Raw genomic sequence first — 100,272 nt, forward strand, 5'->3', positions numbered from 1 at the left:
TCGTCGAGCGTCTGTGCATATTCATCGGGCGAGCGCTCGCGGAGCACCAGGAGCCGCTCCAAGGCCGTGCTCATCTCTCCGAGCGAGCCGGTCCCCGTCACCTGAACCAGCCGCTGATACGGATGGGAATCCAAGGCGCCCAGCGACAGGGGCCCCGTGAGGCACGCCACGCCGTGCGCCAGTCCCTCCAGCGCGGTCATCGGCTGGCACTCCGTCAACGTGACGTTGAAGAGCACATCCACCTCGCCAATGAGGCGGAACAGCGCGGCGCGATCCAACCGCCCCGCGTTCACCACCGAGGCGCGCACCGGCATCACCGGGTTCGAGTGGAAGGGGTTGGTGACGAAGACCGTGTCCAGCCTCGACGACGTCGCCGCGACGAAGACGTTGGTGAAGAAGTTCTTCCACCAGTTGGCCGGCGTGGGCACGAAGGCCGCGCGCGTGGACGGCGTCCGGTACCGCCGCGCTTCGGGCGCGATGCGGGGCGGCAGGTTGAGCAGCGTCCGCGGATGGATGAGCGGCGAGAGCAGGCTCATCTCCGGCTTGACGCACGCCAGCCCGTCCAGCGTCCCGTCCGCCCGCAACTCCAGGAGCTGCGAGAACGTCTTCACCTCCACGTCGAAGTGGAACTGCGTCGTGGAGCCATGCCACGCGCAGTACAGCCGCACCGCATGGCCAAACACGTGGCGCAGCATCCGCGCCACTTCCAGCGCATTGGGCGAGAAGCCGTGGAAGAGGACCGCGCGCGAGCCGAACCGCTCACAGGCCTCCGCCACGCGGCGCAGGTCCGACTCCGTCAGGGGGCGATCCGCGGTGATGGCCACCTTGCGACCGGGCGCGTATCCCGCGGCCGCGCGGATGCCATGCCATTCCTGATGGAAGACATGCACCAGGCGGGACAGGCGCGGCTCCGCATGGGCCCACTGCGTGTCCATGAGGGCATCGATGACGACGCCGTCCTGCGTGGGTGCATGCGCCGGCGCGGGGGGCTCGGCCGGGGTCAATCGGGTGGGCGCCTCGGCGACTTCGGTGCGCACCCGAACCAGCGCATCCGCCAGCGTGGACATCCGCTGGCGTCGCGCGGTGCGCTCGCGCTCCTGGGCAAGCTGGGCGCGCAGTCCCGCCGTCGCGGTCTCCGGCCCCGCGCCACGCAATCCCTGCTCGGCGCGCTCGGCCCACACGCGCAGCCGCGGCAGGGCCTGCGCCTGCAGCGCCTCCGCCGTCACCGGCAGGCCCTCGTCGGACGCGCGCTCGGGCGAGAGGAACTGGAAGAAGCGCCGAGGTCGCTCGCCATTGCGGCGGAACACATAGACGTCGCGCCCCGCGAGCAAGCCGACGCCGTGGTGGACATCCCATCCGCTCGGCATCGCGTCCGCCAAGGGATGCAACCACGCATCCGGCGCGCCCTGCTCCCAGACCGGGAACGGCACGTGCTCGTTCTCAATCAGACACAGGGAGCCCTCGGGGCTCACCCACTCCGCCAGCGACTCCAACAGCGCCGGAATGCGCGCGGGCGGCTCATGCCGAAGAACAGACACGGTGAAGACGACGTCGAAGCGCTTGCCCTTCAGCGCGGCGCGAGCGTCCGGCCCGCAGAACAGACGCGCGTCCAGCGGCCGAGGCGCCTCGGGCGCGGCCTTGCGCAGCGACGCCACGAGCGACTCCGCCACGTCGTAGCCGTGGTAGCGCAAGAGCGGCAGGGACTCGAACAGCGTCGCGTGGTGCCCCGCGCCGCAGCCAAACTCGAGCACGTCGAGTGGCTGGCCGCGCCGCCGCAGCTCGGCGTTGAGCACCCCGAGCAGGACACGCTCCTGCTGGGGATCGACCTGACCGTCGCGAAGCGCCCGAGCCTGGACCCATTCCGGGACAGCGGTGCCGCGCTCCGTCGAACGGTCGTGGATGTGGAGAAGAGGAAGCGGAGCCGGCTCCCCCTCTGGACCCGGGCTCGGAATGGAATCGGACATGTCTTGATCGCTCGCCACGGGATTGGCACGAGCCCTCGCAGTGTCGGGCATCCAGTCTCCCGGGGTCAATATCGACGCGCGCCCCCAGGTCCTGATGCGAGCAGACCCTATGCCTGCCGGACCGTGCGCCCGAGAAGATGGTCCATCATCCGATCCGCCTCTGACTCCCAGGTCGTGCGACGCACGCGCTCGGCGGCGCTCACGCCCAATCTCTGACGCAGCGAGGAATCACTCACCGCGCGCCGCAACTGACTGAGCACCGAGCTCGCGGTGGGCGCGGCCAGCAGGCAGTTCTCCCCGTCCTGCAGCAACCAATGATTGGCGGGATTGTCATTGGTCACCACGCAGACGCCGCACGCCATCATCTCCAGGGGCAGATAGGACGGGTGCTTCGTGAACATGAAGCACAGGCCCACGTCGCACTCGCGATAGAGCGCGGCGGTGCGCTCCGCGGGCAGCACGCCCAGGTTCGTCACCAGCCCTCGGACGCCGTAGGACTCGGGGTTCCACTCCGCCCCCGCCGTGACGATGTCCACGGCCGAGCCCAGCTCGAGCTTGAGCCGTGCCAGCGCCGCGAGCCCCAGCTCGAACCCATTCCGCTCGTTCCCGGGGCGCCCGTAGAAGAACACGCGCACGGGCCCCGAGCGGGCCGGGCGCCGCGCATGGAACACGTCGCCCTCCACCGCGGGCTCGAAGGCGAAGCCGCCCATTCCGTGCTGCGCGGCCACGTGGTCACGCAGGCCCGGCGTGTTGAAGAGGCCCTGGAAGCCCAAGAGGTACGTCTGCTCGGCCAACGCCCACTGGGTCCCCGCGGCGAAGAACATCGGCTCGTAGTCCTGCACGAAGTACGCGCGCACGGCCGCGCGCGGGTGCCGGAGGACCTGATAGGCGGACGTCCAATACGTGGCGACCGCCAGGTCGCACGCGGGCAGCGAGGCCAGCTCCGCGGGGCCAGACAGCACGCGGAACGCCCCCGCGACGGAGGGGAACGTCGCGGCCACGCGAGCCTCGAAGTCCCCCGGACGCGCGCCCGGCCGATCGTAGATGACGAAGTCGTTGCGCACGCCATGGCGCCGATTCATCAAGTCCGCGAAGCGGAAGAGGGTCTGAACGCCCGCGTACACATGGCCGAACGCGGGCACGAACCACGTCGCCGTTTCGACCCGGCCGCGCGAGCGCAGCGAGGCCAGGGCCCTGGGCGCCTCGTCGCGAGAGCGGCGCGCCTCCTCCGGAGTGAAGTCCAACTCGCTCAGGTGCTCCACCAGGTGCCGCTGCTGGCGGGCGCGTTCCTCCAACGCGGGATCCTGAGCGCTCGGCACGTCGCGGCCGAGGGTGCGCACCGCGAACGCCTCACCGTCCTCCTCGTGCTCGCGCAGCACGCAGTCCGTGCCGCGCAGCGTGAGGTTGGGGTTGTAGAACGGGTCTCCGCGCGGGCCCAACCACGGCCGGTAGGCCACGAAGGACCACCAGTAGTCGGACTCGGGAATGGCATCCGCGCGGCGGCTGGCGGACTCATGGTGGATGAGGCGCGCGTGCGGCGTGTACACCACGCGCAGCCCCTGGCGGTTGAGCCGCAACCCCAGCTCCACGTCGCTGCCGCAGACCTGGAAGCGCTCGTCGAAGCCGCCCAGCTCCTCCCAGACGGCCCGGCGCACCATCACGCAGGCGCTGGTGACGGACAGCCAGTTGCGCGTCCACTGCGCATGGCCAAAGGGCGTGGCCACGGGCGCGTCCGGAAGCCGCCAGAACGGGTGGCCCGCGAAGCCCGTGAGCCCCACGACGCAGCCCGCGTGCTGCACCGTCCCCTCGGGGAAGAGCAGCTTGCAGCCCACCGCGCCCACCTCGGGGCGCTGGGCCTGGGACACCAGTTCCTCCAACCAGCCAGGGTCCACCACCTCCATGTCATTGTTGAGGAAGAGGAGCAGCTCCCCCGTCGCCTGCTTCGCCGCCCAGTTGTTGATGGCCGGGTAGTTGAAGGGGTGGTCCCACGTGAGCTTCACGAGCCGTGGATCCGTGAGGCGCTCCAGCAGCGCGAACGTCTCCGGCTTCGTGCTGTTGTTGGAGACGAGCAGCACCTCGTAGTTCGGATACGCGGTGAGCCCGAGCAGCGACGTCACCAGCGTGTCGAGCAGGTCCGGCCGGTCCTTGAACGGAACGACGATGGAGACCTTGGGTGCGCCACGCACGGGGTACCGAACCCGATACTGCGTGGGCGCGGGGCTCGACACCTCGGCGGCCTCACCGGTGCGCGCCAGGTGCTCACGCAGCGCGCGCGCCCCCGCGTCCGAGGCCCGCGTCAGCCCCGCGGACTGACTGGAGAACGAGGAGGGATGGGCGCGCCAGTGGTACAGCAACCGAGGCACATGGCCGATGCCCCGCGTGGCCTCGCTCAGGCGCAGCACCAGCTCGTAGTCCTGGGAGCCGTCGAAGCCCTCGCGCAGCCCGCCCACCTTCTCCAGGAGGCCGCGGCGCGCCACCACGAAGTGGCAGATGTAATTGACCGAGCGCAGCAGGTCCGGCGACCAGTCCGGCTTGAAAAAGGGCGCGGTGCGCCGCCCCTCGGAGTCGAGCCGATCCTCATCGCTGTAGACGACGTCCAGCGACGGCTCCACCGAGAAGGCGAGCACGGCCTCCGCCAACGCATGCGGCGCCAGCGTGTCGTCATGGTCGAGGAAGCCCACGAACTCGCCCCGCGCGGCGGCGAGCCCCGCGTTGGTGGCCCGGGCGATTCCGCCGTTGCGCTCCAGCGACACCACGCGAATGCGCGAGTCGCTCGCGGCGGCCTCACGCAGCATCCGCGCGACGTGCGGCGCCGGGCTCGCGTCATCGACGAGCACCCACTCCCACTCGCCATAGAGCTGCGCCCGGACGGACGCGAGGCACTCGCGGAAGAACGGCTCGGGCGTGTCGTAGACCGGGGTGACAATCGAGACGAGCGGCCGGCGCTCCAACTGGGCCACGGCGTCGCGCGCGGCGGCAATCTCCCCCGGCTCACGTCGGGCGCACCACCCCGCGAAGTCTCCCAGCTCCGGAGGCTGGGGCGCGGGCGTGCGCGTCCCCAACACCCCCGCCAGGGCCAGCACGACCTGTTCGTTGAAGCGCGACTGACGGCGCAGCAGCTCTCCCCACAGGGGAGAGGCGGCCCGTAGGACCTTGGGGAGCGCATCCGCGCGCAGCGGATCCACCTGGCCACACAGCTCCGCGATGAGCCGCGCCGCAGTGGCCTCATCTGGAGGCACGGGCCCCGCCGCGGTGACCAGGGCCTCCACCAGCGCGGTGTTCCAACCCCGCTGACGTTCGAGCAACGCCTCCAGCACCGGCCCCACCGCGGAGAGGTACGAGCGCTTCGCGGCCTGGACCACCGAGCCCAACGCACCGCCTCGGTGCGAGCGCACCACCTGCCAGCGCGTGGGGTCGGCCTTCGCCTCCAACTGCTGGCGGACCCACGGCGCCAACGTCTCGCGCAGGCCCAGCCCGCGGTGCACTGACAGGTGCTCCAACACGCGAACCGCGGCCTTGTTGAAGTCCGCCTGAGGCCGCAGCGCCTCCACGTGGAGCGGACGAAGCCCATCGACGAAGGCACGCTTGGTGGCGGTCACCACCCGCCCGAAGCGCGCCCGATGGGACGCGGGCACTTCGAACTCGTGCGGCACCGAGAGGCGCGCGGCCTCTTGAAGCGGCGACAGCGGAAGAGAACCCGAGGGCCGAGCCTGGTGCAGCGCCTGGGTGAGCAGGCGCAGCGTGGCCTCCAGGGCCGTGATCTCCTCACACCGCTCGGAGGCGCACGGCCGGCGCTCGTCGAGCAGCCGCCGCACCACGGCCACCATCCGCGCCAGGTCCCCCGCGTCCGGCGCCGCGTCCGGCGCCGCTGGCTCCCCGGCCAGCCTCTCCAGAATCGTCTTCACCGCGCCCTCCCCTGCTACGGCCGCCCCGGACCTACGAGGCCACGCTGTTGGCCTGCGTCGAGGCCGGGCGATTCGCCGCGGCCGCGTCCTCCACCACCCACCGATGCACGGGCCGGAACACACCGCGATCCACCTGCGGCGCGGACACCTGGAACGTGCGGCGCTCCACCACCGTGGAGCCCGCGCATCGCGCCGTCACGCGCAGCACGTACTCGCCCGCGAGCAACCCCACCCGCTCCATCACGAAGCGAAGGCGCCCCTCGGGCGGCAGGTGCTGGGGGAGCGCCACGGACTCCATCCGCGTGCTCGTCTCATAGAGCGTGCGGCCATCCGAGGACAGCAGCGACAGCTCGAACTCGGCGTCCGAGCACCCCGCGTCCGCCGCGTACTCGACGCAGACTTCCGCGCCCTGCTCGGGCGTCAGCGCCTCCACGAGCTCGCCGGTCGTGCCCTTCCAGCATACGCCGGTGATGCGCACCGGCGACGGCGCGGCCACGGGAGCGGGCTCCGGCGTCACGTTCACCTGAGGCAGGGCGCCGCCCCCCTCGGTCAGCGCGGGCGGCGTGAAGACCACCGACTGAGCCTCGGCCAGGGCGATGGCCTGCTTGTACTCCTTGGTGATCTCCGCCGGCGGGCCCACGCGGCGCATGTAGCCACCGTCGATCCACGCGACCAGGTCACACCAGCGATCCACCGTGCCCAGGTCATGGGTCACCAGGACGATGGTCTTTCCCTGCGCCTTGAACTCGGTCATCTTCGCGAGGCTCTTCTTGGCGAAGTGCTCGTCGCCCACCGCGAGGATCTCGTCGATGATGAGGATGTCCGGGTCCACGTGCGTGGCCACCGAGAACGCCAGGCGCATGTACATGCCGCTGGAGTAGGTGCGCACCGGCTCGTCGATGAACTCGCCCAGTTCGCTGAAGGCGATGATCTCATCCATGCGCGCCCGAACTTCCGCGCGCGACATCCCCAGGATGATGCCGTTGATGAGGATGTTCTCGCGGCCGGAGAAGTCCGGGTGGAACCCCGCGCCCAGGTCCAACAGCGCGGAGATGCGACCGTTGATCTGCATCTCTCCGGACGTGGGGGCGTAGATGCCGGTGATGAGCTTGAGCAGCGTGCTCTTCCCCGAGCCATTGCGGCCGATGATGCCGACCGTCTTCCCCCGGGGGATGACGAGGTTGATGCCCCGCAGCGCGGTGATGAGCCCCTTCTCCTTGGGCAAGCGCTGGCCGCGCAACCACCGCAGCAGCTCGGACTTGAAGGTCGTGTACTCGCCCCGGATGGTGCGCTTCTTGAAGCTCTTGACGACATCGCGCAGGACGATGGCGTCGTCGGATGGCAGCGTCTGCATGGCGGGGGGACTCAAATCGACTCCGCGAACTCCTCGCGGCGGGCTTCGAAGATGGAGGAAGAGGCCCAGAGGAGCGCGACCGAGCACACGGCCAGGATCAACAAGGGCTCACCATCCGGCAGGCGGTGCTCGTAGAACATGGCCTGGTAGGACGTGATGATGATGGACATCGGGTTGACCAGGCCCACCAGCATCCGCATCCTCTCGCTGTGAATCGTGGAGAGCTGGAACAACACCGGCGTGGCGAAGAACCACAGCGTCATGAGGTTCATGACGATGTGCTGGAGGTCCCGGAACGTCACGTTCACCGCGGCCAGGATGTACGTCAGCGCCGTGGTGAAGCAGAGCTGGATGAGGACCACCGCCGGGAAGGCGATGATGTGCCACGTGGGCCACTGGCCGTAGAGCGCCCCCATCAGGAACATCAGGGGCAGCGACAGCACGTAGTTGCACAGGTTGGTGACCACCACGGTGGTCGGCAGGACCTGGGCCGGGAAGCGGACCTTGGTCATCAAGTCCCGGCGGTCACTGATGGCGCTCGCGCCGCCACCAATGGAGCTGCTGAACCAGATCCACGGCAACAGGCCCACGAACATGAAGTAGGCGTAGTTGGGCGTGTTGTTGCGCATCACGACGGTGAACAGCAGCGCGTACACCATCATGTGCAGCATGGGGTTCAGGAACGTCCACAAGAACCCTAGGAACGAGCCACGGTAGCGCGCCTTCAGCTCGCGCTGGACGAGGCTGAGCAGCAGGCCCCGGTACTGGTACAGCTCACGGACGAGGCGGATCATGAGAGCGGCCTTCATATAGCAGGGCGAAGCCAGGATGCGAGGCAACAGGGGACCCCGCGCTGCGCCCTTCCCGCTGGGGACCGGCCCGTCTCCCCAGGAACCACGCAGGCCACCGAACCCCGCGTCGCCTGCTTCGCTTCCCTGCCACACCTTGTGAGTTCGGAGACGGGCTCGCCCGACCTGCGGCGGCGGCCCGGCCCCCGGAAAACAAAAAGGCCCCCTGGTTTCCCAGGGGGCCTTCGTTTTGGAGCGGGAAAAGGGATTTGAACCCTCGACCCTCGCCTTGGCAAGGCGATGCTCTACCGCTGAGCTATTCCCGCATCAGGTACTGCGTTGCTGCCCGCCGCTTCCGCTCGGCAGCGCCGCGCCGGAAGTGAGATGGGGTATACAGAGCTGCTTCCGACACGTCAAACACTTTTCGCATCCGCCGCCGCCCCGCCACGGCGGGCGAGCATGGCGAGGAACGCACGGAAGTAGACGACTGCGCTCCAGAGTGAAAACGCGCCCGAGAGATACACGAGCACCTTCCCCACCTGGTTGTAGTCGACAGGCACGGTGCGGAACCCCAGGTCCAAGGGGTGCACGTAATGGACGCACAGTGAAATGATGCCGACGAGTTGGAGGGACGTCTTCCACTTCCCCTCCTGCCCCGCCGCGATGACCATGCCCTCGCTGGCCGCGATGGTGCGCAGGCCGCTGACGATGAACTCGCGGGCCAGCAGGACGATGACGACCCACGCGGCGATTCGTCCCAGCCGGACCATCATCACCAGGGCCGCCATGGCGATGAGCTTGTCGGCCAGGGGATCCATGAACTTGCCGACCACGGTGATGAGGTTCCACCGGCGGGCCAGGTAGCCATCGATGACGTCGGTGATGGAGGCCACGGCGAACACGGCGGCGGCGGCCAGCGAGTGGAGCGGATCCGCGTCGTAGGTCAGCCAGACGAAGACCGGGATGAGGAGGATGCGCCCCAGGGTCAGCATGTTGGGCAGGTTCCAGAACTCCTGCACCAGCACGCTGGGACGGCGCTCCGCGCGCCGCCGGGCCCGCTCTTCCCTGCGCTGCTTCCGGGTCGCTCGGTCTATGGCCATGGGCGCCTTCTAGCGAACACCGAGCGCGATGAGGGCAAAACCTTCACCGCTCAACTCCACCGCCGTCCGCAGCGTCTCCCCCGAGGGGGACTTGAGCAGCGGCACGATGCGCGGCGTGAGGTTGCCCTGCCAGCCCACCAGGTGCGACAGCGGCACCGCCACCGCCGCCTCCTGTCGCACGGGGACCGAGCGCAAGGGACCGCCCAGGCTCAACAGCACGCGGCCCTGCCCGCGCAGGTGCACCAGGTCCAGGTCCGGCGCGATGTCCGACGGGACGCGCCCGTTCTCGAACATCACCGGCTCCTCGAAGGCGAACACGCACTCGTCGCGGAAGTAGGCGGACTCCTCGCCCAGGTCCACCGCGAGGAACGTCCGATGCGGCGCCGGCTCGATGAAGAGGACGCCCTGGCCGCTGGCGCGCACCATCCGGGAGGGTCCCTCGCCGAACGGCTTGTCGGTGGCCCGGCCGCGGAAGCGCTTCACCTCAGGCTGGAACGCGAGCGTCCCTCGCCAGGCGATGAGCCCCTCCAGTCGGGTGAGCAGCTCCCCTTCCACCCGCACGGAGAACCCATGCGAGCCGAGGACGAACGGGTCCCCCGCCTCGCCTTCCTCGAGGGCGACCTGGGGGGCCAGTTCGGCCAGGACCATCGCCGGCCCCGGAACCGCTGGCGGCGAAACCGCGTCCACGGCGGGCGGCGCCACGGGAGGCTCGGGCGAAGCAAGCGCCTCACTGCCTCCGAGCGCCGCGGAGGTCTCCTCGAAGGTGACGTCCGGCCCCTGCTCGTCATCGGACACCGAGACATCCTCGGCGGGCCCCAGGGCGTCCATCGGCGCGTCCGGCGCGCTGTCGGTCTCCGCGAGGGCACTGGGCCCCTCGTCCTCGGCGAAGCGGATCTCCTCCTCCACCGGGGCGGACGCGGCGCCGGAAGAGGCCCGCTCGTCCAGGCCGAACTGGGCGCCCCAGTCGCTCTCGCCCGCTCCACCTCCCGCGGCACCGCGTGGGGCGGGGGCCGGAGCGGAGGGCTCGATGGGCGCGGGCGTCGGACGGGAGCGGACAGGCGCGGGGGTGGGCGCCCGGGCATAGGCCTCCCCCGCGATGGCGCGCGTCATCTTCTCCGCCATGGCATCGCTGCCGGACAGGAGGAAGTGCTCGCGGGCACGGCCGTACTCGCCCATCTGCGCGAGCGTCAGGCCCATGTAGTTGTGGGCCTTCTGGTGGTCCGGCGCCAGGTCCGTGGCCGTCTCGAACTCGCGCGCGGCGCGCTGGAGCGCGTTCGTCTTCAGGTACACGAGCCCCAGGTTGACCCGCAGCGTGGGGTCCACCGGGTTGTCGCGCACGAGCATCTCGTAGAGCTCGGCCGCGCGGTCAAACAGGCCCAGCTTGAAGTACGTCAGGCCCAGCAGGTTCTGCGCCTTCTCGTTGCGGGGCTGGAGCTGGTGGGCTCGCTCCAGGAACGCCTTCGCCTCGATGACCTTGTTGGCGGCGAGCAGCTCGCCCCCTCGGTGCATCTGCTGGAGGAACTCGTCTTCAGCGGGGCTCGTCTCCCCCCGTCCCTTCGCGCGCGTCGTCATTCTCGGATGTGAGCTCGCGGCCCCCGGCCTGCGCGGGCCGCTCGCGCTCCTTGTAGTGGTAATAGAGCTGGAGCACCTTGCGCACGTACTCCTGCGTCTCGGTGTACGGGGGCACCTTCCCGCCATACTTGCGCACGGCGTCCGGGCCCGCGTTGTACGCGGCAATCATCTTCACCATGTCCCCGTCGAACATGTTCGCGAGCACGCGCAGGTAGCGCACGCCGCCCTCGATGTTGTCCTTCGAGTCGAAGATGTCCTTCACGTACATGTCCGACGCGGTCGCCGGCATGAGCTGCATCAACCCGCTGGCGCCCTTGGAGCTCAGCGCGTTCGGGTTGTAGTTGCTCTCGGTGTGCATGATGGCGCGCACGAGCGCCGTGGGAATGCGATAGCGCAGGGCCGCCGCGGCGATGTGCGGATCCAACTCCGGCGGGGTCTTCGACCGGGCCTGCACCGGCGCGCTCTTGGAGGGCGCGGGAGCGAATGCGCCCTGCATCCGCCGAGCCTTGCGCCCACTGGCGGGCGGGACGTTCGTATAGACGATGGTCCCGTCCTTCTCGACGTAGCGGTAGATGGACTCCGCCCCCGACGCGACAGGCGCGACGAAGAGGACCGTGGCGATGAGCGCGGAGATGGCACGCATGGCAGCGCCGGAACCTTAGACAAGGGCCGGAAAGTCCTCAAGAAAACGCCTTGTTTCCAGCACTTACCACCATTAAGGCTGTCGTCCATGCCTCATCGCTTCGACTTCCTGGTCCTGGGTGGTGGTGTTGCTGGACTCTCGTTCGCCCTGCAGGCGGCCCGGCACGGGACGGTCGCGGTGCTCACCAAGCGAGCGCGCGGCGAGGGCAACACGGTTCACGCCCAGGGAGGCATCGCCAGCGTGCTCGCGCCGTCGGACTCGTTCGACGCGCACATCGAGGACACGCTCGTGGCGGGCGCCGGGCTGTGCCACCGCGACGCGGTGGAAGTGACGGTGCGCGAGGGGCCGGACCGGGTGAAGGAGCTGGTGGCGCTCGGCGCGGAGTTCAACCGGCACACCGGCGGCGAGTTCGACCTCACCCGTGAGGGCGGCCACTCCGCCCGGCGCATCATCCACTCGGGGGACATCACCGGCCGCGAGGTGGAGCGCGCCCTTCTGGCCGCGTGCGACGAGCAGCCCAACATCACCTTCTTCCCCCACACGGCGGCCATCGACCTCATCCTGGACCCGCGCTCGTCGTCGCACGGACGCAGCCGCTGCCTCGGGGTGTACGCGCTGTTGGAGAGCGGCGTCATCGAGCGCTTCCTGGCGCGCGTGACGGTGCTGGCCACGGGCGGCGCGGGCAAGGTGTACCTGTACACGACGAACCCGGACGTGGCGACGGGCGACGGCGTGGCCATGGCGTACCGGGCCGGGGCGCAGGTGGCGAACATGGAGTTCTACCAGTTCCACCCCACCTGCCTGTATCACCCCGAGGCCAAGAGCTTCCTCATCAGCGAGGCCCTGCGCGGCGAGGGCGGCAAGCTGCGGCTCAAGGGCGGCCAGACGTTCATGGAGCGCTACCACGCCATGGGGGCGCTCGCCCCGCGCGACGTGGTGGCGCGCGCCATCGACGCGGAGCTCAAGCGCACCGGTGATGAGTGCGTCTACCTGGACATGACGCACCTGGGGCGGGCGTTCCTCACCGAGCGCTTCCCCAACATCTACGCCACGTGCAAGGCCTTCAACATCGACATGGCCTCGCAGCCCATTCCCGTCGTGCCCGCGGCCCACTATCAGTGCGGTGGCGTGGTGACGGACCTCACTGGGCGGACCTCGGTGCCGGGGCTGTATGCCGTGGGCGAGGTGGCCAGCACGGGATTGCATGGCGCCAACCGCCTCGCCTCCAACTCGCTCCTGGAGGGGTTGGTGTTCGGCCACCGCGCGGTGCGCGCCGCGTCGGAGGAGCTCGCCTCCCTGCCCCACCCGAAGGAGGAGCCGCCGCCCTGGGATGCGGGCAGCGCGGTGGACTCGGACGAGAGCGTCGTGGTGAGCCACAATTGGGACGAGATTCGCCGGTTGATGTGGAACTACGTCGGCATCGTTCGCACGGACAAGCGGCTCATGCGCGCGCGCCGGCGCCTGGAGCTGTTGCGCGAGGAGATTCGCGACTACTACTGGCGCTTCAAGGTCACCCGCGACGTCATCGAGCTGCGCAACATCGCCGAGGTGGCGCACCTCATCGTCGACTGCGCCAGTCGCCGCAAGGAGAGCCGCGGCCTGCACTTCACCCTCGACTATCCCCACTCGGACGACCACCTCGGACAGCGGGACACCGTCCTGTCCCGAGGGCTGTGAGCGCCCATGTCGCGCCCGCGCCGCATCCTCGATGAGCCCGGTGGTGCCTCGGGCGAGCCGCCGCCGCCGGAACCGCGTCCCGGTCCCCGGCCTCGCCCCTGGGTGTGCTACGGCATCATCGCGGGCGCGGTGGCGATGTTCGTGTTGGACCGCTCCCTGGCCCGGCCTCTCGTGGATGCGAACGGGACGACGGTGGGCTCGCTCGCCCCGCTGGCGCTCTTTGGCCCGCTGGTCCAGCGGGGCGAGTACTGGCGGATGCTCGGGGCCGTGTTCGAGCACGGCGGCGCCATGCACCTGCTGTTCAACATGTCGGTGGTGGTGACGCTGGGCTTCACCCTGGAGCGCGGCATCGGGAGCCTGCGCTTCCTCGGGCTGTCGCTCGTCACCGCGCTGGGGGCCGCCGCGTCGTCCCTCTACTTCAACTTCAACGTCGTGACGGTGGGCGCCTCGGGGATGATTCTCGGGTGGGGCGGCGCCATGCTGCCGGTGGCCACCCGCCAGGGGCGGCGCGAGCTGGGCTTCTGGCTGGCGCAGGTGGCCGTCATCAGCCTGCTGCCCGGCGTGAGCTGGGCCGGACACCTGGGCGGCTTCCTCTTCGGGCTCCCCTGCGGCCTGGCGCTGCGCATGGGCCCGCGCGTGTACGCCCGCGCGCTGCCGCTCATCCTGTTCATCACCGCGGTGGTGGCGCTCCTGGCGGCCCACCCCGAGCGACGAGGCATTCCGTGACGAAGTCCGTGGGTGAAAACGTCCGCAGCGTCTGCGTCTTCTGTGGCTCGCGGCCAGGGGCACGGCCTGAGTTCCTCGAGGCCGCCACGGCGCTGGGCCAGGAGCTGGCCCGCCGGGGCCTGACGCTCGTCTACGGCGGCGCGCGCGTGGGGCTGATGGGCGCCGTGGCCGATGGCGTGCTGAAGGCAGGCGGCCACGTGGTGGGCGTACTGCCGCGCTTCATGCGCGAGAAGGAGCTGGCGCACAGCAACCTGGGCGAGCTCATCTTCGTGGAGTCGATGCACGAGCGGAAGGCGCTGATGGCCGAGCGCTCCGACGCCTTCATCGCGATGCCCGGCGGCTTCGGGACGCTGGACGAGCTGTTTGAAATCACCACCTGGGCCCAGCTCGGCCTGCACCAGAAGCCCATGGGGCTCTTGGACGTGGGCGGCTACTTCCAGCCCCTGCTGGCCATGGTGCGCGGCATGGTGGACGCGGGCTTCGTCCCCGAGGCGCAGTCCATCCCCTACGCGGTGAGCCCGGAGGCCCATTCGCTGGTGGAGCGGCTGCTCCAGGGGCCTACCTTGCCCCGAGTGGAGAAGTGGCTGCGGCGGCCGGAGCAGACCTGAGGGCGAGCACCGCGCCTCAACGCGCGGAGACCTTCAGCTCGGCCTGTCCCAGCGTGGACGCCACGCGGAGCATGACGTGCTCGGTGCCGGGCGGAATCACCGGCTGGCCGTTGGCGAACGTGGTGGGGAAGCGCACGCGGTAGCCCACCCAGAACACGCTGGTGTACGGATAGTACGCCCGGAGGTTGAGGTCGGCGCGGCCTACACGGCGCACCTCCACCGGAGTCACTTCCCCCGAAGGCGTCACCAGCGCCAACCGCCAGATGGAGCGCTTCTGCGCGAAGTCGTCGTAGCGGTAGTCGTTGACGTGAACGCCGAGGAAGAACTCGTGGAACCTGGCCGCTTCCGACAGCTCGTCCGCGAGCAGTGACTCCACCTTCGCGGCGGGCAGCACCTGAAAGAGCCCCTGGCGGCGCACGCGCGCCTCGCGGAAGGCCGGGGTCAGGAGCGTCGCGCCCGTGAAGATGCGCGTGTCGAAGCCATCGTAGATTTCGTCGCGCGCGGAGTAGCGATCCAACACCGTGCGGTAGGCCGCCTCGGCCTTGGGGTCATCCAGCGTGGGGGCGGGCTCACCGACGAGCGGCGGCGTGCTGGCACAAGCCCCCGACAGCACCACCAGCACCGCGACGAGCAGCCTTCTCACGGAATGAAGTCCTTGCGGGTGAACAGCGTGGTGAGCCGGTGGCCAGTGGCCTCCACCGCCTCGCGTCCCCCCTCCAGGCGATCCACGAGCGCGAACGCGCCGAGCACCTTGAGCCCCTCGGACTGGGCGCGCTCGATGGCCTTGAGCGTGGAACCGCCCGTCGTCACGACGTCCTCGAGGATGGCGACCGGTGCACCCGGGCCCAGGGCCGAGAGCCCCTCGATCCACTGGCCCGTGCCGTGCCCCTTGGGCTCCTTGCGCACGATGAACGCATGGAGCGGCTGGCCCGCCAGGTAGCTGGTGAGCGCCACCGCCGAGGCCAGTGGATCCGCGCCGAGCGTCAGGCCGCCCGCGCCCACCGCGGTGGGGGCCTCGCGACGGATGGCGTCCAGGAACAGCCGGCCGATGAGGAAGTGCCCCTCGGCGAGCAGCGCCGTGCGCTTGCAGTCGATGTAGAAATCCGACTCCTTGCCCGACGACAGCACCACGCGCCGGCGCTCGAAGGAGCGCTCCGTGAGCAGCTCCAGCAAACGGGTGCGATCGCGCGCGAGTGGCTCCACCATGACTACAGACCCTCCAGGTACGCCACGAGCTCGGACGCGTACCGCAACTGCATCAACAACTCCGCCTTGCGCGATTCATCCAGCGCGGCGAACACATCCGCGAGCAGCGAGAGGTCCTGGTTGAGCGCGCCCATCCGCTGCGCGACGTCCCCTGCCAGCTCATCCGCGTCGACTTCTTCCTCGACGCCTTCGGGCGCCAGCGACTCCTCGGTCGCGAGCGCCTTCTCCAGCATGTCGCGCACGGGCGCCGTCAGCCGGCCCTCGGACTCCAGCGCCTCGCGCTTCGCCTCGAGGACCTCCAGGTCCAGCGGCTCCGAGTGGATGGCCTCGGCCAGCGACAGGAGCAGCGCGTCCTCGTCCGAGAGATGCTCGTGGACACGCGCCTGGACCTCGTCGCGCTTCAAGAAGCGCAGCGCCGCCACCCGGCGGAAGCCGCACACCAGCTGGTAGCGGTCGTCTCCCACCGGGCGCACGTCCACGGGGAAGAGCTGCCCCAGCCGCGCGATGTCGGTGGCCAGCCCGGAGATGTCCCCCTCGGCTCGCAACCGGAACCGCGGCGCATCCTCCAGCTTCTCCAGCGCGAGCATCACCGTGGAGACCCGCCCCACCCGGCGCGGCTCGCCCCGCGAGGGCTCCGCGTCGGACGGTGGCTCGGACGCAGCCGGCGCATCCTCGGAGCGCGCGGCCACTTCGGAGCGCGCGGCCGCTTCAGAGCGCGCGGCCGCTTCGGAGCGCGCGGAGTCCTCGGCCACGGACGCCGCCGAGTCACCCACGGACTCGGTGCCCTGGCTGGCGGCCTCGGTGAGCGCGCTCGCCGCGGCCTCCGTGACGGAGGACGGCGCGGCGCTCCCCTCGCCCGACGGTGGCGGCCCCCCCTCGGACGCGGACTGCGCGGCCTCCGGTGGTGGCTGCGCGGTCTCTTCCGGACGCGGCGACTCCCCCGGGGAATGCGGCACGGCCGCCGCCTCGGGGGAGGTCGACGGCGGACTTCCCTCTGGCGTGCCCGTCATCCCTTCCTGTCCCTCAACCCTGTGCTCGGCGTCCATGGTGGCACCCCTCGTCTTCCTGCCGCCGCGCCGCTTGAACTCGCGGCGCGGGCAGGCTCTAGCGGGTCTTCTTCTTCACCACGACCTTCTTCTTCGCACCAGCACCCATCAGCATGGGCGTTGGGGCGTTGGCACCGCCAGCCTGCTCGGTAGCCGCCGGACGGGGCTCAGGGAGCCGCGGCGCGACGGGGGCCGGAGGCGGAGGCGGAGGCAGCGGCTTACCGACCGGGCGGCTGACGACCGTCGGGGCGGGCGCGGCGCGCGGGGCCGGAGGCGGGGTCGGCGCGGGACGCGCGGGCGGAACCGGCGGCCGCGGCGGCGTGGCGCCCGGGCGAATGGTGGGGCGGGTGGTGGTGGTCGGACGCGCCACCACGGGGCGCTCGGCCGGCAGACGGCCCGGCTCCACGTCGCCCATGTCCACGCGGCCGCGGAAGCTGGCGCCGTCCACGATGATGACGCGCGGGGCGCGGATGTCGCCCACCATGCGGCCTTCGCGGGTCAGCTCCACGCTCTCGGTGGCGTTGATGTTGCCCACCACCACGCCGCTGACGATGGCGTTCCTCACCGCCACGTTGGCCTTCACCACGCCCGAGGGCTCGACGATGAGGGTCCGGCTGAGCGTCAGCTCGCCCTCGACGCGCCCGCGGACCGTGAGGTCCTCGTCACCCGTCAGACGGCCGCTGATGAGGATGGAAGGCCCCACCACGGTGTTGTCGACGGTGTTGCTCGCTCCCAGATCCTTCGCGGTGGCCACGAATCAGCGCTCCTTCATGTCCATGTCGACGTTGCCCTTGAAGGAGGCCCCGTCGGCAATGAGGATGCGCGGGGCCTTGATGTCGCCCACCACGCGGCAGTCCGTCTTCAGCTCGACCTTGTCGCTGGCGACGATGTTGCCCGTCACGCGGCCGGCGATGTCCACGTTCTGCGTCTCGATGTCCGCCTCGACGACGCCGGAGCCCTCCACGAAGAGGCTCTCCTTCAGGGAAATCTTCCCCTTGACGGTGCCCTGGATGACCAGGTCCTCGTCGCCGGAGATCTCACCGTCGATGACGATGCTCGAACCAATGACCGTATTCGCCATGAGTGTTGTCCGCCCCTCTTGAAGGTGGTGCGCCTGGGAGCCCGGTTGGGCCGGTGGATGCTAGATGTCGTCCGGCAACTTCACGTCCATCTCGATGGAGCCGTTGAACACGGCGCCGTCCTCGATGACCACGCGCGGCGCCTTGATGTCGCCCGCCACCTTCGCCGAGGCGTTGATGGCCACGCGCGTGGACGCGTCGATGTTGCCGCTGGCCTCGCCATTGATGGTCAACTCCTCCGCGCGGATGTCCGCCTGGACGCGACCCGTGCCCTCGATGGTGAGGTGGTTCTTCAGGGCAATCTGCCCCTCCACCCGCCCTTCGATGACCAGGTCACCTCCACCCGTGAGGTTGCCCTTGATGACGATGCCCTTGCCGATGATGCCCGTCTCACCCGTTGCCATGCGGTGACCCTCGTCAAGCGCCTGCTCCGTCGGGAGCCGGGCGCTCTGATTATGTCAGAGATGCGCGGAGATCCAGCCGGAGATGTCCCGGAACACCTCTTCGCGCCCCACCTCGTTCAGAGGCTCGTGGCGCATGCCGGGATACTCCTTGAACTTCTTGTCCGCTGTACCCGCCGCCTCGAAGAAGGCTCGCGCCGCCGCCGGCGCCGCCACCCCATCCTCCGAGCCACACAGCACGAACAGCGGTACTTGAATCTTCGGCGCCAACAGCGCCACCTGGGCCTGGGCCTGGGTGGACTCGATGAACCAACGCGGCGTCACGGTCGGGTTGTACAGCGGGTCCTCGCGGACCGCGCGCTGCACCTGAACGTCGCGGCTCAGGTCCTCTGGCTTGAGCTCCGTCTTGAGCTGCAACCACGGCACGGCCTTCCCCACCACGCGCGCGGCCAGGACCTTGAGGGCCGGCGGGGTGATGGCCAGCTTGAGGTATGGGGCTGACAGGACCGCGCCGGACAGGCCCGCCATGCCGCGCGCCAGTTGGTGCGCCGCCATCAAGCCACCGTGGCTGTGCGCCAGGAGGAAGGTCTTCTTCGTCCCCGCCTCGCGACGCACCCGCTGCCAGAAGCCGTCCAGGTCGGCCAGATAGTCCGGCCACTTCGCGCAGTACCCGCGACGACCATCCGCCCGACCGTGCCCGCGATAGTCCACGCCATGCACCGCGAAGCCATCCGCCACGAGCGCGTCGATGACGGGGCGGTAGCGGCCCACGTGGTCACCATAGCCATGGAGCACGGCGACATGGGCCCTCGGCTCACCTTCGGGCAGGTCCAGCGTCCAGAAGAGCCGGGTCTGATCCTTCGCGGTGAAGAAGCCTTCGTCGTGACGCGGCATAGAGGCGAGACCTTAGCGGCCCGTGGCGGCGGTGGATAGCGCCTTCAACTTCCGCTCGAGGCCCAAACGCTGATCGGCCGGCTCGGCCGCTTCGGGCTCCAGGGCCAACACCTCCACCGCGCGGCGCCAGACCCGGGCCGCGTCCGTGGAGCGCCGGGCCTGCGCGTAGGCGTCACCGAGGTGTTCGAGGATGACGGGCTCGTCCGGGGCCAGCTCGACGGCGCGCTCCAGCGCGTCCACGGCCCGTTGGGTCTCTCCGCGACGAAAGTAGACCCACCCCAACGAGTCGAGGAACGCCCCCGTGTCGGGGCGAAGCCGCAGCGCGCGTGAGACCAGCCGCTCGGCCTCGTCCAGCTCGCGCCCGGAGGACGCCAGGAGATAGCCCAGGAAGTTCATCGCCGAGGCGTGGTCCGGCTCCACCGTGAGCAGCTCACGAATCCGAGCCCGCGCGGCATCAAGCTGCCCCTGTCGCTCGAGCGCCGCGGCCAGCGCATAGAGCAGGCCCTGATCTCGCGGCGACTTCGCGAGCGCCCCATTCAAGAGCGCCAGCGCCTCGGCCCCCTTGCCCTGGCGCTCCAGCGTCGCGGCCAACGCGTCGTACACGAGCGGAGGGGAGGCGCTCGTCAGCGCTTCGCGCAGCAGGGCCTCCGCCTTGGCGGGCGCCCCACCCCGCTCCAGCGCTCGGGCGAAGAGGACGCGCAGGTCCATGTCCTCCGGGGCGTCCTGCTGCGCGGCGCGAAACAGCGCGAGCGCCCGCGCGTGCTCTCCGGCCAGGGAGAGACAGCGGGCCCGACGCGTGCGGGCATCCGCGAAGACCTCGGCGCTGGCGGGGACCTCCGCGAAGGCGCCGGCCGCATCGCCGAACCGGCGCTGACGTTCCAGCACCAGCCCCAGGTAGTACGGGAGCCGAGGCTCGCTCGGGGCCACCTTCCGCGCGGTGTCCAGCACCTCGGCGGCGGCGTCCGTCTGGCGTGCGGACAGATAGCTGAACGCCACGCGCACCGCCGTCTCCGGCTCGTCCGTCAGCGACAGCAAGCGGTCGAAGTACGCGCGCGCTCGAACGGGCGACCCCGCCTTGAGTGCCGCGCGGCCCGCGGCCAGCAGGACGTCATGGCGATCCGGATCTCCCTGGAGCGCCTTCGCCAGCGCCTCCTCGGCTTCCGCCGCGCGGCCGGCTCCGTCATACAGGTGCGCCAGCGCGGTCCACGAGTCCACGTCGGCGGGGTCGCGCTCCGTGGCCTTCTGCAAGAGGCGCTCAGCGCGGGCCGGGTCGCCGCGCTCGGCCAGGGCCAACCCCAGTCTTTGGTATCCCGAGGCCTCCCCTGGGAGCGCCACCGCGAGCGCATCCACGACCTTCACGGCTTCGGCGGGCGCCCCGCCCTCCAGTTCGAGCTGCGCCAACACCAGATAGGCCTCGGGCTCGCGAGGACGCAATGACATGGCGCGACGCAGGTGCTGGCGAGCGCGAGTCAGGCGGCCCCCTTCGAGCAGCACGCGCCCCAACATCACGTGCGCCGCGTAATACGTCGGGGTCTTCTCCACGGCGCGCTTCAGCTCGCGCTCGGCGCGGTCGAGGTCTCCTGCCCGCGCGTACTCCTCGCCCAAGCGGGTGAGCAGCAGCGGGTTGCCATCATCGGTGGCCAGGGCCAGCCGCAGCTCGTCCACCGAGCCCCGGTGGTCGCCGTCCCAGTGCATCAGTCGGGACTGGAGGAAGTGTGCGTAGCTGGCGGACGATGCCGTCGAGCCGTCGTCCGAGGCGGCCGCGTCCATGGCCTCGCGCATGGCCTCGCGGTCTACCCGGGGCGGCTTCGCGCGGCCCGCCCCAGAAGCGCCCTCGGCGGTGAGGGCGCACAGCAGCAGGATGACACGGGCGGAGGTCAGGACGGGGCGCACGCCCCCTGAACTCTACTCCGCCCGGCGCCCGCGCGCAGGGTGCTCAGGCCACCTCGAGCGGCGGGGCGCCCAACTTCTCGAGCAGCTTCTCCACCGGGTCACTGTCCTGGCTGACGTCAGCCACCGCCGAGCGGTATTCAATGGACGTCACCTTTTCGACATCAGGCAGAAGCCGCCCGATGACGGTGCGCGCGGCCTCGGCGTTGCACTCGGGCAACACCACCGCGAAGACACCACTGCCCAAGTGGGCGATTGCATCCGGGTGGCGCACCCGCTTGCGCATGACGTCACCCATGTTCGACGGCAGCGTGTCCACCAAGCGGTCCGGGCGCAGCACCGCCAGACTGAGCGCGCGGTGGTAGCGACGACTGCGCGCCACCTCCTGCTCCAGCCGCAGCAGCAGCCCGCGCCGGTCGTGCAGGCCCGTGGACGGGTCGCTCCCCGTGCGCTTCTGCAGCGCCGAGGCCTTCTCCTGCTGCTCCTTCTCACCCTGGCGAAGCTTGAGCGCGCGCTCGGTGCGGCTGAGCAGCTCCACCGCGTTGAACGGCTTGCTCATGTAGTCCACCGCGCCCAGGTTCAGCGCGCGGACCTTGTCGGCCACGCCCTGGTGGGCGGACAGCAGGATGACGGGGATGTGCGCCGTGTCCGAGGAGGACTTCAGGTGCATGGCCGCGTCCAGGCCGTCCAGCTTCGGCAGGAACACGTCCATCACCACCAGGTCCGGCCGCGTCGCGCGAGCCTTGGCCAGGCCCTCCGCTCCGTCGCGCGCCACCTCCACGCGGTACTTGGAGCGCAGCACCTCGGTGAGCACCGCGGCGATCTCCGGCTCATCCTCGACCACCAGCACGCGCGGCTGCTCGGGCACGGCGCTGGGCGCGGGCTGCGGCCGGGGGTTACGCGCCGCCTCCTGCGCCAGCGGCAGCGTGAAGACGAACGTGCAGCCGCCCTCGGCCGGGCTCTCCGCCCAGATTTCTCCGCCGTGCAGCTCGACGAACTCCTTGCAGATGGCCAGCCCCAGCCCCGTCCCCTTCGGGCCATGGCGATAGCGGTCGAACACGAGGTGCAGCTCGTCCGGCGGAATCCCCACGCCGTCGTCGGACACCATCACCCGCACCGCGTCGCCATCCGGGCGCGACAGCCGCTGCGTGCGCACCACCACCTCGCCCGAGGCGCTCGCGTGCTGGATGGCGTTGCTGATGAGGTTCTGGAGCACCTCGTGGAGCTTCATCTCATCGCCGATGAGCATGAGGCTGTCCGGGCACTCGGAGCGCAGCGACACGCCGCGCTCGGCCGCGAGGATCTCCAGTTCGCTGACCGCGTCGCGGCACAGCTGCGCCACGTCCAGCACGCGCGGCTCGATGGACAACCGCGCCGCCTCGCCCTTCCCCTTCTCCAAGAGCGACTCGACCAGCGTGAGGATCTTCCGGCCCTGGCGGATCATCGCCTCGGCGGACTGCTTCTGCTGGGGCTCCAGCGGCCCTTCGAGGAGCAGGCGGCCATGGCCCAGCAGCACCTGCAGCGGCGCGCGCAGGTCATGGCTGCACACCGCGATGATCTCATCCTTGAGCCGGTTGAGTTCCTTCAGGCGCCGGTTGGCTTCGTTGAGTTCGCGGTAGCGCTCGACGTACGCCAGCTCCAGGTCCTCGCGCTTCTTCTTCACCGCGGTGTGCAGGCGCGCGTTGCGGATGGAGTTGGCCAGCACGCCGGCCACGGCCTGAGCGAACTCCTGCTCGTCCCGGCCGAACGACGCGTCCACTCGCGACACGCGCAGGAACAGCGCGCCCAGCAGATCGTCCTGGCAGATGAGCGGCTGCACCAGGATGGACTTCACGCCCAGGGGCAAGAGCGAGGTGCGCACCTCGGCCATCAGCGGATCCCGCTGCGCCTCTTCAATCAACACCGGCTGGCGCGTCTCCAGCGCGCGCCGCAGCTCCGGATAGCGAGCCACCTCGATGTCGAGCTGAACGAGGCTCGGATCCTCCTGCGTGGCCACCACGGTGGCGGTGCGCGCGTGGCTTCCCTCCACGAGCACCACCGAGCAACGGTCCGTTCCCGTCACCCGGCCCACCTTCTCCACGGCGATGCGGAGGATCTCCTCCAGCTCCAGCGAGCTGGTCGCCGCCTGGGTGATCTCCAACAGCATGCCCATGCGCAGGCGGATCCGCTCCTCGCGCTCACGCAACCGCCACGCGCGCAGGGCGGACTCCAGCCGCGGCACCAGTTCGTCCGCGCCGCGAACGAAGTCGTCCACCGGCAGTTCCTTGAAGGCCCCCGCCGAGCGCGTGCGTCCCTGGTCCACCAGCACGGGCAGTCGCTGCAGCTTGTCCACCTTGCGCACCGACTCCAGCAGCGCCGCGGCCCGCTTGGCCGTCACCGCGAGCAGCACCACCTCGGGCTGAAGCTGATCCACCACCTCTTCCAGGCCCGTGGCCTTCTCGGCGGCGGCGCACTGATAGCCACTCGCGGTGAGCCGCTCCAGCAACGCGGCGCCCGGGCCCTTCTCCGCCAGCACCAGGACACGCCCGCGCTGCTCCGCCAGGAGGTCCATCCTCACGGCGCCTCCCCGCCCGCGCGGGCCAGAGAGGAGCGCTGCTGAAAGCCTGTGGGTGCGTAAGGCGTCATGGTCGAATCCGGATCATGCCGTCTAACCCGTCCGCGAGCCAGCATGCGAACGGATCCTCCCTGGCGGGAATTGTGAGAGAAGGGGCGCGACATATACTCGCTCGCCGTGCGTGTCCCTAGAATCCTTCGTCAGGGTCTCGTCGTGCCCTCTTTGAGCCTGACGGCCGCGGTCGTCTGCGCAGCGGGCCTGGCTCGGGCCCAGAACGTCGACGAGACGACTTCCTTCCCCACCCACGTCCAGGCCGCCGGGTCGCCCGGCCCCCGGGCATCCAGCCAATCCCCCGGCGCGCTCCCCGCGAGCGCCCGAGCCGAGAACGACGCGGAGCTCATCTCCACGCGAGAGGTCATCGTCGCCGGCAACGAGCCTCACAGCCCCGCCACCCTGCACAACGCCTACGCGGATCCACGCAACCTCCGCCGAGGCTCCAGCAGCACGGGCGGGGTGGGTCTGCTGCGCATCGCTGGCGCCGATCTGGGGTCGCCCGGACTGCTCCGCTTCGGCGTGGTGGGCGAGTACTCCCACGGCAGTGATTTCCCGGTCCGCGACGCGACGAACTCGCGCACGTCCGGGACGTTCTCCCTGGCGTACACGCCGGTGGAGTACCTCCAGGCCTACGCGGCCTACTCCGCGTCCGCCAACACCAACTCCCGCACCTCGCCGCGACTCATCCAGGCGCTGGGAGACGTGACATTCGGAGCGCGCGCGTCGCGCCAGTGGCTGCCGGGACTCTGGGCCGGTGTGGACGTGCGCCTGATGACGTTCTCGGGCGTGGGCGACGCGTCCGTGGACAAGACGGCGTGGGGCTTCGCGCCCAAGCTGGTGGGCACGTATGACCTGCACCAGCTCGATGCGCGGCTGCCGCTGCGCGTGCACGCCAACCTGGGCCTGCTGTTCGATGGCACCCAGAGCCTGGCGGGCGACGCGAAGCTGAATGCCTCGGAGGAGTACGCGCTGGGCATCAACCGCTACAGCCGGCTGGCGCTCGCGCTCGGCGTGGAGGCGCCGCTTCCCGGGGTGACGCCCTTCCTGGAGTACAGCCGCGCGCAGCCGCTCGGCACGGGGGGCCCGCTGGTCTCTCCGGATGGGCGCACCCTGTCCGCCGGAAGCGTCGCGCCCCAGGTGCTCGGGCTGGGCGCACGCCTCACGGCCCTGAAGGACCTCTCGTTCACCGCTGTCGCCGAATTCGGCCTCCAGCGCAACGTGGGCCTGGGCGTGACGCCGGTGCCGCCCTTCAACCTCGTGGTGGGCGCGGCCTACACGGTGGACGTCCTGGGGCACGAGCCGACGAAGGTGGTGGAGCAGGTTCGCGAGCGGAAGGTGGCACCGCCCGCGCCCAAGCTCGCGCAGGTATCGGGAACGGTGATGGATGCGGAAACCCACAGGCCCGTGGGCGGCGTCCTCGTCGCGGTGGCGGGCCTGCCGCCCGTGGCCACGGACGCCGAGGCCGGCCGATTCCTCACGTATGAGCTGACGCCCGGCGCGGTGAAGCTGCTCGTGCGCAAGGAGGGCTACCACGCGCTCACGCGGGAGCTCATCCTCCAGCCTGGAGAGAAGTCCGTGGTGGAGCTGACGCTGGAGCGCGAGGCGCGGCCTGCCCAGGTCTCCGTCTCGGTGGCCTCGAAGAAGAAGCCCGTGACGGCGACCGTGGCGCTCCAGGGCCCGAAGCCGGCGCAGCTTGACCTGTCCGAGTCCGCATCCAGCCCCACGCTCGCGGAGCTGCCCGCGGGCGCCTACGTGGCCGTCGTCACCGCGCCGGGCTACCTGGCGCAGACGCGCGCCGTGCAGGTGGCGGAGGGCGCGCCCCTGACGCTCGCGTTCGACTTGGAGCCGGAGCCGAAGAAGAAGCTCGTGAGCATCAAGGACAACAAGCTCGAGCTGCTCCAGCCGCTGCACTTCGCCGAGGGCAAGGCCCTGCTCTTGCCGGACAACGACGCGGTGCTGGTCCAGGTGGTGGATGCGCTCGTGCGCGCGGGCAACCACCGCGTGCGCGTGGAGGCCCACACGGACAACCAGGGCGACAAGGCCGCCAACCTCCAGCTCTCCAAGGACCGGGCGAAGGCCGTGGTGAGCGCGCTGACTCGGGCGGGCATCGACGCGACGCGCCTGGAGTCGGAGGGTTATGGCGACAGCCGGCCGGTGGCCCCCAACCTCACCCCGAGGGGACGGGAGCTGAACCGCCGCGTGGAGTTGCTCATCCTGGACCGGTGATGCCGGCCACGCGACGCGGCGATAGAGTGCGGGGCCATGCACCCCGCTCTCCTATCCCGTCGCGCGCTGCGCACCTCGCTCCTGAGCCTCGCCCTGGTGGGGGCCACCGCCTGCGGTGACCCCAAGCCGCCTCCCCAGCCAGACCCGCCCCAGGTCGCGCTCACCATCCCCGAGCCCAACACGGCGGCCCGCTCGCTGAAGGTCACCGTCACGGTGTCTGGCTGCGACAAGGTGGCGGAGCTGTCCCTCTACGACCGCGACACGTTCCTCAAGACGTTCACCTACGCGGGCCCGGATACGCCGTTGGAGCTGGCCTCCAACGACATCAAGTACACCAGCGGCATCGCGGCCAGCCTGGCCCTCAAGGCACAAGCCACCTGCTCGGATGGGCGCAAGAACGTCTCGCAGCCCCAGTCCGCCACGTTCTTCCCGGTGGAGCAGCTCATCACCGACCCCAAGGGTGAGCAGGTCGTCACGGACCTGTTCCTCGCCGAGGGCCGGGGCACCAAGGTCAACTTCATCGGCTGCGGCAATCCCGCGACGGGGCAGTCCACCCTCTACCGCGTGGACTCGGCGGGCAACGTCCTCAAGACGGTGGACATGGACATCGTCTGCAGCCCGGACACCGTCGTCACGCCGCGCAACGAGGCCTCCGGCAAGCGCTGGGTGTGGACGCCGGGCTCGGGCGCGCTCGCGGTGGACGACAGCTTCGTCATCACCGGACGCACGTCCTCGGGCCTCAACATCGCGGGCCTGTCCGTCATGTCCAACGGCGACGCGCTCATCACCGAGAGCGTCACGCGCGTCTCGCGCCTGAAGCACACGGCCACGAGCGGCAGCTTCACCTGGACGTACGCGCCCACCCTGCTGGATGAAATGGCCGCGCAGCCCATCGAGCGCGGCGCCGACGTGCTCATCGGCGTCTCGCGGCAGAAGGGCACCACCGACATCCTCCAGGTCGTCGTCACGCAGCTCAACGCCACGACGGGCACCGTCGTCACCGAGCACGCCCTCGCGGACTACAACGGCCTGCTGGAGAACGTCCCCACCGTGGCCTTCAGCCCCGACGGCGCCGTCGCCTATATCGGCTTCGTCCAGGCCAACAACCAGTCCAAGGTCATGGCCTGCGTCACCAGCCAGGATGGCTGCGCGGGCACCAACCAGAAGTGGACCCGCGGGACGCTGCCCGGCACCATCGCGGCGCTCGTCCCCTACGCCGCCGGCACGCGGCTGGCCGTCGTCAGCGCGCAGCGCGTCTGGTTCCTCGACACCGCCACCGGCACCATCAAGAACAAGGGCGGGCTCTCCGTGGACGCGAGCGGTGCGCTGCGCATCCTCCAGATTCAGACGAGCCGCTCCACCAGCTCCGAGTTCTACCTGCTGAACGGACCGGCCCGCAGCGCGACCGGGCCGGCCACCCTGCCCGTGGAGATTGTCGGCGTGGACTCGGCCGAGTTGGGCGAGGTGTTCCGCTACGAGGTGGCCAGCAGCCTCGCCGCCTCAGTGGATGATGACGGCCGCCTGTGGATCCGCGTGGGAAACAAGCTGGTGCAGGCCCTCACGCTGTCCCAATACCGTCAGGTCCACCCGTAGGAAGCAGGCCCTCAGGCCCGCTCGGCGACGAGGAGCGCTTCCACGTTGCCAGCGGGCCCAGGGACGGGGCAGTCCATCCACCCGCGCACGGCGAGCCCCTGCGTGCCCACGAACGCCGTCATCGCGTCGATGCACTCCTGGCGCGCGACGGCGTCCCGCACCACCCCGCCCTTGCCCACCTTGTCCGGGCCCACCTCGAACTGCGGCTTCACCAACGCGACGAGCAGGCCCCCCGGCTCCAGGTACGGCAGCACCGAGGGCAGCACCTGCGTGAGCGAGATGAAGCTCACGTCGATGACCACGACGCTCACCTTCTCTGGCAAGTCCTCGTCCGTGAGGTAGCGCGCGTTGACGCGCTCGCGCGAGCGCACCCGCGGGTCCTTGCGCAGCTTCTCGTGAAGCTGGCCATAGCCCACGTCGATGGCGTGCACGCGCACGACGCCATGTTGAAGCAGGCAGTCCGTGAAGCCCCCGGTGCTCGCGCCGATGTCCGCGCCCACGCGTCCCGTGACGTCGAGTTGGAACTGCTCCAGCGCGGCCTTCAGCTTCAGCCCACCTCGGGACACATAGGGCAACACCTCGCCCTTGAGGCGCAGCTCGGCGTCAACGGACACCTGCGCCCCCGGCTTGTCCACGCGCTGATCCGCCACCACCACCTGCCCGGCCAGGATGAGGGCCTGCGCCTTGGTGCGTGACTCGGCCAGCCCGCGCTCCACCACCAGGACGTCCAGGCGCTCCTTCCTCGACTTCATCGAAGGACCTCTCCGCGCAGCAGGGCCTGGCCCGCGCGCCGCAACCCCGCGGCATCCAGCCCCAGCTCCGCCCGCTGCGTGCGCGCATCGCCATGGGGGATGAAACGGTCCGGCAGGCCCACCAGGCGCACGCGCGGCGTCACGCCCGCCGCCGCGTACAGCTCCAGCACCGCGCTGCCCAGGCCTCCGCGCACGGTGCCCTCCTCGGCCACCACCACGTGACCTCCCGCGGCGGCCTCGAGCAGCGCGGCCTCATCGAGCGGCCACGCACTCCGCGCATCCAGCACGCTCCATGAGGGCTCCTCGCGTGCGGCCTCCAAGGCGGCGAGCCCCAAGGGTCCCAGCGTCACCAGCGTCAGGCGAGCGTCCGGGACGCGGCGCAGCCACCGCGCGCCCGTCGGCGAAGTCGGCTCCGCGCGCAGCTCCGGCGGCAGCGGCACCAACGTCCCGCGCGGGAAGCGGAGCACCGCGGGGACTCCACCGTCGAGCGCGGCCTGGAGCATGGCCCCCAGGTCCTCGCCCACCACGGGCGCCCACTGCCGCATGCCCGGGATGGGGCGCAGGAAGGACACGTCATAGGCCCCCTGATGCGTGGCCCCATCCGCGCCCACCAACCCGGCGCGGTCCACCGCGAAGACGACGGGCAGCCCTGGGAGGCACACGTCGTGGATGATCTGATCGTACGCGCGCTGAAGGAACGTCGAGTAGATGGCGCACACGGGCCGGGCCCCCGCCGCCGCCAGCCCCGCGCAGAACGTGACCGCGTGCTGCTCGGCGATGCCCACGTCGTGGACGCGGTCCGGGAAGCGCCGCTTGAGCCCCGTGAGCGCCGAGCCCTCCAGCATGGCCGGCGTCACCGCCACCACCCGAGGGTCCTTGGCCATCGCCTCCTCGAGCACCGCGGCGAAGGCCTCGCTGAACGTGCGCTGGCCGCCGCGCGAGCGCACGAGCTTGCCGTCGCGCCACTCATACGGCCCCATGGCATGGCCACGCGTCTGCTCATCCGCCTCGGCGGGTGGAAAGCCGCGCCCCTTCTGCGTCATGGCGTGCACCACGACGGGACGGGACGCGGACCGGGCCTCGCGCAGCGCCCGCACGAGCGCGCTCAGGTCATGCCCATCCACGGGCCCCAGGTACGTGAAGCCGAGCGCCTCGAAGAAGGCCCGCGCGTTGCGGGTGCGCAGCAGCGCGGGCACCGCCCCCACGTTGGCGCTGATGGACATCTGGTTGTCGTTCACCACGACGACCAGCGGCAGGTGGCTGCCTCCCGCGTTGTTGAGCCCCTCGAAGGACAGCCCACCCGTGAGCGCGCCATCGCCCACCACCGCCACGACGTGGCCGCGATGACCCAGTTGGCGGCGCCCTTCTAGGAGCCCCAACGCCGCGGACACGGCCGTGCACGCATGTCCCGCGAGCAGCGCATCGTGTGGGCTCTCGCGCGGGTCCAGGAACGGGCCAATGCCCCCTTCCTGCCGCAGGGTGTGCATCCGCTCGCCGCGCCCCGTCAGCAGCTTGTGCGCGTAGGCCTGATGGCCCACGTCGAACAGGAGCGCGTCCGAGGGCGAATGGAACACGCGGTGCAGCGCGACGATGAGCTCCACGGCGCCGAGCGACGCGCCCAGGTGTCCACCCACCCGGCCGCAGACGGTGATGATGGCCTCGCGCAACTCCTCGCACAGCCGAGGCAGCTCCGCCTCGGGCAGCGCGCGCAGGTCCGAGGGCGAGGCGACCCGCGCCAGCACCCCCGCCATCAGGACGACCGCTCCACCGTGAAGCGAGCCAGCGCCGCCAGCGGCCCATCCTCGCCCTCCAGGAGGCGCACCGCCTCCACCGCCTCGTCCACCTTCTCGCGCGCCATGCGCCGCGAGGCCTCCAGCCCGAGCACCGCGGGGAACGTGAAGCGCCCGGCCTCGGCGTCCGCGCCCACCGGCTTGCCCATGACCTCCGCGCTGCTCGTCACGTCGAGCACGTCGTCGGCGATCTGGAACGCCAGCCCCACCGCCGAGCCATAGATGTCCGCGCGCGCCAACGCCTGCGCGTCGCCACCGCCCGCCAGCACGCCCATGCGGCACGAGGCCCGGATGAGCGCGCCGGTCTTCAGCCGGTGCAGCCGCAGCAAGTAGTCCAACTCGGCGGGCCGATCCTCGGCGATGTCCAACACCTGTCCGCCCACCATGCCCGCCGCGCCCGCCGCCTGCGCCAGCTCCGCGCACAGCGAGGCCCGCACGGGCTCGGTCCCCGACGCCACCAGCGTGAACGCCTCGGTGAGCAGCGCGTCGCCCGCCAGGATGGCCATGGCCTCGCCGTACACCTTGTGGTTCGTGGGCCGGCCTCGGCGCAGGTCATCGTCGTCCATGGCCGGCAGGTCGTCATGGATGAGTGAGTACGTGTGCACGTACTCCAGCGCGCACGCCGCGTCCTCGGCGGCGGGCGCGGACACGCTCGCGCGCGCCACGGTGTCCGCGAAGGCGAGGCACAACACCGGCCGCAGGCGCTTGCCCCCCGCCATCAAGGAATAGCGCATGGCCTCCAGCAACCGAGGGGGTGTCCCCGCCGGGCGGAGCCGCTCGGAGCGGTCGTTCAGCAGGGCCTCCACGCGCTCCTGCTGCACGCGAAGGAACGAATCCAGTTGGAATGACGCCATGGGCCTCACGGCTCCTCTGCCGACCGGGACGGGATGAGCGCGCGGATGCGGCGCACGAGCGTCTCCAGGTCCAGCGGCTTGACGAAGTAATCCGCGGCGCCCGCCTCCATGCCGCGCCGCTTGTCCTCGGGGTCTCCCCGCCCACTGATGAAGATGATGGGGATGTCCCGGAAGTGTTCGTTCTTCTTCACGGCCCGGCACAGCTCGAAGCCGTCGATCCAGGACATGTTCACGTCCAGGAGGATGGCGTGCGGCCGGTGCAATTGGAGCGAGGCAATCAGCCTCAGTCCGTTCGCGGCCGACGTCACGTCGAAGCCCTCTTCCTCGAGGGCCGCCGACAGCATGTCGCGCGTGTCCCGGTCGTCGTCGACGATGGTGATTTTCAGCTTCGACATGCCGGCGTCCACCCGCTCGAGCTAGAACGGGACATCGTCCTCGGGAGGAGGCTTCGCCACAGGCGCCCGCGGGGCCACCGCCGAGGCCCCGCGCGACGCGACCGCCAGAGGCGCCGCCACGTCCTTGCCGTCCTCGTCCACCAGGAGTTGCTCGATGCGCTGCTCGGCCTCGGTGAGGAGCTTCTCGCCGCGGCGCACCAATCGGATGCCCTCCTCGAAGGCCTTCAGCGAGGCCTCCAGGGACAGGTCCCCGCTCTCCAGCCGCGCCACCGTCTCCTCCAGGCGCGCCACCACATCCCCATATTGCTCTGGCACCGCCGCCTCCGCGGTCGCATCCGCCTTCGGTGCCTTGTCCGACTTCGCCACGGCCATCCACCTCCCCTGTGGGGCGCGGGAATCTAGAGGGTGCCCCGCTAGCAGTCCACCGGCCCTTTCACGGCCGTGACCGTGGCTTCGATTTCCTCACAGCCACCCAACGTTTGCGCCCCGTTGTTGGCCAGTTTGATACCCAGCGTCTCCCCGACCTGCACGTCGGAGACGGAGCGCACCACCGCACCATCGCGCTGCCGGAAGGCCACCGCGTAGCCTCGAGACATCACCTTCAGCGGGCTCATCGCGTCCAGCCGCCCGCTCAGCGTCTCGAAGCGCCGCCGTGCCTCGGAGAGCGATTGACGCGGCAGAGCGACCAGGCGGGCATGCTGCGCCGCCAGCCGCATCCGCTCGCGCGCCACCTGCGCGGTGGGGGACGCTCGCTCCAGCCCTAACCGAGCCTCCGCCAGGGCCCCGCGCCGCGAGGCCACTCCCGCGCGCGCCGCCTCCGCCAGCCGGCGAGACAGCTTGTGCAGATGGGCGCGCTGCTCGCTCAGGCGCGCCTGGGGTCGCGCCCGCTGGAGTCGCTCATGCAAGGCGCGCAAGCGCTCGCGGTGCTCGCGCACGGCGGGGCGCAGCACGCGCATCATCGCCTCCACCTGCTCGGACATGTGGAGGCGCTGCTGATTGATGGCGCGGCGGGGATCCGCCAGCCGCGCCCCGAGCGCGCCCTGCCGCTCGCGAAGCTCCAGGACGCGGCGCTCCATGGCCCGACGCAGCCGGCCCGCCTGAGTGGCGAGGCTCAGCTCCAGGTCCGCGAGCACGGGGGACAGCCGCTCGGCCGCCGCGCTCGGCGTGGGCGCGCGCCAGTCCGCCACGAAGTCGGAGATGGTGAAGTCAATCTCGTGGCCAATGGCGGAAACCACCGGGACGGGCGAGGCGAAGATGGCCCGAGCCACCCGCTCCTCGTTGAACGTCCAGAGGTCCTCCACCGAGCCACCGCCGCGCGTCACCACGATGACGTCCACGTCGGCGCGGCCCAGGCGCTCGATGGCGCGAGCCACCTCCTCCGCCGAGCCCTCGCCCTGCACGCGCGCATCCGCGAGCAGCACGCCCATGCGCGGGTTGCGCGAGTGCAGCACGCGCAGGAAGTCTTGAAGCGCGGCGCCGGTGCGGCTCGTCACCACGCCGACGCGCCGGGGCAGGAACGGCAACGGACGCGGCAGCCGCACGCGTCGGTCGCCAATCAACCCCTCGGCGGCCAGGCGTGCCTTGAGCTGCTCGAAGGCCAGCGCCAGCGCGCCCTCGCCTACCGGCTCCAGCCGATGGACGATGAGGCTGTAGCGGCCCTGCGGCTCGTACAGGTCCACGCTGCCCTCGGCCAGCACTTCCATGCCGTCGCGCAGCGCGAAGCGCAGCCGGCCCGCCATCGACGCCCAGACCTTCGTGTCGATGGACGCATCGGCGTCCTTGAGCGTGAAGTACCAATGGCCCCGCGCGTTGGCGCCCCGGAAGCCGGACACCTCGCCGCGCACCACCACGCGCGGGAAGCGGGACTCCACCGTGTGCTTGAGCTGTCGCGTGAGCTCGCCCACCGACAGCACCACCCGCTCCGCGCGAGGGGGCACCGCAACAGGCGCCGGCGTCACAACGGGCGCGGCCGCGACGGGCGCCGCCGCAGGAGCCGCGGGGGGGGCTGCATCCACGGTCCCCACGGGAGCGGGCGTGGATGCCTTGGCGGCCTTCTTCGAGGCCGCGCGCGGCGCCGGGCGGAGCGGTGGCAGGAGCGACGTGCCGAAGAGGTCGCCCTGGTTCGGGTCGACCGGTGGGGGCGACTCGCCGCCCGCGCCCTTGCGCTTCTTCATCGCGACAGCTTCTCGACCCAGGTCTGCGCCTTGGTGTGGAACTCATCGTCCACGGGCGTCATCGAGACGACGTCCTTGAACTTGGGAAGCGCGTCCTCGGGGCTCGAGTCCTTGATGGAGTAGGCCTGTAGGTACAGGTCGCGGGCCTTCGTCTTCAGGTCGTTGACGATGTTGGACGCGCCCGCGTGTCCAGGGTCGGCCTGGAGCGCCTTGCGCGCGTACTCCATGGCCCGCGCCCACTGGCCGGAGGCCTTCGCCGCGCTGGCGCTCTTGTAGAAGATGGTGGCCGCGCGCGTGCCCGCGTTGCGCGCCATCTTGCTGCCCTTGCCATCGGTGATCTCCTTGTCGAGCGAGAGCAACCGCGACAGTCCCTTGGCGTCCAGGTCCTCCAGCTTCTTGTAGAGGCCACCGAACTCCGTCATCTGCCCCATCAGCGCCTTACAGCGCGGCTGCCGAGCGGAGCAGGCGTTGAGGATGGCCACCGCGCCCGACAGGTCACCGTCGCGGAAGCGATCCACCGCGGGCTCCCAGGGCTTGGGCGTGACCACGGGCCCGGTGGGCTTGGGCTCCTTCGCGATGCGGATGGCCACCACGGCTTCATCGTTGATGAGCTTGGCGTCGCGGTGCTCCGGGAAGGCCGCCAGCACGTCGTCCGTGATGGCCTTCGCCTTCTCCATGTTCTCCAGCGTCTTCGAGTCCTGCAGCCCCCGCGCCTCTCGCGCGCGCTTGTCCGCGGCCTCGACCAAGGACTTGCGCGCGATCTTCACCTGCTCGTAGAGCTGCGTGTCCGAGCTGACCTTCCCCAGTTCGGCGGTGGCCTTGGCCAGCTCCCCCTTCTTCACCGCCTCGCTGACGGCCGTCAGGTGCGTCTGGTTGGGGATCTCCTTGTCCGCCGCCTTCAGGTAGTCCGCCACGCCCGGGTAATCCGGCGCCTGCGCCTGGAGTTCCTCCAGCTTCGTGCGGGCCTCCTGCCAGCGTCCCTCGCGGACCAGGTTCTTCGCGTCCTGGAAGAAGGCGCTGAGCTGCTCGCGGCGGCCCTTCTCCGCCATCGCGCGCTGCGCCTCCAATGACTCCTGCTGGCGCACGCGCATGCGCACCACGCCCAGGCCGGCGAAGAGCACCACCACCACGCCCGCGGCCAGCAGCTTCAGCCGCGTCCGCTTGCGAATCGCCTCGGGGCTGAGCTGCTCGACGTTGGTCCCCCGGCCCTGCGGACGCACCCGGCCCTCGGGCCGAGCCCCGGGCCGTGGCGGCACGCCCCCCGCGGCACGCCCACCCGCGGCGGGACGTGGCCGGGACGGCGCTGGAGGCGCCACCATCGCCGTGGAGTTCGCGGCGTCCTGGAAGGACAGCTCCGTGTCCCCCATGGTGATGGTGTCCCCGTTGGCCAGGAGGGTCTCCTCGGCGATGGGCTCACCATTGACCAGCGTGCCGTTGCCCGAGCCCAGGTCACTGACCATCCAGCCCGAGCCATCGTTGCGCACGGAGACGTGCCGGCGCGACACGGACGTATCGGGGATGCAGATGGGGTTATCCGTGGAGCGTCCGATGACGTACTCGGTGCCATCGAGGACGAACTCCTCGCCTTCCTTGGGCCCCGCGGTCACCACGAGGCGAGGAGACGAGCGAGGGGCCGCCGCGGGACGCGCACCCGACGCGCCGGGCGCCGGACGCCGGGCCGCGGGGCGCTGTCCGGTCCCGCCCGAGGGCGTCCCGGAGGTGGGCCTGCGGCGCGCAGGAGGGGAGCCGTTCGACATGGGAGTTCACCGCTTCCTACAAAGTGGGCACGGGCTTCACAGCTCGTGCTCGTATGCTTTTTCCAGGGCCAGATTGTGGCAGCGATGGTCGGTGGTAGGGAAGCGCCGCCGCACGTCTTCCAGGGCCGCCTTGGCCTTCTTCCGGTTCCGGTACTGCACGTGGCGCTGGAACTCCAGCATCAGCTGGGCGCACTTCTGATCCAACTCCGACACGATGATGCCCAGCTGGTCGCGGACGTCCTCGTACAGGTCGGGCTTGGTCTCCAGCGCCTCCAACGTCACCCAGGCGAAGCGGTACTGCTGCCACGCCTTGAACAGGTTCTCCGCCCCCACGTCCCGCAGCTCGTAGAACTGCTTGCCCGCGGACGCGTACTGGCGCGCGCTCGCCAGGAGTTGATCCGGCGGCAGCTCGGGAACGGGGATGACCTCCAGCCGCAGGTTCCACACGCGCCACGTCTCGTGGCCCGGGGGATTGCGGACGTTGTCGAAGAGAATCTGGTTGTGCTGTCCCCGGCGCAGCACGTTCACCGGGAGGAGCTGCTCAATCTCCCGCTCCGCCGTGGCGTTCGTGTCCGCGGGCACCCAGCCCACCTCCACGCCGTTGAGCACCAGGTTCACTTCTTCCTTCGAGATGTCTCGCGCCTGGTAGTGGAGCACCGCCAACGCGCGCGTGGGCGACACGAAGGTGAAGTCGAACGCCTTCTGGTCCACCCGCTCCCACGTGACGTCCTTGCCCAGGCCGAAGGAGTCTGCCAGCGCCTCTGCCCCCACCAACGACGGCTCCGCCCCCCGGCCCAGTCCACCCTCCGAGCGGAACACCGCGGCCCAGAGCACCACGGCCACGAGCGACAGCAATCCCAAGCCGGCGACGCTCACGGCGCCCCAGCGGGCCACCCGGGGCATCCCTTCCCACCACAGGCGCACCTGTCCCCGCGCCGAGCCCTTCAACTCTCGGCGGTGGCGCGCGCGCTCCGCGGCGGACAGCGGCTCCTTCGCGCCCGCGGCCCGGACCGGCGCCGGGCCAGGCGCGACCTTGTCGAGCGCGCTCGGGCCCGCACTGGCGCCACCACTGGCCGCGGCGGGCTCGGGAATCACGAGCGCGGGCCGGAAGCCCGTGGGCGCGACTTCCAGCGCGGCCAGCTCCGCGGTCCCCTTCCCCGCGGGAGACACCTGGGCGCGGAGCAACTCGCGCCGGATGGGGCGCGTGGCGTCCTCGTCGCCCTCGGGAGGAACCCAGACGAAGGTGAACGACACGGGCCCCACGGTGATGAGGTCGCCGTCGCGAAGCTGCTGCTCCGCGGTCAGCTTCTGGCCGTTGACCAGGGTGCCGTTGGAGCTCCCCATGTCGCTGGCGAAGTACTGACCGCCCCGCTCCACGAGGTTCGCATGTCGGCGAGACACCCCGTGGTCGTGCAGGACCAGGTCGTTCTCCGAGGTGCGACCGATCTTCACCTCGGCCGACTCGAAGACGAGCTCCCGCCCCTGCTGGAGCCCCTGGGTAATGGTGAGCCGGATAGGCAGAGGACTACCCCGCGAGCTCGCCGAAGAAGAACTGGAAGACGATGGGGCCGAACAGCACCATGAAGACCGTAGGGAAGATGCACGCGATGAGCGGGAACAGCATCTTCACCGGGGCCTCGCCGGCCAGCTTCTCCGCGCGCTGGGTGCGGTCGATGCGCATCTGGGTCGACTGGATGCGCAGCACCTTGCCCAAGCTGGTGCCCATCTTGTCCGCCTGGATGAGCGCCGTGACGAACGTGGTGAGCGGCGGCAGGTCCACGCGGACGATCATGCTCTTGAGCGCCTCTTCACGCGTCTTGCCCATCTTGAGCTGCTTGAGCACCAGCTGCAGCTCCTCGCGCAGCGCGCCCGCCTTGCCCTTCTCCACCACCTTCGCGAGCGCGCCCGTGAAGTCCAGACCGGCTTCCACCGACAGGGTCAGCAGGTCCAGGCTGTACGGCAGCGCGCGGCTGATGGCCAGGTGGCGCTTCTTCACCTGATCGTTCAGCCACAAGAGCGGGTAGTACAGGCCGATCAACATCACCAGCAGCGCCCACGCGAACGTCGCGTTGAACGCATTGCAGGCGAACAGGCCGAAGATGAGCGCCAGCACGGCGCTGACCTCCTGCATGGCCATGATGTCCTCGGGCTTGTAGCCCTGGGGCTCACCCGCCTTGATGAGCTTGCGCCGCGCCTTGGCCTCGTACGACGGCCACATGAAGCGCCGGTTGATGACGCCCAGCTTGCGGATGGCCACCGAGCCGGCGCCCTTCATGCCGCCGCCCGACTCGTCGCGGACCTCCGACAGGAAGCGCTCGAAGACGTTCTGGTACAGACCGATTCCCAGGAACGCCACCGCCGCAGCGGTGAGAAGCGCCGAGCCGACAATCAGGATGACTGTGAGGATGTCCTGCACGGTACGCCTCTCAGATGTCGATGTTGACGATGCGGCGGATGATCAAGATCCCGAGGATCTCCATGATGGCGATGATGGTCACCAACACGTAGCCGAAGATGTGGTTCATCATCGGCTCCATCAGGTCCGGACGCATGTAGTTGAGCACCATGCCCAGCACGCCCGGCATGGCCGCCACAATCCACCCCTGCAACTTGCCCTGGGACGTGAGCGCGTCGATCTTGCCTTCCAGACGGAAGCGCTCGCGAATCACCGCGGAGATGGTCTCGAACATCTCCGCCATGTTGCCGCCCAGCTGGCGCGCGATGTTCGTGGAGACGACCACCAGCTCCAGGTCGTCACTGCCCACGCGGCGCCCCATGTTGATGAGCGACTCCTCCAGCGGCACGCCCAGCTTCACCTCTTTGACGAAGAGGCCGAACTCCTGGGACAGCGGCGGCTGCGCCTCGCGGGCCACGTGCTCGATGGCCTGCGGGAACGTGAGACCCGCCTTGAACGCGTTGGCCATGGCCTGCAGCGCGTCCACCAACTGGACGTTGAACTTCTTGATGCGGCGCTTGCGGTAGTACTTCACCAGGATCATCGGCAGGAAGAAGCCGAACACCGTCGACGCCACCGCGAGCACGGGGTTGAAGACGATGTAGCTCAGGATGCCGAGCAAGCACATGCACGCGATGTTGAGGACCAACATCTGCCGTGCGTCGATGAAGAGGAACATGTCGCTCAAGTCGTTCATCGACTTGGCGACGTACCGCTCCTGGTATTGCTCATACGCCTTCGACAGGACGCTGAAGATCACCAGGCTGAAGAAGAAGACCGAGCCGGTGACGAGGAGGAGGACGATTCCTGCAAGCATGCGCGCGGTTCCCTGGGGGACGGGGGCGAGACGTCGCGATCAGCGCGCGGCGCTTACGGCGAACCGGCGGCGGCGGCCTTCTCGGAGGTGCCGCCCTTGATGATCTGGATGATCTCCCGGCGCTTCTGCTCCAGGACGCGGGTGCGCTCGCCAGACAACAGCGTGCTGATGGTGGCGCGGCCACGCTCCTCGATCATGTCCACGTCGTCCTCGTTGCGCAGCGACAGGGTGAGCTGCCCCAGCTCCGTCGCGAGCACCAGGATCTCCGCCTCCTCCGGCAGCACCATCAGCGACACGTTCGCGTAGTCGCGCTGGTTCTCCGGGATGAGGTTCACGTTGGTGGTACCGGTGATCTTTCCGGTCGCCACCACGATGATGTTCTGCAGCAGCGTCACGGCCACGTTCTCCTGGGACTGCGGATCCAGGAACGTCCCGATGATGTCCACGTGGTCGTTCGGACGAATCCAGCCACCCACGGCCGTGGTCGGCTTGGCCTCGATGGTGATGGCGCGGGCCTTCTTCTGCACCTTGGTGGAGAGGCGCTCCGCCGCCTTCGTCGTCTCGAACTGGCTCCAGAGGATGGGGTCGCCGGCCTGCAGCGCCACCAGCACCTTCTGGTTCACGATGTAGCCCGCGGAGTCCGGCTTCACCACGGACGACGTGACGAACTGCTCGGGCACCGAGCGCTGGGAGATCATCTCGTAGTTGATGACCGTCCCCTCGGGCATGTCCTGGGCCGCCACGACCACCGGCACGAGGTTCCAGCCACGACGAACGTCGGCTTCCTTCTTCTTGATGGCCGAATAGGCCACGACGCCCGCGAGCAGTCCAAGCACGAGCGCGACGATGAGGGGAGTCTTACCCTTCAGCATGGTTCAGGAACCTCCAGAACGGGGGGGCGCCGTCATGGCGGCGAGTCTTTCCAAGGGGGTACGGCGCCCAGCGGCAAACGGCGGCGGATGTTAGCCGTGTGATAGAGCAGGTGTCAAAACCACCTCTCGCGACAGAGCAGTTTCCCGCGCCATCCCCTCCCCGTCCACCTCACGTCACAGTTCGGCGAGCGCCGCGCGATCATCCGCGGTCAGGCCGCTGCCGTCGGTGATGTGCCAGAGGGCCTCCTGGACCACCTCTACCTTGGAGCCATCCTCCGCGATGTGCTTGCCCTTGATGAGCGAGATGAGCTCCTTGACCTGCGCGTTCTGGGTGACGGGGCCCAGCGTGTAGCGCGCCTTCGGCTCAGAGGCGGAGCGGTTGTGGTTGAGGCAGAAGGCGTAGAGGGGCAACGGCCCGCTCTTCACCTGAGGGCCCGCGTCCGCGCCGCCGGGGTAGATGACCACGTGGACATCCTCCAACAGGATTCCGTGCTGGAAGTCGGGAGACGACGCCACGAGCACGAGCCCCGCCGGCAGGTCGAGCGGAACCCCCACGACGCCATCATTGCGAACCGGCACGCACGCGCGAACCATGAACCCCGAGCCCAACGGATCCAACTGCACCGGGGCGCAGTAGCCGTCGTCATCCGTGCCCGTCAGCTCCCCCTCGAGACGCAGCCCCGTCGGCAGCGACCACGCCGTCCCCACCGGGCGGCCTCGGTCATCCCCGAACCCGGCCTTGTCACCGGCGCCTCCACCGCCCCCTCCCCCGCCGTCCTTGTCTTCGCTGCACCCCGACAGCACCAGCAGGCCCACCGCCGCCATCCGCAGCCACGTCATCGACTTCATGCGTCATTCCTCCCGGAGACCCACGCGATGTCGGGTCCGTCAAGACCCGGCCTCGCACAGCGTCGCCGAGTGAGGCGGTCCGCGCAACAGGACAGTGCGGGCCCGGCCGCGGCTCAGGGCTCGCGAGGCTGGGTGGGAGGCAAGTCCGGATTGAACAGGCCGCGCAGGACGACGGGGGCGCCCGTCTCGTCGTGGAGGAACACGGGCTGCCCCGCCTCCACCCCCACCGCGCGGACCTCGAACGAGATGCCGTCCGGTGACACGAAGACCCAGACGTCCCCCGGCACGAGCGGCGTGGGCCGGGCATCCGGCGCGGTCAGCCACACCAGTCGCGGCGACACCGGCCGGAAGAAGCGATTGCTGACGCGCGAGCCGGACTGAGTCACCGCCCCGAGCGACTCCACCCACGGCTCGGGGCGCGCCGGCACCTCGCCCTCCTCTTGCAGCACGCCCACCCAGCGCAGGTGGACGCGACGCGCGGAGGACAGGATGGACAGGTTCGCGGCGCGCTCGGAGCGCTCCAGGGGCGGCCCCCAAGAGCCCGTGAGCATCGTGGCCAGCACGCCCAGGAGGATGCAGACCGAGGCCCACAGCGGCGCGGAGACGGAGCGCACCAACGCCACGCCCAACCTCAGGACGCCCACCGCCGCGAGCACCGAGCCCACCAGCAGCACGCCGCGCGGCGGCTCTCCCGTGTGATAGGGCCAGCCCACGACTTCGCCCAGGTACTGCCACTCGGGAATGGCGGCGCCGAAGACGAGGGCCGCCAACCCCAGGAAGATGATGGCGTGCACCCAGCGCAGACCCGCGGAAGAGGAGGTCGCGCGCGCGTCCTTCGAAGACGACTTCACGGGAACGGCAGGTTCAGCACGAAGTAATACGAGTCGTAATAAACTTGGTACGCCTCCATGAAGAGGTCGATGACGTTGGCTTGCTTGTCCGCGCTCCAGCGAACCTTCACCGAGGCGCCCACCACGAGCGCCACGACGAGGACCCAGTTGAGCATGGAGTACTCAACCATCGCCTGACCGCGACGGGCGCGGCGAGCAGCGCGCTGCGACGACTTCGCGGGCTTCATGGGTGGGGCTCCTCTTCCTGCAACCACGGCAGCTTGCCGAAGGCCTGGTCCGCATACTCCAGCCGGACGGGCACCTCGTTGGGGGTGGGCATGCGGATGCGCGGCTGCGCGTCCACGCCATGCTCCACGACCTCCATGCTCTGGCCGATCCCCGGAATCTCGATCTTCGCCAGATGCATGATGGGAATCTCTCGGCTCATCCACATGCGCTTCAACACGGTGGACCGCAACACCACCTCGACCGGCACCGCGGTGACGGAGCCGGCCTGCGTCATCAACCTCGCCTCGCGGCCCGACCGTATCACGGGCGGAGGCAGCGCTCGCTCCGCCGGGGTGGGCGGGGCCTCGGGAGGCCCCTCCGGACGCTCGCGCCCCTCTTTCAACACGTGCTCCAGGGCCTCGGGCGAGTACTCCTGCGGCTTGCCATACCCCGCCGAGGCGATGAGGCGGGTGATGGGCTCCTGCGTCCCCGCCCCCTCCAGCGCCACCAACATCTTCATCTGCCCCAGCGGCGCGCGCATGGCCGGATGGGTGCCAATCTCAATCTCCAGCCACATCGCGTCGCGGCCGTGCCGGTCCTTCTCCTGCCCCACGAAGGCCAGCCGCCAGTAGTGGACGCGTGCCCCACCGCCATCGAGCTTGTACGTCACCCAGTCGCCCACCTGGGCGCTGCGCACGCCACGCGCCATGTGGTCCATCAGGGCGCGCATCATTGGCGGGGGCGCACTCGCCCGGCCGGGCGAAGCCACCAACCCCACGGCCAACGCCACCATCACCACCAGCCCCCTCACGGCGCCGCCTCCTTCTGAGCCTTCTGCGCGCGCTCGTACGCGGCCTTGCTCTCACGCACGGCCGCGTCATTGGGGACCGCGTCCGGGCGATCCGAGCCGACCCACATCTGCAACATCGCGGTGACGCCCTCGTCCACGGGGCTGAGGTTGGTGACCACCTGCTCGCCCTTGCGCGCGTGCTCCAGCGTGACGCGCGTCTGTCCGCCGACCTTGACCGCGGACTCGCGCACGGGCGCATAGCCTTGCTTGCTCATCTCCTGCACGACGCGCTGGCGCACCGTGGCCATGTCGCCCTCGACGAGCGCCGAGCGATGCTGAGACCCTCCAGCCGCGTCGCGCGACGCGAGGTCCTCGCTGAACAAGGTGCCCTCCAACTTCACCAGCCCCGACGCGGGACTCTTGGGCGCGCTCATCCACAGGTCGCGCAGCACCGTGAAGCCCAGCGTCTTCCCCAGGTGCCGCCGCAGCACCACGCCGCGCTGGAGCCCCTCGCGCGTGTAGAGCGCCGACACGACCGCCTCTTCCTTCAGGTCCCCATCCACCGCGGTGGGGTAGCCCTGGGAGCGCCACTGCTTGACGAAGTAGTCCACGACCTTGTCCATCGGGTCGTCGGTGAGGAAGTAGGCCATGCGGTAGTACTCCCCCGCGATGACCAGATCGTTCCCGATGCGCGTGTGCACGGTGCCCGGATACACGGGCAGCTCCTGCTGAGCGCTCGCGCTGAGCGCACCCAGCAGCAACATGAGGACGAGGCCGCGCCGCGCCGCCGCGCTACTCACAATTTCGGATGTCCTGGTTCTCATCGCCCTTGGTGGCGGCCACGCTGTTGGCGGCGGAGGGGTCCTCGGCCTGCGCGTTCTTGCAGCCCATGAAGTTCTCGCCGCGCGCCTCGAAGATCTTGATGTACTGCGACTTCTCCAGCTCCCGGTCGCGGAACGGCGCGGTGTCGAAGCACTGGGGCCGCTCGTAGTCCAGCAGGGACTTGGACTTGGTCATCTGGTCCTGGAGACCGTGGACGCCATTGGCGGGGAACGTGTTGATGCCCGTGCACTCCAGCGTGCCTGGCAGGCCGTAGTTCTTGGAGATGACGAACGTGCCCAGGAACGCGGGCGAGAACTTCTTGAAGAAGTCCAAGACGCTTCCCAGCGGCGAGCTTTCAATCTTCGCCTTCACGCCCAGGAAGGTCATGCGATTGACCTGCTGGTAGAGGCCGTGCGGATCTCCGCCCGCCGTGTGCCCACCCGCGCGCCGCCCATTGATGACCGCGTCGCCGCCGTCCGGCAGATTCCAACCCGTGGCGTACATGGAGAAGTGAGACTTCAACTCCAGGTTCGCCAGGTTGCGATTTCCGAACGTGTTCACCTTGAAGAAGCCCCCCGACCCGGACTCCTCCAGGTACCGCTTGGGCAGGATGGAGTTGGCGAACTTCATGCTCACGCTCGTGTCCACCCACCCCTTGGTGTTGAGCTTCCAGAAGTTGAGCAGGCCCTTGGCGCCACCATTCACCGCGCCCAGCACGTCCGAAGCCCAGCCCTCCCCTGAGTTGCCCAACACCAGGCCGCCCTCGATGAACGGCACCTCGCGGTTGGTGACCTCGGCCTTCACGTTCGTGTAGTTCGCGATGAAGTTGCCCGCGCGGGCATTGGGCTCCACCGAGTCCATGTCCTTGTAGCGCTCGAGGGCCTCCTCCAGCGCCTCCTTCTTCGCGTCATCGAAGGCGGCGTCATGCTCCGCCTTGGCGATGTCCGTCAGCGTGTAGCTGGTCATCTCGAAGGTGGTGTACCGCGCCATCTCCAAGAGCTTCAGCTTCGCCCGCACCAACTCGGTGAGGTACATGCTGAACATCAGGATCATCACCAGCACGGGGACGATGACCGCGAACTCGACGGTGGCGGCGCCCCGTCGCGTCAACTTCCGTGTGCGCGCGTGGAACATGGCGGGGCTCAATGGGTGATGACCTTGGCCGCGATGCCGCGCACCTGGGTGGGGAGCTGTGACTCCAGCGTCGTGATGAGCGGGAGCGTCCCTCGCCCCTGGTACACGGACGCCAGTCGCGGGCGCCAGTAGGGGTTGAAGAAGTTCGGATGCTCCGTCCAGTTGCCCGGCCGGTGGTAGTACGTCTGGCCGCGGGTGATGACGTTGAGCCCCTCGACGAAGCCGGCGAACTTCTTCCGGTCGTTCTTCATCTCCAGGCCGTGCGTGTCGCTCGTGAAGGAGAACTTCACCTTGCCCTGGTCGTTGAGCTGCGCGGGCGCGTTCGTGCCAGCGTCCTTGTCCTTGAGGTCCTTGTTCATGACCTCGTCCGGGGACTTGTTCAGCGCCACCCAGGTGGACGGCTGGTTGAAGTCGAACCGGTCGCGCTTCGCGGCGGTCTCGGTGCTCGCCTTGCGATCACAGACACCGTCGAACTGACCGGGCTCGAAGTGCATGAACGGGACGACGCCGCCCCACGGATGGTTGGTGTCCTCCGCCGGGTGCACGTTCGCCGTGTACACGCTGATCTTCCCTGCCCCCAGGAAGCACACGGGCAAGGTGCAGATCTTGTGCTCCGTGACGCCCACCTCGCCCTCGGGCCCGCTGGGGCGCGTGTAGCCGCGCCACGTCGTGTCGCCCGTGGGCATGCGCTGCGGATGCACGCGCCAGTGCACGCCGCCGTTCTGGAATGAGCCTTCCGTGGCGTTCATGGCCCAGATGCTCGTCTTGGCCATGTACTGGTACGGCATGTACTTGCCGCCGGTGTCCTTGAGGCCCTTGCGCGGATCGCCCCAGCACTCGCTGGGGTCCTTCACGTCGGTCTTGCAAGACAGCGGGTTGCGGAAGCCCGGGATGTTGGCCGGCCCGAACTTCAGCCAGTACAGGTCATCCGAGCCCATGTTGTCTCCCTGGGCCATGCTGCCGAGCGACGGAGCGATGCCCTCGCGCCAATCCCGGATGTAATTGCGCGCGGTGTTCGTCTTCACGATCTTCGCGCGGTCCGGGTTGTTGACCGTGAGCAGACGCGTCTGGCCCAGCTTGCCGAAGCTGAACACGCCCGGGATGTCGATCTCGTTGTTGAGCCAGTCGCGGAGGATGCCCAGCCAGTCCGGCAACGGGATGAGATCCCCCAGGCGCCGGGACGTGATGAAGCGCTCCTGGCAGGAGATGAGGTCCACGCTGCCCACGCCCAGACTCCCCTTCGAGTCGCAGGCATAGCGGGTGGCGTTGGCCACCGCGCCCATGGCGCGCTTGGCGCGGGCCTCCTTCTCATCGTGGCGCCACGCCTCGGGTTTGATGGGCTTGAAGGGATTGACGGGCATGCCCAGCGGGCGCCCACCTGCCTCTGGGAAGTGCGACTGATCGAAGAGGCATTGGCTGATGACGCCCGTGACCCCCTGGCTGACCAGCGAGTTGATGTTCTTGTCGTTATCCGCGATGACCGTGTCGGTGGTCTGCAAGACGTGCGTGGACGCCGACATCATCACCGCTTGTGAGGCGAAGAACAGGACGCTGTTGAGTATCCGGTGGGTCGGGATGATGAATTTGCCAATGAGCTTGTCTGGGTTGGTCGTCCGGATGAGCGTATGGAAAGCCTTGACGATCATCCGCCAGGCATCCATCGCCTTGTCTATGATCTTCAAAACCTGCCCGATGTAAGGCAAGGCTTCGAGAATGGGACAGGCCACCTTCCAGAAGATATTCTTGGATTTACCCGCGCATGGGTTCAGCGTCTTCATGAACCCATACGTGTCCGCGAGGAAGGCCTCCGCGAAGTAGATGAGCGACAGCAGCGACTGCCACATCATCGCGGAGACGTAGTGTGATGCCTGGGTGCGGTTGGCGTAGGCGTAGAAGTTGAACGCCCGCGCCTCCATGGCGGACATGGAGTAGGCGGCCGCGTCCGCGGTGTTCTGCAGGCGAATGCGCTCGTGGACGGTATGGCCGATGTTGACGGTCGTGACGACCGCGATGGACATCACCAGGACCAGCAGCGCGGCAAGCACCAGCGCCTGGCCTTCCTGGCGACGAAAACTCTGTCGGAGGATCCGGGTGAACATGGGGCAATTCCTCTTACAGGCCCCAGTCGGGCTTGAGGTGCATGATCCACTTGCGGTGGAAGTTGGACTGCATCCGCATGGTGTATGTGGCCGTCAAGGGCAGGAAGTAGCGCTTGCCGACCAGCTTCGAGACGAGGGGGATGCTGCCATCCGCCAGCCCCCAGAGGACCCACATCTCCGGGGCGTAGACCGTGTTGTAGCCCTCTTCGTGGTCCATTCCGCGAGCCTTGCCACGCAGGGCGCTGATGTCCTTCGTGCGGTTCGTCATGTTCGCCTTCTGCTCCAGCGTCGGGCGATCAATGGCGCCACGCAGCGCGACCTGCGCGTTGGAGGCGTACCACGCGTAGAAGATGACCCAGTTGGCGAATGGCACGCGCATCTCGTACCAGTAGCGCAGGCGAATGGTGAGACGCGTGGCCTTGCGGTAGACGGTCTCGGACTCATCCGGCTGGGGCAGGTTGAAGAACTTGATGATCTTCGACTCGAGGCCGGGCACTTCCGGGAAGCTGTCCGCGCCGTCGAAGTCCAACTCCTGCCAGTTGTAGCCCGCGCGCAGCTTCCAAATCGTGTCGATGGGCGTGAAGTAGGCCGGGTTGACGGTATCCACCCGGATGATGCCGAAGAGGTTGGAGCCGTTCAGCGACTCCGGCACGACGCCGCCGCCCCACGCCAACGCGCGCATCGCCTTGTCATAGAGCTGGTGCTTTCCCCACGTCTTTCCCAGCTCGACGATGTCGTCGGTCCGCCCCATGGTGGGCAGCAACGCGACGATGGCCGCGTCGTGCATGCGCTCGTTGTTGCCGTTCCAGACGATGCCTGCGCGCGCGGCTTGATACGCCGCGTACTCCGTCATCAGTTTCGCGTGCTGGATCATCGTGAGCTGGATGATTCCCAGCGCCAGGAAGACCATGAGCGGCATCACGAGTGCCGACTCGACGGCCACCTGGCCAGACTCCCGCCCCGCCCCAACCTTCTCAGACCGCCTCATGTCGTCATTATCGAGAACAGCGCCCACATGACGCATCGGTCAAATGGCCTGTTGCGCAACACTCGCTCCCAGGGTGTCTCAAATTCTCACACTGAGCATATCAATTCTCTCAGCGGGCTCCACCGTTGGGCGGCTCGGTTCGAGGAAGCGCGGGCGCGGCAGAAGCAGGAGCTGGCTGCGACACGGACCGCTTCTTCATCTTCCGCAGCGCAACCTCGGCCGCTCGTGAGTTGGGGGACTCGGCCAGGGCGCGATTGCAGGACTCGTCCGCCGCGGAGTCCTGCCCCAGGGCGGATTCCAGCTCACACAATCGGTTGAGAATCCTCACGCGCTCCGTCCTGGGAGCCCCCGCGCTCAAGGCCTCCCGCAAGAACCGCAGCTCGCGGAGATCATCGCCTTGGCTCGCCGCCGCTTGCGCCTGCCGGGACAGGTCCTGCCAGGACAGCGCCGGAGGCGACGCTGGGGTCGGGCTGGGGGCCTGATCCGCCTTGCCCGCCAGGGCGCCCCCCACAGCCGAGCGCGGGGCGTCTTCCTCCACGGCGGCCCGCGACGCAGCGGGCGCGGCCTTGCTCACGGACTTGGATGCGGCGACGGGCTTCGGAGCCTCGGCCGGGGCTCGGCCCGCTGGCGCGGCCGCACTGGGGGCATTCGCCATGAGCCCATCGGGCGCTTCCGCTTCATCCGCCACTTCCCGCGCGAGAGAAGCACCACCGAGGCGCAAGGACGAGCGCTCCTCCTTGGCGAGGTCGTCATAGCGCGGTCCGGCGACAGCCTGGGCCACGGGCTGGGGCTCGGCGGCGACAGCCACCGTCTGCGCGGGCGGAGGCGGCGGCGGCGGCCGCTCCTTCTGGCCGAAGTCCGCCAGCTGCTTCTTCGCGGGCGCCAGCTTCGAGGCGCGCGTGTCCAGACCGCCCCCGCTGCCGGCGTTCATCCACTCCACCGAGCGCTCCGGGTAGGCCCCTCGGTCCCTGCGCTTGGGAGCCTTGTCCAGTGGGAGGTCATCCGCGAGCGGCGCCGCGGCCGGAGCCGGGGCGGCCTCGGCCTTGGCCTCGAGCGCGGACGGCGCACTCACCTCGGGAGCCGCGCCGGGCGACTTGGCGCCCACGACGTCCGCCGCCTTCATCGCGGGGGCCAGGTTCAGGTTCTCGTTCACCGTGATGGACAGGATGCCCAGGGTGCCCACCGCGGCCAGTCCCGCCACGGGCAGCAGCCAGCGGCGCCACCGCGAGGGCTTGGGCTCGGGGCCCGCCGCCGCGCGACGGGCGGCCTGGTTCGCGTAGGCGAGCAAGGACTCCAGCCCCGCGTCGGGCGCGGGCTCGTCGGAGAGCTGGGCCATGGTGACGCGGACGCCCCGGATGTCCTCCAGGGCCCGAGCGCACCGGACACACCCTTGCAGGTGCGCCTCCAAGGCCTGAGCCTCGGTGCTGGGCAGTTCGCCATAGGCGAAGTCGAGGAGCCGGTCCTCGTGCGCGTGTGGATTCTGCGCTTTCATCCCGCCACCGTCCTTCCATCCTCCGCCAGATCGCCGTCCACGCCCAGTTCGCCCAGGCGTCGGCGCAGCGCTTCCAGCGCGTAGCGCATCCGACTCTTCACTGTGTTCTCGGACACGCCTGTCACCTCGGCGATCTCCTTGAACGGGATGCCGCTGTACTCACGAAGGATGAAGACCTCGCGTTGCTCTTCCGGAAGGCTGGCGAGCGCGCGCTCCAACAAGGGACGCAGCCGCGCATTGTGAGCGCCCCGCTCCGGGCTGGCGCCTTCATCGGGAAGGCTCTCCCCGAGCGCACGCCCCTCGTCGCCGTCCGTGCCGGCGGCGGGCGCCTCCAAGGAGGAGGCCTGGCGGTAGCTCTCTTTGCGCGTGCTGTCCACGCAGAGGTTCCTCGCAATGGTGTAGAGCCACGTCGTCAGCTTGGCCTTGGGCTCGTACTCCCGGGCGCTGCGCACGACCTTGAGCCACGTCTCCTGCAGCACGTCCTCCGCCCGCGACCGGTGACCGACGAAACGCAGGATGAAGTTGAAGACCGGCGCTCGGTGCCTGCGCACCAGGGCCTCGAATGCACGAGCGTCTCCCGCCTGGAAGGCGAGCATCAGCCGCTCGTCTGAGATCTCCGGTCCCAACACTCCCCCATTGCTCATGGAGCCACGGGTGCTTCCCTTTCCCACCGCCCAGGCCCTCTAACGGACCAAGGCGCGGTCAGGGTCTATTCCGGACGTGGCCTCCGGTAAGTAGCCAGAATGACAGGGACCGCGACGGCTGTCACCCATGCGCTCTGCGCCAGGAGGACCGTGGGCAATGGCCGCTGAACGTGAATGAACAGCGAGCGCCCCAGCCCCGCCCCCAGCAAGACGCCCGTCAAGGAGCGCAGGAGGTTGGACCCCGCGGCGGGCCGAAAGCGTCCCACCGCCCAGTCGATGAGCGCGGGCGACACGAGCATGAGCCCCAGTGGCACCTCCGCGTCGAACGTCAGCGGCGCGCGCAAGGCGAAGAGCGCGAGGAAGACCGCGACCAGGACGGGGTACGTGCCCAGGCAACGCGCGCACACGCGCACGCCGCCCAGCAGGTAGGTGCGGTTGTACTCATCCGGGTGATGATGGCTGAGCCAGAACACCGGAACCTCCTGCGAGTGAAGAAGCCTGGGTGGAACCGAGCGCATCGCCTTCCGCGAGGAAGCAAGCGACCGAATGCCCCGAGGCCACTGGATACAGCGGGGGTGACTCGCGCCGGCACCGCTCCGTCGCCTGCGGGCATCGCGGATGGAACGCGCACCCGCCCGGCGGAGACATCGGGGACGGCGGCTCACCGGGCAGGACCTGGCGCGTGCGCGGATGCGTCGGGTCGGGCACGGGCACCGCGGACAGCAGCGCGCGGGTGTACGGATGCCGAGCCCCCTGAGACAACCGCCGCGCCGGAGCCAGCTCCACGATGCGGCCCAGGTACATCACCGCCACGCGGGTGGACAGGTACTCCACGACCTTGAGGTCATGCGCGATGAAGACATAGGTCAGCCCGCGATCACGCTGGAGCTCCACCAGCAGGTTGACGATCTGCGCCTGGATGGAGACATCGAGCGCGCTGAGCGGCTCATCCGCCACCACCAGCTCCGGGCGCAACGCAATGGCACGTGCAATCCCGATGCGTTGGCGCTGACCGCCGGAGAACTCGTGCGGAAAGCGCTCCAGCGCGTCCTTCGGCAGCCCGAGCACGTCCAGCAGGCCGTGCAGCTCCCGCTCCGCGCCGCGCGACAGGCCGTGGATGACGAAGGGCTCGCTCAGGATGTCCCGCACCGTCATCCGAGGATTGAGCGACGCGAACGGATCCTGGAAGACGAGCTGCATGCGCCGCCGCAGCGGCCGAACGCGGCGCGGCGAGAGCCCCACGAGTTCCTGTCCATCGAAGCGGACCGAGCCATGGGTGATGTCCACGAGTTGCAGCAAGGCGCGCCCGAGCGTGCTCTTGCCGCAGCCACTCTCCCCCACCACGCCGAGCGTCTCGCCGCGCGCCACGTCGAAGTCCACGCCGTCCACCGCGCGCACCCAGCCGCGGGGCCGCCCCAGCAGCCCTCGGCGCACCGGGAAGTGCACCTTCAAGTCACGGACTTGGATGAGCGGCGCGGTCATGACGTGGGCACCGGATGATGACAGGCGGCGAGCTGCGCCCCTCGCTTCACCTCCAGCGCCGGCGCGACTTGGGCGCAGCGGTCCACGGCTCGCTCGCAGCGCTCGCGAAAGGCACAGCCCGTCGGCAGCTGTCGCAAGGACGGCACCATGCCCGGGATGGCTCGCAGCCGAGGTCGCGCACCTTCCGCCGAGCCCCCGCGCGCCGCATCCCAGGAGGGAATCGAGCGCAGCAGCCCCGCCGTGTACGGGTGCGCGGGATGCGCGAACAGCTCGCGCACGGGCGCGTACTCCACCACCTTGCCCGCGTACATCACCGCGACGGTGTCGCACTGCCCTGCCACCACGCCGAGGTCGTGGGTGATGAGCAGCACCGCCATGTATCGCTCGGCCTGCAGGCGCTTGAGCAACTCCAGAATCTGCGCCTGGACGGTGACGTCCAGCGCGGTCGTCGGCTCGTCCGCGATGAGCAGCGAGGGGTCACACGCGAGCGCCATCGCGATCATCACCCGCTGGCGCATGCCCCCGGAGAGTTGATGCGGATAAGCGTCCACGCGCTCCTCGGGCGCCGGGATGCCCACGGTGCGCAGCAACTCCACGGCCCGCTCGCGCGCGCGCCGACGGGACTCACCCAGGTGGAGCCGAGGTCCTTCGGCGAGTTGCTCGCCCACCGTATGCACGGGATTGAGCGAGGTCATCGGCTCCTGGAACACCATGCCCAGCGAGCGTCCGCGCACCTCGCGCATCCGCGCCTCGGGGAGCGACAGGAGGTCCACGCCGCGCAGGCGCACTTCACCCGCGACGATGCGCGCGGGGGGCTCGGGGACGAGCCGCATCACGGACAGCGCCGTCAGGCTCTTTCCGCAGCCGCTCTCGCCCACCACGCCGAGCGTGCTCCCCGCCGGCACCGAGAACGACACGCCATCCACCGCGCGCACCGGGCCGTCCTCCAACCGCAGCTCCGTGGTCAGCCCGCGCACCTCCAGCACGGGCTCGGCGGAGGCGGGGTGCGTCCCGACGGTCACTTCCGCGCCAGCTCCTCCAGGAACTCCAACTCCTGGATGAGGCCCTTGCGAATCAACAGCCGGATGAGGCTCGCCACCATGCGCGCGGGCTTCACCTTCTCCGTGTCGAGGCTCGGCTCCTCGCCCTTGGACAGCCGGTCGAGGTCATCCAGCACCGCCAGGTCCTCCTCCGAGAAGCTGGGCGTGGGCGTGAGCACCACCGACGGCCGAGAGCCCTGCGCGGCGCCGCCGAACATCACCACCGGGACGCGGGGCTTGCCCGAGCCGGGCTCTGGCTCGTCGTCCGGCACGGGCGGCGGGGGCGGCTTCACGGAACCCGGGCGCGCCTTCGCGCCGAGCAGGTCCTCCAACACATCGACGCCAGAAGCGTTGGACTCGGCGGGCGGCGGCGGTGGCAGCTCCCACGGCATCGCCGCGGCACTCGCGGCGGGGCGCGGACGCGGAGGCGCAGCGACGGGCTCCTCGTCCAGAGGTTCGGCCTCCACGATGTCCAAGGGCTCTCCCCGGGCACGCGCCAGCGCGGTGTCCATGTCGTCCGGCGACGCGACGAAGATGCGCAGCTGCTTGCTGAGCTGAAAGCGCAGCTCATCCACGATGGTCAGGTCCGCCGGGTCCTCCACCGCCACGTGCAGCTTCTCGCCCCGTCCCTCCGACTCCAGACGGAACGGGAGGATGCGGTGCTCGGTCTGGAAGTCCACCGACACGAGCGACGACACCGCGACGGGGATGTTCTCGGGCAGCTCCACGAAGGGCAGCTCGTACTGAGTCGCCAGCGCCCGCGCGATGTCCGTCGTGTTGCACGCGCCTTGGGAGATGAGGACCTCGCCCAGCTTCCGTCCCTGGCCGCGACGCACGGACGCCAGCGCCGTCTTGACCTGCTCCTCGGTCACCACGCCGGCCTGGACCAGCAGCTCGCCAATCTTCTTGCGCATGGGTGAGGGCTACCGCTTGACCTTCGCGAGGTACTCCTCGCGCGAGAAGATGCCCTTCTCGATGCACAGCTCGACCATCGCCTTGAGCGCGGCCACTTCCTTGCGCTGAACGTCCTCGACGCTGCGGAGCATGTCCGCCGGGCTGCCTCCCGCGGCGCGGGCTGGAGGCGACTCCACCACGGGCGCCTGCGGACGTGGCGCCGGGGCGCTCCGGGCCGCCGCGCTCGGAGGAGGACCGGCGCTCACCACCGCGGCCGCGGCGGGATCCAGGTCCTTGAGGTTCTTGACGACGGTGCGCCCCTGCGCGTCCACCACCTTGAAGTTGGTGTCCGCGTCCTCCAGTTCGGCCGTCTCCTCGTAGATGCGGGCGAAGGCGCGCGCGATGGAGGTCCGGCCCGCCACGTTCACCACGATGCGGCACTTGGTGATGGCGCGCAGTTCGTCGAGCATCCGCACGTTGAGCGGATCCGACATGGCCACCACCAGCGTCTTGCCCTCATCCCGAAGCTGGAGCGGCAGCACGGAGAAGTCCCGCGCCGTCTGCGTGGAGATCTTCGCCTTCACGTGCGGCTGCACGCTCTGCACCGCCTCCAGGTTCACGGCGGGCATCCCGAGCTGTTTGGACAGGGCGCGGACCAGGATGTCCTCGGACACGAGGTTCATCCGGACCAGGATCTCCCCCAGCTTTCCGCCCCACTTCGCCTGTTCGGCGAGCGCGGCCTTGAGCTGGCTCTCCTGGAGCACGTTCGCCTTGATCAGCAGTTCGCCAAGCTTGATCTGTGCCATGTCGTACGGGCCAGTGTACCCGAGTTGCGCCAAACCACTGATTCTTCCGCGCCCGGCCGCCTAGGAGCCCGGCACCGGTGGCGGAGGACCCACCGGGTGGGGGCCCGACAGCTCGCGCCCCTGGGCGTCCACGTCCACCACCTTCGCGCCTTCCGGGGCCGCCAACTCGTAGAGTGTGAGGTCCGGCCGTCCGTTGAGTGTCACCCGCTGATACCGCAGCTCCAGCTTCGTATTGGCCGAGGCGGCATCCAGGGAGACCTTTCCTGGAAAGAGCAGCTCGCCGCGCAGCTTGAAGTCATCGAATGCCAGGTCGTAGCCCGGCACGCCGCTCACCTCGCTCTTCACCACGCGCAGGTAGCGCGGATCGACGCGGAGCGTCTGACGCGCGGGGCCTCGGTAGAGCGTGAGCACGTAGACCCGGTTCTTCTCATCCAGCTCCAGCGTCATCCGCTCCGGAGGAATGAGCGGGGTCTGGCCGAGCATGACGGCGACCAGCTCCTCGCTCGGCAACACCACGGGCAGGAAGCGAGAGACGTTCTCCGGGCTCGACGGCCCCTGGTAGTAGGTGTTGTCGCGCGCCTGGAGCAGGCCGAACCGCTCGCCGTCGCTGGTGAGCGAGGCGACGGGCCGGTTGAAGAAGTCGAACGTCTCCAGGTGGACGAGCGCGGGGCGGCTGATGCCCACGAACATGCTGAGCGTGCCGCTGCCCTGCGGGGACTCGATGTGCACCTTCGCGTCGCCCTCCAAGGTGACGACCTGGGACTGGCGCTCGCGCACGTGCTGGTAGAGCACCTGCGGGTCGCTGATGCGGCCTTCTGGACCAAACTCGAGTCGCTTGGGGCAGGCCGAACAAAGCAGGGCCAGGAAGATTGCAGCGGCTGCGCGGTTCATATGTCCTAGTCTGGGCCAGGCGGCCCTGCCCGGTCATCCTCCATGAGCCTGAACGATCTCCTGCACTACCTTCGCCTCGGCGGTGTCACCCTCGCCCTGCTCCTGGCCGCTTCGGTGGTCGCACTGGGCGTGGCCATCGAACGTTTGCTCGCCCTCTGGGGAGTGAGCGAGCGCTCGCGCGCCCTGGGGGAAACCATCCACAAGCACCTGCTCCGAGGTGACGTGCCCGCGGCGCGCACCACGGCCGAGCGCTCGGACGCGGTGGCCGCCGACATCTTCCTCGCGGGCTTCGAGCGCTGGGAGCGCGCCCGCACCACGGGCGGCTCGGGCATCGAGTCCGCGGTGGAGCGCGAGCGCGCCCAGGTGGGCCTCAAGCTGCGCCGCAACCTGTGGATCCTCGCCACCATTGGCTCGACGACGCCCTTCGTGGGCCTGTTCGGCACCGTGGCCGGCATCATGCGCTCGTTCAAGGACCTGGGCCTGGACGTGGAGGCCGGCGGAACGGGCGGAACGTCGGCGGTGATGACGGGCATCTCCGAGGCGCTCGTGGCCACCGCGGTGGGCATCCTCGTGGCCGTCATGGCCATGGTCTTCTACAACTACTTCCAGGCCCGGCTGTCTCGCGTGCTCGTGGAGCTGCGCCTCTTGGGCGACGAGTTCGTGGAGCTGCTCAAGGAGCGCGCCGCGGGCGTGCCCCCCGCCGTGGAAGCCCCCGCCTCCCCTCCCCGCCCGGACGCGCAGCCGGCGCCCTCGTCCACGTAAGGAGACCGCGCCATGGGCATGGGAAAGACGCCAGGGTCGGACGACGAGAACGAGGGCGTGTTCGCGGAGATCAACATCACGCCGCTCACGGACGTGATGCTGGTGCTCCTCATCATCTTCATGGTGACGAGCACCGTCATCGTTCAGCAGGGCCCGGGCGGCGGCGTGAAGACGGGCCTCAAGGTGAACCTGCCCAAGGGCGGCGCCGCCGACGTCACCGCGCGCACCACGGACCTGTCCGTGGCGGTGCTGGCGGATGGGCGCTTCGTCGTGTCGGGCAACGTGGTGTCCCAGGACGAGCTCAAGAAGGCCTTCGAGCAGGCCCGGGGACAGAACCCGGACACCGTGGTCATCGTCCAGGCGGACGAGGGGGTTCCCCATGGCACGGTGGTCCAGGTGATGGAGCTGGCGAAGAAGGCCGGGCTGGCCCAGCTCGCCATCGGCGTGCGCGAGGGCGAGTAGCCCCCGCGCACCCCGCCCTTCGCCTCAGACGGAGGCGAAGGCCGCGTCGGTGATGTCCATCGGGGAGGTATCCTCGAGGGCGATCAGCCGCGCGGCGTGCTCCACGTTGGGCAGCACGTTCCGGGCGTACCAGAGCGCGCTGTACTTCTTGCCGTCGTAGAAGGCCTTGTCCGGGTGGTCCGCGGACAGCGACGCCGCGGCCTTCTCCGCGACGATGGCGGCGTCCAGCAGCAGCCAGCCCACCGCGACCTCGGACATCATCTGGAGGAAGCGGTTGGCGGACAGCGGGATGAGCGGGAACTTGGCCCCGTCCTGCGACCAGCCGAACAGCGCCATCGCGCTGGACATCAGGCCCTCCTGGGCCGCGGCCAGCGTCTTCACCGCGTCGCCGAAGATGGCGTGCTCGCGGTGGGTCTCCACGAAGGTGCCCACGTCCCCCATGAACTGCTGGAAGTGCGCGCCGCCCGCCTGGCCCATCTTCCGGCCCACCAGGTCCATGGCCTGGATGTGGTTGGTGCCCTCGTAGATGGAGAAGATCTTCGAGTCGCGCGTGTACTGCTCCACCGGGTAGTCCTGGATGTAGCCGGCGCCGCCGTACACCTGGATGGCCTGGGCGCAGAGGCGGAAGGCCTGATCCGACGAGTACGCCTTCACCAGCGGGGTGAGCACCTCCACCTGGCCGCGGTGGTAGCTGGCCGCGTCGTCATCCTTGCCGGCGAGCTGGCGCGCCTTGTCCAGGTGCATGGCCAGCTTGATGATGAGCGAGCGGATGCCCTCGATGTGGGCCTTCATCTCCAGCAGCATCCGGCGCACGTCCGGGTGCTCGATGATGGCGGCGCGCGGCGCGGTGGGGTCCTTCCACTTGGTGAAGTGCGAGCCCTGCTTGCGGTCCTTCGCGTAGTCGAGCGCGTTGTAGTACGCGGCCGACGCGAGGCCGAGGCCCTGGATGCCCACGGCGATGCGCGCGCCGTTCATCATCTTGAACATCTGGCTCATGCCGACGTGCTCGACGGTGCCCACCAGCTCGCCGACACAGTTGTCGCTCTCGCCAAAGTTGATGACACAGGTGGCCGAGCCGTTGATGCCCATCTTGTGCTCGATGGAGCCCACCGCCACGTCATTGGCGGCGCCCGCCGAGCCGTCCGCGTTGATGCGGCGCTTGGGGACGATGAACAGCGACAGGCCCTTGGTGCCGGGCGACGCGCCGTCGATGCGCGCGAGCACCAGGTGGATGATGTTGTCCGCCATGTCGTGGTCGCCGCCGGAGATGAAGATCTTCGTCCCGCGGATGCTGTACGTCCCGTCCGGGTTGCGACGCGCCGTCGACTTGGCCGCGCCCACGTCCGAGCCGGCGTGCGGCTCGGTGAGGCACATGGTGCCGCCCCACGTGCCGTTGAGCATGCGCTCCACGAACTGCTTCTGCTGCTCGGGCGTGCCGCACTCGGCGATGACCTCGGCCGCGCCGAACGCCAGGCCCGGGTACATGTTGAACGCCGTGTTGGCGCCCGAGAGGATCTCCTCCACCGTCACCTGGAGCATCATCGGCGCGCCCTGGCCGCCGTGGTCCGGGCTCACCGCCACCGTCTTGAAGCCCTGCTCGTAGAGCTTCTTCCACGCGTCCTTGAAGCCCGTGGGCGTGAACACGGAGCCCTTCTCCACGCGGCAGCCCTCGCGGTCACCCACCGAGTTGAGGGGCCCCAGCACCTCGCGCGCGAAGCGGTACGTCTCCGTCAACACCGCCCGAGCCTCGTCCGAGCCCCAGGCCTCGTAGGGCACCTGGCCCGCGACCTGGCCGAAGCCGAACTGCTCGAACAGCGTGAAGAAGATCTCTCGAAGGTCGGTCTTGTAGGTGTTGATGCCGGCGGACATGGCCACTCCTGCGTGAGGGCTCGCTGCCCGCCGCTCCCCACGCGGAAGAGCGGTTTGGGGTCAGAGGCCCGGTAAGGACGCAGGAAGTTTGGCGTCGCCTGATTTTTGAGTCAACCTTGAATGACACCCTGCGTTGAGGGGCGGTCAGAGCCACCGGGCTGAACGCAGGGTCGCTCCCCGGGCAGGCCTACTTCTTGGGCTTGCGCGCCGAGGGCAGGGTCGCCGTCTTGGCGGCGGGCTTCTCTCGGGGCGCGGTCTTCTTGGACGAGGCGCCAGTGCGGGGCTCGCCCGAGTCCTCGCCCTCTTCGGGGGCGCGGGGCACGGAGGACCCGCCCGCGTTGGCGCTGGCGGTGGCCAGGCTCTCGCGGGGCACCTCGACGACAATGGGCGCCTGGCCGGAGCGCTGCCGGCTCTCGTCCTCGAGCGAGTAGAAGAGCTGGATTTGAGAGCCGCCCTTCATGACGAGCTCGCCCCGCTGGTTCTCCGCCCAGAGGTCGATCTCCACGAAGTAACGGCCGCCGGAGCCGTGCCGGTCGCTCACGCGGCCCTTGCAGACCACGGTGTCTCCGGGCCAGACCATCTTGATGAAGCGGACGTTGTAGCGCCGCAGCTGGCCGCCCCGGGCCCAGTCGCTGATGAGCTGGCCGAGCATGCCCATCACCAGCATCCCCGGCGCGTAGACGGAAGGCATGCCCACGCTCTTGGCGTAGAGCTCGTCCACGTGCACCGGGTTGTAGTCACCGGAGGCCCCCGCGTAGCGCGACAGCTGCACGCGGTCGATGGGGGCCTTGGCCAGGGCCGGCAGTTCGTCACCGACGCGGATGGTCTCGAAGTAGAGCTTGCGCGCGGGCATCAGGGAGTCTCCTTGGAAGCACGCACCACCAGGGTCCTGCGGGCACGGAACACGAGGTTGCCTTCCTCGTCGCGGCCCTCATCCTCGATGACCGCGATGTCCATCTTCCCCGCGATGCCAGGCCGCTCGAAGACGTCCGCCACGCGCGTGGAGACGAAGATGCGGTCTCCAGCGAAGATGGGGCGCTCGTAGTCGAAGCCCTGCTCGGCGTGGAGCAAGCTCTTGATGCCTACGCCGAGCAGCTCGCGCAGGTCAGCGGCGGAATGAAACGATGCCGGGAAGGTGGGGGGCGCGACAATGGTGGGGTAGCCCGATGCACGGGCGTACTCCTCGTCGTAGTAGATGGGATTGTAGTCTCCGATGGCCTCCGCGAAGCGCCGGATGGACCCCTTCTCCACTTCATTCAGCGTCGGCGGCGAGGCACGGCCGATCGCGTTCTTGTCGAGCATGTCCCTCTCCTGACAGTTACCGTCCTGCCGGAAGCTCGAGCACCGTGAGGAGCCCTGCTTCGGCGGCCGTCAAGCGTGGCGCGGCATTCACCAGCGCATTCGCGGTGGCCCGGTCCCCCGCCACCCCCCCCGGAACTTCCAGCACCAACTTTGGATCCGCGTCGATTTCGATCCGATCCTTGAGGTCTTCCGCCCCTACAGCGATAGTCAACTCCAGCCGCACGCGCTCCTGGCCATCCTCCAGTCCCACCACGGACTGGAACATGCCCGCCACGCGTCCCTTCTTCACCGCGAACGCGCCCCCGGAGATGTCTTCCTCCGCGAACACGGGCGCGACTTCCTCTTCGTAATCATCACAGTCCAGCCCCAACCCCAGCGCGGCGAGCGCGGCGGACTCCACCAGGCCCACGTGGCCCAGCTGCTCGCTGTCCACCAGGGCGAAGAACTCATCCTCGCTCAGCCCCGCGCCCACCTTGCGCTGGAGCGCCTCGCGGCGCGTGCGCGCGTCCACCACCCGCGTCGCCGTCACCTTGCGCACCGGACCGCAGACCTGCCCCGCCGTCGCGATGAGCCGATCCAACACGAAGCCCGGGTTGACGCCCGTGCCCACCACCGCCACGCCGGCGCGCTGCGCGGCGCGATCCAACTTGTCCGCCAGCTCCGGGTGCTTCAGGTACGGAAAGGCCAGCTCCTCGCAGGTGCTCGCCACCGGGAGGCCCAGCTTCACCGCCTCGAGCAGCTGCGCCATCACCTCGGGCAGCCGCGAGCCCGTCGCATGCAAGAGGACCACGCCCTGGCGGCGCCCCACGGCGCGCTCCAGGGAGTCCATCACCTTTACTTTGGGTGCGGGCTGACCGAGCACCTCACCGAGCGCGCGCCCCACCAATGACGGCTGGGTATCCACGGCTCCAATGAGCTCGACCTCCTGCGAAGACAGGGCTGCCTTGGCAATTTCCTGCCCAATGAACCCCAGCCCCATCACCACCACCGGCACCGGCCCTGCGGGGGCTCTAGCCATCGGAGATTGCTCCAGAATTACAAGGGGTTACATCAACAAACAGGCGATTTCGTCACCATAGACCACGCATTGCCGGGCAGGCAAGCATCACTTGGATCCTCCAGACTTCCAGTTTGGAACATTCTCCAAGGATTTCCATGGCTTGGCGGCCCGGAATCGTCAGGGGGGGTCCTGTATGGGCAGGAGGCAAGGGATGTATAAGGGCGGGACGGCCTGCGAGAAGGCCCGCCGCACTGGAGACCTCGCCGACATGGACCGCATCCTCGTGGTGGATGACGACGTGCTCATCCTGGCCGCGCTGTCTCGGATCCTGCAGACGGAGGGGTACGACGTCGTCACGCACAGCGATCCCGTACTCGCAGCGCGAGAGGTGGGCTTCCACGTCGTCCTCACGGACTTCATGATGCCGTACCTCAACGGCATCGAATTGCTCTCCGCACTGCGTGAGAAGAACCCGCGCGCGGTGCGGCTGATGCTGACGGCGGCGGCGGACTTCCGCACCGCCTCCGAGGCGGTCAACCGAGGCGAGGTGTTCCGCCTCTTGGGCAAGCCCTGGGCGCTCAGCGAGCTGACCAGCAGCGTGCGTCAAGCCTTCGAGCACTACCGACTGGTGGAGGCCAACGAGCGGCTGACGCGCGAGGTGGCGGAGAAGAACGCGGAGCTGCTCGCCATCAATCGAGAGTTGGAGCACCGCGTGGTGGAGCGCACCACGGGCCTGCTGGACGGACTCATCAGCGCGCTCGACTACCGCGACACCGAGACGCAGTGGCACTCGCGTCGCGTCTCGCTCTACTCGCGGCGGGTGGCCGAGGAGATTGGCCTGTCCGGCTACGCGCTGGACGTGGTGGAGCAAGGCGCGCTGCTGCACGACATCGGCAAGATTGGCGTGCGCGACTCCATCCTGCTCAAGCCCGGCCCGCTCACGCCCGAGGAATGGGTGGAGATGCGCAAGCACCCCGAGTTCGGCTACCGCATGCTCGCGAAGATGCCCTACCTGCACGATGCGGCGCTCATCGTGATGCAGCACCAGGAGCGGTGGGACGGCAAGGGCTACCCGCAGAACCTGGCCGGTGAAGAGATCGTCATCGGGGCCCGCATCTTCTGTCTGGTGGACACGCTGGATGCCATCACGTCGGACCGCCCCTACCGCAAGGGTCGGCCGCTCGCGGTGGCCAAGGATGAGATCCGCCGGTGTTCCGGAACGCAGTTCGATCCGGCGCTCGCCGAGGCGTTCCTGCGCATCCCCGACAGCGAGTGGGCCCGCATCCGCCAGGACGTCGAGCAGATGGAAGAGACGGAGAACCGCCGCTGGAACCTCGAGCCGCTCGGTGGCGGCCCGCCCGTTCCGCCCGCGCGAGCGAGCGGAAGCTGAGGCTCGGATTCAGGCGCCGGGCTCGATGACCTCCACCGAGGTCATCACGTCGCCCTCCAGCAACCCGTCCACCACGTCCATCCCCGAGACGACCTCGCCGAACGCGGTGTAGCGACCGTCCAGGTGGGGCTGCGGCGCGTGCGTGAAGAAGAACTGGCTGCCGCCCGTGTCCTTGCCGGACAGGGCCATGCCCACGACGCCCCGGCGGTAGAGTCGCCGCGTCATCTCGCAGCGAATCGAGTAGCCAGGCCCCCCTTCCCCATCGCCGCGCGGATCCCCGCCCTGCGCCACGAAGTCCGGGACGACGCGGTGGAACGCGACGCCCTGGAAGTAGCCACGACGGGCCAGGGCGAGCAGGTTGCCCGAGGTGACCGGGGCCTCGTCCGTATCCAGGCGGACGTCGAAGGTCCCCTTCGCGGTGTGGAAGCGCAGCCGCGCTCCCGCGGGCTGCGTGGGCGCGAGGGTCTCACCGAGCAGGGCCACGCGTGCCGAGCGCACCGGCTGGCCCGTGAGTTCCGTGAGTGCGTCGGCCGCCACGCGGCGCACGTTCGCGTGGGGATGATGGAGCCACTCGCGCAGGAGCGGCTCGGCGCCCTTCCCCTTGAGCGCCACCAGCGCGCCCGCGACCGGCTCCGCGAGATCCGTCGCATGGGCCACTCGCGCGGCCAGACGCTCCACTGCGGGCAGCGCCTGGGCGTCCTTCAGTCGCCCGGCCACGGACGCCGCGGCGCCGGCCTCCACGAGGTCCGTGCCCTCGAGCAGCGCGCGCACGGGCTCGGCCGCGCTCGGCACGGGGCGCTCGGCGACGGCCTCCAACGCGGCGAGGCGTACGCGCGAATCCGGGTGGCTCAGCAGCGCGACCGCGAAGTCCGCGCCTCCCGCGCCCTGGCTGCGCGCGACCTCCCGAAGGCCCAGCGCCAGGCGCCGCGGCTCCGCCACCCGGCCGTCGCCACAACGCAGCACCTCGGAGAGCGCACCCGTCTGATGATCCATCGCCGCGGCCACCCGACAATCGAGCCACGCGAGGTCGCCTCGCGCGACCTCCGACCCTGCGTGCGCCATCGCGCCCGAGAGTTCCTTCCGAAGCGCGACCCACAGCGGGCGAGCGAAGCCCGGGAGGCCCAGCTGCGCGATCGCCAGCACCGGATGACTCCAAGCAGCCTCGCCTCGCGCCACGTGCGCCAGGCTGGGCATCACGCCCTTCAGCGCATCCAAGGGCAGGCAGGGCCCACTGCACGACGCCGTCAGCTTCGCCAGGGCACGCGCCGCCTCGGCCGCCACTCGGGGCGTCGTCTCTCTCGACAGCAGCGCGCCCAGGGTCGCGGCGTCCTCGGGGCCCCCCACGTCCCCGACTCCCTTCGCACACAGCGCGCGCACGTCCGGCGAGGAATCGCTCAGGCACGTGCGCAGGGCCGACAGCGTCTCGGCACGGCGGAGGTTCGCCAGGAGGTACGCGCCCGCGTAGCGCGCCTCTTCCGGGAGCCCGGCCGCGAGGAGCTGCGCCGCCGGCGCCATCGGCACCTCGCGCACGCCCGCCGCGCCACCGCGCCGCGCCACCACGCCCAGGGCCAGCGCCGCGCAGGCACGCCACTCCGGGGAGCCTTCCGTCATCCGCCCCGTGAGGTGCCGGATCGCGCCGCCCGTGCCCAGCTTCCCGAGCGCCTCCACGAGCGAGGCCCGCACGCGCCCCTCGGACTCTTGGGCCTCGGCGGCGATCAACGCCGTCGTGAGTTGCTCGCGGGCCGTCTCGGGCAGTGGCTCCCAGGACAGCGCCAGCTCGCCCGCCGCGAAGGCCGCTTCGTCCCGCACGTCGGCCGCCGGCGCCGTCAGTCCCGCCACCACCGCGGTCAGCGTGGAGACATCCTGGATACGGGCCAGCGCGCGAAGGGCCCGCGCCCGCACCGATGGGTCCTCGCCCCCCACGGCCCACGCCACAAGTTGCCCGTCCCCGAGCGAGCGCTGATCCTCCCAGCGCGCGATGTCCTGGCGTGCCCGAGCCGAACTCGCGGAGCCTGGGGACGCGGGATTGGAGTGAGCACATCCCGCGAGCGAGGAGAGCAGCGCGAGGCGGACGAACAGGGCGACGGGCAGGCGGCGCATGGGCTTGGCGTAGGTCAATTCCCCGCGAAAATCCAGGGGTTAGGACTCACGGGGTTTGACAGCCATGGCCCGGCGCCTCGAAGATGCGCGCACGTTTTCTCTCTCAGGAGCGCCGGCCCTGAACTGCCCTGGCTGCGACACCCAGGTGGCGGAAGGCTCGTCCATCTGCCCCGTCTGCGACTACATCATCGACTCCGCGTTCCTCTCCGCCGAACCGCCGCCCGAGCAGGGAGATGATGAGTCCACCGGCGCGGGGGAGGATCCCCGCACGGCGGCCAAGCCCGCAGCGCGTGCGCGTCCCGCCAAGCCCGCTCGCCCCGCGCCGTCCGATGACGCGACGAACGTGAAGAGCATGGAGCAGATCACCCGCGAGCGCGCCCAGCGCCCAGCATCGCGCCCCGCTCCAGCGGCCCGACCGAGCAGCTCGGGCAGCGGAGGCCGCGCCGCTGCCCCCGCGCCGCGCCGCGCTCCGGCTCCGCCTCCCGAGCCCTCGTATTCCGACGTCGAGGACGCGTGGGAGCGCTCCGAGCGGCGTCCCGGCGGCAGCGCCATCGAGGACCCCGAGGTGCTGATGCTCCAGGGGCGCGACTTCCTTCGGGAGCTGAAGGGCGCGGATCGCATCGCGTTCTGGGGCGCCGCGGCGGTCGTCCTCTCGTGCTTCCTGCCGTGGAAGGAGACGGCCGCGGATGGCGACATCCTCGGGCTGATGAGTTCGGGAGTCGGCGCGTGCCTGCTGTCGGTGGGCGTGATGATCGCCATCGGCGTCCGCGTACGTCGCTCGCTCGCGCAGCTCAACCCGATGGTGCCGTGGCTCGCGCAGCTCGGCATGTCCATCGTGACGCTGCTCTGGGGGCTCATCTTCATGAAGCTGGCCTCGGACACCGCGCGCGTGCCCACCCCCATGGGCAACACCGAGATGATGAACTCCTCGCCGAGCATGGGCGTGTTCCTCGCGGTGCTGGGTGCCCTGGCCGCCCTGGGCGGCACGCTCATGGGCCTCAAGGACAAGTCCGCGCAGTAGCGGACTCCCGACATGACGAGCGCCACGCCCCTCGACCGCCTCCTCGCCTCGCTGGGCGCCGCAGTCCAAGGCCAACCGCGCGTGCTCGCGGACCTGGTGACGGCGTTCCTCGCGCGCGGCCACGTGTTGTTGGAGGGCGTGCCCGGCGTGGCCAAGACGCTCACCGCGCGCAGCATGGCCGGCGCGCTGGGCCTCCTGTTCACGCGCGTCCAGTTCACGCCGGACCTGATGCCGGCGGACATCCTCGGCACCAACGTCTTCCAGCCGCAGGAGCACGGCTTCCGCTTGGTGAAGGGACCCATCTTCACCGAGGTCCTGGTCGCGGATGAGATCAACCGCACTCCGCCCAAGACCCAGGCCGCGTTGCTGGAGGCCATGGAGGAGCGCCAGGTCACCATCGACGGGGTGACGCATCCCCTGCCCCCCCAGTTCTTCGTCGTCGCCACGCAGAACCCGCTGGAGCTGGAGGGCACCTATCCGCTGCCCGAGGCGCAGCTCGACCGGTTCCTCATGCGCGTGCGCGTGAGCTACCCGGACGCGGACGCCGAGGGCGCCATGCTGCGCGCCTTCCACCAGCGAGAGGGGCGCCCCATCGACGTGGAGCGCGTGCTGGATGCGCCCACCCTGGTCGAGCTGCAACAGCGCGCGGCGCGTGTCGCGTGTGACGAGTCCATCCTCCAGTACGTCGTGCAGGTGACGCGCGAGACGCGCACCAACCCGCGCGTGCGCTTGGGCGCCAGCCCTCGCGCGGCCCAGGCGCTCCTGGCGGCATCCAAGGCCCGCGCCGCGCTCCAGGGCAGCGACTTCGTCACGCCGGACGACGTGAAGGCCGTGGCGGGCAGCGTGCTCAACCACCGACTCTTGCTGAAGGCGGAGGCCGAGGTCGAAGGCATCACCGCGGACGAGGTGCTTCGCCAGACGCTCGAGCGGGTGCGAGTGCCGAGGTGAGCATCGGACGTCCGGTCCCCACGGGCCTCGCGGTGTCGCTCCTCGTCGCGGGCCTCATCCCCGCGGCGCTCGCCGGGGTGTCGCCCGCCTTCGCGTGGCTCGTGCTCGCGGTGGACCTCGCGGTCGTCTCGCTCATCGCGCTGGACTTCGCTCGCGCCCCCCGCGCCGAGGACGTGGACGCGCGCCGGGATGTGGAGCCCATCCTCTCCTCGGGCGTGGACAACCGGGTGCACCTGCGGCTCCACGCGCGAGGCGCCGCCGTCATCCGCGGCGAGGTGCGCGACGAGCCCCCACCCGAGGTGGACAGCCTCGGACACCGCCAGCCCTTCGCCGCGCGGCCGGGGCCCGTTCCCACCACCGTCTCCTACCGCGTCCGTCCCACCGCGCGCGGCGATGCCCACTTCGGCGACCTGCACCTGCGGCTGATGGGCCCCTTGGGCCTGTGCGCAAGACAAGTCCTCGTGCCCGCGGCGCGGGACGTGAAGGTGTACCCGGACCTCACCGCCCTCTCGCGGGAGGCGCTCGCGCTCACCCGCGCCGAGGACGCATCCTCCGCGCGCACCGTCCGCCTCAAGGCCACCGAGGGACGCGAGTTTGAATCCCTCCGCGAGTACCGGCCCGGCGACGACTACCGCCACATCGACTGGAAGGCCTCCGCGCGGCAAGGCGACATGCGCGTGCGCACCTGGCAACCCGAGCGGCACCAACCCGTGCTGCTGCTGCTCGACTGCGGGCGGCACATGGCCGGTGAAGTGGGCGGACGGCGCAAGCTCGACCACGCCGTGGACGCGGCGCTGCGACTGGCCCGCGTGAGCCTCGACGCGGGCGACCGCGTGGGCGTGCTCGCCTTCGCCAGCGACGTGCGCGCGTTCCTCCCCCCCAGACAGGGACGCGAGCACCTGCGCCTCATCACCGAGGCGCTCTACCGCGTCGAAGCAGCCCTGGAAGAGAGCGACTACGGCCGGGCCTTCGACTTCGCCTTCGCTCGCCAGACGCGCCGCGCGCTGGTGGTCCTGTTCACCGACCTGGTGGACCCCGGTGCCTCCGGAGCGCTCCTGACGCGGACGCTGGCCCTGCGTCCGCGCCACCTGCCACTGGTGGCCTCGCTGCGCGACGAGGACCTGGAGGCCGCCGCCACCGACGTGCCCGCGGACGTCACCGCCGCTTATGCGCGACAGGTCGCCAGCCGCCTGGAGCGCGAGTACCTCCGCACCGCCAACACCCTGCGCGACGCGGGTGCGCTCGTGGTGCGAGCCCCCGCACACGGCTTCGGCGCCGCGGCGCTCAACGCGTACCTGGATGTCAAGGCTCGCGGACTGCTCTGAGCCCGTTCGTCAAGCCCCCTGGAACTTTTCATCCACTGCATGCGCCGGAGGGTGTAGATGCCGCCGACGCGAGCGAGCGCCGATCGCGCGGAGGCCGATTTTTCGGCCTCGGAGAAGACCCCCTTTACATGCATGTTGCGGTCAACAAAATGGCGCGCTTTATCGGTTCGCCCGGCTGGTGGACGGGCTCGACACGACGGATGGAGACAGGGTCTTGGCGGAGGTCGCGAGGGGTTTGAGGGTCGAGGTCGAAGCGGACGCGTCACCGCCGCGCGGTGATGGCGAGTCCTCGCGGACGCTGACGCCCTTCCATGAGCGGCTGCTCGCGGAGGAGCTGCTGGCGAAGAGCGCGGACTCTCAGCACCGGCTCGCGGGCGCGCTGTCCGAGGCCAAGGTGGACCTCAACCCGCACCAGGTCGAGGCGGCCATGTTCGCGCTCGACGCCCTGTCGCGCGGCGGCTGCATGCTCGCGGACGAGGTCGGCCTGGGGAAGACCATCGAGGCGGGCCTCGTCGTGGGCCAGCTCATGGCCGAGGGCAAGGCGCGCATTCTCATTCTTGCGCCCGCCGTGCTGCGCGCGCAGTGGAACGCCGAGCTGCGCGAGAAGTTCGACCTGGACAGCGTGCTGATCGACGGCCGCAACGTGCGCGCCAACGGCAACTGCTTCGATCAACCCTTCCCCGTCATCTGCTCGCACCCGTTCGCCGCCAACAAGTCGCACCTGGTGGCCGAGATTCCGTGGGACCTGGTCATCATCGACGAGGCCCACCGACTGCGGAACGCGCACCGGCCCAACAACAAGACGGGCCAGGCGCTGCGCGCGTCGCTGGCGGGCCGCCCCAAGCTGCTGCTCACCGCCACCCCGCTCCAGAACAACCTCATGGAGCTGTTCGGGCTGACGTCGCTCTTGGACGAGCAGATCCTCGGGCCCGAGCACGCCTTCCGCAGCCGCTACCGCGTGGACGAGGCGGGCGGCATGTCCGAGTCCGCCGCCTGCGAGCTCAAGGAGCGACTGGCCCCGGTGGTCCAGCGCACGCTGCGCCGACAGGTGCGCGAGTACGTGCGCTACACCAACCGGCGCAGCATCGTGGAAGACTTCATGCCCTCGCCCGAGGAGCATGACCTCTACGAGAAGGTCAGCGAGTACCTCCGGCGGGCGGAGTCGTGCGCCATCGAGCCGGGCAAGAAGACGCTGCTGACGCTCTGCTACCGCAAGCTGCTGGCCTCCTCGACGTACGCCATCGCCCCCACCCTGCGGCGGCTCTCCGACAACCTCCAGAAGCGCTTGGACGCGGCCCGGCTGGGACAGCAGGCCCTGTCGCTCTTCGAGCCCGAGGAGGCCAAGCAGTTCGTCGAGGAGGGCGAGGAGTGGTCGGATGATCCCGCGAAGGCGCCCAGCCTGCGCGCGCTGGAGCAGGAGGTCTGGGAGCTGCGGCAGTACGCGGACCTGGCGGACTCCATCCGGATCAACGCCAAGGGCGAGGCCCTCAAGCGCGCCCTGGATCGCACCTTCACGGTGATGCGCGCGCACAGCTGGCCGGAGAAGGCGCTCATCTTCACCGAGTCCAAGCGCACGCAGCAGTACCTCACCGAGCTGCTGTCCGCGCACGGCTACCGGGGGAAGATCTCCCTCCTATCGGGCGACGCGGGCGGCACCCCGGAGGAGCGCCGGGCGCTGGTGGACGAGTTCCGCAACAAGACGCAGATCCTCATCTGCACCGAGGCGGGCGCCGAGGGACTCAACCTCCAGTTCTGCAACCTGGTCGTCAACTACGACCTGCCCTGGAACCCGCAGCGCGTGGAGCAGCGCATCGGCCGCTGCCACCGCTACGGCCAGCAGCGCGACGTGCTGGTGGTCAACTTCCTCAACCGGCAGAACGCGGCGGACGCGCGCCTGTTCGAGCTGCTGGAGAGAAAGCTCAGCCTCTTCGACGGCGTGTTCGGCGCCTCGGATGAAATCCTGGGCGCGCTGGAGAGCGGCGTCGACTTCGAGCGCCGCGTGCTGGACATCTACCAGTCGTGCCGGCACCCGGATGAGATCAACAGCGCCTTCGACAAGCTGCGCGGCGAGCTGGAAGGCACCATCAGCAAGCGCATGACGGAGATGCGCTCGGTGGTGCTGGAGCGCTTCGACGGCGACGTGCGCCGGCGCCTGCGCGTGGCGGGAGATCAGGCCAAGGAGAGCCTGGCCAAGCGCCAGCAGGAGGCGCGCGCGCTGACCGGCTCCGTGCTGGGCAGCCGCGCCTCGGGCCGCCTGCAGGTGGCCAAGGCCGCGTACGCGGTGCGCGACCGGACGCAGGACGCCATCAGCTACCTCCAGCTCGACGCGGCGGGTCTGCCGTCTCGGCTGGCGCGACTGGCGGGCAGCGAGGGCTGGTGGTTCGTCTACAAGTTCGAGACGACCGGCCTGAAGCCCGAGGAGAAGCTCGTGCACCTGGTCCTCGTGAAGGACCGGGATGGCAACTTCCGCGCCCTGCCCCTGGCGGACGGCAGTCACTTCGTGAAGCTGGCGGCGAAGGAGGAGAAGCGCCGGCAGCCCGCGCCCGTGTCCGTGCAGCTCATGCACGAGCAGGCGCTCATGGCCGCCAAGGATGAGATCATCCGCGCCGCCGAGCGCCGCAACGCGACCGAGCTGGACAAGTCCAAGGAGCGCGCGGACCGCTACGTGGAGGACTGTCTGCTGGAGTCGCGCGAGTCCGTGGACACCGCGCGCGAGGCGTGGTTCGAGGCGCGCAAGGTGGTGGCCCACACCGAGGACATCGCGGAGCGGGCCAAGGCGAGAGCGCACTCGGACCGCATGGAGCGCGACTACCGCCGCAAGCTGTCCTCGCTGCGCAACGAGGAGGAGAAGCGCTATGCCTCCAAGGACCGGCAGCTCGCGGAGCTGGCCAACAAGGCCCGCGTCACGGAGAAGCGGTCGATGATCGCCTCCGCCTACTTCTGGCTCTCGTAGGTCGGCGTCGCGTAGCGCGCGTCCTCGGCCTGCTGCTTCTGCTCAGCGGCCAGGCGCTGCTTCTGGCGCGCGGCGCGGTACTCCTCCTTGAGGGAGGAGATTTCATTCTTCAGGGCCGCGACGTCCTTGCCCAAGTCGCCCCCGCGCCCCGGGGTCGCGGGACGTGGCGCCGGCCGCGCGCCGGTTCCGCTCGCGCCACCGGCAGTCGTGAGCTGAATGAGCAGCGCCGCCACGGTGATGGCATTCATGACGCTTCACGGTAAGCAACAGATGCGCTCGCAGGCAAGCTACGACTGACCGGGGACGGCCCGCTGGCTGCCTTGCTCGCGGTAGGCCATGACGCGCTCGGCCAGCCGGATGGCGGACAGCGGAGCGCTCCCCTCGGCCTTGTTGTTGATGGTGAGGAAGGCGGGGCGACCTGCGCGCACCGCGGCCAGACACACGCGGGCGAGCACGTCTCGCGTGGGCGCATCCTCCTCCACCAACTTGTCGAAGGGCGCGTAGCGAGCGCGTGCCTCCTCGTAGCCCAGGTTCGGCGGCAGCATCCAACGCGCCACCACCGCTCTCGCCTCGAACGTCTTGGTGAGCCGCGCCTGTCGGGCCACCGGAGGCATGTGGCTCCAGGCCGCGAGCACGGGGCTCGTCCCGGTTTCCGCCAGGGCCTGGGCGAAGTCCTCGGTGAGCAGGGATTCGTTGCGCACCTCGACCGCGTAGAGCGGCCCTTTCGGCAGAGCGGCGAGGAAGGCATACAGGCGCTCCACGAAGCGCGCGGGCCCGCCCAGCGCCGCCGGGTCCTGCGGCGGGAACTGGAAGACGAGCGGCCCGGCCTTCGCGCCGAGCCCCTCGACGAAGGGCCCCACCACGTGCTCGGCCGCGTAGGCGGCGTGCAGGAAGCGCTCGTTGGGCTGGCCCCGTTGCGCGCCATAGCGCTCATGCAGGGGGAAGCGGGCCAACGTGCAGGCCTCGTGCGCCTTGACGAGGAAGCGGAAGTGCTCGGGCACCTGCGCGGCGTAATCGGCGAAGGCCGTGGCGGGGATGGGCGCGTAGAACGTCCGATCGATTCCCACCGTGCGCAGGATGGGATGGCGCGCATAGGCGGACAGCCCCTCGCGCGCGAGCTGGGACGTGCTCGCGTCTTGATCGAAGACGATCCCCGCCCACCCCGGGAACGTCCACGACGAGGTGCCCAGGTAGATGCCCTGCGGCAGCGCATGGCCCAGCGCGCGAAGGGTGTCGGAGACTTCCGCGGGGCCCACCTGCTGTCCGCGCCGAGCGCGGGCGGTAGCGGGTGTCTCCACGGCGGCTCCGGTGAAGAGGTCGAGCTGTGCCGGTCCTCGCTGTGGCGCCATGGTCTGCTCCTTCCCGCCTCACCCCGGGCTCCCATTCGGGACAACACCGGGGCGCACACAATGCAGGAGGTTGCCTCAAACCGAGGCGACGCACCACGTCCGCGAAGGAATGGGCGTGTCCGCTCGCGCGCCGACAGGGGCGGCGACGGCGCGCTACACCTTGAGGCGGATGGCCGAGGGGACCAGCGACATCGTGCACGGCAGGCGCCCCGGCGTCTCGCCATCGACGTCGAGGAACACGTCCCCATCCTCGGGCTCGGCGTGCAGCGTGCGGCAGCGCAGCCGGCGCGTGCCCTTCCAGGTGACGTGGTCGCCGTTGTAGACGCCCTTCGACTTCAGCACGAAGTCGCTGAGGCCGTAGCCGGACCAGAGCGTGACGTCGAAGTAGCCATCGTGCGTCACCGCCTCCGGGGCCACGAACATGCCGCTGCCGAAGTAGCGCCCGTTGGCCACGGCCACGGTGGTGATGGACACCGACTCGGCCGGCCCGCCGTCCACGGACAAGCGCACCTTGCGGTCCGAGTATTTCACCAGGCCCTTCACCGTGCCCCACACGAAGCTGAGGTTGCCACCGAGCGCCTTGCTGCTCTGGTTCACCTCCTTCGCCACCAGTCCGCTGACGCCGAACGAGGCGATGTTCGCGAAGTAGCGCGTCTCCGGCTGGCCCTCGTTGTTGGTGAAGTCGATGCGGCCCACGTCGAAGGGCTCGGTCTTGTCCGTGCGCAAGCGCTCCAGCGCCGAGTCCAACTCCAGATCCCACCCGAAGGTGCGGCGGAAGTCGCCTCCCGTGCCGCGTGGGATCAGCCCCAGCGCCGCGTTCGGGTTGATGGCTTGCCCGTCGCGGAAGAAGCCGTTCGTGACCTCGTTCAGCGTGCCGTCTCCGCCCACCGCGACGATGCTCTCGTAGCCGTCCTCGATGGCCTGGCGCGCGAGCCTCGCGGCATCCATGCCGCCCGAGGTGAACGCATGCCCGAAGTCGCCCAGCGCCCGGCTCACCTGAGCGGAGATCTCCGCCCATCGCTTCCCCGTCTGCCCGTTGGCGCTGCGCGGGTTGACCACGAGGAACGTCTTCATCGTCACCTGCCCCTCCGAGATGGCCCTCTGTTTACGCGGTTGTGGCGCCCCGCTCCACTCCGCGACCACAAATCCAGGCCGTGCGATGCTGCGCCGGTCGCCTCGCCACCTCCGGAGTCTGGATGGAACCCCCGGACGCCCCAGAGCAGTTCGCGCCCCACCTCCGCGCCACGCTCGCGCTCGATTGGCGACTGCCCTCGCTGCGCGCGGACCTGGAGGCCGCTTCCTCCCGCCCCTTCGCGGAGACCGGCGCGCAGGAGGACTACCTCACGCACTTCGACCTGCCCGCCCACGCGCCCGTGGACGACGCACGAGGTCCGCGCTTCCGATTGGCCCTCGCGCTGGTGCGCGCCCTGGCCGATTCGGGTGCCGCGCTCACCTCCGCGCGACTGGAGGAGACGCAGTCCCTGCTGATGGGGCGTCCCGTCCACTTCCGCCAGGGCGAGGCCTTTGCGCACCGCGGCACGCACCGCTATCGCTACACCCCCGACTTGGAGGCGACGTTCGCGCGCAAGGTGGAGGAGGACGCGCGGGATGGATGCCACCCAGTGGCACAGGCCACTCGGTTGTACTTGGACCTGTGTTTCTTCCACCCGTTCCCGGACGGCAACGCCCGAGCCGCGCGCCTGTGGCTCGAGTACGTGTTGCGACGGGCCGGCCTGCCGACCCCCGCGCTGCACCCGCTGGTGTTGCACCCCAAGCGTCCGGGAGACACCGAGAGCTACGTCCGGTTCGCGCGGCGCATGGCGCGCGCCATCGCGGGCTCCGCCGCTCCGTGCCAGAACGCATCCTGAAAGGACCTCTCCATGTCCCACGCCCAGAACGGTTCTTGGGAGACGCTCCACGCCAGCCTGGATGGCTATCAGCCCGAGCGCATCGCCGCGATGCTGCGCGAGTACCTGACGCCGCGCGTGCCGCCCGGGACGCGCAAGCTCACCGACTCCGAGCGCGAGCGCATGGCCCGCGACGTCCAAGCCCTTCTCCGCGAGAACCTGGGTCCCTGGTACACGGCGACGGGCGTGGAGCTCGGCAACGAGAGCCTCGGCGGCTACTGCTGGTGCCACACGTTCTTCAACGAGAAGCCCGTCACCAATCTGGGCGTGGAGCACAACGTACAGCGCATGCTCCAAGCGCTGGGCCGGGCTCACGCGTGGCTGCGCCAGCTCGGGGAGCTGTTCGAGAAACTGTCACGCGAGCTGCCCTCCGTGGAGACCGACGCGGACATCCGCGCGCTGGCCATCGCCGAGGCCCTGGTGCACGTGGTCGAGCTCACCGAGAAGGCCACGTCCTGTGAGGAGGCCTGGTACTTCTTCGCCGACGAAGCGCTGGACTGGCTGCTGGAGTCGCAAGGCCTGAGGTTGGATCACACCGCCAAGAAGCTCTGGCGGCAGGCCTTCCGCTTCGAGTCCTGGTGCGCGCCTCCCCCTGAGCGCCTCCGAAGCGGCTCCGAAGAGGTCGCGCGCGCCTTGGTGCGCGGCGAGGAGCACCGCCTGGAACGGAAGCGCTGAGAACCGCTGCCCGGTGCATATTCCTGCATACCTGAACCACTCGCACTCTGTGACGCAGTGCCTCACGTGCCGCTTGCACCAGGGTAGGCCGCATAATATTCACGGCACCTCTCCAGTGGCCGCGCCCCTCGCGCGCAGAAGGCTCTGTCCATGACCGTGTCGTCCAAAGTCCCGGCGCTCCTGCCGACCTATGCGCCCTACCCCTTCGCGGTTCATCGCGGAGAGGGGGACCGCGTGTTCGACGCCGAGGGGAACGCCTACCTGGACTGGTATGGCGGGCACTGCGTCTGCGCGACGGGGCACTCGCACCCGCGCGTGGCCGAGGCGGTGGCCACGCAGGCACGCTCGCTGATGTTCTACTCCATGGCGGCGTCGCTTCCGGTGCGGGACGTGGCGGCCCAGAAGCTGGTCGACTTCGCGCCCGAGTCCATCGCGTCCGTCTTCTTCTGCAACTCGGGAACGGAGGCGAACGAGAACGCGCTGAAGCTCGCCATCCTGCTCACAGGCCGAAAGAAGCTGGCCGGCTGTGAAGGCGGCTGGCACGGCCGCACGCTGCTGTCGCTCTCCGTCACGGACGACGCGCCCATCACCCAGCCGCTCGCGGGTCTGCTGACGCCCGCGAAGACGCTGCCCTTCAACGACGTGGCGGCGCTGGCACAGGTGGACCTGACGGACGTGGCCGCGGTCATCGTCGAGCCCATCCAGTCCATGGCGGGCGTGCGGACCGCGACGGTCGAGTGGCTGCGCGCGCTGCGCCAGGCCTGCGACGCGAGCGGCACGCTGCTCATCTTCGACGAAATCCAGACGGGCATGGGCCGCACGGGCTCGCCGTTCGCGGCGCAGCACTTCGGCGTGACGCCGGACATCCTCACGTCCGCCAAGGCCCTGGCCTCGGGCGTCCCCATGGGGGCGACCCTGGTGTCCGAGCAGGTGGCGCGGCGGATCAAGCCCGGAGACCTGGGCTCGACGTTCGGGGGAGGCCCGCTCGCGTGCGCGGCGATGATCGCCACGCTCGACATCCTCCACGACGAGCGCTTGATGGACCGGGCCTCCTACGTCGAAGCGGTGCTGCGCCGAGAACTGAACGGCACGGTGGTGCGCCAGATTCATGGCGCGGGCCTGCTCCTGGGCCTGCGCGTGGGAGCTCACGCGGCGGCCCTGCGCAAGCACCTGCTGAGCGCGCGCATCCTGGTGGGCGGCTCACACGACCCCGAGGTGGTGCGACTCATGCCGCCCCTCAATGTGAGCGAGGACTCCGTCGCGAAGCTCATCGCCGCCATCCGCGCCTTCGCGGCGTAGTGGTTTGGGCTACGGGTACATCTTGCGGATGAAGGCCTTGTCTCTTGACGAGGCCTGGGTGTTCTCCGGTGTGCCCGTGGCCAGCAGCGACGGAGGGCCTTTGATCAGCGCCTTCGGGAACGCGTAGAGCATGATCGACTTCACGTCGAAGCGCGTCGCGTTGAGCTGATCAAGCGAATACTTGTCGATGATGTTCGAGCGGATCTCCGCCTCGGACCAGTTGTTCGGAGGGCCGCCGAACATCGCGAGCACCGCGGGCACGTTCCACACGATGCCGCCCTGCGGGTTCTGGTGCTCGTGGATGCAGCCCAGCGCGTGGCCGAACTCGTGGACGACCACGCGGCGGTACTCGACATCATCCGTATCGTCCCGGAGCCAACCGAAGTTCATCGTCGGTCCGGACTTCGGGAAGTACTGGGTCAGCAGACAGTCGGTGCCCACGGCGGACCACGAGCCCGGATCCGCGGTGAACGAGATGCGCAGCTCCGCAGCGCCACTCGCCACCCAGAGGAACTTCACGTTCGCGTCCGCCAGCCAGGTGTTCGCCTGCTCCGTGACGCGCTGGCGCTGGAGCTTGCTGCCATCGAGGAAGCGCACGCGCAGCGTCTGCCCGGGCTTCCACCGCTTGCCCGTCTCCAACGCCATCTTGAGCGGGTGCAGCGCCACGCCCGGCCGCTTCACCTTGAGGAGATAGGGCGCCGGGTCATTCAGCGGATTCTGCGCGATGGCGCCCCGAGCGGCCTCACGTTTGAGGTCCATGGGAACGACGCGGTCGACGCACAGGCGGGCCTCCGCCGCGGTCTGGAACTTCTTGCTCATGACATCCCCCCCAGGCGCGTGGCCGGACCGCGGCCCGCGCGGCACGGAGCCCGAGCCACGGCGCGAGTCCACCGCGGCGGGGCCCTCCCCTGAGACGTTGAGCACGAGACGTCCCGCATGCCGCGCGGGCGTCATCGGTGCTATGGATGCGGGCGCAGCGCGGCGATGGACGCCGCCCGCGAACCGTCGGAGGCACCATGAACTCGCCCCTTGTCCTTGCCTCGGCCGCAGTCCTGTTCGCTCAGCGGGCGCTCGCCGCCTAGGTCGGTCCCGAAGGTCCGGCACCGCGTGGCTTCGCTCCCGGCTGGGCGCCCTGAAACCAGGTGCGCCGTAGGCACCGCTCTGCCTGGAGTACTTTCCGTGTCCATCGCGTCATTGTCATCACTCGGCTGGGGCCCCGACCTCGCCGACGCCTTCTCACACCTGTCATCGCAGTCCTCCTCGTCCCTCGTCCCCGGCCGCGTCGTGCGCTACACGCGCGGGCTGCTCAGCGTGCGCACCGCCGAGCGGACCTGGTTGGCTCGCACGGCGGGCCGCCTCCTGCACCGCGCCGCCAGCACCGAGGCACTCCCCACCATTGGAGACTGGGTGGCGCTGGCGCCCCCGCCTACTGGAGAAGGCGACGCGCTCCTGCACGCCGTCCTCCCCCGCCGCTCCCTCCTGGCGCGGCGCGAGGCGGATACCGAGCACGAACCCCAGCTCATCGGGGCCAACGTGGACGTGGCGTTCCTCGTCGCGGGGCTGGACGCGAACTTCAATCCCCGCCGCATCGAGCGAGCCCTCACCCTCGCCTGGCAGAGCGGCGCCACGCCCGTGGTGGTGCTCACCAAGGCCGACCTGCTGGAGGACCCCACCGAGCGCGTCCGCGAAGTGGAGGCCCTGGCCCCCGGCGTCACCGTCATCGCGGTGAGCGCGCCGCGCGACCTGGGACTGGACGCGGTGCGCAGTTGGCTCCCCGAGGGGAAGACGGGCGTCCTCCTCGGCTCCTCCGGCGTGGGCAAGTCCACCCTGGTCAACCACCTGTTGGCCGAGGCACGCCTCGTCACCCAGTCCGTCCGCACCGAGGATGACAAGGGCCGGCACACCACCACTCATCGCGAGCTGTTCGAGCTTCCCGGCGGAGGCATGCTCATCGACGGGCCGGGCATGCGCGAGTTGGGGCTGTGGGGCGCCGACGAGGATGGCGTGGACGCGACGTTCGCGGACATCCTCGAGCAGTCCGCGGGCTGCCGCTTCTCGAACTGCCAGCACCGCGCGGAGCCTGGCTGCGCGGTGCGCGAAGCAGTGGCCAGCGGCACGCTCCCCGCGGAGCGCCTGGAGAACTTCGAGAAGCTCCAGCGCGAACAGGCGCGTCAGGCCCGGCTCACGGATCCACTCGCGCAGGCAGACCACCGACGGTGGCTGAAGCAGCGCACGGAGGCGGGCCGCGATCGGAGTCTGGCCAAGCGGCGAGGCGGCAAGTAGCGCCCCGCCGAACACCGCCCTCGTGGCGAATGACGCCCGCGAGGAAATGAAGCGGGGGCGACCCAAGTCCTGGGCCGCCCCCGTCTTTTCTAGAGCCGGCTCACGCCGCGGCGGTGTCCCCGTCGCGCGCGGCCATCAGCTCCGCGAGCAGCACCTTGAGCTTCTCCTTCGCGCGAATCTCCAACTGACGCGCGCGCTCGCGGCTGAAGCCGAAGTGCTCGCCCAACTGGCGCAGCGTCATGGGCGACTCGCTCATCACCCGCTGTTCGATGATGAAGCGCTCACGCGAATCCAGCCGAGACATGGCCTGCGCGATGAGTTCGCGCGTGACGTCAGCCTCCTGTCGCTCCGCCACCTCGTCATCCTGCGTGACGTGGCCGGACTCCAGGAAGTCGAGGTGGCTGGTGGCATCCTCTCCGCCCATGGGCGCGTCGAGCGACAAGTCGTGCCCGCCCATGCGCTGCTCCATCTCGCGCACCTCGGACGCCTTGACGTTGAGCTTGCGCGCGATGGCGGCCGCGTCCACCTCGGTGGGCGTGCCGTTGCCGCCGCGCTCCAGCTCGCGGCGCGTGCGCGCCAGCGCGAAGAACAACTTGCGCTGCGCCTGCGTCGTCCCGAGCTTCACGAGCGACCAGCTCTTGAGGATGTAGCTCTGGATGAAGGCGCGGATCCACCACACCGCATACGAGATGAGGCGGATGCCCTTGTCCGGGTCGAACTTCTGCACGGCCTTCATCAGGCCGATGTTCCCCTCTTGGATGAGGTCCGCCATCCGCAGGCCGTACGAGCGGTACTCGTAGGCCACCTTCACCACGAAGCGAAGGTTGGAGGTGACGAGCTTGTGGCCCGCCTGCAGGTCCCCCTGGATGAATGAACGCGCGAGCGCCTGCTCCTCGGCGGCGGTGAGCAGCGCGTGGTTGCCAATCTCCTTGAGATAGAGCGGCAGGTGTCCCGGCTCATGAGCCTCGACGGAAGAAGACATCGCACTCCCTTTCTCGAGGAGTCGGCGCCGCAACCGCGCGACCCACGCCCCCCAAGGCGTGGCCCGAACTCCTCGCGTCCCGGGATGTCGAGCAAGGGGAGTGCCACCCAGGTGCCTTGCCAGCCCCAGTCAAGACAGCCACTTGGAGCGCACGGCGCCAAGGTGGGGCCGAAAGCCCGTAGGGATTACATGCCCCCTAGGGCAGCTCTCCGAGCCGGCAGGGGCCTGCTGGGCCCAGCGCTACTTCTGAGCCGCGCCGCGCATGGTGGCGAGCACCGCGCCAATGGAGACGAGCGCCGCGCCCGACAACCGCTCACGCCAGACCCTGGCACGCGCCGAGCTCGACAGCCGCTGTCCCGCCACCCCCAGCCGCGCGTACACGGCGAGCACGGGGACCTCCACCACGATGCAGGTGAGGCCGTACACGGCGAACTGCCAGCCCGCGTGAGGCCCCGGGTGGATGAACTGCGGCAACAGTGAGCCGAAGAACAGAATCGACTTGGGATTGGCGAGTTGCTTCGTGAAGCCCTGCGCGAACGGGCTGCGCCACAGCGGGGGCGGCGTCAGCTCGCGCGTGGCGCCCTCGCCCGCGGACAGGAAGGTCCGCACGCCGAGGTACACGAGATAGGCGGCGCCCGCGTAGCGGATGACATTGAAGGCCATCTGCGAGGCGGCGAGCGCGGCCCCCAGCCCCGCCACGGAGATGAGGAAGTACACCGCGTTGCCTGCTTGCACGCCCAGCGCCGAGCCCATGCCAGCTCGGAAGCCCCGGGACATCGCCTGCGTCACCACCAGCAGCACCGCGGGGCCCGGGGTGATGGCGAACAGCAGCTGCGTGAGGGTGAAGGCGGCCCAGAGCGTGAGGTCCATGGCGGCGGCACATCGGAAACGAAAGAGGGGCCACCACCGTAAGGCAGTGCCCCCTCCCTCTCAAGCGACCGCGCGCGCGGCCTACTTCTGCGGCGGCGTCACGCTGCGCACATGGATCTCGCGCAGCTGCTTCTCGTCCACGTCGCCCGGCGCGCCCGTCATCAGGTCCGTGCCCGTCTTCGACTTGGGGAACGGAATCACGTCGCGCAGCGACTCGGCGCCGGTGAGCAGCATGGCGAGGCGGTCCATGCCCAACGCGAGGCCACCGTGCGGTGGCGCGCCGTACTTCAGCGCGTCCAGGAGGAAGCCGAACTTGGCGCGAGCCTCCTCGTCCTGGATGCCCAGCGCCTTGAACACCTCGGCCTGAACCTTGGGGTCATGCAGGCGGATGGAGCCGCCGCCAATCTCGAAGCCGTTGAGGACCACGTCGTAGCGGTGGCACTTCACCCGGCCCGGATCCGTGAGCAGGTACTGCACGTCCTCGTCATGCGGGCGCGTGAAGGCGTGGTGCGCGGCCGCCCAGGTGTTCGTCTCCTCGTCGTACTCGAAGAGGGGCGGGTTGACGACCCAGAGGAACTTCCACTGGCCGCCGCTGCCGTACTCGGGGATGAGGCCCAGCTTCTTGGCCACGTGCACGCGCAGGTTCGCCATCACCGTGTGCACCAGCGACTCGCGGCCGAACTGGAACAGGATGAGGTCGCCCGCCTTGGCGTTGCACGCGGCGTTGATGGCCTGCCGCAGCGCGGGGCTGATCGTCTTGAGCGGCGACTGCGTCCACTCACCCGCCTCGTTCACCTTCGCGCGCGCCAGCCCCTTGGCGCCCGCCTGCTTGACGAAGTCCTCCAGCTTGTCGCTCTCCGCGCGGCTGAGCGGCTTCTCCGCCGGGACGACCATCGCCTTGACGATGCCCTTCTGCTGCACCGCCTCCCACATCATCGGCACGCCGCCGGCCTCGCCGTGCTCGCGGATGAGGTCCGTGAGGACGACGTGCTCCAGCCCGAAGCGCAGGTCCGGCTTGTCGTTGCCGTACTTCGCCATGGACTCGTAGAAGTCCATGCGCATGAAGGGCGTGGGGATGTCGATGCCCAGCACCTCACCCCACAGCTTCTTCAGCAGGCCCTCGATCATCGTAAAGATGTCGTCCTGCGTGACGAAGCTCATCTCCACGTCGATCTGGGTGAACTCGGGCTGCCGGTCCACCCGCAGGTCCTCGTCACGGAAGCACTTGACGATCTGGAAGTACCGGTCGAACCCCGCGACCATGAAGAGCTGCTTGTAGAGCTGCGGGCTCTCCGCCAGGGCGTAGAACTTCCCCGGGTTGATGCGGCTGGGCACCAGGAAGTTGCGAGCGCCGCCGGGCGTGTACTTGCCCATGAACGGAGTCTCCAGCTCCATGAAGCCATTGCCCACCATGTACGAGCGCGTCAGCGCGTTCATCTTCGAGCGCGTCATCAGCGTGTGCTGCAGCGGCCCGCGGCGCAGGTCCAGGTAGCGGTACGCCAGCCGCTTCTCCTCGGACGTACTGACCTTGTCCTCGACGAGGAAGGGCGTGGGCTCCGAGCGGTTGAAGATGGTGAGATCGGTCGCCTTGATCTCGATCTCCCCCGTCTTCAAATTCGGGTTCGCGTTGCGTCCGCGCGAGACGACCTTGCCCTTGATGCCGATGCAGTACTCGAGGCGCAGGTGGCCGGCCGTCTCATGGGCCTCCGCGTGATTCGGCTCGAAGACGACCTGGGTGAGCCCGTCCCGGTCTCGCAGGTCGATGAAGACCGCGCCGCCGAGATCGCGGCGGTTGTGCACCCAGCCGAAGAGGACGACCTCTTCGCCGACATTGGCGGCCGTGAGCTGGCCGCATGTGTGGGTACGCTTGACCTCGGAAATGAACGGGACCGCCATGACACCCGCCTGCTTGGTTTTCGGGGGGAAGAAAGAAGGCGGAGCACCATAGCGGATAGAGGAAACACCGCGTCAAGGAATCCGAGCCCGCGCGAGTCCGCGTCCCTTCACTCCCAGGGGAATACACGTTCCGGTCCGTCCGGAGTAAAACGACGCCATGCTCCGAACAGTCACCGCCGCCGCCGCCGTGCTGGGGCTGGCCGTCGGCTGCGCGCCCAATGATCCGGCGCCGGTCAAGGTCCGCGCCCTCGTGCGCTCCAGCAATGGCCAGTACGCCCCCAAGGAAGTCGAGCTCACCACCATCGAGGACATCGTCGGACTGAAGGGCACCGTCGCCGACTTCCAAGGTGGCGCGCGCATCGTCATCGACCCGAACGACCCCGAGCTCGCCACGGCCACGGAGGCCACGCTCCCGGACATCCTGATCAAGGAGTCGGGCCACGACGTCTCCGCCAGCTACATCAACCAGGGCGGCGTCCTGTGGCCCGCGGACTTCCACACCTGGAACATGGTGACGGCGTATTACAACCTGGAGAAGGCCAACGAGTATTTCCGCACCGTGGCCAACGTGAAGGTCGCCGACTTCGGTCCCGCGCCCACGGTCCACTACTTCCCGGACTTCATCCAGACGCAGGTGAGCAAGGAGCCGGGCAAGGACAACGCCATCTTCTACTCGCCGCTGCGCGCCTTCCTGGTGCTGCCGTTCGATCAAATCGAGCGCGCGCCCCTGCCCCTCAACGCGGGCATCATGGCGCACGAGTACTCGCACCACGTCTTCAACCGGCTGGCCTATGCCGGACAGCGCCTCCCGGAGGTCTTCAGCATCTGGGCCAGCGACAGCCCGAGCCCCGGCGCCAACATCGTGAAGGCGCTGGACGAGGGGCTCGCGGACTACCACGCCTACGGCTCCACCTGCCTCACGGAGAGCGGCTGCGACACCCGCTTCATGTCCACCTCGTTCGAGGGTCCGTTCACGGATGAAGTGGAGCGCCGCGACCTGGCGCGCGCCGACCGCTGCCTGGACGCCACGCTCCTCAACAACCTGTACTCGATGGACCTCTCCACCTGGTCCGGCAACGGGTACGAGTACCGGCTGGGCACCATCCTGGCCACCGCGCTCTATCAGGCCGGACAGTCCACCAATCAACAGAAGGTCCTGATGCGCGCCGTCGCGTCCGCCTACAACGACGACAGCACCGTCACGCCCGGGCTCTACCAGGTGATGAAGAAGTACCAGGGCGACCAGAACAGCTTCACGCTGGCCGAGGCCATGAAGCCCATCATCTCGCACCTGACGGACACGGACCTGAAGAAGGCCGTGTGCAATCAGCTCATGGACCACCTGCAGATTTCGCCCGACCAGCTCACGGGCACCAACCTCTGCCCCCCCAGCGCCGCCGGCGGCAACAAGTGCCCGCGCATCAACGGATGATGAGGACCGCCTTCGTGAAGACCTGGTTTCAGCCCTTCCTCGCCGGCGCCCTCCTCCTCGCCACGCCCGCCCTGGCCCAGCAGGATGACGCCCCTTACGACTACCCGGACGACGAGCCCGCGCGCACGACCAACGACGCGGACGACCCGTACGCCCAGCGCCGCCGCACCGTCGACCAGACCGATGACTTCCGCAACGCCGCCGAGCACGGCGATGACAAGGAGGGCTTCGAGAAGATGTCGCGCCTGGACGACCCCAACCTCGGCGTCGCCGCCGAGCTGATGGGCGGCCTGCTGCTGCTCGACAGCGCCCGGGGCAACGGCTCCGACAAGCGCCTCGCGGCGGGACTGCGCGTCACCTGGGAGTTCGGTCGCCTCATCGACAATGAGACGCTGCACGAGGCCCTCTTCGCGGACCTGCGCTGGCTCTACGGCAGCCTCAGCGACGGCACCACGCTCATCCGCGGTGACACGCGCATCCATTACCTCACGGTGGCGCCCGCGTACCTGCTGCGCCTGGGCCAGTCGAGCTTCGGCTTCTACGGCCAGGCCGGCGCCGGCATCGCCTACCAGAACACCTCCATCACCGTGGGCGACACCGAGACGAAGGTGAACGGCCTCAAGCCCGTGCTCCAGTACGGCGTGGGTCTGCGCGGACGCCCCAGCCTCAACCGCGAGGGGAACCTGCACCTCACCCTCCGCCTGGAGGCCATGGGGCTGCGTCGCGGCTACCTCAATGACTTCTACCTAGGTGCCAGCGCCGGCGTCGGCTTCTGACGCCCCACCGGAGGGAAGCGGCCGGTAGTTTTTGCCTGCCGCTTCCCTTCGCGGCTCCTCGCTCCCTGCCGTTCCAAGGAGTTGAGCCCTGGCACACCCCCTGCTTTCCAGAGCGGCGGGGCGTGGGTGTGGAGGGCGCGGGCCCTCCGGGTGGGAGGCGAGCCATGAAAGGCGTGCAGGGCCAGGGGAAGTATTGGGATCCCGTGTGTGGCAAGCAGCTCGACGAGACGGAGGAGCAGCCCTCCGCCGAGTACAAGAAGCGCCGGTACTTCTTCTGCTCGGAGCGCTGTCGTCGGGCCTTCGAGCACCAGGCCGAGCGCTTCCGACTCAACGAGCTGGCGCGCGCCGGTGCGTTGATGACGCCGGGCCGGGTGCGCTGGGGGCTCGCGTAACCGTCACGCCGCCTGACGCACGTCCTTGAGCCGCAGCGACAGCCGTCGCTGACCGCGGAACGTGTCGAAGCCCGCCTGGAAGGCGAGGTCCACGGGCCCCTCCACCAGCGACACCCGGTCCGCCATACCAAAGCCAATGGCATCCACCTCGGGCGCGTCCAGCAGCGCGAGCTTCAGGTGCCCTGCCCCCCCCCCCGACTTCGCGGGCAGCACGCGCGGGCGGGCCACCTGATGCCGCAACACGAGCACCGGCTCCGGGTTGCCCTGACCGAACGGCCCGAGCCGCTGCAGCGACTCCACCGCCGTGGCGTCCAGGTCCCCGGGCCGCACCACCGCGTCCACCTTGCAGCGCGGGATGAGGTCCTCGGGCGACAGGCGCTGGGCGGCGATGCGCTCGAAGGCCTCGCGGAAGGCCGGCAGGCGGTCCGCCTCGATGGTGAGGCCCGCCGCGTGCTTGTGGCCACCAAAGCGCAGGAAGAGGTCGCCACAGCCGTTGAGCGCGTCGAACAGATGGAACGCCTCGATGCTGCGCGCCGAGCCCTTCCCGATGCCGTCCTTCACGCCCACCATCACCGTGGGCCGATAGAAGCGCTCCACCACGCGCGAGGCGACGATGCCAATGACGCCCGGGTGCCAGCCCTCGTCGTAGAGCACGAAGCCACGCACGTCGCCCAGGGACTCCGCCTGCGCCAGCGCCTGGGTGAGGATGCCGCTCTCGATGCCCTGCCGCTCCGCGTTCGCGCGGTCCAACACGCCCGCCAGCGCGCGCGCGGATTCCAGCGACTCGGAGCACAAGAGCTGCTGCCCCAGCGACGCGTCATGCAACCGGCCCGCGGCGTTGATGCGAGGCCCGAGCCGGAAGCCCACCTGCCCCGCCGTGACGGTGGCGTCTGGGTCCATACCCGCCACCTCCTTCAGCGCGCGGATGCCCGGACGGCGCCCCTGGGACAGCTCCTGGAGGCCATGCGCCACGAGGATGCGGTTGGCGCCCGTCAGGGGCACCACGTCCGCCACGGTGGCCAGCGCCACCAGGTCCATCAGCGACTTGAGGTTGGGCTCCTTGCGCGTGGCGAAGAAGCCGTCCTCGCGCAGGCGCTTGCGCAGGCCCATGCAGAGGTTGAAGGCCACGCCCGCCGCGCACAGCACCTTCGTGGGGTACTCGCAGCCGGGCTGGTGCGGGTTGAGCACCGCCACCGCGGGCGGCAGCGTGGGCGGCACGGTGTGGTGGTCCACCACCACCACGTCCAGCCCCAGCTCCTTCGCCCGGGCAATCTCCGCCACCGACGTGATGCCGCAGTCGAGCGTCACCAGCACCCGCGTCCCATCCGCGGCAATGCGCTCCACCGCGCCCAGGTTGAGGCCGTAGCCCTCATCCAGCCGGTGGGGAATGTACGTCGCGGCCGTGAGGCCCAGCTCCTTGAGGAACAGGTAGAGCAGCGACGTGGAGCTGACCCCATCCACGTCGTAGTCGCCGTACAGGGTGACCTTCTCGCGCTGCCGCAGGGCGCGCGTCAGGCGCTCCACCGCGCCCGTCATGCCCTTCATCCGGAACGGGTCCGGCAAGTCGGCCAGTCGGTCAGAGAGGAAGGCGGCGGCCGCCTCAGGCGTCCGGTACCCCCGGTGCAAGAGCACCTTCGCCGCCAGTGGGTGCAGCGACAGCTCTCCGGCGAGCGCGCCCACCTCCTGCTCCACCACGTCTGGAATCAGCCACCGCATGACGGAGGACAGTACCTCAGACGTCCGACGAAGGGAGTCCAACCTTTACCACGACATTTCCTTCCTGCTCGGGCGTTCAGGCATCCCCTCGCGCGCTCGCCAGCCTCGGCGCGGGGCCGCGGAGCGCGTCACTCCCGACGGGAAAAACGAAGGGCCCTCGCCCCCGATTCCTCGGGAGGAGGGCCCCAGTTTTGCGCCGCGCGAGTGTCGCGCGGACGACTCAGGCGACCTTGGGCTGCTGCTTGGCGCCGTCGTGGTGACGGGCGTCGCGGGCCGCCGCGCGCTCATCCAGCCACAGCGTCAGCGGGCTCGCGATGTACACGGACGAGTACGTGCCCACGATGATGCCCACGAGCATCGCCATGGCGAAGTCCCAGATCTCCCCCACGCCGAAGATGAGCAGACCGACGAGCGACAGCGCCGTCACGCCCGAGGTGAGGATGGTGCGGGCCAGCGTGTCGTTGACCGCGATGTTGATGACCTCGGCCAGGGGCTTGCCCTTGTACTTGGCCATGTCCTCACGGATGCGGTCGTAGATGACGATGGTGTCGTTCACCGAGTAGCCGACGATGGTCAGCAGCGCGGCGATGGACGTGAGGTTGAACTCACGCTGGCTCACCAGGAAGTAGCCGGCCACCATGATGACGTCGTGCACCATGGAGAGCAGCGCGCCCGGGCCGAACTTGAAGTCGAACCGGAACGCCACGTAGATGAGGATGGCGAACATCGAGTACAGCAGCGCCATCACACCGCGGTTGCGCAGTTGCTTGCCCACCTGCGGACCCACGTAGTCCACGCGGCGCTGCTCGAAGTCCGGCTTGTCCAGCCCGGCGCCCAGCGCGGCGAACACCTTGTCCGCCATGCCGCTCGCGACGACCTGGTAGTCAAAGCCGTTGCCGGCCTGCGAGGCGCCCAGGTCACGCACTTCCTGCACGCCCGTGCCCGTGCTCTCCACGGCCTGCTTCACGGCCGCGGCGGACAGCGGGGTCGCCGAGCGGAAGTTGATGATGCCGTTGGCCATGTCCGCGTACACGTTGCGGACCTGCCCCAGCCCCTGGATGGCCACCTTGGCCTTCTCCGCGCCCTCCTCGGTGAGCTGCGTCACGCCGCCCATGCGGAGCAGGAACGCATTCTCTTCCGAGGCGCCAATGCCCTGCACACTCACGTCGTGCAGGCCGCCCTTCTGGGCGCGCTCGCGGACGTCCGCGGCGGTGGTCGGGTGGTTGAACTTCAGCTCCACCACCGTGCCGCCGGCGAAGTCCACGCCGAAGTTGAACCCCACCGTGGCGATGCCCACGATGATGGCCAGGTTCACCAGGGTGGAGATGAAGACGGCAGGCTTGCGCTTGCCGATGAAGTCGATGTTCGTCTTGTGCTTGAGGATCTGCATGGCGGTTTCCCGTGCGCGGCGCCGGCTTAGACCGACACCGTCTGCGCGTTACGGCCGTGGACGAAGTAGGTCGTGATGACGCGGGTCACCACGATGGACGTGAACAGGGACGCCAGCAGTCCCACGATGAGCGTGGTGGCAAACCCACGCACCGGCCCCGTTCCGGTGAAGAACAGGATGAAGCCAGCGATGAGGGTGGTGACGTGCGCGTCGAAGATGGTCCAGAAGGCGCGATCGTAGCCCTGGTCCACCGCCGCCCGCGCGCTCTTGCCGTGGCTGAGCTCCTCGCGGATGCGCTCGTTGATGAGCACGTTGGCATCCACCGCGATGCCCAGCGTCAGCACGAAGCCCGCGATGCCCGGCAGCGTCAGCGTGGCGTTGAAGAACGCCAGACCCGCGAGGATGAGCAGGCCGTTGAGCAGGAGCGCCACGTCCGCGATGAGGCCCGTCTTCCGGTAGTAGATGGCCATGAAGACCACCACCAGCGCCAGACCGACCGCCGCCGCGAGGCTGCCCTTCTTGATGAGCTCGTCACCCAGCGTCGCGCCCACCTGACGAATCTCGCCCACCGTCACCGGGGCCGGCAGCGCGCCCGCCTTGAGCACCAGCGCCAGCGTCTGCGCCTCGCCCAGCCACTCCTCGAAGCTGCGCGCGCCCGCGCGGCCCATGGTGATGCGCGCCCGACCGCCGCCAATCTTCTCGTTGATGCGTGGCGCCGAGTGCACGTTGTCATCCAGCACGATGGCCATGCGACGGCCCACGCCCGCCTCGGTGAGCTTCTCGAACTCGCGCGCGCCCGCGGCGTCGAACGCGAGGTTCACCTCGGGCTCGTTCATCTGCCCGATGGAGGCGTCCGCGCCCGACAGGCTCTCACCCGTCAGCGGCGACTCCTTCTCCACCAGATAGCTGCGGTACGACAGGCAGTCGTTCTTCTTCACCGGGTTGGCCACGCACTCGGTCAGCACCTGGCGGTTCTCCGGGACCTTGCCCTTCGTGTACTCCAGCAGCGCCTCGCGGCTGGGCGAGGACAGCTGGGGGAAGCCCTCGGTGTCCGACAGCGTCACCTTGCTCTCGGGAGAGGGCGGGTGCTGCTTCACCATCTCCGCGAAGAACTGGGGATTGGAGTCATCCACCATCCGGAACTCGAGCTGCGCGGTGGTGCCCACCAGTTCCTTGGCCTGCTCCGGGTTGCTGCGGCCCGGCAGGGAGATCTGGATGGAGTCCGTGCCCAGCTTGCGCACGTCGACCTCGGCCACGCCCCACTTGTCGATGCGGCGGCGGATGACGAGCATCGCCTGATCCACGGCCTCCTCGCGGAAGCGCGTCATCTGGCCCTCGTCCGGCGCCAGCACCAGCTTGTCGCCGTTGCGGCCGACCTTGCTGAAGTCACCGAAGGTGCTGAGGACGTCCTTCTCCACGGCGTCCATCGCGCTCTCGGGGCTGACGGTCAGCGTCAGCTGCAGCCGCTCCGGATCCGTGTCGGCCGTGACCGTCGCCAGCTTCTTGTCATTGACGAAGTTGGCGATCTGCTGCCCGCGGCGCTCGGTGCGCTTCTGCAGGGCCGTCTTGGTGTCCACCCGCATCACCATGTGGATGCCGCCCTGGAGGTCCAGCCCGAGGTTCAGGCGGTACTTCGCGGGGGGCGCCCACTTGGGCAGGCGCTGCTCCAGCACGGAGATGTTGTTGCGCTCGGAGCGATCGAGCACGACCAACGAGTAGTAGGTGGGGACCAGGAACCAGATGGTCCCCAGCGTCACCGCGACAATGAAACTGAACTTCCACCACCAGCCGCGGTCCATTACTTCTCCTCCTTCTTCTTCTCGTCGGCGCTGGCCGGCGCGCCCTCCGCCACCCCGCCCCGAGCGGTGATGGACGTCTTGAGCATGCGGACCCGCACGCCGTTGGCGATCTCAATCGTCACGGTGCGCTCATCCACCTGATGGATCTTCCCGAGCAGACCGCCGGCGGTGACGACCTCATCGCCCTTCTTCAGGCCCGCCAGGAGGTTGCGGTGCTCCTTGAGCTGCTTCTGCTGGGGCCGGATCATGACGAAGTACATGATCGCCACCAGGAAGATCAGGAATCCCACGGTGGGCAACGGGCCCCCGCCACCTGCCTGCGCCAGAATCAGAAAGCTCTCTGCCACACACTGCCTCGTTCGTTGAGGAAGGACCCGGAACGTTCCCCCCTGGAATCGGGGGGCGAAAATTCATCCGAAAGGGGGGCCTCTTAGCAAGGGCGTCCCACGCGAGCAAGTGAACGCCGGAACCCTGGCAATCCAACCGGTTGTCTACCGACCACGGGTCCGCTCGGCCTCCTGGGCGTGGGCCTTGGCCCGGAACTCCCGGGCGAACGCGGCGTAGCGGTCCTCCGCGATAGCCTTGCGCACCTCCGCCATGAGCGTGAGGAAGTAGTGCAGGTTGTGCAGGGTGTTGAGCCGCATGGCGAGGATCTCCCCCGCCGCGAACAGGTGGCGCAGGTAGGCGCGGCTGAACGTCCGGCAGGTGTAGCAGGAGCAGGCCGGGTCCACCGGGCGCGGGTCCTTCGCGTATGCCGCATTGCGGATGACGAGCTTGCCCTCCGAGGTGAAGAGCAGGCCGTTGCGCGCGCAACGGGTGGGCAGCACACAGTCGAACATGTCCACGCCATGTTCGACGCACGTCACCAGGTCCACCGGCGTCCCCACCCCCATCAGGTAGCGCGGCCGGTCCCTCGGCAGCAGCGGCGCGGAGTATGCCACCCCGGCGTGCATCGCCTCGGGCGCCTCGCCCACGGAGTAGCCCCCCAGCGCGTACCCTGGCAGGTCCACCGCGCACACCTCCTCGGCGTGGCGCTTGCGCAGGTCCTCGTGGAGTCCGCCCTGGACGATGCCGAACAGGGACGAGCGCTCGCGGCTCCACGCCTTCACGCACCGGTGCAGCCACCGCGTCGTGCGCGCCAGGGACTTCTCCAGGTAGGAGCGGTCCTCGGTGGAGGGCGGGCACTCATCGAAGGCCATGATGATGTCGGCGCCGAGCGTCTCCTGGATGTCGATGGAGCGCTCGGGCGTAAGCGAGTGCTTCGCCCCGTCCAGGTGCGACTGGAAGAAGGCGCCCTCCTCTGTGATCTTCCGCTTCTCCGACAGGCTGAACACCTGGAAGCCGCCGCTGTCGGTCAGCATGGGCCGCTCCCACGAGATGAAGCGGTGCAGGCCGCCCATCTCCCCGATGAGCGGCTCTCCGGGGCGGAGCATCAGGTGGTACGTGTTGCCGAGGATGATCTGCGCATCCAACGCGAGCAGGTCATCCGGCCCCACGCCCTTGACGCTGCCCACGGTGCCCACCGGCATGAAGATGGGCGTCTCGATGGGGCCGTGAGGGGTAAGGACCCGCCCTCGGCGCGCCTTCGTGCCCGCGTCCTCATGGAGCAGTTCGAAGCGCACCTGCCCCGGCGCCACCCGCGTGTCACCCTTCTCTTTTCGCACCGCGTCGCCCATCGCGCTCACTCCATCACCAGCATGGCATCGCCGTAACTGAAGAACCGGTACCCCGAGCGCACCGCGTCCCGGTACGCCTCCAGCGTGCGCTCACGGCCGAGCAGCGCGCTCACCAGCATCACCAACGTGGACCGAGGCAGGTGGAAGTTCGTGAGGAGCACGTCCACCTGCCGGAAGGCATAGCCCGGTCGGATGAACATGGTCGTCTCCCCCGGCCCCGCGCGCACCTGCCCCGTCTGCGCGTCCGTGGCGGACTCGAGCGTGCGCACCACCGTGGTCCCCACGGCCACCACGCGCCGCCCTTGCGCCCGCGCCTCGTTCACCGCGTCAGCGGTGGCCTGGGGCACGGTGAAGCGCTCGGGGTGCATGCGGTGCAGGTCGAGCGCCTCGTCGCGCACCGGGAGGAATGTCCCCGGCCCCACGTCCAGCGTCACCTCCACGCGCCGGACGCCCCGCGCCGCGAGCGTCGTGAAGAGCGCCTCCGTGAAGTGCAGCCCCGCGGTGGGCGCGGCGACGGCTCCGGACGCGCGCGCATAGACGGTCTGGTAGCGCTCGGCGTCCGCGGCGTCGGGCTCGCGGGTGATGTATGGCGGCAGCGGCAGCCGCCCGGCCGCATCCAGCAGCGCGGCCAGGGAGGTGCCCGGCGCCGCGTGGAAGCGCACCTGGTACTCACCGCCCCCGAGCACCTCGCGGATCTCCGCTGTCAGCCCCCCGGAGAACGCCACGGACTGGCCGGGCTTGAGCCCCTTGGATGCCTGCCCCAGGCACACCCAGTCGAGCGCCTCGGGCGCCTCGCCGAGCGCGGCCGAGGTGAGCGTCGGCGCCGAGGGCCGCACCACCAACAACTCCACCCGTCCGCCCGTCCCCACCTTCTGTCCCAGGAGCCGCGCGGGGATGACGCGCGCGTTGTTCACCACGAGCAGGTCATCCGGACGCAAGAGGTCCGGCAGCTCCGCGAACTGGTGATGGGCTCGCTCGCCAGTGGAGCGACGGACGACCATCAACCGCGAGGCATCGCGGGTGGCCAGGGGCGCCTGGGCAATCTGCGCCTCGGGCAGCTCGAAATCGTAGTCAGACAGGCGTGACGACACGGGGGCAGCGCTTGTAGCAGCCCGCGCGCCGTCACGGAATCTCGCGGTGAGGCTCGGTCAGTAGAGGTGCTGGAGCTCGGCCCCCGGGTAGTAGTGCGTGAGGATGGCCCGGTAGTCGCGCCCCTGGTCCGCCAGCGCCTTGGCGCCCCACTGGCACAGCCCCGCGCCGTGGCCATAGCCCCGGCCCGAGAACGTGTAGCCGTGCGCGGTGCGCTCCACGTCGAAGTCCAGGCTCTTGAGCCGCGTGTAGCCCAGCTTGCGGCGCAGCAGCACCCCGTCCACCACCGAGCCGTCCCCGAGCGTCACCCGCGTCACCCGATGCGTGTCCGTGCGCCCCGTCACCTTCAGCCCCTCGGGCGAGGCGCGCAGGGCGGAGCGCAGCTCGCCGTCGGACATCGTGGCCGTCCACTTGCTCGCCGGCAGCTTGCCGCACGGGCAATCGACCGGCCGCAGATACGGCAGGTCGCGCTGGAGTGCGGCGAGCCCGGATTCGGTCCGGCCACCGCACGAGGCGTGGAAGTAGGCCTCGATGGGCGCCAGCTCGAACGTGAGCACCTCGCCCCGAGTGGCCTCGACGGCGGCGCGCGTCTTGGGGTCCTCGCGGTTGACGCCGCCGTAGACCTGATGAAGCACGCTGCTGCCCAGGTGGAAGGCGTTGCTGTAGGCCTCCAGCTTCTTCTGGAGGGCGTACGTGCGCGCGGCGACCGCCTGGGCCTTGAGGGCCTCCAACGGGAAGGACACGGGCATCTCGCTGCCCAGGACCGCGGCCAGGTAGTCCTCCAGCGAGATGACGTTGATGAGCTGGAGCCCGTCTTTGAACGTGCGGACCACCACGTCACCGCGAACCTGGGAGCCCCCCGCGCGCAGCGGCTCGTCCCCGGGAACACCCGCGTCGATGGCATTGGCGCCCGCGCGGAAGCGCACCGCGTCCCCCATGACGGGCGCGCCGTTGACCTCCAGTCTCCCACCGCGCCGGCGAATCAGGGCCTGCCCGCTCGACAGCGGGACGAACTGGGCGTCCTCCGCGTCGCCGCCCATGGCGAGCCCTCGGCCACTCACGCGCACCTCGCCATCGGCATCCTCCATGGCAATGCGCATGGTCTCCACGGCGAGCGCGGGCAGCGGGGAGAGCAACAGGAGCACCAGTGCGACAGGTCGCAACATGCTGGGGAGTGTAGGAGGCCGCATCGCCGCCTCAAGAAAACGGCCGCGGGATGCCCTATGACACCCACCGTGAGCACTTCTGTCCCCAACGGGGCCCACCTCTCCCCTGCCGCTCTCGCCTCCGGCCTGCGAGCCCTGGAGCCGCGCGCCGCCGCGGTCCTGGTCCGCCGCCTGGTCGAGCGCCGTCCCTCCGCCGAGTGCGCCACCTGGTATGGCATCCCCGCCGAGTCCTTCCAGTTGCTGCAATTGAGAGCCGGCGTCGCGCTGAGCCGAGGACTCGGAGCGCCAGCGAGGCTTCCTGCGAGCGAGGACGAGGAGACCGCCTGGGCGCGCATGTTGGACGCAGCCCTGGAGCGGGACTCGGCCCCCCTCCCCGTGGCGCTGGTGCCGGTGGCGGACACCTGTCGGCGGCTGAACGCCACCGGCCCCGAGGTCGAAGCCGCGCTGGCCGACGCCGCCCGCTCCGACGCGGAGTCCCCCAAGCGACGCCGCGAGGACTGGCTCCGACGGCTCGCGGTCCTGGCGCTCCTGGCAATCACCGCGTGGCTGTACTGGACACGCCCCGCGGAGCCGACGCCGCGGCCCGAACGTCACATGGCCTCACCCGAGCGGCGTTGAGGCTGGACGCGCTGTCTGGCCGTGCCTATGGGAACGGTCATGCGGACGCTCCGGACCTCCCTGCTGGCACTCGTGGTTGGCCTCGCCGTGGCCGGCTGCTCGAAGCATGTCGACACCCGTGTGGCGGGGGATGACGACGCGGCCCTCGATGCGGCCTCGTCGCGCCTCGAGGAGTTGGAATCGCGAGCCCACGAGGACGACCTGTCCTGTGGGGATCGTTGCGCGCTCGCGCCGCAGACATGCGCCGCCGCGGAGCACCTCTGCGCGCTCGCGGAGCGCAACGCCGACCGTGATGATCTCCCGCCCCGTTGCACCCAGGCTCGCGAGCAGTGCGCCAACGCCAATGACGAGTGCTCCCGCTGCAAGAACGGCTGAGACGCGAGCACCCCTCGCATGCGGGGACGCATCGCGTGGTGCGCCCGTCGCGGGGGCATGATTAGATGGCGCGTCTTCCCGGTTCGCATCGAGGAGCCCTCATGTCCCCCCGTCTCTCCCTCGCCCTGGCCGCAGCCTGCCTCGCGCTGCCAGCCTCCTCCCGCGCGGAGGACAACGCGCTGACGCCCGAGAAGGTCGCGGAGATTCGCCGGGACGAGAGCAAGGCCCAAGCCAAGGTGGACGCGGCCAACGGAAACCGGAAGCCCTCCGAGCTGAGCAGCGCCGAGCGCAAGGAGGTCATCCGCCAGCAGTCGGAGGCCTCCTCGCAGGTGCTGGCCAAGCACGGCGTCTCCGCGAAGGAGTACGCGCGCTACACGGCGCGCATGGGCCGAGAAGAGAGCGCGCAGGCGGACGCCGCGCAGAAACGCCAGGATGAGGCCGCCAAGGTCGCCGCCCAAGAGGCCGCGAAGAAGCCCCCCGAGGGCGCGGCCAACGGAGAGATCCCCATCCAGCGAGGCTTCAGCGACGCCGAACCGGTGGAGCTGGAAGCGACCGCGGACGCGCCCCCCGTCGTCGAAGTGGGGTTGCCGGGCGAAGCCCTCCCCGCCGCGGGTGACGAAGTCGCCGCGGCCCCCGAAGAAGCCGAGCCCCTCCCCACGAAGGCCGTCTCGCGGTCCTCAAAGAAGGGCGGCGGCGCGAAGAAGTCGGGCGGCGCCAAGTACGGCAAGCGCTCGCACTGAGCAGCGCGAAACTCCCGGCGCACTCAACCTCCGGGAGTCCGACCCTCGCGCGCGCCGCACGCCGGCTGCGGCCAGAGCCGAGCCAATCAGCGCGGCGGGGCAACAGCGAAGGGCATCCGCTCAGGATGCCCATCCCCCGCGCGCCGAGAGTGAGCCCGTCGTTATCGCGTCGTGTCGACCACGCACCCAGCGGTAGTCCCCCGGATCAGCCAGACTCCAGGAGGCCGCTCACCGCGCGTCGCGCGCCCGCCACACGTCGTCATAAGGGCAGGTGCAGTCCGTCTCTTCCGGCTCGGGGTAGGCGTAGCGCTGCCCCTTGAAGTTGCGGAAGACCGTCTCGTGCGCGCTGCGCTCGACGACATAGTCAGGCTGGAGCGTCACCTTGCCGCCGCCGCCGGGGAGATCCACCGCGAGGTGCGGCACCGCGAGCCCCGAGGTGAAGCCACGGAGATGTTGGAGGATCTCCACGCCCTTGGCGATGGGCGTGCGCAGATGCTCGCAGCCCTCGGCCACGTCCATCTGGTGCAGGTAGTACGGACGCACCCGACTGCGCAGCAGGACGTGTGACAGCTCCTTGATGATGCGCGCCTCCGAGTTGAGCCGGCGCATCAACACGGCCTGGTTCTCCACCGGCACGCCGTGGTCCACCAGCCGCTCGCAGGCCTCGCGAGCCTCGGCCGTCACTTCCTTCGGATGATTGAAGTGAGTGATGACGTAGACGGGCGCATGACGCCGCAGCATGCGCGCGAGCGAGTCTGTCACGCGCATGGGCAGACACACCGGCACGCGCGTCCCGATGCGGATCATCTCCACATGCGGAATCCGAGTCAGCGGCTCCAAGATGGATTCCAGCCGCTCCTCGCTGAGCAGGAACGGATCCCCTCCCGAGATGAGGACGTCCCGAACCTCGGGATGACGCTGGATGTACTCGATGCCCCGGCGAATCTGATCCTTGGTCAGCTCCGCCTCGCCGCCCTTGGTGATGCGCCGCCGCGTGCAGTGCCGGCAGTAGACCGAGCACGTGTCGATGGCGAGGAAGAGCACGCGGTCCGGATACTTGTGGACGATGCACTCTTCCGGGCGCGTCTTGTCCTCACCCAGTGGGTCCGTCAATTCGCCAGGACGGATCCGTGCCTCGGCGCGCACCGGGATGGACTGCATGCGCACCGGGCAGAACGGATGCTCGGGGTCGATGAGCGACAGGTAGTACGGGCTGATCCCAATGCGGAACAGCTCAGACGTCTCCTGCACGCCCGCGCGCTCATCGGGCGTCAGCGCGATGTACTTCTCGAGCTGCTCCAAGTTGCGCACCGCGTGGCGCTGCTGCCAGCGCCAATCGCTCCACTCCGCATCCGTCGCGGAGGGAAACAGACGCGCGCGCCCCTGGGCACTCGTCGAGGGACGCGCGGTACGCGGCTCCGGTGAAGAAGCCACCGGAAGCACGGAGGGAATCATCACGCCGCCTTCTGCTGCTCCCGCCACCACGCCTGACCCGCCTCGGGCAGCACGTCGATCGGATCGAAGTACTCGTACTTCCGGGTGAGCGCATCGGCGTCGTTCGCCTCCACGCTGGTCCGGTAGTTCTTCGTCCAGTACGAGATGCCGCGCTCGCGATCGTACTCGGCCACCTGATGCACCCAGCGCTTCCCCACGAAGGGAACGTCACAGACGATGCGCGGCGTAGCGAAGCCCGGCATGTAGCCCATGATGTCGTGCTGGAGCTTCTGCGCCTGATCCACCGAGACCCGCCAGTGCTCGCTGTTGGGGATCATGTCGCACATGTAGAAGTAGTACGGCAGGATCTTCGCGTGATCGAGCAGCGTGAAGCACAGGTCCAATAGGGCCTGAGGGCTGTCGTTCACCCCGCGCAGCAACACGCCCTGGTTGCGCACATCGCGGAAGCCCATCTCGTGCAGCTTGCGCACGGCCTTGCCCACGAGCGGCGTGAGCTGCTGCGCGTGGTTGACGTGCGTGTGCAGCGCCAGGTCCACGCCGCGCTCGATGGCCTTCTTCGCCAGACGGTCCAGCCCCTGCAGGACGCTGTCCTGGAGGAAGTGCTGCGGAATGGCCATCAGGCCCTTGCTGGCCAGACGGATGTCCCGGATGTTCGGAATGTCCAGCAGCGCGCTGACAAACGGCTCCAGGGCCTGGATGGGCAGGTTGGCGATATCGCCGCCGGAGACGACCACGTCGCGCACGGTGGGCGTGCGGCGCAGGTAGTCGAGCATCAGCTCGTAGCGCTCCTTCTGTCCCACCGCGAACTTGTGCTTGGACACCTGGGGCACGTCATTGCCCACCAGGTCCATGCGCGTGCAGTGCCCGCAGTACTGCGGACAGGTGGGCAGCATCTCCGCCAGCACCTTGGTGGGATAGCGATGCGTGAGGCCCTCGACGACCCACATGTCCTGCTCGTGAAGGCTGTCGCGGCTGGCCTTCGGATGGTTGGGCCAGTCCGTGCGACGGTCCGCCAGCGCGGGCAGCATGTACCTGCGGACCGGATCCCTCCAGAGGTCCTCCAGGTTCATGGTGTTGAGCATCTGCGGGGGGACGAGCAGCGACATCGTCGCGCGCTGCTTCTGGTCCTGATCGATGCTCTCCGCCAGGTCCTCGGGAAGCAGGGCGCCCAGGGTCGCCTTCAGCTCCTTCAGGTTCTTGACGGTGTGCTTGCGCTGCCAGACAGCGCTCTCCCACTCCGCGGCCGTCACGTCCTTGTAGCCAGGAATGCGGCGCCAGTCGGGCTCGATGAACTCCTTGCGGAGCGGATAGGTAAAGGGCTGCTGAGCAGGGCCTGCATCGGCCTTGCCCCGAATGTGCGTCGTCGTCATGGGCGCGTCACCTTAGCGTTTAGCGTCGCGTGCGGGGGCGTCATAACGCCCCGAGCACCCGCTCCTTTCAACAAATCGGAGGGGTGCGGATGCCAGCACGCTCATTCAATAGGCACGTTGACCAGCTTGGCGACCCCGTCCTCGGAGATAGGGACGACTTGCGGCTTGGTCGACTTGCCGTTGAGCTTGAAGACAATCTTTCGCTTGCCAACGGGGAGCATCAGCGGATTACCCAACGCCACGGGTGTCTCGCGTCCGGTGTTCTTCCCGTCCACCCAGATCTGCGCACCTGCGGGCTTGGTGCTGCAAGCGAACTTGCCCATCACCGCGGCCTTGGGAGGCGTCTTCACTGCCGCAACAGGAGGAGGCGGTGCCGGCTTCGGCGTCCGAGGAGGCGGCGGCTCGCGCTCCGGCTCCTTCTCCAGGGCGAAAGTCACCTTGAGAACATCGCTCCCATCCGACTCGAAACGGCCCGAGTACGGCTTGTAGCCCGCGAGGCGCGCCGTGAACTTGTAGGACTTGCCCACCGCGAGACCGGGCATCCGGGCGCTCGGGGCCTTCCCTGCCGGCTTGCCGTCGACGGCAATCTCCGCGCCAACATCACCATCGAACAAGGCGGTGAAGGTCGCGGGGGCCGCGGGCTTCGGCGGCGGCGTGGGCTCGGGGGTGGCAACTGCCGTCGGCTTCACCTCGGGCGCGGGCTTCTCCCCTGGCTCGGGAGTGGCCGTGGGCTTGACCTCGGTGGCCGGCTTCACGCCCGTCGGCTCCTGAGCGGCCACGGGGGTGGGCTTCGTCTCGGTTGGCGGAGGGGGCGTGTTCGCAGGGGACTGCGAAGGAACCAGTTGCAGGCTGACGACCGCGGCCTCCTGGCCAGCCACCACGTCGATCTGCTGAGCCAGGGGCTGATATCCCGGAGCGATCGCCGTGATCTGGTGCCGACCGGGCTTCAGCGCCACGACGTCGTTGATCTTCACCGGGCGCCCATCCACCTTCACGGTGGCACCGGCCGACGGTGTCACGACGAACGTCGCGGAGCCCGTCGAGGGCTTGCGCATGACCACGGCGAGCCCCGCGACCAGCAACAAGGCCACGAGCGCGGCGGCGCCAATGATGGCGACCTTGGGAATCCCCTTCCCGCTGGACGCCTTCGCCTTGGCGGGTGCGCTGGCCTTGGCGGGCTTCGCGGGAGGGCTCTTCGCTGGCTTGGCGGGCTTCCTCGCCCCCCCCGGAGCCCGAGCGCCGGCCGTCTCCTCATCGGGATCAGCAGCGCCCCGGTCCTCGTCGCCGTAGTCGTCCGGCTCCTGCTGGCCGTACCCATCATCCTCAGGGGGCGCGTCATAGCCATCGCCCACCTCGTCTTCGGGCGGCTCCTCCTGGCGGGCGCGTCCACGTGCGCCATTCGAGCGCAGGTTGGACGGAACGACCATGTTCCCCGTGCTCTCCTCCGGCTCGGGGGCCGCGGGCCGCCCACGGGCAGGAGGCGCCGAGGGCGCTGGACCGATCATCGTGGCCCCAGCATAGCCCTCACCCTCCTCGTCACCGATGACGACCTGGGCCTTGGGCCCGCTCTTGCTCTTGGGCGCGCGCGCGGACTCCTGGCCAGAATAGGGACTGGGATAGGCGGAGCTGGTGCTGCCCGCCTTGGCCATGGGGTTCTCGGTCCGCCCCGTGGCGCTGTCATCCACCACCACGCTGCTCTCGGCCACCCGCGTCTCGGGCGAGAGGAAGGCCGCGTTGGTGGAGTCGACGATCTGCGTCTTGTCCGCCGCGCCGTCCATCTCAGCCAGCTCGTCAGCGGTGGGCGGGGGCACATACCCCGGAGCGGGCGCGGCGGGCGCCGTGGGCGAGCGCCCCGCGGCGGGACCGGTAGGCCCCGAGACCGCGCGGCTGGCCCGAGACGGGCGAGGCGACGGCGGAGGGACCGTCACGCCCGACGTTTCAATCTGATCCGGACGCTCGACGGAGGCATAGCGCTCCATCTTCTCGGCCTCGCGCAGCAAGTCCTCCGCGAAGGCCTCCTTCATGTACCCGGACAGATGCTTGGACGAGTAGATGGCATCGCCCGCGAGGAGGAACCGCATCAGGTCCTCCTGCAGGTCAGACGCCCACTGGTAGCGCTCCTCAGGCTCTCTCGCGAGAGCCTTCATGACGACCTTCTCCAGCCCCGCCGAGATGTTCGGATTGAACTCGCGAGGGGTGGGGACGTCCGCGTTGCGCACCTTCTCCAGCGTGGAGAAGTCAGACTCGCCCACGAAGAGCTTCTCGCCCGTGAGCATCTCGTACAACAGCACGCCGACGGCGAAGATATCGCTGCGCCGGTCGATGGGCATGCCCCGGACCTGCTCCGGGCTCATGTAGCCGAACTTCCCCTTGAGGATGCCGGCCTGCGTCTTCTGCGAGCGATTGGCGGCCTTGGCGATGCCAAAGTCGATGATCTTCACCTCGCCTTCGTAGGAGACGAGGATGTTCTGCGGGGACACGTCGCGGTGGATGATGTGAAGGTCCTGACCGCGCGCGTCCTTCTTGCGGTGCGCGTAGTCGAGCCCCTCACACATCTTGGAGACGATGAACACCGCTTGCGCGGTGGGCATGATCTCCTTGCGGCGGCGGTAGCGCTCCAGGATGGTCCGCACGTCGCGTCCCGCCACGTACTCCATGGCGATGAAGTACGTGTCGTCATGCTTCCCGAGCTCGTGGATGTGCACGACGTTGGCGTGGTTCAGCTGAACGCTGATCCGCGCCTCGTCGATGAACATCGTGATGAACTCCTCATCCTCGGCCATCGTCGGGAGGATCTTCTTGATGGCCAGGATGCGCTCGAAGCCCTCGACACCGAAGGCCTTCGCGATGAACACCTCCGCCATGCCGCCGACGTTGATGCGCTCAAGGAGCAGGTACTTCCCAAAGAAGGTCGGCTTCTTCATCTCGTGGAGCCGCCCGGCGCCGGGGGTACGCACCGCGGCAGGCGGCGCAGAGACCGAGCGGAGTGGAGGGACTCTAGACCCAGCACGGACGACGAGTCAAACGCCCAACAGAAGGAGTTTCCTCAACGAATCCGCGAGTTTGAAAGTTTGAGTGCTACAGGTACTCGCCCCGCGTTCGCGCCTGAGCAGGGGCCCTGAATCCCAGCCCGCGCCCATCGAACGAAGGACCGTCCACGGACGGAAGCACTCGCCGGGCCAGCAGGCCCGCCAGGTCAAACCGCTAGCAAGGAGCGCGGCGCACACGCCCCAGACGCGAAGCGCAGGAGGCACGGGCAGCAAGGCCCAGCGCTGGGCGGCACGGCGCCACAGGTCAGTCGCGCGCGTGAGGCGCAGAAAAAGGAAAAGCCCCCGGCGCCATGAAGGCGACGAGGGCTTCTCAAAAAGAATCCGGCAGCGACCTACTCTCCCACGCGGTTTCCCGCGGAGTACCATCGGCTCTGGAGGGCTTAACTTCCGTGTTCGGGATGGGAACGGGTGTGACCCCTCCGACATTGCCACCGGAAAAGCTGAAGACAGTGCATACGAAGGGTAAGTTGCAGGTTTCCGCTAAGGGAAGCCTCTATAGTTGTAGAGTTGAAAGCTGTCCTTCAGGGCGACACCTGCTTTCGCAGTGTCGCGGCCTCGGCCTTGGCCCCGAGTCCCTTACACCCCTCGAGGGGGCATGCAAGAGATAGGGGGAAGTAAGCCTCACGACTTATTAGTACCGGTTAGCTGAGCATGTTACCACGCTTACACACCCGGCCTATCAACGTGGTAGTCTACCACG

87 protein-coding genes, 1 tRNA gene and 2 rRNA genes (1 of these 90 running past the window's edge) are annotated in these 100,272 nt (G+C 69.4%); 22 read left to right on the forward strand and 68 right to left on the reverse strand.

Going from position 1 to position 100,272, the window contains the following annotated elements:
• The 8 genes from KRR26_RS13065 to KRR26_RS13100 all read right to left on the reverse strand — a co-directional run.
• Positions 1-1,964: the 5' portion of a class I SAM-dependent methyltransferase gene (locus KRR26_RS13065; protein WP_217079969.1), read on the reverse strand. The gene continues 61 nt to the left of window position 1, outside the view; the window shows 1,964 of its 2,025 coding nt (coding positions 1-1,964); it begins with the start codon at positions 1,962-1,964; its stop codon lies off the left edge, out of view.
• A gap of 107 nt (positions 1,965-2,071) precedes the next feature.
• Positions 2,072-5,869 (reverse strand): rhamnosyltransferase WsaF family glycosyltransferase, encoded by a 3,798-nt coding sequence (locus KRR26_RS13070; protein WP_328707116.1) that lies wholly within the window; start codon positions 5,867-5,869, stop codon positions 2,072-2,074.
• Positions 5,870-5,900: 31 nt separating this feature from the next.
• A complete protein-coding gene (locus KRR26_RS13075; RefSeq protein ID WP_120208957.1) occupies positions 5,901-7,214 on the reverse strand; it encodes an ABC transporter ATP-binding protein in 1,314 nt (437 codons plus the stop codon).
• A 20-nt stretch (positions 7,215-7,234) separates the two neighbouring features.
• Positions 7,235-8,017, reverse strand: coding sequence for an ABC transporter permease (locus tag KRR26_RS13080; RefSeq protein WP_120208794.1), 783 nt, complete (start codon positions 8,015-8,017; stop codon positions 7,235-7,237).
• A 245-nt stretch (positions 8,018-8,262) separates the two neighbouring features.
• A tRNA-Gly gene (locus tag KRR26_RS13085) sits at positions 8,263-8,337 on the reverse strand.
• An 87-nt stretch (positions 8,338-8,424) separates the two neighbouring features.
• On the reverse strand, positions 8,425-9,111 hold the full coding sequence (gene pgsA, locus KRR26_RS13090; protein WP_120208792.1) for a CDP-diacylglycerol--glycerol-3-phosphate 3-phosphatidyltransferase: 687 nt from the start codon (positions 9,109-9,111) through the stop codon (positions 8,425-8,427).
• 9 nt (positions 9,112-9,120) lie between these two features.
• On the reverse strand, positions 9,121-10,683 hold the full coding sequence (locus KRR26_RS13095; protein ID WP_120208791.1) for a tetratricopeptide repeat protein: 1,563 nt from the start codon (positions 10,681-10,683) through the stop codon (positions 9,121-9,123).
• On the reverse strand, positions 10,640-11,326 hold the full coding sequence (locus tag KRR26_RS13100; RefSeq protein ID WP_217079970.1) for a lytic transglycosylase domain-containing protein: 687 nt from the start codon (positions 11,324-11,326) through the stop codon (positions 10,640-10,642). The genes KRR26_RS13095 and KRR26_RS13100 overlap by 44 nt, the downstream gene beginning before the upstream one ends.
• Positions 11,327-11,413: 87 nt before the next feature.
• Between KRR26_RS13100 and nadB the strand changes: the two genes are divergently transcribed.
• Genes nadB through KRR26_RS13115 form a run of 3 tightly spaced genes read left to right on the forward strand, consistent with a single transcriptional unit; the run spans position 11,414 to position 14,337 of the window.
• A complete protein-coding gene (gene nadB / locus KRR26_RS13105) occupies positions 11,414-13,003 on the forward strand; it encodes an L-aspartate oxidase (RefSeq protein WP_120208788.1) in 1,590 nt (529 codons plus the stop codon).
• Between the two features lie 6 nt (positions 13,004-13,009).
• On the forward strand, positions 13,010-13,729 hold the full coding sequence (locus tag KRR26_RS13110; RefSeq protein ID WP_217079971.1) for a rhomboid family intramembrane serine protease: 720 nt from the start codon (positions 13,010-13,012) through the stop codon (positions 13,727-13,729).
• Positions 13,726-14,337 (forward strand): LOG family protein, encoded by a 612-nt coding sequence (locus KRR26_RS13115; RefSeq protein WP_328707117.1) that lies wholly within the window; start codon positions 13,726-13,728, stop codon positions 14,335-14,337. Before KRR26_RS13110 ends, KRR26_RS13115 begins: the two co-directional genes overlap by 4 nt.
• A gap of 16 nt (positions 14,338-14,353) precedes the next feature.
• Here the strand turns inward: KRR26_RS13115 and KRR26_RS13120 are convergent, their stop codons facing one another.
• Genes KRR26_RS13120 through KRR26_RS13160 form a run of 9 tightly spaced genes read right to left on the reverse strand, consistent with a single transcriptional unit; the run spans position 14,354 to position 23,404 of the window.
• Positions 14,354-14,980 carry a hypothetical protein gene (locus tag KRR26_RS13120; RefSeq protein WP_120208784.1) on the reverse strand — a complete coding sequence of 209 codons (627 nt, stop codon included), beginning with the start codon at positions 14,978-14,980 and terminating at the stop codon, positions 14,354-14,356.
• On the reverse strand, positions 14,977-15,543 hold the full coding sequence (gene pyrE, locus KRR26_RS13125) for an orotate phosphoribosyltransferase (RefSeq protein ID WP_120208783.1): 567 nt from the start codon (positions 15,541-15,543) through the stop codon (positions 14,977-14,979). Before pyrE ends, KRR26_RS13120 begins: the two co-directional genes overlap by 4 nt.
• A 2-nt stretch (positions 15,544-15,545) precedes the next feature.
• Positions 15,546-16,589 (reverse strand): ParB/RepB/Spo0J family partition protein, encoded by a 1,044-nt coding sequence (locus tag KRR26_RS36765; protein WP_236068563.1) that lies wholly within the window; start codon positions 16,587-16,589, stop codon positions 15,546-15,548.
• A 58-nt stretch (positions 16,590-16,647) separates the two neighbouring features.
• Positions 16,648-17,343, reverse strand: a complete 696-nt coding sequence (bacP, locus tag KRR26_RS13135) for a bactofilin BacP (RefSeq protein ID WP_120208780.1) — start codon at positions 17,341-17,343, stop codon at positions 16,648-16,650.
• A 3-nt stretch (positions 17,344-17,346) separates the two neighbouring features.
• The gene (locus KRR26_RS13140) at positions 17,347-17,670 is read right to left on the reverse strand and encodes a bactofilin family protein (RefSeq protein ID WP_120208774.1); all 324 of its coding nucleotides are present in this window, start codon (positions 17,668-17,670) and stop codon (positions 17,347-17,349) included.
• A 60-nt stretch (positions 17,671-17,730) separates the two neighbouring features.
• The gene (bacN, locus tag KRR26_RS13145; protein ID WP_120208773.1) at positions 17,731-18,072 is read right to left on the reverse strand and encodes a bactofilin BacN; all 342 of its coding nucleotides are present in this window, start codon (positions 18,070-18,072) and stop codon (positions 17,731-17,733) included.
• Positions 18,073-18,126: 54 nt separating this feature from the next.
• The gene (locus KRR26_RS13150) at positions 18,127-18,963 is read right to left on the reverse strand and encodes an alpha/beta hydrolase (RefSeq protein WP_217079972.1); all 837 of its coding nucleotides are present in this window, start codon (positions 18,961-18,963) and stop codon (positions 18,127-18,129) included.
• A 12-nt stretch (positions 18,964-18,975) separates the two neighbouring features.
• Positions 18,976-20,856, reverse strand: coding sequence for a tetratricopeptide repeat protein (locus tag KRR26_RS13155; protein WP_407931716.1), 1,881 nt, complete (start codon positions 20,854-20,856; stop codon positions 18,976-18,978).
• 43 nt (positions 20,857-20,899) lie between these two features.
• Positions 20,900-23,404 (reverse strand): ATP-binding protein, encoded by a 2,505-nt coding sequence (locus tag KRR26_RS13160; RefSeq protein WP_120208769.1) that lies wholly within the window; start codon positions 23,402-23,404, stop codon positions 20,900-20,902.
• A gap of 216 nt (positions 23,405-23,620) precedes the next feature.
• On the opposite strand from KRR26_RS13160, the gene KRR26_RS13165 reads away from it, so the two are divergent.
• Positions 23,621-25,687, forward strand: coding sequence for an OmpA family protein (locus KRR26_RS13165; RefSeq protein ID WP_328707118.1), 2,067 nt, complete (start codon positions 23,621-23,623; stop codon positions 25,685-25,687).
• Positions 25,688-25,723: 36 nt separating this feature from the next.
• A complete protein-coding gene (locus KRR26_RS13170) occupies positions 25,724-27,280 on the forward strand; it encodes a hypothetical protein (RefSeq protein WP_217079973.1) in 1,557 nt (518 codons plus the stop codon).
• 11 nt (positions 27,281-27,291) lie between these two features.
• Here KRR26_RS13170 and KRR26_RS13175 read toward each other — a convergent pair whose 3' ends face one another.
• The 27 genes from KRR26_RS13175 to KRR26_RS13305 form a co-directional block, all read right to left on the reverse strand.
• Positions 27,292-28,032: a TlyA family RNA methyltransferase gene (locus KRR26_RS13175; RefSeq protein ID WP_217079974.1), complete on the reverse strand. Its 741-nt coding sequence runs from the start codon at positions 28,030-28,032 to the stop codon at positions 27,292-27,294.
• Positions 28,029-29,783 carry a 1-deoxy-D-xylulose-5-phosphate synthase gene (locus tag KRR26_RS13180; RefSeq protein ID WP_217079975.1) on the reverse strand — a complete coding sequence of 585 codons (1,755 nt, stop codon included), beginning with the start codon at positions 29,781-29,783 and terminating at the stop codon, positions 28,029-28,031. Before KRR26_RS13180 ends, KRR26_RS13175 begins: the two co-directional genes overlap by 4 nt.
• Positions 29,783-30,676, reverse strand: coding sequence for a polyprenyl synthetase family protein (locus tag KRR26_RS13185; protein ID WP_120208763.1), 894 nt, complete (start codon positions 30,674-30,676; stop codon positions 29,783-29,785). Before KRR26_RS13185 ends, KRR26_RS13180 begins: the two co-directional genes overlap by 1 nt.
• 5 nt (positions 30,677-30,681) lie before the next feature.
• On the reverse strand, positions 30,682-31,071 hold the full coding sequence (locus tag KRR26_RS13190) for a response regulator (RefSeq protein WP_120208761.1): 390 nt from the start codon (positions 31,069-31,071) through the stop codon (positions 30,682-30,684).
• A 21-nt stretch (positions 31,072-31,092) separates the two neighbouring features.
• Positions 31,093-31,443: an exodeoxyribonuclease VII small subunit gene (xseB, locus tag KRR26_RS13195; RefSeq protein ID WP_120208760.1), complete on the reverse strand. Its 351-nt coding sequence runs from the start codon at positions 31,441-31,443 to the stop codon at positions 31,093-31,095.
• 41 nt (positions 31,444-31,484) lie between these two features.
• Positions 31,485-33,245, reverse strand: a complete 1,761-nt coding sequence (gene xseA, locus KRR26_RS13200) for an exodeoxyribonuclease VII large subunit (protein ID WP_217079976.1) — start codon at positions 33,243-33,245, stop codon at positions 31,485-31,487.
• Entirely contained in the window at positions 33,242-35,002 is a 1,761-nt protein-coding gene (locus KRR26_RS13205; RefSeq protein ID WP_120208756.1) for an FHA domain-containing protein, read from the reverse strand. The genes xseA and KRR26_RS13205 overlap by 4 nt, the downstream gene beginning before the upstream one ends.
• A 36-nt stretch (positions 35,003-35,038) precedes the next feature.
• Positions 35,039-36,523 (reverse strand): FHA domain-containing protein, encoded by a 1,485-nt coding sequence (locus KRR26_RS13210; RefSeq protein WP_120208754.1) that lies wholly within the window; start codon positions 36,521-36,523, stop codon positions 35,039-35,041.
• 4 nt (positions 36,524-36,527) lie between these two features.
• The gene (locus KRR26_RS13215; RefSeq protein WP_120208753.1) at positions 36,528-37,418 is read right to left on the reverse strand and encodes a type II secretion system F family protein; all 891 of its coding nucleotides are present in this window, start codon (positions 37,416-37,418) and stop codon (positions 36,528-36,530) included.
• A 10-nt stretch (positions 37,419-37,428) separates the two neighbouring features.
• Positions 37,429-38,274, reverse strand: a complete 846-nt coding sequence (locus tag KRR26_RS13220; protein WP_120208751.1) for a type II secretion system F family protein — start codon at positions 38,272-38,274, stop codon at positions 37,429-37,431.
• Between the two features lie 53 nt (positions 38,275-38,327).
• A complete protein-coding gene (gene cpaB, locus KRR26_RS13225; RefSeq protein ID WP_120208749.1) occupies positions 38,328-39,146 on the reverse strand; it encodes a Flp pilus assembly protein CpaB in 819 nt (272 codons plus the stop codon).
• A 174-nt stretch (positions 39,147-39,320) separates the two neighbouring features.
• Positions 39,321-39,995 (reverse strand): thioester domain-containing protein, encoded by a 675-nt coding sequence (locus KRR26_RS13230; RefSeq protein ID WP_120208747.1) that lies wholly within the window; start codon positions 39,993-39,995, stop codon positions 39,321-39,323.
• 113 nt (positions 39,996-40,108) lie between these two features.
• Positions 40,109-40,846: a hypothetical protein gene (locus KRR26_RS13235; RefSeq protein ID WP_217079977.1), complete on the reverse strand. Its 738-nt coding sequence runs from the start codon at positions 40,844-40,846 to the stop codon at positions 40,109-40,111.
• The gene (locus KRR26_RS13240; RefSeq protein ID WP_120208744.1) at positions 40,843-41,073 is read right to left on the reverse strand and encodes a hypothetical protein; all 231 of its coding nucleotides are present in this window, start codon (positions 41,071-41,073) and stop codon (positions 40,843-40,845) included. Before KRR26_RS13240 ends, KRR26_RS13235 begins: the two co-directional genes overlap by 4 nt.
• Positions 41,070-41,864, reverse strand: coding sequence for a hypothetical protein (locus KRR26_RS13245; RefSeq protein ID WP_120208743.1), 795 nt, complete (start codon positions 41,862-41,864; stop codon positions 41,070-41,072). The genes KRR26_RS13240 and KRR26_RS13245 overlap by 4 nt, the downstream gene beginning before the upstream one ends.
• Positions 41,861-42,643, reverse strand: coding sequence for a hypothetical protein (locus KRR26_RS13250; RefSeq protein WP_233577334.1), 783 nt, complete (start codon positions 42,641-42,643; stop codon positions 41,861-41,863). Before KRR26_RS13250 ends, KRR26_RS13245 begins: the two co-directional genes overlap by 4 nt.
• Entirely contained in the window at positions 42,636-43,799 is a 1,164-nt protein-coding gene (locus KRR26_RS13255; RefSeq protein ID WP_120208739.1) for a TadE/TadG family type IV pilus assembly protein, read from the reverse strand. The genes KRR26_RS13250 and KRR26_RS13255 overlap by 8 nt, the downstream gene beginning before the upstream one ends.
• 8 nt (positions 43,800-43,807) lie before the next feature.
• Positions 43,808-45,898 (reverse strand): pilus assembly protein TadG-related protein, encoded by a 2,091-nt coding sequence (locus KRR26_RS13260; RefSeq protein ID WP_120208737.1) that lies wholly within the window; start codon positions 45,896-45,898, stop codon positions 43,808-43,810.
• 13 nt (positions 45,899-45,911) lie between these two features.
• Positions 45,912-46,886, reverse strand: a complete 975-nt coding sequence (locus KRR26_RS13265) for a TadE/TadG family type IV pilus assembly protein (protein ID WP_120208736.1) — start codon at positions 46,884-46,886, stop codon at positions 45,912-45,914.
• A gap of 109 nt (positions 46,887-46,995) precedes the next feature.
• Positions 46,996-48,378 carry an anti-sigma factor family protein gene (locus KRR26_RS13270; protein ID WP_217079978.1) on the reverse strand — a complete coding sequence of 461 codons (1,383 nt, stop codon included), beginning with the start codon at positions 48,376-48,378 and terminating at the stop codon, positions 46,996-46,998.
• The gene (locus KRR26_RS13275) at positions 48,375-49,022 is read right to left on the reverse strand and encodes an RNA polymerase sigma factor (protein ID WP_217079979.1); all 648 of its coding nucleotides are present in this window, start codon (positions 49,020-49,022) and stop codon (positions 48,375-48,377) included. Before KRR26_RS13275 ends, KRR26_RS13270 begins: the two co-directional genes overlap by 4 nt.
• A 65-nt stretch (positions 49,023-49,087) precedes the next feature.
• Positions 49,088-49,495, reverse strand: coding sequence for a DUF2085 domain-containing protein (locus KRR26_RS13280; protein WP_217079980.1), 408 nt, complete (start codon positions 49,493-49,495; stop codon positions 49,088-49,090).
• Positions 49,464-50,504, reverse strand: a complete 1,041-nt coding sequence (locus KRR26_RS13285) for an ABC transporter ATP-binding protein (protein WP_217079981.1) — start codon at positions 50,502-50,504, stop codon at positions 49,464-49,466. Before KRR26_RS13285 ends, KRR26_RS13280 begins: the two co-directional genes overlap by 32 nt.
• Positions 50,501-51,526, reverse strand: coding sequence for an ABC transporter ATP-binding protein (locus tag KRR26_RS13290; protein WP_328707119.1), 1,026 nt, complete (start codon positions 51,524-51,526; stop codon positions 50,501-50,503). The genes KRR26_RS13285 and KRR26_RS13290 overlap by 4 nt, the downstream gene beginning before the upstream one ends.
• On the reverse strand, positions 51,523-52,458 hold the full coding sequence (locus KRR26_RS13295; RefSeq protein ID WP_217079982.1) for a GspE/PulE/PilB domain-containing protein: 936 nt from the start codon (positions 52,456-52,458) through the stop codon (positions 51,523-51,525). The genes KRR26_RS13290 and KRR26_RS13295 overlap by 4 nt, the downstream gene beginning before the upstream one ends.
• Positions 52,459-52,467: 9 nt before the next feature.
• A complete protein-coding gene (locus KRR26_RS13300; RefSeq protein WP_120208949.1) occupies positions 52,468-53,244 on the reverse strand; it encodes a GspE/PulE/PilB domain-containing protein in 777 nt (258 codons plus the stop codon).
• A gap of 60 nt (positions 53,245-53,304) precedes the next feature.
• Positions 53,305-54,135, reverse strand: coding sequence for a DUF4292 domain-containing protein (locus tag KRR26_RS13305; protein WP_120208725.1), 831 nt, complete (start codon positions 54,133-54,135; stop codon positions 53,305-53,307).
• Positions 54,136-54,177: 42 nt separating this feature from the next.
• Here KRR26_RS13305 and KRR26_RS13310 point away from each other — a divergent pair, with 42 nt between their 5' ends.
• Together KRR26_RS13310 and KRR26_RS13315 are read left to right on the forward strand one after the other, a co-directional pair.
• Complete coding sequence (locus KRR26_RS13310) at positions 54,178-54,897, forward strand: MotA/TolQ/ExbB proton channel family protein (RefSeq protein ID WP_120208723.1); 720 nt, start codon at positions 54,178-54,180, stop codon at positions 54,895-54,897.
• Positions 54,898-54,909: 12 nt separating this feature from the next.
• A complete protein-coding gene (locus KRR26_RS13315; protein WP_120208722.1) occupies positions 54,910-55,359 on the forward strand; it encodes an ExbD/TolR family protein in 450 nt (149 codons plus the stop codon).
• Positions 55,360-55,383: 24 nt separating this feature from the next.
• Here the strand turns inward: KRR26_RS13315 and KRR26_RS13320 are convergent, their stop codons facing one another.
• The 4 genes from KRR26_RS13320 to KRR26_RS13335 all read right to left on the reverse strand — a co-directional run bounded on the left by KRR26_RS13320 (position 55,384) and on the right by KRR26_RS13335 (position 59,548).
• The gene (locus tag KRR26_RS13320; RefSeq protein WP_120208720.1) at positions 55,384-57,228 is read right to left on the reverse strand and encodes an acyl-CoA dehydrogenase; all 1,845 of its coding nucleotides are present in this window, start codon (positions 57,226-57,228) and stop codon (positions 55,384-55,386) included.
• 187 nt (positions 57,229-57,415) lie between these two features.
• Positions 57,416-58,081: a MaoC family dehydratase gene (locus tag KRR26_RS13325; RefSeq protein ID WP_120208718.1), complete on the reverse strand. Its 666-nt coding sequence runs from the start codon at positions 58,079-58,081 to the stop codon at positions 57,416-57,418.
• Positions 58,081-58,530, reverse strand: a complete 450-nt coding sequence (locus tag KRR26_RS13330; RefSeq protein WP_120208717.1) for a MaoC family dehydratase N-terminal domain-containing protein — start codon at positions 58,528-58,530, stop codon at positions 58,081-58,083. The genes KRR26_RS13325 and KRR26_RS13330 overlap by 1 nt, the downstream gene beginning before the upstream one ends.
• Positions 58,531-58,546: 16 nt before the next feature.
• On the reverse strand, positions 58,547-59,548 hold the full coding sequence (locus KRR26_RS13335; RefSeq protein ID WP_217079983.1) for an NAD(P)H-dependent amine dehydrogenase family protein: 1,002 nt from the start codon (positions 59,546-59,548) through the stop codon (positions 58,547-58,549).
• A 250-nt stretch (positions 59,549-59,798) separates the two neighbouring features.
• On the opposite strand from KRR26_RS13335, the gene KRR26_RS13340 reads away from it, so the two are divergent.
• A complete protein-coding gene (locus tag KRR26_RS13340) occupies positions 59,799-60,920 on the forward strand; it encodes an HD domain-containing phosphohydrolase (protein ID WP_120208947.1) in 1,122 nt (373 codons plus the stop codon).
• 9 nt (positions 60,921-60,929) lie between these two features.
• Here KRR26_RS13340 and KRR26_RS13345 read toward each other — a convergent pair whose 3' ends face one another.
• Positions 60,930-63,038 (reverse strand): peptidylprolyl isomerase, encoded by a 2,109-nt coding sequence (locus tag KRR26_RS13345; protein WP_328707120.1) that lies wholly within the window; start codon positions 63,036-63,038, stop codon positions 60,930-60,932.
• 46 nt (positions 63,039-63,084) lie between these two features.
• On the opposite strand from KRR26_RS13345, the gene KRR26_RS13350 reads away from it, so the two are divergent.
• The 4 genes from KRR26_RS13350 to KRR26_RS13365 all read left to right on the forward strand — a co-directional run bounded on the left by KRR26_RS13350 (position 63,085) and on the right by KRR26_RS13365 (position 69,267).
• Entirely contained in the window at positions 63,085-64,041 is a 957-nt protein-coding gene (locus KRR26_RS13350; protein WP_120208713.1) for a hypothetical protein, read from the forward strand.
• 12 nt (positions 64,042-64,053) lie between these two features.
• Positions 64,054-64,989 (forward strand): AAA family ATPase, encoded by a 936-nt coding sequence (locus KRR26_RS13355; RefSeq protein WP_217079984.1) that lies wholly within the window; start codon positions 64,054-64,056, stop codon positions 64,987-64,989.
• Positions 64,986-66,314, forward strand: coding sequence for a DUF58 domain-containing protein (locus tag KRR26_RS13360; protein ID WP_120208710.1), 1,329 nt, complete (start codon positions 64,986-64,988; stop codon positions 66,312-66,314). The genes KRR26_RS13355 and KRR26_RS13360 overlap by 4 nt, the downstream gene beginning before the upstream one ends.
• Positions 66,315-66,549: 235 nt before the next feature.
• Positions 66,550-69,267: an SNF2-related protein gene (locus KRR26_RS13365; protein WP_233577331.1), complete on the forward strand. Its 2,718-nt coding sequence runs from the start codon at positions 66,550-66,552 to the stop codon at positions 69,265-69,267.
• Here the strand turns inward: KRR26_RS13365 and KRR26_RS13370 are convergent.
• From KRR26_RS13370 to KRR26_RS13380, 3 genes are all read right to left on the reverse strand, one after another.
• Positions 69,249-69,515 carry a hypothetical protein gene (locus KRR26_RS13370; protein ID WP_120208707.1) on the reverse strand — a complete coding sequence of 89 codons (267 nt, stop codon included), beginning with the start codon at positions 69,513-69,515 and terminating at the stop codon, positions 69,249-69,251. The two genes, KRR26_RS13365 and KRR26_RS13370, sit on opposite strands and share 19 nt — an antisense overlap.
• Positions 69,516-69,554: 39 nt before the next feature.
• A complete protein-coding gene (locus KRR26_RS13375; RefSeq protein ID WP_217079985.1) occupies positions 69,555-70,616 on the reverse strand; it encodes a DUF72 domain-containing protein in 1,062 nt (353 codons plus the stop codon).
• A gap of 153 nt (positions 70,617-70,769) precedes the next feature.
• The gene (locus KRR26_RS13380) at positions 70,770-71,690 is read right to left on the reverse strand and encodes a diacylglycerol/lipid kinase family protein (protein WP_120208943.1); all 921 of its coding nucleotides are present in this window, start codon (positions 71,688-71,690) and stop codon (positions 70,770-70,772) included.
• 122 nt (positions 71,691-71,812) lie between these two features.
• Here KRR26_RS13380 and KRR26_RS13385 point away from each other — a divergent pair, with 122 nt between their 5' ends.
• From KRR26_RS13385 to KRR26_RS13395, 3 genes are all read left to right on the forward strand, one after another.
• On the forward strand, positions 71,813-72,484 hold the full coding sequence (locus KRR26_RS13385; RefSeq protein WP_217079986.1) for a Fic family protein: 672 nt from the start codon (positions 71,813-71,815) through the stop codon (positions 72,482-72,484).
• 12 nt (positions 72,485-72,496) lie between these two features.
• Positions 72,497-73,198 (forward strand): hypothetical protein, encoded by a 702-nt coding sequence (locus KRR26_RS13390; RefSeq protein WP_217079987.1) that lies wholly within the window; start codon positions 72,497-72,499, stop codon positions 73,196-73,198.
• A gap of 150 nt (positions 73,199-73,348) precedes the next feature.
• The gene (locus tag KRR26_RS13395; protein ID WP_120208700.1) at positions 73,349-74,497 is read left to right on the forward strand and encodes an aspartate aminotransferase family protein; all 1,149 of its coding nucleotides are present in this window, start codon (positions 73,349-73,351) and stop codon (positions 74,495-74,497) included.
• Between the two features lie 9 nt (positions 74,498-74,506).
• Here KRR26_RS13395 and KRR26_RS13400 read toward each other — a convergent pair whose 3' ends face one another.
• The gene (locus KRR26_RS13400) at positions 74,507-75,316 is read right to left on the reverse strand and encodes a matrixin family metalloprotease (protein ID WP_217079988.1); all 810 of its coding nucleotides are present in this window, start codon (positions 75,314-75,316) and stop codon (positions 74,507-74,509) included.
• Between the two features lie 360 nt (positions 75,317-75,676).
• On the opposite strand from KRR26_RS13400, the gene rsgA reads away from it, so the two are divergent.
• Entirely contained in the window at positions 75,677-76,780 is a 1,104-nt protein-coding gene (gene rsgA, locus KRR26_RS13405; RefSeq protein ID WP_233577330.1) for a ribosome small subunit-dependent GTPase A, read from the forward strand.
• A gap of 100 nt (positions 76,781-76,880) precedes the next feature.
• Here the strand turns inward: rsgA and KRR26_RS13410 are convergent, their stop codons facing one another.
• From KRR26_RS13410 to aspS, 3 genes are all read right to left on the reverse strand, one after another.
• Entirely contained in the window at positions 76,881-77,762 is an 882-nt protein-coding gene (locus KRR26_RS13410) for an RNA polymerase factor sigma-32 (RefSeq protein WP_120208696.1), read from the reverse strand.
• 240 nt (positions 77,763-78,002) lie between these two features.
• Positions 78,003-78,632, reverse strand: coding sequence for a LysE family translocator (locus KRR26_RS13415; RefSeq protein WP_120208694.1), 630 nt, complete (start codon positions 78,630-78,632; stop codon positions 78,003-78,005).
• A gap of 81 nt (positions 78,633-78,713) precedes the next feature.
• The gene (aspS, locus tag KRR26_RS13420) at positions 78,714-80,528 is read right to left on the reverse strand and encodes an aspartate--tRNA ligase (RefSeq protein ID WP_217079989.1); all 1,815 of its coding nucleotides are present in this window, start codon (positions 80,526-80,528) and stop codon (positions 78,714-78,716) included.
• A 157-nt stretch (positions 80,529-80,685) separates the two neighbouring features.
• Between aspS and KRR26_RS13425 the strand changes: the two genes are divergently transcribed.
• The 3 genes from KRR26_RS13425 (at position 80,686) to KRR26_RS13435 (ending at position 83,128) form a co-directional block, all read left to right on the forward strand.
• Positions 80,686-81,960, forward strand: a complete 1,275-nt coding sequence (locus tag KRR26_RS13425; RefSeq protein WP_120208690.1) for a hypothetical protein — start codon at positions 80,686-80,688, stop codon at positions 81,958-81,960.
• Between the two features lie 14 nt (positions 81,961-81,974).
• Positions 81,975-82,736, forward strand: coding sequence for a hypothetical protein (locus KRR26_RS13430; protein WP_328707121.1), 762 nt, complete (start codon positions 81,975-81,977; stop codon positions 82,734-82,736).
• A 164-nt stretch (positions 82,737-82,900) separates the two neighbouring features.
• The gene (locus KRR26_RS13435) at positions 82,901-83,128 is read left to right on the forward strand and encodes a YHS domain-containing protein (RefSeq protein WP_120208686.1); all 228 of its coding nucleotides are present in this window, start codon (positions 82,901-82,903) and stop codon (positions 83,126-83,128) included.
• A gap of 3 nt (positions 83,129-83,131) precedes the next feature.
• Here the strand turns inward: KRR26_RS13435 and recJ are convergent, their stop codons facing one another.
• From recJ to KRR26_RS13470, 7 genes are all read right to left on the reverse strand, one after another.
• Positions 83,132-84,844, reverse strand: coding sequence for a single-stranded-DNA-specific exonuclease RecJ (gene recJ, locus KRR26_RS13440; protein ID WP_120208684.1), 1,713 nt, complete (start codon positions 84,842-84,844; stop codon positions 83,132-83,134).
• A 220-nt stretch (positions 84,845-85,064) separates the two neighbouring features.
• The gene (secF, locus tag KRR26_RS13445) at positions 85,065-86,234 is read right to left on the reverse strand and encodes a protein translocase subunit SecF (RefSeq protein WP_120208682.1); all 1,170 of its coding nucleotides are present in this window, start codon (positions 86,232-86,234) and stop codon (positions 85,065-85,067) included.
• A gap of 26 nt (positions 86,235-86,260) precedes the next feature.
• Positions 86,261-88,033 carry a protein translocase subunit SecD gene (secD, locus tag KRR26_RS13450; RefSeq protein WP_120208681.1) on the reverse strand — a complete coding sequence of 591 codons (1,773 nt, stop codon included), beginning with the start codon at positions 88,031-88,033 and terminating at the stop codon, positions 86,261-86,263.
• Positions 88,033-88,380, reverse strand: a complete 348-nt coding sequence (gene yajC, locus KRR26_RS13455) for a preprotein translocase subunit YajC (RefSeq protein ID WP_120208679.1) — start codon at positions 88,378-88,380, stop codon at positions 88,033-88,035. Before yajC ends, secD begins: the two co-directional genes overlap by 1 nt.
• Before the next feature lie 144 nt (positions 88,381-88,524).
• On the reverse strand, positions 88,525-89,709 hold the full coding sequence (tgt, locus tag KRR26_RS13460) for a tRNA guanosine(34) transglycosylase Tgt (protein ID WP_120208678.1): 1,185 nt from the start codon (positions 89,707-89,709) through the stop codon (positions 88,525-88,527).
• A gap of 5 nt (positions 89,710-89,714) precedes the next feature.
• Positions 89,715-90,800 (reverse strand): tRNA preQ1(34) S-adenosylmethionine ribosyltransferase-isomerase QueA, encoded by a 1,086-nt coding sequence (queA, locus tag KRR26_RS13465; RefSeq protein ID WP_120208676.1) that lies wholly within the window; start codon positions 90,798-90,800, stop codon positions 89,715-89,717.
• 57 nt (positions 90,801-90,857) lie between these two features.
• On the reverse strand, positions 90,858-91,964 hold the full coding sequence (locus KRR26_RS13470; protein WP_120208674.1) for a SpoIID/LytB domain-containing protein: 1,107 nt from the start codon (positions 91,962-91,964) through the stop codon (positions 90,858-90,860).
• A 69-nt stretch (positions 91,965-92,033) separates the two neighbouring features.
• Between KRR26_RS13470 and KRR26_RS13475 the strand changes: the two genes are divergently transcribed.
• The 3 genes from KRR26_RS13475 to KRR26_RS13485 all read left to right on the forward strand — a co-directional run bounded on the left by KRR26_RS13475 (position 92,034) and on the right by KRR26_RS13485 (position 93,697).
• Entirely contained in the window at positions 92,034-92,582 is a 549-nt protein-coding gene (locus tag KRR26_RS13475; RefSeq protein WP_120208940.1) for a hypothetical protein, read from the forward strand.
• A gap of 39 nt (positions 92,583-92,621) precedes the next feature.
• Positions 92,622-92,957, forward strand: a complete 336-nt coding sequence (locus KRR26_RS13480) for a hypothetical protein (RefSeq protein ID WP_217079990.1) — start codon at positions 92,622-92,624, stop codon at positions 92,955-92,957.
• Positions 92,958-93,058: 101 nt separating this feature from the next.
• Positions 93,059-93,697 carry a hypothetical protein gene (locus tag KRR26_RS13485; RefSeq protein WP_199723867.1) on the forward strand — a complete coding sequence of 213 codons (639 nt, stop codon included), beginning with the start codon at positions 93,059-93,061 and terminating at the stop codon, positions 93,695-93,697.
• A 228-nt stretch (positions 93,698-93,925) separates the two neighbouring features.
• Here KRR26_RS13485 and KRR26_RS13490 read toward each other — a convergent pair whose 3' ends face one another.
• From KRR26_RS13490 to KRR26_RS13510, 5 genes are all read right to left on the reverse strand, one after another.
• Positions 93,926-95,152 (reverse strand): KamA family radical SAM protein, encoded by a 1,227-nt coding sequence (locus KRR26_RS13490; protein ID WP_120208672.1) that lies wholly within the window; start codon positions 95,150-95,152, stop codon positions 93,926-93,928.
• Positions 95,152-96,522, reverse strand: a complete 1,371-nt coding sequence (locus KRR26_RS13495; RefSeq protein WP_120208671.1) for a KamA family radical SAM protein — start codon at positions 96,520-96,522, stop codon at positions 95,152-95,154. Before KRR26_RS13495 ends, KRR26_RS13490 begins: the two co-directional genes overlap by 1 nt.
• 101 nt (positions 96,523-96,623) lie before the next feature.
• Positions 96,624-99,446, reverse strand: a complete 2,823-nt coding sequence (locus tag KRR26_RS13500; RefSeq protein WP_217079991.1) for a serine/threonine-protein kinase — start codon at positions 99,444-99,446, stop codon at positions 96,624-96,626.
• Between the two features lie 445 nt (positions 99,447-99,891).
• Positions 99,892-100,008: ribosomal RNA gene (gene rrf, locus KRR26_RS13505) — 5S ribosomal RNA — on the reverse strand.
• 174 nt (positions 100,009-100,182) lie between these two features.
• Positions 100,183-100,272 (reverse strand): 23S ribosomal RNA (locus KRR26_RS13510); the annotation flags it as partial.

The sequence above is a fragment of the Citreicoccus inhibens genome (assembly GCF_019039035.1).
Lineage (GTDB): Bacteria > Myxococcota > Myxococcia > Myxococcales > Myxococcaceae > Citreicoccus > Citreicoccus inhibens.

What these genes read in the sequence shown, in the direction of transcription:
- KRR26_RS13080 (WP_120208794.1), bottom strand. Translation starts at nt 8,017, where the DNA reads ATGATCCGCCTCGTCCGTGAGCTGTACCAGTACCGGGGCCTGCTGCTC.
- pgsA (WP_120208792.1), bottom strand. Translation starts at nt 9,111, where the DNA reads ATGGCCATAGACCGAGCGACCCGGAAGCAGCGCAGGGAAGAGCGGGCC.
- KRR26_RS13095 (WP_120208791.1), bottom strand. Translation starts at nt 10,683, where the DNA reads ATGACGACGCGCGCGAAGGGACGGGGGGAGACGAGCCCCGCTGAAGAC.
- KRR26_RS13100 (WP_217079970.1), bottom strand. Translation starts at nt 11,326, where the DNA reads ATGCGTGCCATCTCCGCGCTCATCGCCACGGTCCTCTTCGTCGCGCCT.
- nadB (WP_120208788.1), top strand. Translation starts at nt 11,414, where the DNA reads ATGCCTCATCGCTTCGACTTCCTGGTCCTGGGTGGTGGTGTTGCTGGA.
- KRR26_RS13110 (WP_217079971.1), top strand. Translation starts at nt 13,010, where the DNA reads ATGTCGCGCCCGCGCCGCATCCTCGATGAGCCCGGTGGTGCCTCGGGC.
- pyrE (WP_120208783.1), bottom strand. Translation starts at nt 15,543, where the DNA reads ATGGTGGAGCCACTCGCGCGCGATCGCACCCGTTTGCTGGAGCTGCTC.
- KRR26_RS36765 (WP_236068563.1), bottom strand. Translation starts at nt 16,589, where the DNA reads ATGGACGCCGAGCACAGGGTTGAGGGACAGGAAGGGATGACGGGCACG.
- KRR26_RS13140 (WP_120208774.1), bottom strand. Translation starts at nt 17,670, where the DNA reads ATGGCGAATACGGTCATTGGTTCGAGCATCGTCATCGACGGTGAGATC.
- bacN (WP_120208773.1), bottom strand. Translation starts at nt 18,072, where the DNA reads ATGGCAACGGGTGAGACGGGCATCATCGGCAAGGGCATCGTCATCAAG.
- KRR26_RS13150 (WP_217079972.1), bottom strand. Translation starts at nt 18,963, where the DNA reads ATGCCGCGTCACGACGAAGGCTTCTTCACCGCGAAGGATCAGACCCGG.
- KRR26_RS13160 (WP_120208769.1), bottom strand. Translation starts at nt 23,404, where the DNA reads ATGGACCTCCTGGCGGAGCAGCGCGGGCGTGTCCTGGTGCTGGCGGAG.
- KRR26_RS13170 (WP_217079973.1), top strand. Translation starts at nt 25,724, where the DNA reads ATGCACCCCGCTCTCCTATCCCGTCGCGCGCTGCGCACCTCGCTCCTG.
- KRR26_RS13175 (WP_217079974.1), bottom strand. Translation starts at nt 28,032, where the DNA reads ATGAAGTCGAGGAAGGAGCGCCTGGACGTCCTGGTGGTGGAGCGCGGG.
- KRR26_RS13180 (WP_217079975.1), bottom strand. Translation starts at nt 29,783, where the DNA reads ATGGCGGGGGTGCTGGCGCGGGTCGCCTCGCCCTCGGACCTGCGCGCG.
- KRR26_RS13185 (WP_120208763.1), bottom strand. Translation starts at nt 30,676, where the DNA reads ATGGCGTCATTCCAACTGGATTCGTTCCTTCGCGTGCAGCAGGAGCGC.
- KRR26_RS13190 (WP_120208761.1), bottom strand. Translation starts at nt 31,071, where the DNA reads ATGTCGAAGCTGAAAATCACCATCGTCGACGACGACCGGGACACGCGC.
- xseB (WP_120208760.1), bottom strand. Translation starts at nt 31,443, where the DNA reads ATGGCCGTGGCGAAGTCGGACAAGGCACCGAAGGCGGATGCGACCGCG.
- xseA (WP_217079976.1), bottom strand. Translation starts at nt 33,245, where the DNA reads ATGAAGAAGCGCAAGGGCGCGGGCGGCGAGTCGCCCCCACCGGTCGAC.
- KRR26_RS13205 (WP_120208756.1), bottom strand. Translation starts at nt 35,002, where the DNA reads ATGTCGAACGGCTCCCCTCCTGCGCGCCGCAGGCCCACCTCCGGGACG.
- KRR26_RS13220 (WP_120208751.1), bottom strand. Translation starts at nt 38,274, where the DNA reads ATGCTTGCAGGAATCGTCCTCCTCCTCGTCACCGGCTCGGTCTTCTTC.
- cpaB (WP_120208749.1), bottom strand. Translation starts at nt 39,146, where the DNA reads ATGCTGAAGGGTAAGACTCCCCTCATCGTCGCGCTCGTGCTTGGACTG.
- KRR26_RS13230 (WP_120208747.1), bottom strand. Translation starts at nt 39,995, where the DNA reads ATGAAGTCGATGACGTGGCTGCGGATGGCGGCGGTGGGCCTGCTGGTG.
- KRR26_RS13240 (WP_120208744.1), bottom strand. Translation starts at nt 41,073, where the DNA reads ATGAAGCCCGCGAAGTCGTCGCAGCGCGCTGCTCGCCGCGCCCGTCGC.
- KRR26_RS13255 (WP_120208739.1), bottom strand. Translation starts at nt 43,799, where the DNA reads ATGTTCCACGCGCGCACACGGAAGTTGACGCGACGGGGCGCCGCCACC.
- KRR26_RS13260 (WP_120208737.1), bottom strand. Translation starts at nt 45,898, where the DNA reads ATGTTCACCCGGATCCTCCGACAGAGTTTTCGTCGCCAGGAAGGCCAG.
- KRR26_RS13265 (WP_120208736.1), bottom strand. Translation starts at nt 46,886, where the DNA reads ATGAGGCGGTCTGAGAAGGTTGGGGCGGGGCGGGAGTCTGGCCAGGTG.
- KRR26_RS13270 (WP_217079978.1), bottom strand. Translation starts at nt 48,378, where the DNA reads ATGAAAGCGCAGAATCCACACGCGCACGAGGACCGGCTCCTCGACTTC.
- KRR26_RS13275 (WP_217079979.1), bottom strand. Translation starts at nt 49,022, where the DNA reads ATGAGCAATGGGGGAGTGTTGGGACCGGAGATCTCAGACGAGCGGCTG.
- KRR26_RS13285 (WP_217079981.1), bottom strand. Translation starts at nt 50,504, where the DNA reads ATGACCGCGCCGCTCATCCAAGTCCGTGACTTGAAGGTGCACTTCCCG.
- KRR26_RS13295 (WP_217079982.1), bottom strand. Translation starts at nt 52,458, where the DNA reads ATGCGCAAGAAGATTGGCGAGCTGCTGGTCCAGGCCGGCGTGGTGACC.
- KRR26_RS13300 (WP_120208949.1), bottom strand. Translation starts at nt 53,244, where the DNA reads ATGGCACAGATCAAGCTTGGCGAACTGCTGATCAAGGCGAACGTGCTC.
- KRR26_RS13305 (WP_120208725.1), bottom strand. Translation starts at nt 54,135, where the DNA reads ATGAACCGCGCAGCCGCTGCAATCTTCCTGGCCCTGCTTTGTTCGGCC.
- KRR26_RS13310 (WP_120208723.1), top strand. Translation starts at nt 54,178, where the DNA reads ATGAGCCTGAACGATCTCCTGCACTACCTTCGCCTCGGCGGTGTCACC.
- KRR26_RS13315 (WP_120208722.1), top strand. Translation starts at nt 54,910, where the DNA reads ATGGGCATGGGAAAGACGCCAGGGTCGGACGACGAGAACGAGGGCGTG.
- KRR26_RS13320 (WP_120208720.1), bottom strand. Translation starts at nt 57,228, where the DNA reads ATGTCCGCCGGCATCAACACCTACAAGACCGACCTTCGAGAGATCTTC.
- KRR26_RS13325 (WP_120208718.1), bottom strand. Translation starts at nt 58,081, where the DNA reads ATGCCCGCGCGCAAGCTCTACTTCGAGACCATCCGCGTCGGTGACGAA.
- KRR26_RS13330 (WP_120208717.1), bottom strand. Translation starts at nt 58,530, where the DNA reads ATGCTCGACAAGAACGCGATCGGCCGTGCCTCGCCGCCGACGCTGAAT.
- KRR26_RS13335 (WP_217079983.1), bottom strand. Translation starts at nt 59,548, where the DNA reads ATGGCTAGAGCCCCCGCAGGGCCGGTGCCGGTGGTGGTGATGGGGCTG.
- KRR26_RS13340 (WP_120208947.1), top strand. Translation starts at nt 59,799, where the DNA reads ATGGACCGCATCCTCGTGGTGGATGACGACGTGCTCATCCTGGCCGCG.
- KRR26_RS13350 (WP_120208713.1), top strand. Translation starts at nt 63,085, where the DNA reads ATGGCCCGGCGCCTCGAAGATGCGCGCACGTTTTCTCTCTCAGGAGCG.
- KRR26_RS13355 (WP_217079984.1), top strand. Translation starts at nt 64,054, where the DNA reads ATGACGAGCGCCACGCCCCTCGACCGCCTCCTCGCCTCGCTGGGCGCC.
- KRR26_RS13370 (WP_120208707.1), bottom strand. Translation starts at nt 69,515, where the DNA reads ATGAATGCCATCACCGTGGCGGCGCTGCTCATTCAGCTCACGACTGCC.
- KRR26_RS13375 (WP_217079985.1), bottom strand. Translation starts at nt 70,616, where the DNA reads ATGGCGCCACAGCGAGGACCGGCACAGCTCGACCTCTTCACCGGAGCC.
- KRR26_RS13380 (WP_120208943.1), bottom strand. Translation starts at nt 71,690, where the DNA reads ATGAAGACGTTCCTCGTGGTCAACCCGCGCAGCGCCAACGGGCAGACG.
- KRR26_RS13385 (WP_217079986.1), top strand. Translation starts at nt 71,813, where the DNA reads ATGGAACCCCCGGACGCCCCAGAGCAGTTCGCGCCCCACCTCCGCGCC.
- KRR26_RS13390 (WP_217079987.1), top strand. Translation starts at nt 72,497, where the DNA reads ATGTCCCACGCCCAGAACGGTTCTTGGGAGACGCTCCACGCCAGCCTG.
- KRR26_RS13395 (WP_120208700.1), top strand. Translation starts at nt 73,349, where the DNA reads ATGACCGTGTCGTCCAAAGTCCCGGCGCTCCTGCCGACCTATGCGCCC.
- KRR26_RS13400 (WP_217079988.1), bottom strand. Translation starts at nt 75,316, where the DNA reads ATGAGCAAGAAGTTCCAGACCGCGGCGGAGGCCCGCCTGTGCGTCGAC.
- KRR26_RS13410 (WP_120208696.1), bottom strand. Translation starts at nt 77,762, where the DNA reads ATGTCTTCTTCCGTCGAGGCTCATGAGCCGGGACACCTGCCGCTCTAT.
- KRR26_RS13415 (WP_120208694.1), bottom strand. Translation starts at nt 78,632, where the DNA reads ATGGACCTCACGCTCTGGGCCGCCTTCACCCTCACGCAGCTGCTGTTC.
- aspS (WP_217079989.1), bottom strand. Translation starts at nt 80,528, where the DNA reads ATGGCGGTCCCGTTCATTTCCGAGGTCAAGCGTACCCACACATGCGGC.
- KRR26_RS13425 (WP_120208690.1), top strand. Translation starts at nt 80,686, where the DNA reads ATGCTCCGAACAGTCACCGCCGCCGCCGCCGTGCTGGGGCTGGCCGTC.
- KRR26_RS13435 (WP_120208686.1), top strand. Translation starts at nt 82,901, where the DNA reads ATGAAAGGCGTGCAGGGCCAGGGGAAGTATTGGGATCCCGTGTGTGGC.
- recJ (WP_120208684.1), bottom strand. Translation starts at nt 84,844, where the DNA reads ATGCGGTGGCTGATTCCAGACGTGGTGGAGCAGGAGGTGGGCGCGCTC.
- secF (WP_120208682.1), bottom strand. Translation starts at nt 86,234, where the DNA reads ATGCAGATCCTCAAGCACAAGACGAACATCGACTTCATCGGCAAGCGC.
- secD (WP_120208681.1), bottom strand. Translation starts at nt 88,033, where the DNA reads ATGGACCGCGGCTGGTGGTGGAAGTTCAGTTTCATTGTCGCGGTGACG.
- tgt (WP_120208678.1), bottom strand. Translation starts at nt 89,709, where the DNA reads ATGGGCGACGCGGTGCGAAAAGAGAAGGGTGACACGCGGGTGGCGCCG.
- KRR26_RS13470 (WP_120208674.1), bottom strand. Translation starts at nt 91,964, where the DNA reads ATGTTGCGACCTGTCGCACTGGTGCTCCTGTTGCTCTCCCCGCTGCCC.
- KRR26_RS13480 (WP_217079990.1), top strand. Translation starts at nt 92,622, where the DNA reads ATGCGGACGCTCCGGACCTCCCTGCTGGCACTCGTGGTTGGCCTCGCC.
- KRR26_RS13485 (WP_199723867.1), top strand. Translation starts at nt 93,059, where the DNA reads ATGTCCCCCCGTCTCTCCCTCGCCCTGGCCGCAGCCTGCCTCGCGCTG.
- KRR26_RS13490 (WP_120208672.1), bottom strand. Translation starts at nt 95,152, where the DNA reads ATGATTCCCTCCGTGCTTCCGGTGGCTTCTTCACCGGAGCCGCGTACC.
- KRR26_RS13495 (WP_120208671.1), bottom strand. Translation starts at nt 96,522, where the DNA reads ATGACGACGACGCACATTCGGGGCAAGGCCGATGCAGGCCCTGCTCAG.
- KRR26_RS13500 (WP_217079991.1), bottom strand. Translation starts at nt 99,446, where the DNA reads ATGAAGAAGCCGACCTTCTTTGGGAAGTACCTGCTCCTTGAGCGCATC.